The organism is Mucilaginibacter gossypiicola (genome assembly GCF_900110105.1).
GTDB classification, from domain to species: domain Bacteria; phylum Bacteroidota; class Bacteroidia; order Sphingobacteriales; family Sphingobacteriaceae; genus Mucilaginibacter; species Mucilaginibacter gossypiicola.
The window spans coordinates 692,852-808,194 of the sequence record NZ_FOCL01000004.1 but is presented as its reverse complement, the minus strand read 5'-3'; the positions used below and the strand labels follow the sequence as shown (position 1 = coordinate 808,194).

90 protein-coding genes and 1 other RNA gene (2 of these 91 running past the window's edge) are annotated in these 115,343 nt (G+C 42.5%); 49 read left to right on the top strand and 42 right to left on the bottom strand.

What is annotated here, in order from left to right; genetic code table 11:
- On the top strand, positions 1 to 347 hold the final stretch of the coding sequence (locus BMX50_RS16965; protein WP_091211709.1) for an Fpg/Nei family DNA glycosylase. 424 nt of this gene lie to the left of the window's left edge; the window shows 347 of its 771 coding nt (coding positions 425–771); the start codon falls outside the window, past its left edge; its stop codon occupies positions 345 to 347.
- A gap of 32 nt (positions 348 to 379) precedes the next feature.
- On the opposite strand, the gene BMX50_RS16960 is transcribed toward BMX50_RS16965, so the two are convergent.
- From BMX50_RS16960 to BMX50_RS16945, 4 genes are all read right to left on the bottom strand, one after another.
- On the bottom strand, positions 380 to 607 hold the full coding sequence (locus tag BMX50_RS16960; protein WP_091211708.1) for a hypothetical protein: 228 nt from the start codon (positions 605 to 607) through the stop codon (positions 380 to 382).
- The gene (locus BMX50_RS16955; protein ID WP_091211707.1) at positions 604 to 987 is read right to left on the bottom strand and encodes a TraR/DksA family transcriptional regulator; all 384 of its coding nucleotides are present in this window, start codon (positions 985 to 987) and stop codon (positions 604 to 606) included. The genes BMX50_RS16960 and BMX50_RS16955 overlap by 4 nt, the downstream gene beginning before the upstream one ends.
- A gap of 139 nt (positions 988 to 1,126) precedes the next feature.
- Positions 1,127 to 3,028, bottom strand: coding sequence for a tetratricopeptide repeat-containing sensor histidine kinase (locus tag BMX50_RS16950; RefSeq protein ID WP_167667972.1), 1,902 nt, complete (start codon positions 3,026 to 3,028; stop codon positions 1,127 to 1,129).
- A gap of 620 nt (positions 3,029 to 3,648) precedes the next feature.
- A complete protein-coding gene (locus BMX50_RS16945) occupies positions 3,649 to 5,967 on the bottom strand; it encodes a PAS domain S-box protein (protein WP_091211705.1) in 2,319 nt (772 codons plus the stop codon).
- 233 nt (positions 5,968 to 6,200) lie between these two features.
- Here BMX50_RS16945 and BMX50_RS16940 point away from each other — a divergent pair, with 233 nt between their 5' ends.
- Both BMX50_RS16940 and BMX50_RS16935 read left to right on the top strand, forming a co-directional pair.
- Positions 6,201 to 8,549 (top strand): PAS domain S-box protein, encoded by a 2,349-nt coding sequence (locus BMX50_RS16940; protein WP_143065200.1) that lies wholly within the window; start codon positions 6,201 to 6,203, stop codon positions 8,547 to 8,549.
- Between the two features lie 215 nt (positions 8,550 to 8,764).
- A complete protein-coding gene (locus BMX50_RS16935) occupies positions 8,765 to 11,029 on the top strand; it encodes a tetratricopeptide repeat-containing sensor histidine kinase (protein ID WP_167667970.1) in 2,265 nt (754 codons plus the stop codon).
- Positions 11,030 to 11,066: 37 nt separating this feature from the next.
- Here the strand turns inward: BMX50_RS16935 and BMX50_RS16930 are convergent, their stop codons facing one another.
- The gene (locus BMX50_RS16930) at positions 11,067 to 11,558 is read right to left on the bottom strand and encodes a cupin domain-containing protein (RefSeq protein WP_091211864.1); all 492 of its coding nucleotides are present in this window, start codon (positions 11,556 to 11,558) and stop codon (positions 11,067 to 11,069) included.
- A gap of 99 nt (positions 11,559 to 11,657) precedes the next feature.
- Between BMX50_RS16930 and BMX50_RS16925 the strand changes: the two genes are divergently transcribed.
- From BMX50_RS16925 to rpiA, 5 genes are all read left to right on the top strand, one after another.
- Positions 11,658 to 13,406 (top strand): tetratricopeptide repeat protein, encoded by a 1,749-nt coding sequence (locus tag BMX50_RS16925; RefSeq protein WP_091211702.1) that lies wholly within the window; start codon positions 11,658 to 11,660, stop codon positions 13,404 to 13,406.
- A 387-nt stretch (positions 13,407 to 13,793) separates the two neighbouring features.
- A complete protein-coding gene (locus tag BMX50_RS16920; protein WP_091211701.1) occupies positions 13,794 to 14,528 on the top strand; it encodes an ImuA family protein in 735 nt (244 codons plus the stop codon).
- 6 nt (positions 14,529 to 14,534) lie between these two features.
- On the top strand, positions 14,535 to 16,043 hold the full coding sequence (locus BMX50_RS16915; protein WP_317040893.1) for a Y-family DNA polymerase: 1,509 nt from the start codon (positions 14,535 to 14,537) through the stop codon (positions 16,041 to 16,043).
- A 6-nt stretch (positions 16,044 to 16,049) separates the two neighbouring features.
- Positions 16,050 to 19,271, top strand: coding sequence for an error-prone DNA polymerase (locus tag BMX50_RS16910; RefSeq protein ID WP_091211700.1), 3,222 nt, complete (start codon positions 16,050 to 16,052; stop codon positions 19,269 to 19,271).
- A 369-nt stretch (positions 19,272 to 19,640) separates the two neighbouring features.
- Positions 19,641 to 20,336 (top strand): ribose 5-phosphate isomerase A, encoded by a 696-nt coding sequence (gene rpiA / locus BMX50_RS16905; protein ID WP_091211699.1) that lies wholly within the window; start codon positions 19,641 to 19,643, stop codon positions 20,334 to 20,336.
- Here rpiA and BMX50_RS16900 read toward each other — a convergent pair.
- From BMX50_RS16900 to BMX50_RS16860, 9 genes are all read right to left on the bottom strand, one after another.
- Positions 20,333 to 20,929, bottom strand: coding sequence for a TetR/AcrR family transcriptional regulator (locus BMX50_RS16900; RefSeq protein WP_091211698.1), 597 nt, complete (start codon positions 20,927 to 20,929; stop codon positions 20,333 to 20,335). The genes rpiA and BMX50_RS16900 overlap by 4 nt on opposite strands.
- A 4-nt stretch (positions 20,930 to 20,933) precedes the next feature.
- On the bottom strand, positions 20,934 to 21,533 hold the full coding sequence (locus BMX50_RS16895) for a TetR/AcrR family transcriptional regulator (RefSeq protein WP_091211697.1): 600 nt from the start codon (positions 21,531 to 21,533) through the stop codon (positions 20,934 to 20,936).
- 251 nt (positions 21,534 to 21,784) lie between these two features.
- Complete coding sequence (locus tag BMX50_RS16890; protein ID WP_091211696.1) at positions 21,785 to 23,194, bottom strand: efflux transporter outer membrane subunit; 1,410 nt, start codon at positions 23,192 to 23,194, stop codon at positions 21,785 to 21,787.
- 36 nt (positions 23,195 to 23,230) lie between these two features.
- On the bottom strand, positions 23,231 to 26,389 hold the full coding sequence (locus BMX50_RS16885) for an efflux RND transporter permease subunit (RefSeq protein ID WP_091211695.1): 3,159 nt from the start codon (positions 26,387 to 26,389) through the stop codon (positions 23,231 to 23,233).
- Positions 26,390 to 26,444: 55 nt separating this feature from the next.
- On the bottom strand, positions 26,445 to 27,617 hold the full coding sequence (locus tag BMX50_RS16880; RefSeq protein ID WP_091211694.1) for an efflux RND transporter periplasmic adaptor subunit: 1,173 nt from the start codon (positions 27,615 to 27,617) through the stop codon (positions 26,445 to 26,447).
- 106 nt (positions 27,618 to 27,723) lie between these two features.
- On the bottom strand, positions 27,724 to 28,311 hold the full coding sequence (locus tag BMX50_RS16875) for a TetR/AcrR family transcriptional regulator (RefSeq protein WP_091211693.1): 588 nt from the start codon (positions 28,309 to 28,311) through the stop codon (positions 27,724 to 27,726).
- Positions 28,312 to 28,558: 247 nt separating this feature from the next.
- Complete coding sequence (locus tag BMX50_RS16870; RefSeq protein WP_091211692.1) at positions 28,559 to 29,458, bottom strand: helix-turn-helix domain-containing protein; 900 nt, start codon at positions 29,456 to 29,458, stop codon at positions 28,559 to 28,561.
- A gap of 279 nt (positions 29,459 to 29,737) precedes the next feature.
- A complete protein-coding gene (locus tag BMX50_RS16865; RefSeq protein ID WP_208864730.1) occupies positions 29,738 to 31,081 on the bottom strand; it encodes a deoxyguanosinetriphosphate triphosphohydrolase in 1,344 nt (447 codons plus the stop codon).
- 313 nt (positions 31,082 to 31,394) lie between these two features.
- Positions 31,395 to 33,008: a Na+/H+ antiporter gene (locus tag BMX50_RS16860; RefSeq protein WP_167667968.1), complete on the bottom strand. Its 1,614-nt coding sequence runs from the start codon at positions 33,006 to 33,008 to the stop codon at positions 31,395 to 31,397.
- A gap of 249 nt (positions 33,009 to 33,257) precedes the next feature.
- Here BMX50_RS16860 and BMX50_RS16855 point away from each other — a divergent pair, with 249 nt between their 5' ends.
- From BMX50_RS16855 to BMX50_RS16810, 10 genes are all read left to right on the top strand, one after another.
- Positions 33,258 to 33,659: a hypothetical protein gene (locus BMX50_RS16855; RefSeq protein ID WP_091211691.1), complete on the top strand. Its 402-nt coding sequence runs from the start codon at positions 33,258 to 33,260 to the stop codon at positions 33,657 to 33,659.
- A 118-nt stretch (positions 33,660 to 33,777) separates the two neighbouring features.
- Entirely contained in the window at positions 33,778 to 34,920 is a 1,143-nt protein-coding gene (locus BMX50_RS16850) for an efflux RND transporter periplasmic adaptor subunit (RefSeq protein WP_091211690.1), read from the top strand.
- 76 nt (positions 34,921 to 34,996) lie between these two features.
- Positions 34,997 to 38,161, top strand: a complete 3,165-nt coding sequence (locus BMX50_RS16845) for an efflux RND transporter permease subunit (protein WP_091211689.1) — start codon at positions 34,997 to 34,999, stop codon at positions 38,159 to 38,161.
- 12 nt (positions 38,162 to 38,173) lie between these two features.
- Entirely contained in the window at positions 38,174 to 39,619 is a 1,446-nt protein-coding gene (locus tag BMX50_RS34905) for a TolC family protein (RefSeq protein WP_244281015.1), read from the top strand.
- Positions 39,620 to 39,899: 280 nt separating this feature from the next.
- Positions 39,900 to 42,758: a M16 family metallopeptidase gene (locus BMX50_RS16835; protein WP_091211688.1), complete on the top strand. Its 2,859-nt coding sequence runs from the start codon at positions 39,900 to 39,902 to the stop codon at positions 42,756 to 42,758.
- Between the two features lie 273 nt (positions 42,759 to 43,031).
- Complete coding sequence (locus tag BMX50_RS16830) at positions 43,032 to 43,625, top strand: RNA polymerase sigma-70 factor (protein WP_091211687.1); 594 nt, start codon at positions 43,032 to 43,034, stop codon at positions 43,623 to 43,625.
- 301 nt (positions 43,626 to 43,926) lie between these two features.
- A complete protein-coding gene (locus BMX50_RS16825) occupies positions 43,927 to 45,117 on the top strand; it encodes a FecR family protein (protein ID WP_091211686.1) in 1,191 nt (396 codons plus the stop codon).
- Between the two features lie 160 nt (positions 45,118 to 45,277).
- Positions 45,278 to 48,226 (top strand): carboxypeptidase-like regulatory domain-containing protein, encoded by a 2,949-nt coding sequence (locus tag BMX50_RS16820; RefSeq protein ID WP_091211685.1) that lies wholly within the window; start codon positions 45,278 to 45,280, stop codon positions 48,224 to 48,226.
- A 20-nt stretch (positions 48,227 to 48,246) separates the two neighbouring features.
- Positions 48,247 to 49,398, top strand: a complete 1,152-nt coding sequence (locus BMX50_RS16815) for a hypothetical protein (protein ID WP_091211684.1) — start codon at positions 48,247 to 48,249, stop codon at positions 49,396 to 49,398.
- Positions 49,399 to 49,536: 138 nt separating this feature from the next.
- Positions 49,537 to 50,985: a DNA/RNA non-specific endonuclease gene (locus tag BMX50_RS16810; protein ID WP_091211683.1), complete on the top strand. Its 1,449-nt coding sequence runs from the start codon at positions 49,537 to 49,539 to the stop codon at positions 50,983 to 50,985.
- A gap of 302 nt (positions 50,986 to 51,287) precedes the next feature.
- On the opposite strand, the gene BMX50_RS16805 is transcribed toward BMX50_RS16810, so the two are convergent.
- Positions 51,288 to 52,181 (bottom strand): SMP-30/gluconolactonase/LRE family protein, encoded by an 894-nt coding sequence (locus tag BMX50_RS16805; protein WP_091211682.1) that lies wholly within the window; start codon positions 52,179 to 52,181, stop codon positions 51,288 to 51,290.
- Between the two features lie 214 nt (positions 52,182 to 52,395).
- Here BMX50_RS16805 and lysS point away from each other — a divergent pair, with 214 nt between their 5' ends.
- Complete coding sequence (gene lysS, locus BMX50_RS16800; protein WP_091211681.1) at positions 52,396 to 54,117, top strand: lysine--tRNA ligase; 1,722 nt, start codon at positions 52,396 to 52,398, stop codon at positions 54,115 to 54,117.
- 261 nt (positions 54,118 to 54,378) lie between these two features.
- Complete coding sequence (locus BMX50_RS16795) at positions 54,379 to 54,597, top strand: hypothetical protein (RefSeq protein WP_090527160.1); 219 nt, start codon at positions 54,379 to 54,381, stop codon at positions 54,595 to 54,597.
- Between the two features lie 59 nt (positions 54,598 to 54,656).
- Here BMX50_RS16795 and BMX50_RS16790 read toward each other — a convergent pair whose 3' ends face one another.
- On the bottom strand, positions 54,657 to 55,205 hold the full coding sequence (locus BMX50_RS16790) for a hypothetical protein (protein WP_091211680.1): 549 nt from the start codon (positions 55,203 to 55,205) through the stop codon (positions 54,657 to 54,659).
- 72 nt (positions 55,206 to 55,277) lie between these two features.
- Here BMX50_RS16790 and ung point away from each other — a divergent pair, with 72 nt between their 5' ends.
- On the top strand, positions 55,278 to 55,955 hold the full coding sequence (ung, locus tag BMX50_RS16785) for a uracil-DNA glycosylase (RefSeq protein WP_091211679.1): 678 nt from the start codon (positions 55,278 to 55,280) through the stop codon (positions 55,953 to 55,955).
- Between the two features lie 184 nt (positions 55,956 to 56,139).
- Here the strand turns inward: ung and BMX50_RS16780 are convergent, their stop codons facing one another.
- A complete protein-coding gene (locus BMX50_RS16780) occupies positions 56,140 to 56,610 on the bottom strand; it encodes an Lrp/AsnC family transcriptional regulator (protein ID WP_022832833.1) in 471 nt (156 codons plus the stop codon).
- Between the two features lie 130 nt (positions 56,611 to 56,740).
- Here BMX50_RS16780 and BMX50_RS16775 point away from each other — a divergent pair, with 130 nt between their 5' ends.
- From BMX50_RS16775 to smpB, 3 genes are read left to right on the top strand one after another with little or no spacing between them, the layout of a single operon-like run.
- The gene (locus BMX50_RS16775) at positions 56,741 to 57,391 is read left to right on the top strand and encodes a metal-dependent transcriptional regulator (RefSeq protein WP_091211678.1); all 651 of its coding nucleotides are present in this window, start codon (positions 56,741 to 56,743) and stop codon (positions 57,389 to 57,391) included.
- Positions 57,388 to 59,292 carry an Nramp family divalent metal transporter gene (locus tag BMX50_RS16770; RefSeq protein ID WP_091211677.1) on the top strand — a complete coding sequence of 635 codons (1,905 nt, stop codon included), beginning with the start codon at positions 57,388 to 57,390 and terminating at the stop codon, positions 59,290 to 59,292. The genes BMX50_RS16775 and BMX50_RS16770 overlap by 4 nt, the downstream gene beginning before the upstream one ends.
- 26 nt (positions 59,293 to 59,318) lie before the next feature.
- Positions 59,319 to 59,771: an SsrA-binding protein SmpB gene (gene smpB / locus BMX50_RS16765; protein ID WP_090527145.1), complete on the top strand. Its 453-nt coding sequence runs from the start codon at positions 59,319 to 59,321 to the stop codon at positions 59,769 to 59,771.
- 137 nt (positions 59,772 to 59,908) lie between these two features.
- Here smpB and BMX50_RS16760 read toward each other — a convergent pair whose 3' ends face one another.
- The 4 genes from BMX50_RS16760 to BMX50_RS16745 form a co-directional block, all read right to left on the bottom strand.
- Positions 59,909 to 60,568 carry a protein-L-isoaspartate(D-aspartate) O-methyltransferase gene (locus BMX50_RS16760; protein ID WP_091211676.1) on the bottom strand — a complete coding sequence of 220 codons (660 nt, stop codon included), beginning with the start codon at positions 60,566 to 60,568 and terminating at the stop codon, positions 59,909 to 59,911.
- A gap of 182 nt (positions 60,569 to 60,750) precedes the next feature.
- Positions 60,751 to 62,319 (bottom strand): dihydrolipoamide acetyltransferase family protein, encoded by a 1,569-nt coding sequence (locus BMX50_RS16755; RefSeq protein WP_091211675.1) that lies wholly within the window; start codon positions 62,317 to 62,319, stop codon positions 60,751 to 60,753.
- A 43-nt stretch (positions 62,320 to 62,362) separates the two neighbouring features.
- Complete coding sequence (locus BMX50_RS16750) at positions 62,363 to 63,610, bottom strand: competence/damage-inducible protein A (RefSeq protein ID WP_091211674.1); 1,248 nt, start codon at positions 63,608 to 63,610, stop codon at positions 62,363 to 62,365.
- A gap of 7 nt (positions 63,611 to 63,617) precedes the next feature.
- Positions 63,618 to 66,356 (bottom strand): putative LPS assembly protein LptD, encoded by a 2,739-nt coding sequence (locus BMX50_RS16745; RefSeq protein WP_091211673.1) that lies wholly within the window; start codon positions 66,354 to 66,356, stop codon positions 63,618 to 63,620.
- Positions 66,357 to 66,408: 52 nt separating this feature from the next.
- Here BMX50_RS16745 and BMX50_RS16740 point away from each other — a divergent pair, with 52 nt between their 5' ends.
- Both BMX50_RS16740 and BMX50_RS16735 read left to right on the top strand, forming a co-directional pair.
- Positions 66,409 to 67,341: an N-acetylmuramoyl-L-alanine amidase family protein gene (locus BMX50_RS16740; RefSeq protein ID WP_091211672.1), complete on the top strand. Its 933-nt coding sequence runs from the start codon at positions 66,409 to 66,411 to the stop codon at positions 67,339 to 67,341.
- A gap of 112 nt (positions 67,342 to 67,453) precedes the next feature.
- Positions 67,454 to 68,398 carry an MlaD family protein gene (locus tag BMX50_RS16735; protein ID WP_091211671.1) on the top strand — a complete coding sequence of 315 codons (945 nt, stop codon included), beginning with the start codon at positions 67,454 to 67,456 and terminating at the stop codon, positions 68,396 to 68,398.
- Positions 68,399 to 68,473: 75 nt separating this feature from the next.
- Here the strand turns inward: BMX50_RS16735 and BMX50_RS16730 are convergent, their stop codons facing one another.
- The 4 genes from BMX50_RS16730 to BMX50_RS16715 form a co-directional block, all read right to left on the bottom strand.
- Complete coding sequence (locus BMX50_RS16730; protein WP_091211670.1) at positions 68,474 to 69,388, bottom strand: ribonuclease Z; 915 nt, start codon at positions 69,386 to 69,388, stop codon at positions 68,474 to 68,476.
- 22 nt (positions 69,389 to 69,410) lie between these two features.
- Entirely contained in the window at positions 69,411 to 69,788 is a 378-nt protein-coding gene (locus BMX50_RS16725; protein WP_091211669.1) for an STAS domain-containing protein, read from the bottom strand.
- A gap of 50 nt (positions 69,789 to 69,838) precedes the next feature.
- Positions 69,839 to 70,783, bottom strand: a complete 945-nt coding sequence (locus tag BMX50_RS16720) for a phosphoribosylaminoimidazolesuccinocarboxamide synthase (RefSeq protein WP_091211668.1) — start codon at positions 70,781 to 70,783, stop codon at positions 69,839 to 69,841.
- 84 nt (positions 70,784 to 70,867) lie between these two features.
- On the bottom strand, positions 70,868 to 71,833 hold the full coding sequence (locus tag BMX50_RS16715) for a PhoH family protein (protein WP_091211667.1): 966 nt from the start codon (positions 71,831 to 71,833) through the stop codon (positions 70,868 to 70,870).
- A gap of 101 nt (positions 71,834 to 71,934) precedes the next feature.
- Between BMX50_RS16715 and BMX50_RS16710 the strand changes: the two genes are divergently transcribed.
- From BMX50_RS16710 to BMX50_RS16695, 4 genes are all read left to right on the top strand, one after another.
- On the top strand, positions 71,935 to 72,711 hold the full coding sequence (locus BMX50_RS16710) for an SAM hydrolase/SAM-dependent halogenase family protein (protein ID WP_091211666.1): 777 nt from the start codon (positions 71,935 to 71,937) through the stop codon (positions 72,709 to 72,711).
- A gap of 12 nt (positions 72,712 to 72,723) precedes the next feature.
- Positions 72,724 to 73,251: a hypothetical protein gene (locus tag BMX50_RS16705; RefSeq protein WP_244281013.1), complete on the top strand. Its 528-nt coding sequence runs from the start codon at positions 72,724 to 72,726 to the stop codon at positions 73,249 to 73,251.
- Between the two features lie 30 nt (positions 73,252 to 73,281).
- Positions 73,282 to 75,114, top strand: coding sequence for an ABC transporter ATP-binding protein (locus BMX50_RS16700; RefSeq protein WP_091211665.1), 1,833 nt, complete (start codon positions 73,282 to 73,284; stop codon positions 75,112 to 75,114).
- Between the two features lie 164 nt (positions 75,115 to 75,278).
- Positions 75,279 to 76,679, top strand: a complete 1,401-nt coding sequence (locus BMX50_RS16695) for an MBL fold metallo-hydrolase (RefSeq protein ID WP_091211664.1) — start codon at positions 75,279 to 75,281, stop codon at positions 76,677 to 76,679.
- Positions 76,680 to 76,879: 200 nt separating this feature from the next.
- On the opposite strand, the gene BMX50_RS16690 is transcribed toward BMX50_RS16695, so the two are convergent.
- From BMX50_RS16690 to dinB, 8 genes are all read right to left on the bottom strand, one after another.
- Entirely contained in the window at positions 76,880 to 77,833 is a 954-nt protein-coding gene (locus BMX50_RS16690; protein WP_208864729.1) for a D-2-hydroxyacid dehydrogenase, read from the bottom strand.
- 98 nt (positions 77,834 to 77,931) lie between these two features.
- A complete protein-coding gene (gene serC, locus BMX50_RS16685; RefSeq protein ID WP_091211663.1) occupies positions 77,932 to 78,999 on the bottom strand; it encodes a 3-phosphoserine/phosphohydroxythreonine transaminase in 1,068 nt (355 codons plus the stop codon).
- A gap of 203 nt (positions 79,000 to 79,202) precedes the next feature.
- The gene (gene rpe / locus BMX50_RS16680; protein ID WP_091211662.1) at positions 79,203 to 79,853 is read right to left on the bottom strand and encodes a ribulose-phosphate 3-epimerase; all 651 of its coding nucleotides are present in this window, start codon (positions 79,851 to 79,853) and stop codon (positions 79,203 to 79,205) included.
- Between the two features lie 476 nt (positions 79,854 to 80,329).
- Positions 80,330 to 82,936: a BamA/TamA family outer membrane protein gene (locus BMX50_RS16670; RefSeq protein WP_244281012.1), complete on the bottom strand. Its 2,607-nt coding sequence runs from the start codon at positions 82,934 to 82,936 to the stop codon at positions 80,330 to 80,332.
- Positions 82,937 to 83,040: 104 nt separating this feature from the next.
- Positions 83,041 to 83,739, bottom strand: coding sequence for a LytR/AlgR family response regulator transcription factor (locus BMX50_RS16665; RefSeq protein ID WP_091211660.1), 699 nt, complete (start codon positions 83,737 to 83,739; stop codon positions 83,041 to 83,043).
- 3 nt (positions 83,740 to 83,742) lie between these two features.
- Complete coding sequence (locus BMX50_RS16660; RefSeq protein ID WP_091211659.1) at positions 83,743 to 84,786, bottom strand: sensor histidine kinase; 1,044 nt, start codon at positions 84,784 to 84,786, stop codon at positions 83,743 to 83,745.
- An 18-nt stretch (positions 84,787 to 84,804) separates the two neighbouring features.
- Positions 84,805 to 86,019, bottom strand: a complete 1,215-nt coding sequence (locus BMX50_RS16655) for an acyltransferase family protein (protein ID WP_091211856.1) — start codon at positions 86,017 to 86,019, stop codon at positions 84,805 to 84,807.
- 488 nt (positions 86,020 to 86,507) lie between these two features.
- Complete coding sequence (gene dinB, locus BMX50_RS16650) at positions 86,508 to 87,692, bottom strand: DNA polymerase IV (protein ID WP_091211658.1); 1,185 nt, start codon at positions 87,690 to 87,692, stop codon at positions 86,508 to 86,510.
- Positions 87,693 to 87,768: 76 nt separating this feature from the next.
- Between dinB and BMX50_RS16645 the strand changes: the two genes are divergently transcribed.
- The 13 genes from BMX50_RS16645 (at position 87,769) to BMX50_RS16585 (ending at position 97,520) form a co-directional block, all read left to right on the top strand.
- Positions 87,769 to 88,389, top strand: a complete 621-nt coding sequence (locus tag BMX50_RS16645; protein WP_091211657.1) for a 2'-5' RNA ligase family protein — start codon at positions 87,769 to 87,771, stop codon at positions 88,387 to 88,389.
- A gap of 12 nt (positions 88,390 to 88,401) precedes the next feature.
- Complete coding sequence (locus BMX50_RS16640; protein ID WP_091211656.1) at positions 88,402 to 89,031, top strand: 2'-5' RNA ligase family protein; 630 nt, start codon at positions 88,402 to 88,404, stop codon at positions 89,029 to 89,031.
- Positions 89,032 to 89,075: 44 nt separating this feature from the next.
- Positions 89,076 to 89,174, top strand: an RNA gene (ffs, locus tag BMX50_RS16635) — signal recognition particle sRNA small type.
- An 86-nt stretch (positions 89,175 to 89,260) separates the two neighbouring features.
- The gene (locus BMX50_RS16630) at positions 89,261 to 90,217 is read left to right on the top strand and encodes a YpdA family putative bacillithiol disulfide reductase (RefSeq protein WP_091211655.1); all 957 of its coding nucleotides are present in this window, start codon (positions 89,261 to 89,263) and stop codon (positions 90,215 to 90,217) included.
- Between the two features lie 434 nt (positions 90,218 to 90,651).
- Positions 90,652 to 91,296 carry an N-acetyltransferase gene (locus BMX50_RS16625; RefSeq protein ID WP_091211654.1) on the top strand — a complete coding sequence of 215 codons (645 nt, stop codon included), beginning with the start codon at positions 90,652 to 90,654 and terminating at the stop codon, positions 91,294 to 91,296.
- A 49-nt stretch (positions 91,297 to 91,345) separates the two neighbouring features.
- Positions 91,346 to 91,708 carry a four helix bundle protein gene (locus BMX50_RS16620; RefSeq protein WP_091211653.1) on the top strand — a complete coding sequence of 121 codons (363 nt, stop codon included), beginning with the start codon at positions 91,346 to 91,348 and terminating at the stop codon, positions 91,706 to 91,708.
- Between the two features lie 58 nt (positions 91,709 to 91,766).
- On the top strand, positions 91,767 to 92,960 hold the full coding sequence (gene argG / locus BMX50_RS16615; RefSeq protein WP_091211652.1) for an argininosuccinate synthase: 1,194 nt from the start codon (positions 91,767 to 91,769) through the stop codon (positions 92,958 to 92,960).
- Positions 92,953 to 93,306, top strand: coding sequence for a cupin domain-containing protein (locus BMX50_RS16610; RefSeq protein ID WP_091211651.1), 354 nt, complete (start codon positions 92,953 to 92,955; stop codon positions 93,304 to 93,306). Before argG ends, BMX50_RS16610 begins: the two co-directional genes overlap by 8 nt.
- On the top strand, positions 93,284 to 94,282 hold the full coding sequence (gene argC, locus BMX50_RS16605; RefSeq protein WP_091211650.1) for an N-acetyl-gamma-glutamyl-phosphate reductase: 999 nt from the start codon (positions 93,284 to 93,286) through the stop codon (positions 94,280 to 94,282). Before BMX50_RS16610 ends, argC begins: the two co-directional genes overlap by 23 nt.
- A gap of 67 nt (positions 94,283 to 94,349) precedes the next feature.
- Complete coding sequence (locus tag BMX50_RS16600) at positions 94,350 to 95,477, top strand: aspartate aminotransferase family protein (RefSeq protein ID WP_091211649.1); 1,128 nt, start codon at positions 94,350 to 94,352, stop codon at positions 95,475 to 95,477.
- A gap of 81 nt (positions 95,478 to 95,558) precedes the next feature.
- A complete protein-coding gene (locus BMX50_RS16595; RefSeq protein WP_091211648.1) occupies positions 95,559 to 96,506 on the top strand; it encodes an N-acetylornithine carbamoyltransferase in 948 nt (315 codons plus the stop codon).
- Between the two features lie 12 nt (positions 96,507 to 96,518).
- A complete protein-coding gene (locus BMX50_RS16590; RefSeq protein ID WP_091211647.1) occupies positions 96,519 to 96,902 on the top strand; it encodes a hypothetical protein in 384 nt (127 codons plus the stop codon).
- 9 nt (positions 96,903 to 96,911) lie between these two features.
- Positions 96,912 to 97,520, top strand: coding sequence for an FMN-binding negative transcriptional regulator (locus BMX50_RS16585; RefSeq protein ID WP_091211646.1), 609 nt, complete (start codon positions 96,912 to 96,914; stop codon positions 97,518 to 97,520).
- Positions 97,521 to 97,664: 144 nt separating this feature from the next.
- On the opposite strand, the gene BMX50_RS16580 is transcribed toward BMX50_RS16585, so the two are convergent.
- Together BMX50_RS16580 and BMX50_RS16575 are read right to left on the bottom strand one after the other, a co-directional pair.
- Complete coding sequence (locus tag BMX50_RS16580; RefSeq protein ID WP_091211645.1) at positions 97,665 to 98,912, bottom strand: cation:proton antiporter; 1,248 nt, start codon at positions 98,910 to 98,912, stop codon at positions 97,665 to 97,667.
- 43 nt (positions 98,913 to 98,955) lie between these two features.
- Positions 98,956 to 100,254 carry an NAD(P)/FAD-dependent oxidoreductase gene (locus tag BMX50_RS16575; protein WP_091211644.1) on the bottom strand — a complete coding sequence of 433 codons (1,299 nt, stop codon included), beginning with the start codon at positions 100,252 to 100,254 and terminating at the stop codon, positions 98,956 to 98,958.
- Between the two features lie 204 nt (positions 100,255 to 100,458).
- On the opposite strand from BMX50_RS16575, the gene argB reads away from it, so the two are divergent.
- The 4 genes from argB (at position 100,459) to BMX50_RS16555 (ending at position 106,678) form a co-directional block, all read left to right on the top strand.
- Positions 100,459 to 101,304 carry an acetylglutamate kinase gene (gene argB, locus BMX50_RS16570; protein WP_091211643.1) on the top strand — a complete coding sequence of 282 codons (846 nt, stop codon included), beginning with the start codon at positions 100,459 to 100,461 and terminating at the stop codon, positions 101,302 to 101,304.
- Positions 101,301 to 102,119 carry a pyrroline-5-carboxylate reductase gene (gene proC, locus BMX50_RS16565; RefSeq protein ID WP_091211642.1) on the top strand — a complete coding sequence of 273 codons (819 nt, stop codon included), beginning with the start codon at positions 101,301 to 101,303 and terminating at the stop codon, positions 102,117 to 102,119. The genes argB and proC overlap by 4 nt, the downstream gene beginning before the upstream one ends.
- Positions 102,120 to 102,315: 196 nt before the next feature.
- On the top strand, positions 102,316 to 103,692 hold the full coding sequence (locus BMX50_RS16560; protein WP_091211641.1) for an aspartate kinase: 1,377 nt from the start codon (positions 102,316 to 102,318) through the stop codon (positions 103,690 to 103,692).
- 175 nt (positions 103,693 to 103,867) lie between these two features.
- On the top strand, positions 103,868 to 106,678 hold the full coding sequence (locus BMX50_RS16555) for an alpha/beta hydrolase family protein (RefSeq protein ID WP_091211640.1): 2,811 nt from the start codon (positions 103,868 to 103,870) through the stop codon (positions 106,676 to 106,678).
- A gap of 138 nt (positions 106,679 to 106,816) precedes the next feature.
- On the opposite strand, the gene priA is transcribed toward BMX50_RS16555, so the two are convergent.
- Positions 106,817 to 109,306, bottom strand: coding sequence for a replication restart helicase PriA (gene priA / locus BMX50_RS16550; protein ID WP_091211639.1), 2,490 nt, complete (start codon positions 109,304 to 109,306; stop codon positions 106,817 to 106,819).
- Between the two features lie 6 nt (positions 109,307 to 109,312).
- A complete protein-coding gene (locus tag BMX50_RS16545) occupies positions 109,313 to 109,702 on the bottom strand; it encodes a DUF423 domain-containing protein (RefSeq protein WP_091211638.1) in 390 nt (129 codons plus the stop codon).
- A gap of 86 nt (positions 109,703 to 109,788) precedes the next feature.
- Between BMX50_RS16545 and BMX50_RS16540 the strand changes: the two genes are divergently transcribed.
- A complete protein-coding gene (locus tag BMX50_RS16540) occupies positions 109,789 to 111,378 on the top strand; it encodes a hypothetical protein (RefSeq protein WP_143065199.1) in 1,590 nt (529 codons plus the stop codon).
- A gap of 131 nt (positions 111,379 to 111,509) precedes the next feature.
- On the top strand, positions 111,510 to 112,961 hold the full coding sequence (locus tag BMX50_RS16535; RefSeq protein ID WP_143065198.1) for a DUF5723 family protein: 1,452 nt from the start codon (positions 111,510 to 111,512) through the stop codon (positions 112,959 to 112,961).
- Here the strand turns inward: BMX50_RS16535 and tsaB are convergent.
- From tsaB to BMX50_RS16510, 5 genes are all read right to left on the bottom strand, one after another.
- Positions 112,958 to 113,650 carry a tRNA (adenosine(37)-N6)-threonylcarbamoyltransferase complex dimerization subunit type 1 TsaB gene (gene tsaB / locus BMX50_RS16530; RefSeq protein WP_091211635.1) on the bottom strand — a complete coding sequence of 231 codons (693 nt, stop codon included), beginning with the start codon at positions 113,648 to 113,650 and terminating at the stop codon, positions 112,958 to 112,960. The genes BMX50_RS16535 and tsaB overlap by 4 nt on opposite strands.
- A 9-nt stretch (positions 113,651 to 113,659) precedes the next feature.
- Positions 113,660 to 113,902: a membrane protein insertion efficiency factor YidD gene (gene yidD / locus BMX50_RS16525; protein WP_091211634.1), complete on the bottom strand. Its 243-nt coding sequence runs from the start codon at positions 113,900 to 113,902 to the stop codon at positions 113,660 to 113,662.
- Positions 113,903 to 113,914: 12 nt separating this feature from the next.
- A complete protein-coding gene (locus BMX50_RS16520) occupies positions 113,915 to 114,322 on the bottom strand; it encodes a ribonuclease P protein component (protein WP_091211633.1) in 408 nt (135 codons plus the stop codon).
- Between the two features lie 77 nt (positions 114,323 to 114,399).
- Positions 114,400 to 114,558 carry a 50S ribosomal protein L34 gene (gene rpmH / locus BMX50_RS16515; RefSeq protein WP_083878950.1) on the bottom strand — a complete coding sequence of 53 codons (159 nt, stop codon included), beginning with the start codon at positions 114,556 to 114,558 and terminating at the stop codon, positions 114,400 to 114,402.
- A 286-nt stretch (positions 114,559 to 114,844) separates the two neighbouring features.
- A protein-coding gene (locus tag BMX50_RS16510) for an ankyrin repeat domain-containing protein (RefSeq protein WP_091211632.1) crosses the window boundary here: on the bottom strand, positions 114,845 to 115,343 show its 3' portion. 77 nt of this gene lie beyond the right edge of the window; 499 of the gene's 576 nt are visible here — the last part of the coding sequence; its start codon lies off the right edge, out of view; the stop codon is at positions 114,845 to 114,847.

Genomic DNA, 115,343 nt, shown 5'->3' with positions numbered 1-115,343 from the left:
CAAAAACCAACATCAAAACAGTTTTACTTGATCAAAAGATCATAAGAGGTATTGGTAATGCTTACGCCGATGAGATCTTGTGGCATGCCCGTATTTCGCCTTTTTCTGTAAGCAATAAAATACCGGAGGCCAAATTGAAAGACCTGGTTAAAGCAATAAAAGGCGTACTGGAAGATGCAGAACAAAGCATCCTGAAATCAAACCCCGATATTATTAATGGCGAAGTAAGAGATTTCATGAACATCCACAATTCAAAGAAAAAGCAAAGCCCAACAGGTGCAGCAATTATTGTTAATGATGCCTCAAGAAAGACTTATTATACCGAAGAGCAGGAGCTATTTGAGTAAGGTATACAGGTTTTAAAAACCGGCTTGACTTTTTATATGTCAAGAACGATAAACCAGTGATTCTCGTCATCCAGCGCGTAAGCAAGGCCGTCGCTCATTTCATAAACGTCGCAGCCATGCTTTTGACTGAAATAGATTTTTTCATCGCGGATAACAGTACCATTATTTTCCACACGCAGAAAGAAAAGGAGTGCGCCGATGTTCGGCGCAACATCTTTAAGGTGCCTGGCCTCCCCTTCTTTCACAAATGCCGAACTCATGCCTGCTTAAGTTTCGCTTCCATGCTTTGTGTGGTATGCGGAACCGCAAACAGGCGTTCTTTTGGAATCAGTTTGCCTGTAGACCGGCAAATACCATAAGTTCTGTTTTCAATGCGTGTTAGCGCGGCTTCAAGTTGCTCGATAAACTTTTTCTGGCGGGCTGCCAATTGATTAGTTTGTTCCTTTTCAAAGGTGGCAGATCCATCTTCCAATGTCTTACCGGCTATTGCAGCGTCATCTCCGTTAGAGTTTGAGGCGCTCAGCGATCCAACAAGTTCCTGTAGTTCTTCGCGGGCTATGCCAATCTTTTCTTTGATCAATATTCTGAATTCATTTAGTTCGGTATCATTGTACCGGGTTTTAGTAGTTTCTTGTTGCATGATTGGCTTAACAAATATTTACATAAATGGTTGGCATAAATATAATATGAAACATAATACATTGAGAACCTGTGTTAAATTAAATCTCCGGATTTACGGATTCCCCACGCTGTTTTCTCAATTAAGACATCTAACAGCTTTAAATAGCAACCAATTCTTCATTTTTTACTGATGGTACAGTAAAGTAGAACGAGCTTCCAATGCCCGCAGTACTTTCAAACCATATCGTGCCATTGTTTCTTTCCACAAGCTCTTTGCATAGTAACAGGCCAAGCCCGCTCCCCTTTTCACTGGCCGTACCAAAGGTGGTATATGAAGTGTATTTGTTAAATATTTTTGATTGTGCCTCTTCAGGGATCCCCTTCCCGTTATCCTGTATTTTCAATATGGCGAAATCTCCGCTCTTTTCAACCGTCACGGTAACATGATCACCTGCTCTGGAAAACTTCACTGCGTTTTCCATTAAGTTCCGGATCACAATATCAATCATGGTTTCGTCGCTATATACTATCATTGGCCCGGTTATCTCTGCACTTGTTATCACCACCTTCTTTTCGGCGGCTCGTTGTTTCAGCAACATAACATTTTGGTCAATCAGTTTTCGCAAATCAAAACTGGCGGGGTTAGGCTGTATCCCGTCTAACTGGCTTTTTGCCCAATACAGCAGGTTTTCTACTAAACTGGAAGTCACTACCAGGGTTTCATCTATCTTTTCAATCCAATAATCGTTTTCCTCTTCCGACAGGCTTTTTTCTTTTATGATCTCCATCATATTGCTGATAGTATGGATCGGCCCTCTCAAATCGTGCCCGATAATCGAAAACAGGCGGTCCTTTACATGTACAAGCTCTTCCAGATGAAGATTTTGCTCTGATATGTTATCATTTTTCAAAGCCAGCTCTTCGCTGAGTTTCCTTTTTTGTATATAATTTCTGAGCAATACAAAAGCAATTAACAATAAAAGTATGGTGCCGGCAGTTAAAATATCCCGCTTCAGGCTCACTTTCTCCAGTTCCTTCTGCCCTATAATTTTGTCCTTATTTAACAGGTCAATTTGCTGCTCCTTTTTTTCCAGTTCATAAACAGATTGCATGTTTCGGATCGTTTTCAGTCTCTGCTCTGTTTTCATGCTGTCATTCAAAGCCACTTCAAGGTTCCGGTACAGCAGTGCCTGTTCATAATTACCCATTTTTTGATGGGTTAAATACAACACATTATAAGCAGTTTGAATAAGTTCGGCAATGCCCGATTTGGTGCTTTCTTCAAGGCCTTTTTGTGCATACAACATACTGGAATTGTATTTGCCGGTATAATAAGATGTGAGTGCCAACCCCGTATGGCAGTAAGCAACGTCTTCGTCGTCGCCTGCTTTTTGAGCAATATCAAGCGCCTTATTTAAATATCCCTCGGCAAGCCGGTATTCTTTCTTAGTAATATAATTTTCGGCAATGTTATACATTGCAGCGGCAGTATAAACAGGATTCCTTACCCTTTTCGCTATTGCTAATGCTTTTATGTTATAAGCGATGGCCGAATCCGGCAGTCTCTTTTTCTTAAATATTTCACCAATATTTACCAACGGGCTAAACGTTCCTTCATGCGCAGGGTCCTTTTGCTTCAGGGCTATCTTATAAGCCTGCTGATTATAATAAAGTGCTTTTGAATAGTCTTCCATTGAAGTATACAGACCGGCTATATTATTATATTCGTTTCCTGATAATCCCTCCATGCCCAGTTTTTCACTTATGCGCAGGCATTGCAGATGACTGTCAAGGGCTCCGGGCCAGTTGCCTTTGTATCCAAGGGCAACACCTTCTGCAAGGTATCCCAGTGCAACCCCTTTTTCATAATGAATCTTTTTTGCAAGCTCAAGTGATTTTTGCGCCATTAGCAGCGCACTATCGGCATTTTTGTTCCAATACAACCTGGAAATAGTGTAGTAGATTTTTACTTTATCTGTATCGTGCTTCGCTTTATCAAGTTTTTCAAGCTGCGTATTTATCCGATTAGGCTGCGCCTGGCATGAAAACGTGCCGGACATTATACTTATAAGGCAACCCAGGATGCCATATATAATTATATGTTTCGTATATAAACGAGATTTAAGAAGGATTACACAGCCCACCATTTTTGAAGTATTTCCTTGTTTTTTTCATGAGATCTTGTATCCGCAAAAGCTTTACACCTGCTCTGCTTTAAAACTGTCAACATCCCGAAGTAAGTAACTAATCATATGTACCAGGTTTAATAGCAACCGGCGGTAAAAAGTAAAAAAGATGCCATCTCATGTATAGCAAAAACTAAACTCATTAAATAATATCTCCAATAATACTTCAACTTTTTTACGATCAGGCAGATCAATTGGTTTAATTATTTTCAGAAAATCAACCGTTTGAAAAATATTTAATGCTTATAAACACAACTAAACTATCACTTCAATAATATTAGATTTAATTAATTAAATACACTTACAAGAGAACCGTATAGCATAAAAAACATTCTTTTCCCCCCTTATAAAATCAACTATGGATCCATATCTTTTCAATTCAGTAACGAGCCCCGAAAAGCGAATAACAGAACGATAAACAACTTGGGTAATAACCGAAAAACCGTTGTCAATATTCAAATTGGCAACGGTTTATTCCATTATGCTTTGCGGCTTTACAAATCGCGCTCAATTTGTAAAGCTTTTTCGGTTTCGATACGATGATTGATCTCGTGTACCATACTGTCCATCTCCCGGGCGCATTCGCGGAGTTTTGAAAAGATTTCCCGTTGTTCGTTCTCGTCTTCGGTCATATCCAGCAAGTTTACCAATCCAAGCATGGTTGCCACCGGGCGCCTGATCTCGTGCGAGCTCATCCAGGCTACTTCGCGCAGCAACCGGTTTTGCCTGTTGATCTCCTCTTCCTTTTCCTTTCGGTAGGTGATGTCCTGGCAAACAATAATGTAGCCCTGAAAGGCATTATCTTCATTATATGCCGGGGTTAGCTGGGCCGAAACCCAAACCGGTGTTCCTTTTTTGGTATAAATGACCGTATCTATGCCAAACGCCTCCCTGGCCTCCTGTCTCCGTATAATTGTTTCGAATCCCGGGTGATTTGGCCCGCCTAAAAAATCGGCAGGGGTTTTATTTCTTACTTCATCTAACAAGTAACCGGTTTGCTCCGCAAACGCATTGTTTACCCATTGCACCCTGCGCAAATCATCAGTAATAAGCACCATATTATCTACCTGCTTGATAATACCCGCCAGCCGCTTATTTTCCTGTGTACTGCGTTTAAGGGCATCGATATCCCTCACCGCACCAATCAGCCTTATAGGTTGCTTTTGGCTGTTGTACACAAAATATCCCTGATCCATCACATATTTGTACTCTCCTTTGCCACAATTAAGGCGGTATTCGCATTCCCAGTTTGTAAGGCCGGCACGGCTGATCCGCTCCTGGCTGCTTACTACTTCTTCTATATCATCCGGATGGATCAGTGAACGCCACCATTCCAGCTCATAACTGATCTCCTCGTGTGGAATTTGCACCAGATGGGTGAGACTGGTGTTGTAGATCAGTTTATTTTCAACAATATCAAGATCGTAAACAACATCCCTTGTTGCCTGGGCAACCAGCTCATAACGTTCAACTGCTTCTTTCAAACGTTCGTCCTTAAGCCTGTCTTCTGTAATATCTGAAAAATATACAGCAACGCCCTCATCTGTGGGGTAAGCCGCCATCCTTAACCAGCGCTGCAGGATAACCGAATAATCTTCATGCCTTACAATTACCCTTTCTTCAAGTGCTTTCTGGTAAACCGGATAAAACTTATTTTCACTTTTAGGAAATAGCTCAAAAATACTTGTACCTATAATGTGGCTGCTTTCGGTTTTAACCAGCTCCCTAAAAGTATCATTTACCCGCATAATGTTCATTTGGCTATCGAGCTCAAAAAAGCAATCGGTGATACTATTCAAAGTATGCTCAAAACTATACAGGTACCGGTTCCGCTCCAATTCCAGTTGCTTCAGTTCTGTGATATCCTGCAGGGAGCCGGTTATTTTTAACTCCTGTCCCGGGCTGCTTTCTACGCGTGCTAACTGACGGATGTAGCGGGTTGTACCGTCAAGGGCAGTAATTCGGTGCGTTACATCAAGCTGTTTACCATTGATGATCAATTCCTGCAATGCATTGATCATCATCGGCCGGTCTTCCGGAAAGATGTGTTGTACATAAATATCAAAAGCTTCTCGGCTGTCGTCCCGGTTAAGCCCCGCAATGCGATAAACTTCGTCCGACCATATTAACTTGTTATCTTTAGGGTAAAACTCCCATCCGGCTACCCGCGACAGTAGCTGGGTTTCACTAAGTTTATGCTTTTCTTCCAAAAGCTCCCGGTTCACTTTTTCAAGTACCTGCTCAAATTCTACCCGTTCGGTCATGTCACGCACCATGACCATTATATGGGGTTTATTATTAAACCTGATCTTGTGCGAGGTAATATTTACATTAATTATCTGCCCGTCCTTTTTTATATGCCGCCAGCTGCCGCTATCATTAATCTTATTTTCCAGCCGCTCCACCGAGGCAATAACACTTTCCCTGTCTTCTACCGGCCTGATGTCCAAAATTGTTAGCTGCCTGAACTCTTCGGCACTATAGCCATAAACAGCCATGGCAGCATCGTTTACCGAAACAAACCGGAGTGTTCCGGGTTCATAAATCCACATTGGGTTTGGATTGGACTGATACATGCTTCGGTACTGCTTTTCGCTTTGTTTCAGTTTCCGGTCTTCAGACCTTATCAAAAAATAAAGAGCAATTGCTGTAACCGTCACAAACAGGCATCCTTTTCCCAAACTCAGCCACAAATATTGATCGGGACTAAGTAGTGATTTAAAGTAAAATAACAGCCGGTCGCTGAACATGATCCATAGCAGGCCGATCAGCAAATATGCAAAGGCTATCCCGAACGCCCCTTTTTTCCTCATAGTAAAATCCAATCAATAGCTTAAACGTCTTTTTTAGCCTGTAAGTTACCTATTAAAGAAATTAAGCCAGGGAGTCAAATTAAACTATTAAGTAAATTTAAAACCTATCAATTATGTAACATTCATGTTACCACAAACACTTATTAACAGTTGCAGCCAATTATTCCTGTAGATTTTTTTGCAAAAGCATAACTTTATTGCATCTACTTACACCAGTGATACCCGGTATCTTTATGCAACTAAACTTTACCCGCAATTTACAGCTTGGCTATGGGTTTTCGATCTTGATCCTGCTAATCGTCGGAATTGTTTCCTATGGTACCATTAATAATTTGCTAAGCAGCAATAAAGCTGTAGGCCATAGCACGCTGGTAATTCAAAAGCTTGAGCAGTCGATTTCATTGATGAAAGATGCAGAAACAGGCCAGCGGGGTTTCCTGCTCACAGGTAAGGCTTCCTTTTTGGGCCCTTATAATGGCGCTTACCTCAAAGCCCAGAGCCTGATTGCTGAAGCGAGTACATTAACTGCCGATAATCCGGGGCAGCAAGCCAACCTGGCCGAGATCCGTACGATACTAACACGCCGAATGGCGATACTGAAGGATCTGGTTTTAAAAAAGCAAAAACAACAGGCTATTTCTGCCGTCGACCTGGAAGAAGGAAAATCGGCCATGGATGCATTGCGCCTTGCTGTTGACCGGGCAGAAAATGCCGAACGTAAACTATTGAATGAGCGTGAGGCAATTTTAGAACGTTATACGCATATTGCTCCGGCAGCTATAGTGACAGCCCTTGCTCTTGCCATCGCAATCGCTTTATTATCCTATTTCAATGTAATGCGCGATGTGCACATAAAAGACAGTCTGCAGCGCGAGCTGCAACTCAAAGAACAGGAAACCGCCGCTTTTAATGAGGAACTTACAGCTGCCAACGAGGAGATCACCACTGCCAATGAAGAACTCACCTCAATTAATGAAGAACTTTTTGAGACCCAAAAGGCGCTGTCACTGATGAACGGATCGCTGGAAGAACTGGTAGCGGCACGTACTAAATCTTTGGCGGAGAGCGAAGAAGAAACACAGGCCCTCAATGAAGAACTCACAGCAATTAACGAAGAACTTGCAGCATCAAACGAAGAAATGTTGGCAAGTAACGAAGAGTTACAAAGAAGCCGGGAGGAGATACAGAAAAAAGAACGTTTATTCCGCTCTATCGCTGTAAATATCCCCCGGTCATTGATCCTTGTCATAGATAAAAACCATAACCTGATAACGATGGAAGGTGACCTGATGCAAAAATTAGGCTACCATGACGGTAACTATGCAGGTTTACACCTTGCCGACGTTTCCTCTCCAGGCCGATATGCAGCAAACAGGAAATACTACGACCGGATGCTGAACGGCGAGCAGATCAGGACTGAACTTAAAAGCGCCGGCGGCGATGATCTGCAGGTAGATTATGTGCCATTAACAGATGAGCGGGGGACGGTTTATGCCGGACTGGTGATTGCTTTGGATATATCCGATCAGAAAAAAGCAGAAGAACACAGCGCCAAACTGGCTGCCATAGTCGAATCTTCAGATGACGCCATCATCGGTAAATCGCTGGATGGTACAATCACCAGCTGGAACAAATCGGCCGAAAGGATTTTTGGTTACCCAGCGTCTGAAATGCTAGGCCAGTCCATTCTTAAACTGCATCCATCGGACAGACAGGATGAAGAACCACAGATCATCGCACGCTTAAAACACGGCGAACGGATGGAACATTTTGAAACCAAGAGACTTGCAAGTGACGGCAGGATCCTTGATGTGTCCCTCACCATTTCACCTATACGTGACAGCCAGGGAAACATCACGGGGGTTTCCAAGATAGCCAGGGATATCTCCGAACAAAAACAGGACGAGCTGCGAAAAAATGATTTTATAGGCATGGTAAGCCATGAACTTAAAACGCCGTTAACATCACTAATGGCGCTGATACAGGTATCGAACCTTAAGTTGAAAAACAACCCCGATAATTTTTTGTCGGGAGCAATGGAAAAAGCTGAGATACAGGCAAGGAGAATGAGCAGCATGATTAACAGCTTCCTGAACATCTCGCGCCTGGAATCGGGTAAGATTGCTATCGATAAAGAATTATTTGATCTTGATTTGCTGATCAGGGAAGTTGTTGAAGAATATGGACTTACGGTTTCCAGTCATATTATCCATATTAACATTTGCGATCATATACAGGTCAACGCCGACAGGGAAAAGATTGGGTCGGTGATCTCAAACCTGATTAGCAATGCTGTTAAATATTCGCCCAAACGCCGGGAAATTGAAGTAAAATGTGCATTGGTTGATGGCTTTGCACAGGTTAGCGTAAAGGATGAGGGCATGGGGATAAATGCCCAGGACCTGCCCAGGATATTTGACCGTTACTACCGGGTTGAAAGTAATAACACACGTCACATCTCCGGCTTTGGCATTGGCCTTTATTTAAGTGCCGAGATCATCCGCCGGCACGAGGGTCAGATCTGGGCAGAGAGTGAAAGCGGTGCGGGGTCTGTTTTTTATTTCAGTTTACCGGTAGCTTAAACTCATACCCGTTTGTTAACTGCCTATGCAACTACCTATATTAAGTTTGTTGCCGGCTTCCAGGCCTGCAACAAAGAACCAAAACTCAAATATCTAATTACCAATACATTACAATAATTAATACAACGATAAATTAGCAGATACTCCTGAATATACTTAGATTTAAAAAAAGATTGATGCATCCCTGCTCACAACCGAAGATGAAACGAGCTGATATGATACGAAAATGCACTCTGATTGCCCTGTGTTTGCTTTTCGTTATTTCAGTAAACGCCCAGGAAATTACCAGGCGCCATGTTGATTCTTTGCTTTTGCAAAAGAGTCCTTCACGTCCTGATGCAAACCCGATCAACTCCATGTTGCAACTTGCAGAGTTTTTCAGCCATTTGCGTCATCCTTCCCCCGAACAACTGGATAGTGCTTCTTATTTTATCAACCAGGCCGAACGGCTTAACCGAAGCACTCCGCAGGCCGAAATTAACTTTCGCATTGCTTTGATCCGTTCGGCATTTTATAAATCAAAAGGTGAGTTAAAAAGCGGGCGCACATTACTTGAGCAAACCATACAGGATATTAAACAGGCACATAACTGGCCCTTGCTTGGTAAGGCTTATTTTGAACTATCTGAGTATTACAGCCAGGATTTTCTACAACAAACAATGGTTTCCCGGATCCATTGTTTAAACCAGGCGGTAAACGCATTTGAACGTACAAATAACCTCGTTGAACTCGCCCGCTGTTACCGGTTATTGGCCGACCTGCATCAAATGATGAATAATTATACTTTGGCTTTTGATGAAGCTAAAAAGGCGTTAAAGTACTATGACCAGGCACATTACACAGAAACGCAGGGCCTTTATGCATTATTAGGAAGACTTTATTATACTCAGGGCGACTATAAAACTGCTATCAACTATCAATTAAAGGCACTGCAAATTGCTACTGCAAGCAATGCCGACAATGTGCGGCTGATATGCCAGATCAATAATAACCTGGGGTATGATTTCATGAAGCTTGGCGACAACCAAAAGGCTATCAATTATTTTTCACGCGCTTTGGAAATTGCCAAATCTGAAAAAGACAATGCAACCATTTATTTGCTGGCGGGCAACATAGTTGATGTTTACCTGCGGATGAAGCAGCCACAAAAAGCCAAAGCTTTTTTAACGCAAGTAACTCAAAAATTCGCATATCCATCGGGCAAGCTGTATGAAGGAGGTGATGAGGTAAGTCAAACCTATCTTAAAATTTACCTGGCTTTAAAACAGTATGACATGGCTAAGCGCTATTGCGATGAGCTGATACGACAAACCAACAATCCTAACCTCAACCTATACGCACGGAGCAGTTATTACGAACTGATTATTAAGTACTACACTGCTACCGCCGGGTTTACCGAGGCATTAAAATATCTCAAACTAAACCAAAGTTTGTTGAAGAAAATTGGCAATGATAATGATTTGGGTACCAATGAAACCCTTTGGTTTGGTTTGGACACCAGCCGGCGGCAGTATCAGTCGGCTATTTATCATCTTATTTCGGCCAATACTATTAAAGACTCGATATTTAGCAGCACTAAAAGCAAACAAATAGAACAACTGCAAATTGAATATGAAACCCGGCAAAAAGAAATCCAAATTGCACTTTTAAATCAAAAGAGCAAGTTCGAACAGGACAATTTAAAGCAGGCCAACCAGGTTAAAAACCTCACTATCGGCGCCATCTTTTTATTGCTTGTTATAGCGGGCTTATTGTTCCGGCAAAATGTACATAAGCAAAAAAGCAACGAAGTGATTACTTCAAAAAACGTTTTGCTGGAAGATTTGCTGTTACAAAAAGAATGGTTACTGAAAGAAGTACATCACCGGGTAAAAAACAACCTTCAAATTGTGATGAGCATTTTGAATACACAGTCGGCTTATTTACAAAATGATGTTGCACTTGAAGCAATTCGCGGCAGTCAGCACCGGGTAAACGCCATTGCACTTTTGCACCAGAAACTTTACAGCAGCACAACCTCGGCCCTTGTATCTATGCCTGCTTATATCGGCGAGTTGATTGATTATCTCAGCGATTCATTCGATACAAGTTTCAGACATATAAAAATAAGGCAGGTATTAAATCCGCTAAATCTTGATCCGGCCATGGCGGTACCTATTGGTTTAATATTAAATGAGGCCATCACAAACGCCATAAAATATGCTTTTGATCATAACGGCGGCGAAATTGTGGTAAGCCTGTTTACCTGGAACAGTGACTATGCTGTTTTAAAAGTATCTGATGACGGGAGGGGCCTCCCTCCCGGCTTTGACCTTAACAAAGCTAATTCTTTAGGTATGGAAATGATGAAAGCGCTTGGTAAACAGTTAAAAGGGAAATTTACGGTTGAAAATACCCGTGGCGTTACCTTAATGATAACCTTCCCTATTGAACAAAGCCGCGTTGAAATTTATGAGGAAAAGGATTATTTCTTTGATTAACCCTGCTCAGTTTAACCCATCATTCATCAAAAATACTTTATCCTAAGTAATCGGGGGGATAGAGCTTTTGGCCGTATTTTTCGGCGACAGATTTCAGCTTTGACAAAGCTTCTTCAGTTAAAACAGGTGGAGGCAAGAAGCTACCCGGGGCAACCGGTGTCCCTATCGCCTCAAAAAACTCATCCAAACCTGCCGGGATAACAGTACATAACATATGAGCAGTGATATTGCTTATATTCCTGAAACAATGTACTTCGCCGCCTTTTGGGATATTTACAAACGAACCCTTTTCAGCTTTATATATTCCCCCTTCAGTTTTAAATTGAATTTCGCCCTCAATTACATAAAACGACTCCTGGATATCTGCATGGGCATGAGGCCCCGGCCCTCCCCCCGGCGGTACCAGCATATCAATAACGGCATAAGCCCCACCTGTTTGTTTACCCGAAATAATGATGCGGTATGTATCGCCAACTACGGCAAGCGTTTGCCCTTCGTTTTCGTTTACGGTTATTATATTATGAGCCATTTTTTGAAAGCCTGTTAAAGTGAGCTCTAATCTAACTAATATTGAGCGCATTAGTTTGGTAAAAAGCTTAAATTGCATATACCTAATCAATGTATTACAATGAAAAATCAACTTCTTTTAATCAAAAGCTTTTTGGGATTGATGGTTGTTTTTTTTACCGCGCAATCCTTTTATTATTTCCGGTATCAAAAAAACACTACAACGGCGGCAGTAATATTGTATAAAGGCACCGTTAAAAAGGCTGTAGTATGCGGTTTTGTGTACAACGGAACGGATAGCATTCCGGATATTCCGGCATTGAATGGCTGGGGTAATTACCAATGGAAAATTACCACCTCATCAGATAGTGCACAGTTTTATTTTAACCAGGGCATAAGCATGTACTATGGTTTTCATTCTATCGAAGCAATTGCCTCGTTTATCAAAGCCACCCGTTTTGATCCCGACTGTGCAATGGCCTGGTACGGGAAATCGCTGGCTATGGGCCCTACTATTAATTATCCAAACGGCTATGCCCCGCCAGCCGATGCCTATGAAGCATCAGAAAAAAGCAAAAAACTAAGCACCAATTGCACCCCGCTCGAAAAAGAGCTTATTGCCGCCATGCAGCATCGCTATAGTAAGGATAGTACCCTTACAGTAAAACAGCTAAGAACCAATTATGCCGATGCCATGCAGGTGGTATATTCAAAGTATCCTAAAAATGCCGAAGTATTAACCCTTTATGCCGATGCGTTGTTATTACTCCATCCCTGGGACCTGTATACCCATGATTTTAAACCCAAACCATGGACACCCCAGATCCGCTCCCTGTTAGAACAGGCCATAGCTATTTGCCCGAAACATCCCGGGGCTAATCACTTTTATATTCATACCATGGAGGCTTCCGCAACCCCGCAAATGGCTTTAAAGAGCGCTCATATACTGGATACCCTGATGCCCCAGGTATCGCACATAACACATATGCCTTCGCATATTTATATCCGTACCGGCAATTATGAGCAGGGCATTACCAATAATACAGCCGCTGTTGCAGGTTATAATACTTACCTTAAACAGTATAGCCCTGTAGCAAACGGGGATATATTATACAAGATTCATAACATCCATTTAAAAGTAAACTGTGCGCAAATGGCGGGCAACTATCAAACAGCACTTGCCGCAGCCTATGATGCAAAGGCAGCGCTGCCACCCTATTATTTAGCTGCAAAAGGCGCCGATGGTAACTTTTTCCAGTACGTTTATATGCAACCGGTGTTAACGGCAGTGAGATTTGGTAAATGGGCGAATATTTTAGATGCAAAACCTGTTGATTCGCTTGTCTATGCATCGGCATTACTACATTTTTCAAAAGGGATGGCATGGTGCGGCAAAGGCAATGCAATCAATGCCAGGCATGAACTCAAATTGCTGGAAATTAAAATGCAGGACCCATCTTTAAAGGCACCAATTGATAACTTCAGCAGTGCCTATGAATCTGCAAGTGTTGCCAGCCTTATTTTACAGGGAAGTATTGCCACCGCCGAAAAAAAATACACCGAAGCCATTAATATCTTACGAAAGGCCGTTACAGCCGAGGATCACCTGATCTATAACGAACCCCGCGACTGGCCCCTGCCCGCAAGGCATTACCTTGGCAATGCTTTGTTGAAAGCAGGCCGGTACAACGAGGCCGTAACTGTATTAAACAAAGACCTTGTAATTAACCCCAATAATGGCTGGGCATTAACCGGCCTTCAGCTGGCCTATCAAAACACAAGCAATGCCACAGCCTTAAATAAAGTAAAACAACAATTAAAAACTGCCTGGAAAATAAAGGATATAGAAATTGATAAGCCCGTGTTTTAACTGTAAATCAACTACTGGTCGAAGTTTAGCGATAGCGTAACTTCGTCCTAAAATGTGTTAAGCTTCCAGCTTAACTGTATAAAAAGTAATAATACAGTTGGTTTAATTCATTTAGCTAATAATCCAGAATACGGAAGCAGAATGCTTCCATTGTTTTAGGACGAAGTTACGCTATCGCTAAACTTCGACCAGTGAAGGTTGACAAGCCTGTATTTTAAATAATACACAGCTCATCAATCAAGTCCAAAACACCACCATTTTATTAAAAATCAACCAATTATAAATTTATTCATCACTTAACAAATACTAATATTTTTAGCATTATATTTGTCATTCCATTTCAACAGTAGTATTCTGAAGATGGTTTATAGCTAAAAATGACATGTAATGCCGGGAGCTCAAAAAGATATCATCAGCCGTTTGCAAAAGGATATTTTGCTTTGGCAGGGCTTTACACCGCCTTTGGGATGTAAAACTAAAGGTATTGGTTTGGGGCCGCTGGAATCTGCTTTTCCGAATGGTGTTTTCCCTACCGGTACAATACATGAAATGTTATGTCCTACTTATGAGCATGCTGCAGCAACCGGCGGGCTTATAGCAGGTTTGCTTACCAGGCTCATGCAGCAAGGCGGCGTATGCTTATGGGTAAGCATGCACAGGCAATTATTTCCGGCGGCATTAGCAAGTTACAATGTAGAGCCTCACCGGGTAATATTCATTGATGTACAACACGAAAAAGACCTGCTTTGGGTAATGGAAGAAGCCTTAAAATGTGAAGGCCTCGCCGCCGTAATAGCCGAAGTGAGGGAAATAAGCTTTGCACAATCGCGGCGTTTGCAACTGGCAGTTGAAAACAGCAAGGTAACCGGCTTTTTGCTGCGTAACGATCCGCGTAAACTGGGTTCAACAACCTGTGTGGCCCGCTGGCAAATAACTCCCCTGCCAAGCCAACCCCATGATGGTTTGCCGGGTCTGGGTTTCCCGCGCTGGCAAATTGACCTGCTACGGGTGCGCAATGGCAACCCCGGCAGCTGGAAGCTGGAATGGATCGACGGCAATTTTATACCGGTAGAGGAAGAAAAGACCGTACAAATAGATTTACACGAAAGGATAGCCGGATAGTGAGGTATGATGAACAAACGCTTTGTTTCTTTATGGTTTCGTCATTTATTGACAGACTGGCTCACCCTTCGGCGGCCCGAACTTAAACCTGTGCCTTTTGTTTTTGCTTCGCCTGTTCGTGGTCGTGTTATAATTACAGCAGCCAATGCCCTGGCCGAAGCACAGGGTGTAGCTGCCGGTATGACGGCCGCCGATGCAAAAGCCATTATAGTCGATCTTCAGGTTATTGATGATATACCCGGCCAGGCCGATAAACTGCTCAAAGCTTTGGGCGAATGGTGTATCCGTTATTCGCCACTGATAGCTGCCGACTTGCCAGATGGGTTACTGCTTGATATTTCAGGCTGTGCCCATTTGTGGGGTGGCGAAAAGGAATATTTAAAAGAAATTGTTATCCGCCTAAGAAGCAAAGGCTACGATGTTCGTGGCGCCATGGCCGATACCCCCGGAGCAGCATGGGCCATAGCCCGCTTTGGTAAAGTAAAACCAATTATCCCTCCAGGTGAACAAGCCGATGCATTAATCCAATTACCCCCTGTTGCCCTGCGCCTTGAACCACTGGTTATTGAAAGACTGCAAAAACTGGGGTTTTATACTATTAAAACTTTCATAAACATGGGACGCTCGGTATTGCGCCGACGTTTTGGGCCGGAATTATTATTAAGACTCGATCAGGCTTTGGGCAACATAGACGAGCCTTTGCAACTATTACATCCTGTTGAACCTTACGCCGAAAGGCTACCCTGTTTGGAACCCATCCGTACAGCTACCGGAATAGAAATTGCCATTAAAACCCTGCTCGAAAAACTTTGCATCCGTTTACAAGGTGAAGGTAAAGGTTTGCGGACAGCAATTTTAAAATGCTACCGGGTGGATGGGCATGTGATCAGTGCTGATATCGGTACCAATCGCGCGTCACACCATATTGGTCATTTGTTCAAGCTATTTGAACTTAAAATCCCTACGCTGGAACCCGCATTGGGTATTGAACTTTTCACACTCGAAGCTCCCAAAATTGATGATGTAGAACCCGAACAAGAGGTGTTATGGCAATCAGAAAGCTGCGGCCTGGATGATACGGATCTGGCTGAGTTGTTGGACAGACTGGCCAATAAAATTGGTGCAGGCAGCATCCACCGTTATCTCCCCCAGGAACGTTACTGGCCGGAGAGAAGCATCAAACCTGCCATCTCTATTAATGAAAAGCCACAAACCAGTTGGCGAAAAGACCGGCCACGCCCGTCGATCCTGCTTCCTCACCCCCAGCAAATAGAGGTAACCTCTCCTATTCCCGATTATCCGCCAATGCTGTTCATCTACAAAAATGAAACGCACCACATTAAAAGATCTGACGGCCCCGAGCGTATAGAACGCGAATGGTGGCTTGATGAGGGTGAACACCGTGACTATTACCAGGTTGAAGATCAGGATGGCAGGCGCTACTGGCTGTTCCGGTCGGGGCATTATGCGGGCAGCCAGGCAGGGCAATGGTTTATTCACGGATTTTTTGCATAAGGTATTATGGGCTATTCGGAATTACAGGTAACCACTAATTTCAGCTTTTTACGGGGAGGATCGCACCCCGAAGAACTGGTAATGCAGGCAGCAGCACTCGGTCATACTAAAATTGCCATTACCGACCGCAACAGCGTAGCCGGCGTTGTACGTGCACACTTAGCCACCAGACCAGATGATGTCAATATTAAAATCATTCCGGCTTGCCGTCTTGATCTGCTCGATGGTGCCAGCCTGCTGGCTTACCCAACAGATATGGATGCATGGTCGCGCCTTTCCGGGCTGCTTACCCGGGGAAACCTCCGGGCCGAAAAAGGCCAGTGCCATTTGTATAAACAGGATGTGTATGAATACGCTAAAGGCATCAAATTTATAGCAGTACCACCTGAATCACTTAACAGCCGTTTTGATTTTGATGAAACTTTCAAGGCAGATTTAAAAGAGTACCAGGAGGCTTTTGGGCATGAGCTTTACCTTGCAACCTCCCGCGCTTATAATATTGATGACGGTAAACGGCTTCACAGGCTGGCACAATCGGGCGTACCCATTGTGGCTACCAATGATGTACATTATCATGAAGCAGCCCGCAGGCAGCTGCAGGATGTTGTTACCTGCGTGCGTGAAAAATGCACCATTCATAATGCTGGTTTTAAACTCAACGCCAATGCCGAACGGTATTTGAAAAGCCCGGATGAAATGGAACGTTTGTTTCGCCAGTATCCAGATGCCATAACCCGTACTGCCGAAATAGCCGAAGCCTGCCAGTTTTCATTAGATACCCTTAAATACATTGAACCCGAAGAACCTAATACCGACGGTCTTACCCCTCAACAGCGGCTAACCAAATTTACCTGGCAGGGTGCCCGGCAACGGTACAACAATAATGTACCTGATAGTATTAAGGCACAAATTGAGTTTGAGCTCGCCTTTATTGAGCGAAAACGGTTGGCTCCTTACTTTTTACGGGTTTACCGGTATACCCGCAAAGCGGCAGAATTAGGTATACTTTACCAGGGGCGCGGTTCGGCAGCTAACTCTACAGTATGTTATTGCTTAGCTATTACCGCTGTGGATCCTACAGAAACGCAATTGCTTTTCTCGCGTTTCATGTCTGATGCGCGGGATGAATGGCCTGATATTGATGTGGATTTTGAGCATGAACGCCGGGAAGAGATCATCCAGTGGATCTACAGTGAATACGGCCGCGACCGATCGGCCATTGTAGCTACCGTTACACAGGAACGGCATAAAGGCGCTATCCGTGATGTTGGCAAGGCCATGGGCTTATCTATAGATACCATTAACCGACTGTCGGGCGCTATCTGGGATTTTTCGGAGGAAGCCTTTGACCGTCAACGGATCATTGATCAGGGGCTTAACCCTGATGATAAGGCCCTGCATAAAGTATTGGTGCTTACCGAACAGTTAATGGGTTTCCCGCGCCAGTTGGGTCAGCATACAGGGGGCTTTGTTATTACGCAGGGTAAGCTATCTGATATATGCCCGGTAATGAATGCCCGCATGGAAGAACGCACCCAACTGGAATGGAACAAAGACGACCTGGAAGCGCTCGGCATTCTTAAGGTTGATGTATTGGGCCTCGGGATGCTTACCTGTATCCGCAAAAGTTTTGATCTCATCAAACAGCATTATGGTATTTCATACGATTTAAAGAACGTTCCGCGCGAAGACCCGAAGGTTTACGATATGATTTGCGATGCCGATACATTAGGGGTTTTCCAGATAGAAAGCCGCGCGCAAATGTCGATGCTGCCACGACTTAAACCACGGGAATTTTATGATCTGGTAATAGAAGTAGCTATTGTACGCCCGGGCCCTATCCAGGGTGACATGGTTCACCCCTATCTGAGGCGTCGTGACGGGTTGGAAGAAGAAAGCTACCCTAAAGAAGAATTACGCAGGATATTAGGCCGTACCAAAGGTGTTCCCCTGTTCCAGGAACAGGCGATGGAAATAGCCATGGTAGCAGCAGAGTTTACTGCTGCCGAAGCGGATCAGCTACGCCGGAGTATGGCCACTTTTAAAGCTAAAGGGTTGGTAAGCCAGTTTCGCCAAAAACTGGTTGATGGTATGACAAGGCGAGGTTACGAAGTAGATTTTGCCCATCGCATTTTTAAACAGCTGGAAGGTTTTGGGAGTTATGGTTTCCCCGAAAGTCATGCGGCATCATTTGCACATTTGGTTTATATCTCTTCATGGCTTAAATATCATTATCCCGATGTATTTGCAGCTACCTTGTTAAACAGCCAGCCAATGGGTTTTTATCAGCCTGCGCAAATTGTGATAGACGCGGAGAGGCATGGCGTAGTTGTACGACCTGTAGATATTAACCACTCGTTTTGGGATAATACCCTTGAAGAACAAGATGGCGCATACCGTGCATTGCGCTTAGGTTTCAGACAGGTAAAGGGCCTTAATGAAAATGATATGCAGGCCCTCGTAGCTGGTCGTGGTGCGGGATATACCAGTATCAGCCATTTAAGCGATTCAGGTGTGCCTCAGGCCCAGATCGAAAAACTTACCGATGCCGACGCCTTCAGATCGTTAAACCTTGACCGCCGGGCGGCACTATGGGAAGTGCCAGCCCTTAGTGATAAACCAATAGGCCTGTTTACCGGCCAACCGTCAGAAAGCACTAAAGAAACCCAGATCAGTTTGCCATTTATGACAGATGCCGAGCATGTGGTACAGGATTATGCAGCCACCGGCCTATCTGTAAAGGCGCATCCGGTTAGTTTTTTACGGCAGCAGCTCAATATGCTGCAGGTAACCCCAACTGCCGAATTACCTAATCTTAAAAATGGAGATAAAATAAAAGTTGCCGGTTTGGTAACTGTGCGGCAAAGGCCCGGCACTGCCAAGGGTATTTTATTTATCACCATTGAGGATGAAACAGGCTTTGCCAATCTGGTAGCCTGGGAAAAGATCTTTGATAAATACCGCAAGGATATTGTTCAAGCACGGTTACTCATGGTTGAGGGCGTTTTACAAATTGAGGGCAAGGTGATCCATGTTATTATACGGCGCTGTTTTAATTTATCAAAGCTGTTGAGCACATTGACAACCGTTGGTAATGATGACCAGCCGGTAATGACATTATCCCGAAGCGATGAAACAACGGCTCCTTATCCGGCAGGTTCAAACAAAGGACAGGTTCAGCAAAGCAAACAAAAAGAGGTATTTCACAAGGGACGAAATTTTAAATGAGATTTTTTAAAATGTTTTTGCGGCTCATTCGTCTGCATTAGTATAAGATGAATTAAGAATCTGTCTAAAAATGAATGAAGATTTTTCGTAGAGACGCATCACATGCGTCTCCGTTAGGACAAACGGCCTTGCATATCATTTTGCTACCGTAATTGCATGTGGGAGACGCATGTGATGCGTCTCTACAATTAAGAAAACAATCAAATTTGGGCAGTTTAAATAACAGAAGTATAAAATAATAACGATTAATATAACATGAAAACATCAACAATATCAGCCCATCATACCCAGCACTTATGGGAGGGCATAGACGACTAAAAGAAATAATTTGACCAGGGTTATTAGCGGCTGGTGCTGTATCTTAGCGCCATGATTGATTACAAGCTGGAAGCAGCAAAAGCCGCTTTAACCTTAATAAGCCCCAACCAAACTATCGGTTTGGGAGCAGGAAGCACAATAGCTCATTTGGTTAACATGTTAGCTCAAAACCCTGAGCTTGCAGCTTCATTAACATTTACATCATCATCATTTAAAACAACCCAACTATTAAGCAAACACGGGTTGCGCATCCAGTCGCCGGCGTTGCTTCATAAACTGGATATCTACTTTGATGGCTGCGATCAGTTTGATAGCGAGCTCAATGCACTAAAAAGCGGTGGCGGCATCCATACTACCGAAAAAATACTGGCTTCAATGGCACAGGAATTTATTTTGCTGGGCGATGAAGGAAAATTTTCGCCTCAGCTTAATGCAACTTATCCGCTTGTTATCGAGATTCTGCCACAGGCCTTGCAAATCGTATTGGCAAAGTTAAGCGCTCTTTTCCCTTCGGCAACACTTACGCAGCGCATGAGTACCCAAAAAGACGGCGCGCTGATATCAGATAATGGCAATATGCTTGTGGATCTTCTATTCACCGAATTACCTGAACCTGTTAAATTAAATACACTTGTAAAAATGATACCGGGTGTTGTTGAACACTCATTATTCTATCAAATAGCAACAAAAGCAATTATAGCAGGAGAAAACGGGATCAGGACTATTTTACCTCAACAAAAGATTTAATCGGCGTTATTCAAAACCGTTATACCTTTTATGCTACAAACGCCATAGTTAAAATGATTTAAAAGCTGTAGCTGAACATCCCATAAATTAAATTCGGCATGTGGGTATATGGAGGCGTTAAAACCGAGCTCAATCTGGTTTACGCGCATAATGGCTATGATCCTGGCATCAATTTCGGGGCGGATATAGCCCTGCTCAATACCTTTTCTTAAAAGTTTCTCAATAATATTTACAAGGAAACCTGTTTTAAACTGCAGGTAAAGTCCCCAACCTTCATGATGATACTTTTGCAGATCGAACAATACAGCAGGATTTACCCTCGAAAAGATCTCTCCTGTACACCGGGTTAACTCAACCATCTCATCCATCACATTGCCAGTATCGCTGATAATAGCACAAAGCATGGCCTCATCATCGGCCAGCCGCTGTTTTACCAGCGTGGTAACAAGTTCATTTTTATCCCTGAAATGCTGATAAATTGTTTTTTTGGAGATTCCCAAGTGCCGGGCTATATCATCCATGGTAATACTTTTTATGCCCGATTCAAGAAAAAGCTGCTCACACCCGCTTAAAATCCGATCCTTATCAACCATAGCTTTATCCTGTTATCAGCGCATTAATCCCTTTGATAGCATCGATCAGTATCTCCTGGTTCATTTTCTCATCGCGCGTAAGCTGGATCATATTAATAGCTATCAAACCATGAATTATAGCCCAATAGGTATAGTATTTTTTTTGAATCTCCTCGCCGCTTGCTTCGTGGGGTAAATAAAGCATCCGTATCACATCAGAAACCATTTCCGGAAAAAGCTTTGCTTCGCTAATCTGGTTCTCTACCGGGCAACAGCCGGTTCCAACGGCAAACATCAGTTGGTAAAGCTCTTTATAAGTAATTGCGAAACTCCAATAAGCCAGCCACATCGCCTCCATTTGCTGCACTGCTCCGGTATGGGCATCTTTGGCTATTTTAACCATGGCTACCAATTTCAGGTGGCCGTTACGCGCAAGTTCTACATACAGCGCGTCTTTATTTTCAAAATATTCGTAAATAGCAGGAGCCGTGTATTCAATATGTTCGGCAAGCTTTCGCATACTTAACGCGTCGCACCCTTCGCATTTAATCATATCCAACGCAGCGTCGAGTATTTTTCGGCGTGTATCGTCCTTTTGCCGTAATATGCGTTCTTTACTTCCCATGGTTTAACCTCGTAGCTACAAGCATATTTTACTTTAATTTACTCATTAATAAACAATTAGATACATTATTTATTAACATAATTTATAGACAATGGTATTGTAACAGGTTTTTTAAATATCAATTAGTTGGCATAGATAATAAATGTTTAAACAACTTCAAAATATGTCAAAATCACCGCTGCTCATAAAAGAAGCCCGGCTGCTCAATAGCAAGCCGGGCTTCATGAATAACAGAGGAATTAAAAACTTGTTTATTTCCAGCCACCGCCCAGGGCGCGGTAAAGGTTAACTACTGCCTGCAACTCCTGCAAACGGTCGTTAACACCGCTTAGTTGCGCCGCGAGCAAGCTTTGTTCTGAAGTTAAAACATCAGTATAGTTAGTTGCCGAACTGTAACGAAGCAACTCCTTGGTATAATCGACAGATTTTTCAAGTGCCTGTAATTGTTTAGCTCTTGAGCCTTGCTTTTCAATAGCATTTTGGTAAGAGAACAGTGCGTTGGTTACCTCCTGCCCTGCTGTAAGCAGTGATTTTTGGTAAGCATAATAGGCCTCCTGTTGCTGGGCCTGCGCAGTTCTTAAACGTGCCCTGTTTTGGCCTTTGTTAAAAATAGGCTGAGTAATACCACCAACAAAATTGTAAAAGATGGAATGATCAAAAAAGTTTTTCAACTGCAGGGTTGATAAACCCGCCTGCCCTGTAATGGTAAGCTGCGGATAAAAATAGGTACGCGCCAGGTTGGTGTTTTCAAACGCGCTCCTGAAAGCGAACTCAGCCTGCTGCACATCCGGGCGATTTTTTAATAGTTGGGATGGGATGCCGGTTTTCAGGTCGGCTACAGGCTTCTGCTCATTCAGCGTTGTGCGTTTGATGGTACCCGGAGCCCTTGCCAGTAAAATACTTAAAGCATTTTCGGCCTCGCGGATGCTTTGTTTCAGATCGGGTATAGTAACCTCAGCCGCATAGCGGTTAGCCTCGCTTTGTACCACCGCTGCACCATTTACTACCGCACCTTCTTTCAGAGCTTTTACAGTTTCAACATCTTTTACCCTTATCGTAAGTGTTTGTTGAGTGATAGCCAGTTGCTGATCAAGCGCCAACAGATTATAATAAGCGTTTGCAATATCGGCTATCAGCTGGGTTTGTACTGCCCTTTTTGCAGCATCACTTTGCAGCAGCGATGCTAAGGCCGCCCTTTTTGCACTGCTCAATTTACCCCAGATATCGGCCTCCCAACTGGTGTTGAGGGCAGCCTGGTAAGTGGTTGTTTTAAGATTGAACGAGCTGGCAAACTCCGGCGGGAAGTTTAAGCTTGCCGCCGATGTTTTTGCCCTTGTTGCTGTTGCGCTTCCTTCCAGGCTTGGCAAATATGCTGCCTTGCTCTGGTTAAAAGTTGCCTGTGCCTCATTAATACGCTGCACAGCAGTTTTCAAATCGAGGTTTTCACGCAGGCCTTCCTGGATCAGGTTTACCAGTACTGTATCAGAAAACAGCTGGTTCATCGGCATATTAGCCATTGATGTAGTATCGCTGATGGTAGTATCGCGGTACAGTTTATCGGTATTTACTACCGGCTGCTGGTACTTTTTTGTAACACATGAGGCAAATACCGCCGTTGCTGCCAACGTGGCCAGTATTTGCCGTTTATATGAATAGATCATTTTTTTGCTTCTTTATAATTTCTTGAAAATTTGTGCTTAGGCTACCGTTTCCGTTTCAACCTCTATTTCTTCTTCGGCCGTAGGTTTGCCGCTGACGCGTTCCTGGAGTGATTGGAAAATGATGAACAGCACCGGTATCACAAACACACCGAATATGGTACCGATCAGCATCCCGCCTACAGCACCTGTACCTATCGAACGGTTACCCTCGGCACCGGCTCCCGATGCAAGCATCAACGGCACCAAACCAAGTATAAACGCAAAGGAGGTCATCAAAATAGGCCTTAAACGTGCAACGGAGCCATCAATGGCAGCTTGCACAATGCTTTCGCCGTTTCGCCTGCGTGCTACCGCAAACTCAACTATCAGGATAGCATTTTTGGCTAACAGACCGATGAGCATGATGAGCGTGATCTGCAAATAAATATTGTTCTCAATCCCGAAGATTTTGGCGAAGATGAACGCACCGGCCAGACCTATAGGTAGTGAAAGTAATACTGCAAACGGCAGGATATAGCTTTCGTATTGTGCACTTAGTAAGAAGTACACAAATACCAGACACAACAAGAAGATGAAAATAGTTTGGCTGCCGCTGGCAATCTCCTCGCGGGTAAGGCCCGAAAACTCAAAGCCATAACCGGCAGGTAATGTTTTAGCACCAACTTCCTGTATAGCTTTAATGGCATCACCTGTACTGAAACCAGGTTTCGGCGCACCTGTTACCGAAATAGAAGTAAACAAGTTAAAGCGATTGATAGACTCCGGACCGTAAACCCGTTTCAGCGTAACAAACTCCGATATGGGCGCCATGGTATTATTGGCATTACGCACGTACATATTATTAAGGCTGCCGGTGGTGCCCCTGTAAGCGGCATCGGCCTGGATCATTACACGGTATTGCTTGCCAAACTCATTAAAATTCGAAGCGTAAACACCGCCGAAATATCCCTGCAAAGTGCTCAATACCGAGTTTACGGTAATACCTGCATCCTTACATTTAGCCACGTTAACATCAACCAAAAACTGCGGGAAATTGGTATTAAAAAATGTAGAGGCGTATTGAATTTCGGGGCGCTGATTTAATGCACCCAGGAACTTGCCGTTTATTTCGGCAAATTTCACAATGTCGCCGCCGGTTTTATCCTGCACCTGGAACTCAAAACCACTGCTGTTACCAAAGCCTTGTAAGGTTGGCGGAGCAAAAAACAGAATGGTAGCACCTTTAACCCCTGCTGTCATGCCAAAAAGTTTACCAATAACGGTGTTCACATCTGTTCCTTTGGCTGTACGTTTGTCCCAGGGCTTCAGCTTGATCATGATCAGACCGTATGAACCGCCCGCACCACTCAATATGCCCTGACCGGCAACCCTGATAGTCGACTCCACTTCGGGCAATGACCTTATCATGCCTGATACCTGGTCGATAACCTGGGTGGTACGCTCCAATGATGATGCGGGCGGTAAGGATACATCGCCAATAATAAATCCCTGATCTTCATTAGGCACAAAGCCCGATGGTGTCATTTTAAGCAGGAACCAAAAAATCAAACCAAAAACGGCAATCCCTGCAATAGCGAGCCATTTCTTAGCAGCAAGAAAGCCAACCGATTTTTTATACTTACGGGTAACCGTATCAAAGCTGGTATTGAAAGCTGTATAAAACCGCTGCAAAAGCCCTGTTTTATGATGCTCTCCTTCGGGATGGGGCTTTAATAACAACGCACACAATGCCGGGCTTAATGTTAAAGCGTTTACTGCCGATATTAAGATTGCGATAGCAAGCGTTAAACCAAACTGTTTGTAAAACACCCCGGTTGAGCCGGTGATGAACGAAACCGGGATAAACACCGCAGCCATTACCAAAGTGATGGATACAATAGCCCCGCTGATATCATTCATGGCGCTGATGGTAGCTGCTTTTGCAGATTTAGCCCCATGATCCAGTTTGGCGTGCACGGCCTCGACCACCACAATGGCGTCATCCACCACAATACCGATAGCCAGCACCATGGCAAACAGCGTAAGCAGGTTAATGGTAAAGCCAAACAATTGCAGAAAGAAGAATGTACCCACAATAGCTACCGGCACCGCAATAGCCGGGATCAGCGTAGAACGAAAATCCTGGAGGAATACAAATACTACGATAAACACCAGTATAAAGGCTTCAATCAGCGTATGTACAACCTTTTCTATCGAGGCATCCAAAAAGTCGTTAACGCTAAAAAGAGAAGTATAACTGATGCCCGTAGGGAAAGTTTTTGAAGCAGCCTCAATGGTTTGCTCACAGTTTTTAATTAACTCGTGCGCGTTTGAACCCGCAGTTTGGTAAATGGCTATACCTACGGCAGGTTTGCCATTCATGGTAGTTGCGTTGGCGTAACTTTGCGCACCAAGCTCAACCCGTGCTATATCTTTCAGGCGCAATAGTTGTCCCTTTGTTGATGAACGGATCACGATGTTTTCAAACTCTGGCACACTTGTAAGCCTGCCTTTATATTTTAATACATACTGGAACGACTGATTATCGTTCTCTCCTACTTTACCCGGCGCTGCTTCGATATTCTGCTCGGCAAGGGCATTGTTCACATCATCCGGTACGAGACCATAAGTAGCCATTACATCAGGTTTTAACCAAATGCGCATAGAGTAGTCCTGTATACCAAATGATGATGCGTCGCCTACACCATTGATACGCTTGATCTGGGGCAGCAGGTTAATGTTGGCATAGTTCTGCAGAAATTTCTCGTCATAGCTTTTGTTATCACTTGCCAGGGTAAATACCATCACCATACTGCTTTGGCGCTTACTGGTGGTAACACCCGCCTTGGTGACCTCGGCAGGAAGTAAACTGGTGGCTTTTGACACCCTGTTCTGCACGTTTACCGCTGCCAGATCGGGATCTGTACCCTGTTTAAAATAAACTGTGATAACTGCACTTCCGTCATTACTTGCGGTAGAGGTCATGTAGGTCATTTTCTCTACGCCATTAATTTGTTCTTCGAGCGGCACGATAACACTTTTCATTACCACTTCGGCATTGGCACCCTGGTATGATGCTGATACCTGCACCGTAGGCGGCGCTATATCGGGGTATTCGGATATGGGCAAGGTGGTAAGGCCCAGGATACCCAGTATTACTATAATTACCGATATTACGGTAGATAGTACTGGTCTTTCAATGAATGTACGTAACATATTATTTATGTTGATGCCAGGCGACAAAAGACACCCGGCAAGGTTGCTTTGAAAATTATTTTAGATCCTTGTATACTGCGGCACTCTCCTGCACTTCCGGCTTGATAACCATACCGTCTTTTAAACTACCTGCCCCATCGGTAACAATGGCGTCGCCCGCTTTAAGGCCATCAGTAACTACATAATATTGGCCCGCTGCAAGATCCATAACACTTACCTCGGTATTTTTAACTGCTCCCTTGCCATCAACCAGGTAAACAAAATGCTTGCCCTGCAATTCGTAAGCAGCTTTTTGAGGGATCAGCACAGCATCTTTAATTGTTTGGGGGATTTGTATTGTAGCGCTTCCGCCGCTGCGGATCAGGCCAACGGGGTTAGGAAAAGCAGCCCTGTAACTTGCCGACCCGGTTTCGGTGTTGATCAACCCGCTGATGGTTTCAACCTTACCTTTTTCGGGGTAAGTACTTCCATCTGGCAATACCAGTGAAACAGGCGGCGTATTCGCCAGTTTTTCGTTCATGGTTTTCCCCTTCACCGTTCTTGAAAAATCAAGCAGTTGTTTTTCATTCAGGGCGAAGTATGCGTACACCTTGCCAATGTTTGATACCGTTGTTAAAGGCTGCGCTGTTGAGCCGGTGATAAGGCTTCCTAACTTATAAGGAATAGCTCCTACCACACCATCAACCGGGCTGGTTATTACGGTGTAACCTAAATTGGTTTTTGCGTTGGCTAAACTGGCTTTTGCCTGGGCAAGAGCAGCTTTACGGGCCTTTAAAGTATACTCGGCCGATTCAAGCTCATAGTGGCTGATGATGTCTTTTTCAACCAGGGGCTTGGTTTTGTTAACCTGCAGTTCGGCTGCGCTTACATCTGCTTCGGCACTGCTGATGGCTGCTGTTGCAGTATTAACGTCCTGCGCATATTGCGGCGCACTGAGTTTGAACAGCAGCTGGCCTTTTTTTACCACGCTGCCCTCATCAATATAGATCTGGTCGATGTAACCATCAACCTTAGGGCGGATCTCGATATTCTGTTGCCCCTGAAGTGTAGCGGGATATTCGCTGTTCAGCGTGGCATCATGTAAACTAATTTTAAAAACCGGGTAACTTTGGGGCGGCTGCGGGCCGCCGGCGGCCATTGCGGCGCCCTGGTTTTGACCACCGCCGCATGACGACAATAAAATTAAGGCGGCCCCGAAGCCGGTTAGCAGTTGAACTGTATTTTTCATAAATATAAACTTGTAGCTATTGGATTGAATTGATATAAAAGGCATTGCAGGTATGTGGGTGTTAATTATTCTGTTTGACAAATGCGTTAATAACGGGGTAAATTTTTTAGTGGAAAATCATTTTACAGATCATCTTCTTTCGTTCGTTGATGAGGCAGGCATAACTCTCATTACTTAAGTCGAAAGCTTTTTTGTAAATGGGGCTCATGATAAGTGGATATGACATCAGCGAAAACAGGTTTAACACGAAGTGGATCGGGTTCATAGGTTCGATATTCCCGGCTTCCATTTCTGCGTTGATCTGTTCAAGAAACATGCTGATATGATGCGGCTTAATTTCGTCCGTATATTTACAGGCATTTGAGTTGATCTCGGTGATCAGGAAAGTTTCCTGGTAAGGATAAGTGTTGGACTCAGTTAAAAACAGGTCGATAAAATTTTCAATCTTCTTTTTGAATGGAAGGTCTGATGCCATAACAGCATCAAGGCGGGTAGTTAAAGCAAGCATAGCTTCCTTAAATACCTGCTCAATTAAAACATCCTTGGTGCGGAAATAGTAATTTAACAACGTTCTACTTACCCCGGCGGCATCGGCAATATCCTGGGTATTTGCGTGGAGCCGGCCCTCGGCAAAAAATATGTGCTTGGCGGTGTCTTTTATTAATTGTTCGGCACCTGTATCCCTTATCGGCATAAACAAACCTGGTATTTAACCGGGCACACTATTACGCCCGGCCGCATCATAAACCTGATGACGGGGCAAAATTGGTTCAATTATCGTTTTTGCAGAATGTTTAAAGGATGGTGCAATATGTCAAAAAGTCGTTTTTGTTAAAAACATTGTAATAGAATAGTAATTTTGATTATACTATTACAACGATACTATCGCTTTGTAATTAAAATTACAACAGCACCTATCCAAATAAAATGGATGGTATTTATTAAGGGGTTTGGCGGTATTTACTGGGACTGATACCGCATTGTTTTTTGAAAAACTTACTAAAAAAGAACTGATCGGCAAAGTTGAGATACGCCGCCACCTGGGCTATGGTTAATGCCGGATCATTTAAGGCAACCTTTGCTTCCATGATCACTATTTCGTCAATAAACTCACCTGCTGTTTTACCAGTTACCTCTTTTACAGTTTGGGAAAGGTATTTAGGAGTAATGTTCAACATAGCCGCGTAGGCCTGTACGCTTCTTTCTTCCTTGAAATACTGCGGAAGAATCTTCAGGAAACGAAAAGTTAATTCCTCCTTACGCGTACCTTTTATCTCTCCTAATTTTTCCTGCTTCTTATATAAGGCACTTACCTCATAAATAAAACCGGTGAAAAGGTTTAGTAGTACTTCATCCTGAAAAGCAAGCTCGTCGCAGATGTCTATTTTACTTTCAATGATATCAAGGATTGCTGTAAGCGGAGCCATAGACTTTTCACCGGTAACCAACAAGGGGCTAACCTGCGACGACAAAAAATCAAATGCCTCAACATTTTTGGTGTGGATACTGGTAGCTGATAAATAAGCCGAGGTAAATATGACCGAGGTAAGTCTGCAATCCGGCGAAACATTAAGAAACTGGCGAACGGTATTAGGCGCAATGAGCAGTATATTGTCCTTTTTTACATTATACTCCAGTAGACCTACATTGATGGAAAAATTGCCTTCATGAACCAGCGTAAAAGAAAAATGATCTGACCTGAAAGGGTACAGAATTGGCACTTCGACATCGCTTGGATTAAACGAGGTTACATACAAACCCTTATGCTGACTTGTAATGCCAAGCGGAGCAAGTAATTGCTCCATGGTATGCGTCTTTACAGGCAGGATCTCTTTTGGCATAAAGCAATTATAACGCTCCTGCGCTAATTTTGCGAATTAAATTGAATAACGTGCGGCATTCAAACGTTTTATAAAAATGTATTAAATAAAAGAAGCGCCATTGCGAGTTAGAAAATCCGCGACCTCTGAAAACGAAATGAAGTTAACACGGAAGGCCTGTCACCCTGAGCTCGTCGAAGGGTCGCGCGCAGAGGCCCTACCCGCCATGCTTCGACAGGCTCAGCATGACACCGTTTTAATTATGCCATAGTAAGCAATGACGCTCGTTTTTCCAGTTTATCAGCTCATTGACGGGAACGAAATCCCTTTAATTTTCCTGAACAATTCAACGGCATACAGATCGGTCATTCCGGAAACAAAATCAAGGATGGTTTGGATCTTTGAATAATCGTCTTCCGCCTTGGTTAAAAATTGTTTGGGGATCAGTTCGATCAGTTTCTCGTGGTATTTTGAATTGTTTTTTAAATAAGCCGGAACAAACTCTTCCAATAAACCGCCCATTACTTTATAACCGGCAACTTCCTTCTGCACTACCGAGCTATAGTTGTAGATCTTTTTTACAGATACTTTTTCGATCGCTTTCATCGCAGTCCTGAGCGGTTCTTCAATCGCGTCCATTAGCGCCGAATTAAAATCGCCATTCATAATCTCTTCCTGTTTGTCATAAAACAGGTTTGAACATTGATTTACCAAAGTATTTATTGCTATTGCCCTCAAATAGCCCACTTTAGCATCTGTATCATCAAACTCTTCCAATCGCTCTTCCATCCTGGGAATAGTACATAATGGCATCAGCAATGCTTTCACTTCCTCATACGAAAGTATTTTAAGCCGATGGGCATCTTCCAGATCAACAACGTTGTAGCAAATATCATCGGCAGCCTCAACAAGATATACCAAAGGGTGCCTTTTGTAAATAAGTTCATCACCTTCTACCCTGATCAAACCCAAATCTTGGGCTATCTTTTCAAAATCCTGTTGTTCGGAAGAGAAGAACCCGTACTTCTTACGATAGATAACCCCTTTTTTATGTCCGGCTACAGATGAACATGGATATTTTGCAATAGAAGCTATGGTTGAATAGGTTAATGCCAAACTCCCCCGCCCTTTACCGGCAAACGGATGCGTTAATAATCTTAAAGCATTGGCATTACCTTCAAAATGCGTCAGATCTTCCCATTGCTGTGGAGTAACAGTATCCTTATAACCCTTGCCATCGCCTTCTGCAAAATAGTGCGAGATGGCCGATTCGCCCGAATGGCCGAAAGCGGGGTTACCCAAATCATGGGCCAAACAAGCTGCCGCTATCATATTACCGATCTCGCTGATAAGCGGATACTTCTTTTCTACTTCGGGATCTTCCTTAAGCATCCTGTTAAAATGCATGCGGCCTAATGAACGCCCTACACTGGCAACCTCTAAACTATGAGTAAGGCGGTTATGTACAAAAACACTCCCCGGTAGTGGGAAAACCTGGGTTTTGTTTTGCAATCTCCTGAATGGCGACGAAAAAATTATCCTGTCGTAATCTTTCTGAAATTCCGATCGTGCATCGATATGGTTTGCAATATATTTATCCTCGTAACCCCAGCGTTTTGCCGATAATAGTTGATCCCAGTTCATTATAGTATGATGTGTATAGAGCGGCAAAAGTAGCCATTATACCCGAAAGAAATACCCGCCTTTGCATGGCGGAAAAATCGCTTTGAAATAGGCAGAGGATACGAGGCTCCTATGGAGCCGTTAGTTGCTGTTACTTCTGCTATAAACACGATACTCCTGACGGAGTTATTAAAGTGATAGTTCCCCCCGCCGGGTGCCGTGTTTATAAAATAAGTGCTGCTCAGAACTCCAGCGGAGTTGCGTGTTTATAGCTAAACGCAAGTCAGTTCGTGGGCTCCGGATGGAGCCTCGTTCTAAAAGTGATTTCCTAAACCTATACCACCTCAAAATGCTGCCGGAATTTTTCCTCTTCCAGATCCAGCAGGTCTAATTGCTGCTTTACAATATCATCGCTAATGTTTTCTTTTTTGTTTAGGGTTAACAACAACTCCCGCTGTTGCGTCATAACATCATTTAAAATCATGCGATAATCATGGTAAAACGCATCAGCACGTTGCTCAATATTGTCCTGTTCCCAATCTTTCAGCAGTTCCATATCAGCATTCAGCCTTAGCCTAAATGCTTTGACCATATCATTACCAGCTAACCTATCTGCATATTTATCGTCAAGTATTTGCAAGGCTAATTTCGATAACTTCTTCCTAACCAATTGCTTTTGCTGTTCATGTGAACCAACATAATCACGATCGGGCAGGTTTACAAGTTTTACCAATATGGGCAAAGTAAGTCCCTGAACAACCAACGTAAATATGATAACAACAAATGTGATAAACAGGATAAGATTACGTTGAGGAAAGGCTGCACCGGAAGGTAAAAGCTCAGGGATACTCAGCGCCGCGGCAAGCGAAACCACACCACGCATACCCGTCCAGCCGAGCAATAACGGCCCTTTCCAGCCTGGGCTTGGATCGGCCGTAGTGATGTACCGACTAATAAAAACCGTAAATATTGTAGCGCCGTAAGTACTTGCCAAGCGGGCCACTATTAATACACCTGTTATGATCAGGCTATAGTTTATTGCAGGTTTAAGTCCGTCAGGACCGAGTGCTTTTATAATTACCGGAAACTCCAAACCTATCAGTATAAACACAAAACCATTTAAAACAAAAGCTACTGTCTCCCAAACATTTATACCCTGCAACCTGCTGCGATAGCTTAATATCACCTGCCGTTGCGATGAAAGGAATAAGCCGCCGCTCACTACAGCCAGCACACCCGAAAAGTGAAACTCCTCTGCGGCCATATACATCACATACGGTGTTATAAACGTGAGGATAATATCAATATTAGCGGTTGTTGGCAGCCATCTGTGTATAGTATAAAAAACTAAGGCAACGGCTAAACCGATCACTATACCCATTACTATCACTAAAACAAAGCTTAAGGCTGCCTGACCAAAAGCAAATTTACCGGTAAGCACAGCGGCCAATGCAAACCTGAAGATCACCAAACTCGAAGCATCATTCATGAGGCTTTCACCTTCAACAATGGCTACAAATCGTTTAGGAACCTTAACGTTTTTCAGAATATTACTGGCCGATACAGCATCAGGCGGTGAAATTATCCCCCCGAGCAAAAAGCCAAGGGGTAACGTAAACCCTGCGATGAGGCTATTTGATACAAAGGCTATCAAACATGATGTTAAAATAACTATCAAAAATGCAAAGCTTGATATTATCCTGCGCCATTTCCAGAAATCCTTCCATGACGTGTTCCAGGCCGATTCATAGAGTAAGGGAGGCAGAAAAATCACAAAGATCAGGTCGGGCTGAATTTCGATGCCCTTTAAAAAAGGGACAAAGCCAAGCGGCAGGCCAACCAAAACAAGTAATATAGGATAAGCTATTTTTATTTTTTGCCCCAACATTACCACAAAAAGGATAACTACTAAAAGGCAGGTACATTGAATAATGATGTGATGCAGCATGTAGCTAAAATACAATTATTGGTTGAGTAATGTTCAGCTCGCATTTTTTAGGCGATATTCAAAAATCATGAACAAATACTCGTTTTATCTGTTAAAGAAACATCCAAAAAAGTAACTGAAGTAAAAAATGAATTTTAAAACGATAAAATCCTAACAAACAGGGATAAAAAATAAAAATAAAATCGTTTTATATCAAAAAAAATACAAACTCATTTCAATAGCTTCAAAAATTTTGGTAATTTCGCAATCATGGCGTCGACGATAAAAAAAATATTCTTTGCATTATTTTTTTTCCAGCTTGCATTAGCTGTAGCCCCTGCTAACGCCGAATCAATTTTAACGCACTACAAAAAATCAGGCCGGTCTGCCGATTTAATTTCCCTTACCCATCAAAGGATTATCGGCCAAATTCAGCAGCAGGAAGTACAGGATGATTCACCTGATTCTGATGGCAACGAAGCAGCCCATACCCGTAACGTTATCCGCTTTTTACCCAGCAGGGTAAACTACTCGTCGGCATTATTGCCAGGCCAACAGCTTTTACTGGCCGATGTTATATCAATAGTTGCAAAACAACACAACCAGAATAAATCCATTAAGGGCTTTTTGCCTGCATATTATAATTTCCTCTTCAGGCTCAGTCCGTTCTGATCCTTTTTCCGTCTCAAATGCCCTTCGCGGCAAATCCCTGTTTTAAACAATCAAATTTAACATTGGCTAACAGTACGTGATATGCACTGCTTTGCCTATTACCCCCATTCGGAAAAAAATGAAAAGGTTAATTATTTATATGCCCTTACTGGCCATAGTTGCCGGTATATTTGTCACGGGCTGCTCTTCAAAAGCTAAAACCAGCAGCGAAACTGCTGCTTCAGATACCCTTCAGCTACCTGTGCTTACTTTAAATACAAGAGATACAGTTCTTCAAAAATCATATGTTGCCGATATCCAGGCGCAAAAAAATATTGAGATCCGCTCACGTGTTCGCGGCTTCCTCGAAAAAATATATATCGACGAAGGCAAACAGGTTAAAAAAGGACAGCTTCTGTTTAAACTTAACGACCAGGAATTTAAAGTAAACCTGTCAAAAGCGAAGGCTGCACTAAGCAATGCCATGGCCGATGCCAAGGCAACAGAACTTGAAGTAACAAGGGTTAAACTACTGGTTGACAAGAAAGTAATTTCCAAATCAGAACTTGAAGTTGCCGAATCAAAAATGAATGCCGACAAGGCAACGATTGAAGAAGCCCGGTCCATGGTGCAAAGCGCCGAAGACCAATTGGCCTATACTTACATCCGTGCGCCGTTTGATGGCATCATAGACAGGATTCCGCTTAAATCGGGCAGTTTAATTGATGAGGGCACATTGCTTACCAGCCTTTCGGATATCAGCTCGATGTATGCTTATTTCAGTTTTCCCGAAAATGAATACCTGCAATACATCCGTAAAAAAGAATCGGCACCGGGCCAAACAAGCGATAAGGTTAAGCTGGTGTTAGCCGATGGGCTTGACTTCCCCTACCAGGGCGAAATAGAAACTGTAGAAGCCGAAATTGAGCAGAAAACAGGCTCGATCAACTTCAGGGCAAAGTTCCCCAATCCGAACAAGCTGTTAAGGCATGGCGCTACCGGTAAACTTTACATCTCAACTAAAGCTGATAGCGTGATCATGGTGCCTCAGCAATCGGTATTTGATATCCAGGATAAAAGTTACGTATACATAGTTGACAAGAACAATAAACTGCACATGCAGGCATTTTTGCCGCAAACCCGTTTTTCAACCTATTACATTGTAAAAGACGGCTTGAAGGCTGGCGACAGGATCTTGTTTCAGGGAGCACAGAACGTACGTGACGGTATGATCATCAAACCACGGAAAATGGCAAAAGATTCATTACTGGCAATGAAGTAATCAATTGCCCATGTTTCCATTTCCAGGCCGCGTAAACGCGTGGCACAGGTTTATTGTACACTTACCCTAACAAACTATGTTCGAAACTTTTATAAAGCGGCCAGTGCTGTCGCTTGTTATCTCATTGATAATTACCATGCTGGGTGTGCTGGCGTTGATAACACTGCCCGTTACCCAGTTCCCGGATATCGTGCCACCATCGGTAACTGTTACCGCTAATTACACCGGCGCCAACGCCGAGGTGTGTGCCAAAGCCGTGGCTACTCCCCTGGAGCGCGCTATCAACGGCGTTCCGGGCATGACCTACATGTCTACCGTTTGTAGTAACGACGGCTTAACAGTAATCCAGATTTACTTTAACGTGGGTATCGACCCCGACCAGGCCGCGGTGAACGTTCAAAACCGCGTTGCTACCATTATTGACGAAATGCCGGAAGAAGTTATTAAAGCCGGTGTTACCACAGAGAAAGAAGTAAACAGTATGCTGATGTACCTGAACATCATGAGCCAGGACACCAGCATGGACGAGAAGTTCATTTATAACTTCACCGATATCAACGTTTTACAGGAGCTCAAACGAATTGATGGTGTAGGCAGGGCCGAGATCATGGGTGCTAAAGAATACTCCATGCGGGTATGGCTTAAACCCGACAGGATGATGGCCTACAAGGTATCAACCGATGAGGTAATAGATGCCATCCGTGCGCAAAACGTTGAAGCTGCACCGGGTAAAACCGGCCAAAGTTCGGATAAAACCCCGCAGATGCTGCAGTATGTATTGCGCTATCCGGGCAAATTTTTTGAGCCCAAGCAATACGAAAACATTGTGATCCGTGCCGAGGAAGATGGCTCGGTATTAAGATTGAAAGAAATTGCTGATGTTGAATTTGGATCGTTAACCTACAGTATGGTATCCAATACTGATGGCAAGCCTTCGGCATCAATCATGATAAAACAACGCCCCGGCTCAAATGCCCGCGACGTTATCAATAACATCAAAACCCGTATGACCGAGCTTAAAGAAAACTCTTTCCCGGCCGGGATGACCTTTAACGTAAACTATGATGTATCCCGCTTTTTAGATGCATCCATACATGAAGTATTACGTACGCTGATTGAAGCTTTCATACTGGTTTTCATTGTAGTATTTATTTTCTTACAGGATTTCAGGTCAACGTTAATTCCGGCACTGGCTGTACCCGTCGCGCTTATTGGCTCGCTTGCTTTTATGCAGATGCTGGGCTTCTCCATTAACCTGCTTACGCTCTTTGCATTAGTGTTAGCTATCGGTATTGTGGTTGATAACGCGATTGTGGTAGTTGAAGCGGTACACGTAAAAATGACCGAAAACCACATGAACGCTATGGATGCCACTGTAAGCGCCATGCGCGAGATCAGCGGTGCGATTGTAGCCATTACCTTGGTAATGTCTGCAGTGTTTGTGCCGGTGGCCTTCATGTCGGGACCAGTTGGTGTGTTTTACCGGCAGTTTTCGCTTACGCTGGCTATCTCCATTGTGATATCGGGTGTAAACGCATTAACGCTCACCCCTGCCCTTTGTGCCATTATGTTAAAGCACAACCACGCGCCTAAAAAGAAAAGCCTAATGCAGCGCTTTTTTGGTGGCTTTAATGACAAATACAACAGGTTACAGGGCAGATATTCAACCTTCATGACTTACCTGTCGCCGCGTAAGGGTATTACTTTGATATTGCTGGCAGGGTTCTTTTTACTTACCTGGGGTACCAGCGCCATTTTGCCGACGGGTTTTATCCCTACGGAAGATCAGGGTATGCTTTACGTAAACGTAACCACACCTGCCGGCGCAACGGTTGAACGTACCGAACAGGTTTTGAAAGAGATTGAAGCCAAAACCAAATCGATGAAATCTATCGAATCGGCTTCAACGCTTTCGGGCTATAGTTTGGTGAATGAGATAGCCGGTGCCTCATATGGTATGGCCATGATCAACCTTAAGCCATGGGACGAACGCAGTGAATCATTGGATGATATCATTGCAGAACTGACTGCAAAAACAAAGAATATCGGCGATGCCTCTATCCAGTTTTTCCCTCCGCCTACCGTACCGGGTTTTGGTAATGCCAGCGGTTTCGAGATCCGGGTACTTGACCGAAGTGGCCAGGGCGATTTACAAAAGGCTGCTGATGTAACCAAAAACTTTGTTGATGCACTTAATGCCTCGCCAGAGATTGCAGGTGCATTTACCAGCTTCGACCCTAACTTTCCGCAGTATATGATCTCTGTTGATCAGCAAACAGCCGCGCAGAAAGGTATCACTGTTGATAAGGCCATGTCGACCCTTCAAACGTTGATGGGTAGTTTTTATGCATCCAATTTTATCAGGTTCGGACAAATGTATAAGGTGATGGTACAAGCCTCGCCCGAGTACAGGTCGCGCCCGGAAGATGTTTTAAACCTGCAGGTTAAGAATGATAAAGGCGAAATGGTGCCATTTTCTACGTTCATAAAAATGGAGAAAGTATTTGGCCCCGAGCAGCTTACCCGTTACAACATGTACACATCGGCCATGGTAACAGGCGATGCCGACAAAGGTTTCAGTAGTGGTGACGCCATCAAGGCAATTGAACGTATCGCCGCCGAAAAACTACCGAAAGGTTACGCCTTTGAATGGTCGGGCATGACGCGCGAGCAGATCCTGTCCGGCAACCAGGCTATCTACATTTTTGTGATCTGTTTGATATTCGTTTACCTGCTACTGGCTGCCCAGTACGAAAGTTTCCTATTGCCGCTTCCGGTTATCCTCTCGTTGCCTACCGGTATTTTCGGCGCATTCTTCTTTTTGAAGATCACCGGGCTCGAAAATAACATCTACGCACAGGTAGCACTGGTGATGCTAATTGGCTTGTTGGGTAAAAATGCCATCCTGATAGTTGAGTTTGCTATCCAAAGGCAAAAAGAAGGACTTACCGTTTTGAAAGCAGCTATTGAAGGCGCGGTGTCCCGTTTGCGGCCGATATTGATGACATCCCTGGCGTTCATAGCCGGTTTGATACCGCTTTGCGTGGCCAGCGGCGCGGGTGCAATGGGCAACCGTTCTATCGGTACAGCCGCTGCAGGTGGGATGCTGATGGGAACTATTTTCGGACTGATCCTTATCCCCGGTTTATATGTCATCTTCGCCGGTTTAGCCGAACGGAATAAAAAGAACAAATCGACCACAGAAGTAACTCATCATGAGCTCGATATCGTCAATAATTAATTAAGATCTGCAATGCTAAAAAAAGCAAATTTCTATATACTTAACACGGCACTTTTGCTGGTGACCATGGCCAGCTGTAAGAGCTATAAGCCGGTCACGGGCCAGGAAGTAGCTGCCAATTTACCATCGACATTTAATAATAATACTGATACAGCCACGGTTGCAAGCCTGCCTATCGGCCAGTTTTTTGCCGATCAAAGGCTCGTTAACCTGATTGACACTGCCCTTAAAGCAAACCCTGATCTGCTAAGTGCCCTGCAAAGGGTTGAGGCTGCAAGGGCTAACCTTAGGTTCAATTCTTCAAAGCTTTTACCTACCATAAATCTGGCAGCTAATGCCGGGGTTGAAAAATATGGCGATTACACGCAAAACGGTGTAGGTAATTACGATACCAATTTTTCAAATAACATCAACAGCGATCAGCATATCCCCAACCCGGTGCCTAACTATTTCCTGGGTTTTCAAAGCTCATGGGAGGTTGACCTTTGGGGCAAGATGAGCAACCAGAAAAAGGCCGCTTTTGCCCGCTTCCTGGCCAGTCAAAGCGGTTATCGTTTGGTTACAACAGCACTTACAGCCCAAATTGCGGGGCTTTATTACCAGTTGCTGGCTTATGATACCGAACAGGGCATCATTAAAAAGAACATCAAACTTCAGGAACACGCGCTGGAGATTGTTAAAATCCAAAAACTCGGTGGCCGTGCTACTGAATTGGCTGTACAGCAGTTTGAGGCCCAGTTGTCCCGTACTAAAGGCTTGGAGTATACCACCCGCCAGCAAATCACCGAAACCGAGAACCAGCTTCGTTTTTTAACCGGAAGCTATTCAGGGACGGTAACACGGGATACTTCTATCATGAAAACCAAGCTTCCGGTGGTATTAGGTACTGGTGTTCCGTCGCAAATGTTATTGAACCGGCCTGATATCCGTGGCGCTGAATTGGAGCTTACAGCAATGAATGCCGATATTAAAGCGGCAAGGGCAAACTTTTTCCCTACTTTAACTTTAACTCCATATGTTGGCTATAACAGTTTCAGGGCAAATCTTTTATTTGACCCAGCTTCGTTTACTTATGGTATTTTAGGTGGCATTACCGCTCCTATTTTTAACCGCAAAGCCATCAAGGCCGAGTATGAGCGAACTATAGCCGAGCAAAAGATAGCAGTGTACAATTATCAAAAAAGTATCCTGTCAGGATTTCAGGAAGTGAACAACAATTTAAGCGGGATAGAGAATTTTAACCGTGCTTTTGAATTTAAACAACAGGAGTTACAATCATTAAATAATGCCTTATCGGTAGCTAATGACTTATATCTTGTTGGGCGGGCTAATTACCTTGAAATAATAACAGCACAACGCAGCGTACTTGATGCCGAGCTTGAACTGGCCGGTATTAAACGTAATATATTTTTAAGTTCGGTTAACTTATACCAGGCTGTAGGTGGTGGCTGGAGATAGACACTTCCATAAGTAAAAAAAGAAACGACATTGCGAGGAACGAAGCAATCCCCGATTTACAGAGCGGCTCTGTATAGTTTGGGATTGCTTCGTTCCTCGCAATGACGTTTTTTATGAAACACTGTTTCGCGGCACGCCCACCCGTCACAAATCCGTTACACAAATCAAATTACATCGCAACAATATTAACCAGTAGTATAAATTGCTTAATATAGTAGCTTTCGATGCTTGCTGAGGGAAGCATCTACTGACTGACTTATTACTTAAACAATTAACACAAATGATCAAACTTTTAAAGCACGCATTGATCACCCCATCAATTGCTGTACTGGCGCTTAATGCTGCTGCCCAAACCGGCGCACAGCCAAAGCTTATTGAAAAAGTTACCCGAAAGGGAACTGAGCTGGTGATCCCCTACGAAAAATATGTATTACCCAACGGTCTTACTGTTATTTTGGCCGAAGACCATTCCGACCCTCTGGTTCACGTTGATATCACTTATCACGTAGGTTCGGCCCGTGAGGAGATCGGCAAATCTGGCTTCGCACATTTTTTTGAGCACATGATGTTCCAGGGATCGGACCATGTAGCCAATGGCGATCACTTCAAGATCATTACAGAAGCAGGCGGTACCCTGAACGGATCAACCAACCGCGACCGCACCAATTATTACGAAACCGTACCGGCCAATCAACTGGAAAAAATGCTTTGGCTGGAATCTGACAGGATGGGTTTCCTGCTTGATGCCGTTACACAGCAAAAATTTGAGGTTCAGCGTGCAACCGTAAAAAACGAACGCGGCCAAAACTATGATAACCGTCCGTATGGTTTAGTTGGGCAGTATGCCTCCAAAACACTTTATCCATACGGTCACCCCTATTCATGGCTTACCATTGGTTACATCGAGGAGTTAAACAAAGTAGGTGTAAATGATCTTAAAAACTTTTTCCTGAGATGGTATGGCCCTAACAATGCCACGCTTACCATTGGCGGTGATCTTAATCCTAAGCAAACCTTAGCCTGGGTTAGCAAATATTTTGGCGGCATCCCAAGGGGGCCTATGGTTAAAAACATGTCGTTACCGGCACCCGTATTAAAAGCCGACAGGTATGTATCCTATACTGATAACTACGCTAAATTCCCATTATTGTCCGTGAGCTATCCTGGCGTTAAAATCTACGACAAGGATATGTCGCCGCTTGATGCGCTATCAGCCATTATTGGCCAGGGTCGTAATTCTATATTTTATAAAAACTTTGTAAAAACCCGCAAGGCGGCGCAGGCTACCATGGGTTCATCAAATACTGAACTGGCCGGCGAGATCAGCATGCGGGTTATTCCGTTCCCTGGTCAGACTTTAGCTGATGCAAAAAAACTGGTAGATGAATCGTTGACCGAGTTTGAGAAAAAAGGTGTGAGCGATGATGACCTGGCCCGTTTTAAAGCCACTGCCGAAGCCGATTATATCAACAGCTTATCGAGCGTAAGCGGTAAAGTATCAGAGCTGGCACAGGCACAAACCTTTACCGGTAACCCTAACCAGATCGGTCGGGAGTTGGCAGCCATCCGTGCGGTTACTAAAGAGGATGTTATGCGCGTTTATAACCAATACATTAAAGGCAAACCTGCAGTTATATTGAGTGTGCTGCCTAAAGGTGGTAACCTGCAGCCGGTAGCACCTGATAACTTTACTGTTGACACAACAGGTTACAAAGCACCCGACTATGGGTACAATGGTTTAACTTATCATAAACCTAAAGATAGTTTCGACCGTGCTGTAAAACCAGGTGTAGGCCCCAACCCGGCTATTAAAGTACCGGCTATTTGGTCGGCTAATACACCTAATGGTATTAATATTATTGGTACGCAAAATAATGAGATCCCGTCGGTATCTATGTCGATATCCATTAAAGGTGGCGGCTTGTTTGCCATCAACGATCCGTCAAAGGCGGGTTTGGCGGGCATTGTAGGCCGTATGATGAATGAAGAAACCCAGAAATACACTGCCGAAGACTTTAACTCCGAACTGGATAAACTGGGCAGCAGCATTACTTTCTACGCCAGTTTAGATCAGATTGATGCTGAAGTATCTTCACTCACCAAAAACCTGGGTAAAACCATGTCACTGCTCGAAGAAAGGCTATATCATCCTAAATTCACCCAGGATGCACTCGACAGGATCAAGAAACAAACGTTGGAAGGCTTTAAACAGGCCAAAACTCAGCCTGCAGGTGTAGCCAGCACTGTTTACAGCAAAATCCTTTACGGTACAGATAACGTACGTACTTACGCTGCCGGTGGCAATGAAGAAACCATTGCTGGTATAACTTTACAGGATGTTCAGGATTATTACGATAAAAACTTTTCACCGTCATTAACTAAAATTGTTGTGGTGGGCGATGTTAGTGAAGCATCTGCAAAAAGCGCTCTTGCTTTCTTAAACTCATGGAAAGATAAAAAGGTAACCGTACCCACCCCTGTTGAAGGCAAAACATTTGATAAAACCACACTGTACCTGGTTGATATCCCGGGTGCCGCACAGTCAGAGATCCGTATTGGTTATCTCGACAAACTTAACTACGCCCCTACAGGTGATTATTACAAACTGAATATTGCCAACTACATTTTAGGCGGCGCATTCAACAGTCATATTAACCTTAACCTTAGAGAGAAAAAAGGCTGGACTTACGGCGCACGCTCATCTTTCAGCTCAGGTAAATATGGCGGCGACTTTACAGCATCTGCCGGAGTGTTAGCTACAGCAACCGATAGCTCTGTAGTTGAGTTTATAAAGGAGATCACCAACTATCAAAAAACCGGCATCACGCCCGAAGAGTTAAAATTTACACAAACCTCCATAGGTCAAAGTGATGCCCGCCGTTACGAAACCAATGCACAAAAAGCAGCGTTTTTATCACGCATACAGGAGTATGATCTTAAGTCTACTTTTGTCGACGAGCAAAACAAGATCTTATCGACTATAACCCCTGCCGAAATTAACAGCCTGGCTTCAAAATATCTTAATCCCGATAACATGATTATACTGGTTGTTGGCGATAAGGCCAGGATCTACCCGGGCCTGCAAAAATTAGGGTATCCCATTGTCGAACTTGATGCTGATGGCAAACCAAAGCAATAAGTTAACATAACATCAATTCATTAAAAGTCCTTATGCCTGCACCGACATAAGGGCTTTTTCATTTTGAAAATCAGCACGTTAAAAACCAAAACCATTCTAATAAATTCAATTTACGGCACCGCTGTGCAACTGAAAAGTTACCGTCTAAAACTCATTTATTAACATTGATTTAACCTAAATTGAACACATAAAGTTCAATTTTGAATTAAGTTTTTATCGGCACAAAAGGTGCTGTTTCGTTGGGTTCAGGTTTTATTTCTGCCAGAAAAACAAATGAGCATTGTAAAGGGAATTTTTGGGCAAAAAAATAACGCTACCACTTCAGCAGATAATGTTGATCTGGATGTTCTCTTCAAAGAGTATTATGACAGGCTGGTATACTTCTCCCTCCAGCTGATAAAAGATAAAGACCAGGCCGAAGACATTGTACAGGATGCTTTCATTAAATACTGGAACCAGCGTGAAAGCGTAATACAGGATAAGATCGCCATCAAAAACTTCCTGTACAGTACAGTCCGCAACGCGAGCCTAAATATTATACGGCACAGTAAAGTTGTTGAAGCATATGTTCAGTATCAAGGCAATAAAGAACCGGAAGAAGCGCCGATAATTGAAGCCATCATCACGGCCGAAGCTGTAGCCGAAATTCACGCCGCATTACATTCTCTGCCCGAAAGCCACCGCACCATATCTATAATGGGCTATTTTGATGGCAAAAAAAACCAGGAAATTGCCGATGGACTGGATATGTCTGTAAATACCGTCAAAAAACAAAAGCAACGCGCCCTTGAACTGATGCGCGTAAAACTTTCGCCCGAAATGTTTACTGCTTTTGTAGCGCTTGGTTTGAGCTTTTTTAAGCGGTAATCTTTTCTCCCATTAAAGTCTACATTATTTAACAAAAACAAATAAGAACAAATCAAAAGACCAAGCTTCATTGAGAGGTACAGCTTGTTCCGAAATTGCTTCGGAAAAGCAAACCCTTCTCCATCCCGTCATTGCGAGGTACGAAGCAATCCCCTACTTATAGAGCGGCCAAGCAAGTGTCTCTGCATAGTTCGCGATTGCTTCGTTCCTCGCAATGACGTTTTTTTACAATATCAAAAAAATCTTCACCTCGCTTTATCCACTTTCAAACTGAAGGTGTCTTTATGTACGAAAAGGAAAAATGAATAATTACGACTCATACTTTGACCTGGGCCAGCTAATCGCAAAACATATGCGAAATGAGCTGAACCATCAGGAAAAACTCCAGCTTGACCAATGGCTTCTGGCAGACGCCCGCAACCAGGAATTATTCAAAAAGTTAACTGATGAACACCTGCTCAACAATGAGCTGGAAACCTTTTCTGCAAATGATAAAGCTAATGCATGGCATAATATTACTAAAAGCACGGGGTTTAAACGCAAAACTAACAAGCTGCGGTGGGTTGGATACGCCGCAGCCGTGCTTTTACTGGCGGCATTAACCATCACCCTAAACAAACACCGCACTATAGATCAGCCACAAACACTGGCTAATCAGCATAAGGATATCCCACCGGGAACAAACAAAGCTGTGCTTACATTGGCCGATGGCTCAACTATAGTTTTGGACAGCGCCAAACACGGCCAAATTGCGAGTCAGCAACATGCAGTAATTAAAGAAGATGAAAACGGCAAGGTAGTTTATGAAGCTACTGATAACGCCCAAAGTCCAACAGCCCCCGCTCCTGCCGAAGCCATTGCTATGAATATGCTGGCTACCCCACGTGGCGGCCAATATCAGGTTGTTTTACCCGATGGTACAAGAGTTTGGTTAAATGCTGCATCATCAATAAAATATCCAACCGCCTTCACCGGCAACGAGCGCAGGGTTGAACTTACCGGCGAGGCTTATTTTGAGGTAAGCAAAGATCCTTCAAAACCATTCAATGTAAAAACTGCCAACCAAACGGTTACCGTTTTGGGTACGCATTTTAATATTAACAGCTATACAGATGAAGGTGTAACAAAAACAACCCTGCTTGAAGGCAGCGTAAGAGTTACCGGCAATACGGGACAGTCGGTTAAAATAAAACCCGGTGAACAGGCAGTCAACAGCTTAAGCTATATCAGTATCAATGCGAACGCCAATATTGACGAGGCGGTGGCCTGGAAAAACGGAAAATTTGTTTTCAGTAATACCGATCTGCAAACCATTATGCGCCAGCTATCCCGCTGGTATGATGTGGATGTAGAATACCAGGGTAAAACAGCGCAAAAACACTACATGGGGCGCATATCGCGCAATGTACCTGTGTCAAAAATATTTGAGATCCTTAAAACAAGCGGCTTAAACTTCACAATTAACGGGAGGAAGATTATAGTAAAATCATAACAAAATCCAATATGTGGTAAACGGCAAGGCCGGTTTACTAAAAGTTGGCCCATAAAAAAACCGAAAGTGTTGCAACCACTTCCGGCTATATTTTGGGGCTAACATAATCCAAATCATATCGACTAAATACTTTTTAAACTAATCAACCCAAAACAAAAATATGGATTTTTCTACATTTCCTGTGCCTGTACACAACGATGGCCGGGTAAATAAATTCAAAAACGCTACAAAAGGTTTTTTCCGGATAGGCCCGGATACAAAAAGAAAATTTATTATGCGGATAAAACTTATCGCCGTTCTGTTATTTGCAGTCTGCATGCATCTCAGCGCTAAAAGTTTCAGCCAAAACATCACTTTAGCCGAAAAGAACAGCAGCCTCCAGGCAGTACTGAACAAAATTGAGCAGCAAAGTGGCTACGACATTTTCATGCAAACCGAACTACTTACCGGCAGCAACAAGGTATCGTTAAATGTAAAAAACGAAGCTTTAACAAAAGTGCTTGACAGGGTGTTTAAAGGCCAGCCGGTTACCTATGCTATTGTGGGGCATACCATTGTAGTAAAAGAAAAAACCACACAGGCGACTACTAATTCGGCAAACGCCCCGGCTTCGTTATATACCGGAAAAATTGTTGACGCTGTTACCAAAGAGCCTCTCATCGGAGCTTCGGTAGGTGTTAAAGGTGGCGGCAAAGCTACGTCAACCAGCCTTAACGGTACTTTTAAATTAAACCTTGAAAATGGCGACGGTACTGTACTTGTAATTTCATACATCGGTTACATCACCAAAGAAATTACACTTTCAGGCACTACCAATCTTGGTGAAATCGAACTTAAATCAAGCTCAAGTTCAATGAAAGAGGTTGTAGTAACCGGCGACGTAGCTATCGATCGTAAAACCCCGGTTGCAGTTACTACTATAAACCAGCGTTTTATTGAAGAAAAACTGGGCAACCAGGATATCCCTCAATTATTAAGCGTGGTACCGGGCGTAATGGCTACGCAAGGCGATGGTGGTTATGGCGATTCGCGTGTAAACATTCGTGGTTTTAGCAGCCGTTCAAAAAATGGCAACGTAGCACAAACCATCAACGGTATCCCGGTTAACGATATGGAAAACGGATCAATTTTCTGGTCGGATTTTTCAGGATTAACTGATGTTGCCACTTCAATACAGGTACAGCGTGGCTTGGGTGCAAATAAAATTATTGTGCCTTCGTTTGGTGGTACCATCAACATCACCACCCGCAGCACCGATATGGATAAAGGTGGCTTTATTTCACAAGGTATCGGCAGCGATGGCTATGAAAAAACCTCTGTATTGCTATCAACCGGTTTAGATAAAAATGGCTGGGCAGCTACATTTCAGGGCAGCAGGACTCAAGGCCGTGGCAACGCCGATGGTTTAAACTTTTTAGGTTATAACTACTTCTTTAACGTTTCAAAACAACTTTCGTCAAACCAATCGTTATCACTATCGTTAATGGGTGCTACTCAAACGCATGGTCAGCGCCCGGATGAATCGATAGCCGACTGGCAAAACGCCCCTCAAGGGATCCGGTGGAACTATGAATTAGGTGTAAAGGATGGCAAGCAGATCAACCCGTATAACAACAACTTCAGCAAGCCATTATTCTCATTAAATCATGAATGGAATATTAATGGAAGTTCAAGCCTTTCAACCGTTTTATATGCTACTTACGGCACCGGTGGTGGTGGCGGTATCCAGGGTGATGCACCAAGGGTGAGCAACCTGTATTCGCCATATGATTATACAGCTGCCGAAAAAGCAAACTTTGCTAACCCGGATGGCTCTGCAAGTACTTACTTCTACTCTTCACATAACAACCATACCTGGTATGGTATCAGAAGTACTTATCGTACCGAATTAGGGAAATCAATTAACCTTTCAACCGGTGTTGATTTGAGATCATATGATGGTACGCATTACGAAACAGTTACCGACCTTTTAGGTGCTGACTATGTTTATGACCCATACACAGGCAATAGTGCTATAGGTAGCCGTTCCGGCGATATCAATAACCCGGAACATCGCGCAGTGGTAGGTGATAAAATTGACTATTATAATAAAGACAAAATCCTTTCAGGTGCTGCATTTGCACAGGCCGAATACTCAAAAAAAGATTTTTCGGTATTTGTTACCTTAACGGGTTCAGAAACAGCCAACAGGAGGACAGACTTTTACAACTATCTTAATAGTGATCCAAACCAAACCAGCAAATACGTTAACTTCTTTAACTACCAGGCTAAAGCAGGCGCAAACTATAACATCAATGAGGCAATGAACGTTTTTGCAAACGTTGGTTACATGACCAAACCGCCTTATTTCGATAACATATTCCAAAAGTTCACCAACAATATCAATCCAAGTTCTGTATCTGAAAAACTGCTGAGCTATGAGTTAGGTTACGGGCTTAAACTGGCTCATTTCAGTGCCAAATTAAATGCATACAGAACATCGTATAATGATGAGTCTTTTGCTACCGCTTACTTTGATCAGGCTACCAATCAACTTTATACAGTGAACGTTGCAGGTGTTGATGAGCTTCACCAGGGCCTTGAGCTTGAAATGAAATTGAAGCCGATCAAGCAAATCACCATTAACGGTATGTTATCATACGGCGATTGGCACTACACCAATGATGCAGGACCATCTACCGTTTATAACTCACAGCAACAAGCCGTAAAAACAGTTAACAAAGTTTACCTGAAGGATATTAAAGTAGGCGATGCTGCGCAAACTACTGCAGCCTTAGGTGCCGACATTGATGTGTTGCCAGACCTGAGCATTGGAGGTAATTATTTTTATTATGGCAATTATTACTCACAGTTCAACTTTGCCAATGCTGGTCAGCCGGATATGCACCCTTATAAAATACCAAACTACTCCATCTGGAACCTGAATGGTGTATTCAGGTTTAAAATTGCAGGTTTGGATGCGGTATTGATAGGCAACGTAAACAATCTGCTTAACTCCAAATACATAGCCGACTCTTATGACGGTAACCTAACCGGTAACGTAAACAATGTGTTGGTTTACTATGGCTTAGGCAGAACGTTTGTAACCAGTTTAAAAATTAAATTTTAATAAGATTTTATTTATCCCAAATGAAAAAGATATCTAATATACTGGTACTGGCAGCCCTTGCATTATCGGCCTGCCAAAAACAACCGGTTATTCCTAATACTATGCCTTTGCACAAAGCCAAGCTAACGCAAACAATGGTTACTGCCGATTATAAAAAGCTTGACACTTCATCATATGGCTATAAAAACGGCGTTTTCCAATCAGAAGACGATGCCAAGCAAAGTATTCCAGGCCTGTTAGCCACTGAATATCCGCGTGTTGACGATGGCTCAACGGCCGATGTAACTTTTAACGTGGGCACACCACAGGTTAAAGTTGCAGACAGCGTTTACAAAAACGTAGCATATACGCTAACCAACGCTGATTATTTGTTGTTACCGGGCAACAAATTCACCGATTTTACGGCAGCACAAATACTTTCATGGTTGCCTTACGGTCCTAAAACATCATCGCCTAAGGAGAACCAATTGGCCGTACTGACTTTCAATTACTACTCGGGCAGTGTATCTGTACAAACATTTGGATACATGTATTTAAATAGTGCCTGGCAGCAGATCTATCTTTTGTCGCCTGCTCAGTATGCGTCAGTCGGTCGTTCAAATCATAACGAGTTTGTTGCTACCGATAATGTGAGCAGTGTTAACACTTATATAAGTGCATTATTAAAAGCCGACTTAAGCATATCTGCAACTGCCCAGATTGGCGATATTCAATACGTAAGCTATAACTACTATGATGGCACTACCGATTTTCAAAAAGTAACTGCCTTTGCATTTGATGGCAGTAACTGGGTTTCCGGTTCAACTCCACGAACATTATCATTTGAGCGTGCAGGTGGTAAATGGATAGTAAGCAGCACTGTTAGCTATACCCTTGTTAAAGATGATTACGTTTACATTGGCACGCAAACCACCGCAGGCACGCAAGCTGCAAGGGATAATGTTGCTAAATACCCTGACTTCAACATCAGTGCTACTACCGATGCTACTTACTGGAGCGATGCCGATCTCAATGCTGCTATGATAGCGGTATTAACAGAAAAATTTAAAGCTATCGCCCTTCCAAATCAAAAATTTGTGGTTACCTATGTTGTTTACAGCTTTGGTAAAACCTCAAATGCAAGCAAAACTTTTGTATTCGACGGAACAAACTTCGTAGTTCCTCAATCGTAATATCTTACACTAAACAGGTCCCGGCAAATCAGCCGGGCCTGTTTTCTATCCTCCCTAAATCTTTCCGGTTAAAAAAAATTAGCACAGCATAAACGCATTGGCTGTGCTTTGTATTTATCTATCATAAAAACAACAAGTATGAAAATTAACAACCTGCTTATTGGCCTGGGTTTAGCTTTAACCTTCGCCGGATGTTCAAAAGACCTTAAAAACTCACCTACCCCGCCTAACACCGGCGATACTACGAAAACAACCACCCCTCCGGCCCCCGTTCCTTATACTATTACTGAGGATTTGGAAGCTTCAACAAAAACCGCTTATGCCGCTGCCGATGTTAATACAAGTACCGGAAGCTGGAATTTTAATAACGCGCTTGTTGGTGACCTCGACGCAGATTTAAAAGATGGCAAACACGCAATCCGCATGAAAACGGGTATTGTAACCATGAACTTTGATATTAAAGGCGTAACCCTATTTTCATTTAAACACGGTAAATATGGTAAAGATGCTCAATCAACGATACAAGTGTTAATGTCTACCGATGGCGGAGCAACCTTTACACAAATGGGCACCGATATCATTGAAAATAATACTACCCTTGTAACCGATTCATTCAAAGTTACCGCCACTGCCAAAGTACGTTTCCAGATAAAAAGTACTACGACCAACCGTGTTGACATTGATGATATTACCTTTAAAGGAACCGGCGACCCCGGCATAACCGTTGGCACACCTGATACCGGCGGCAGCGATACTACCGGCACGTCAAACTCTGCAACCCCGAGGGATGTAACCGCCGGGGCCGACGCACCGCCAACCAGCGGCGACAACAGCAACCTGCTTTTTGGTAACCCCTCGAATGCACTTTCAACATTGGCTTCTATGGATAACTACCTGGTAGATCAAAAATATTATGTAGAGTCATACAATGCCACCAAAGGCGAGCCTAACTGGGTTAGCTGGCACCTTGATGCAACTAATACAACCAATGCAACCGGGCGTTTAGATGATTTTGCCGGCTGGAGCGGATTACCGGCAACCTGGTACCAGGTAGAGAGTAACAGCTACTCGGGCAGCGGGTTCGACAGGGGGCATAATTGTCCGTCGGCAGACCGTACCAGCTCAACCGGGGCAAATGCGTCAACCTTCCTGATGACCAATATGATACCACAGGCTCCTCAAAACAATCAGCAAACCTGGGCCAACCTTGAAAACTACCTGCGCGAGCAAGTGGCTGCCGGAAACGAAGTTTATATCATTATGGGCAGCTATGGTACAGGAGGTACAGGTTCAAATGGTGCTGCCAATACCATCAATAATGGTCACGTAAATGTACCAAGCAACGTTTGGAAAGTTGCCCTGATCATGCCTAAAGGAGATGGCGACGTTGCAAGGGTTACTGCTTCAACAAGGGTTATCGCTGTAAACACCCCTAATATCAACACCATCAATTCTGACTGGACTAAATACATCACTACCGTTAAGGATATTGAAACTGCAACGGGTTATACCTTATTGTCAAGCCTGCCTGCTTCGGTTAGGACAGCGCTTGAAGTTAAGGTTGATACCGGCGCTTCAGGATCTTAAAAGCTAATAATTTGAAAAAGAGAAGCCGGAGGTACTACATACCTCCGGCTTTTTTGTTGATATTTTTAGAGTGTTCAGTTTTTTAAAAACGGGTGTTCAGCTTTTTTAAATCCATTTCCACAACTCACTGACTATCAACAACAAGTTGTTCAATTCAGCTTATCAGACATTTTTTATCACTTCTAAATACCTGATTATCAATTAATAAAATCCAGAGAAAATCAACAGGTGTTCACACTTTTAAAAGTTGAACACCTGCCATTTATGCTTATTTGCTAATCTGATACTATTAGGAAACAGGATCAATCTACGCCTTTTACATTCATTTTAAAGGTGTAAACTGCCTTTGATGCTGTTATAAATAATACATCTTTGTTTTTGCCGCCGAAGCAGATGTTAGCAGTCCAGGGTTCGTCAATATCGATGTGGCCTATCTTTTCGCCTTTGGGATTAACTATAGTGACACCTTTGCCGCACATATAAATATTGCCATGCTCATCAATAGTCATACCGTCGCATCCCATCGCTATAAATAAAGTGCGGTTTGATAGTGTGCCATCTTTATTGATATCGTAACGATAGGTTTTATTATCGCCGATATCGGCTACATATAAGTTTTTTCCGTCTGGTGTACCGACAATGCCGTTAGGGCGCACAAATTTGTCATCCACAATTACCGCAGGTGCTTTTCCTTTAGCCAGGAAATAAAGTTTCTGACCGTCGAGATCGGGCTGTTTACGTGTCCAGTAATCGCGTTGGTAATAAGGATCAGTGATGTAAATGCCACCATCCGGACGTACCCAAACATCATTAGGGCCATTAAACTTATGCCCCTGATAATCCTTCAACAAAACGGTTACTTTTCCCTTAGGGCTGATAGACCATAACTGATCGTCGGCATCGGCGCAACTGATGAGATTTCCTTTTTTGTCGAAATACATCCCGTTTGAGCGGCCTGCGCTATCCAGGAAAACAGAAAGCTTGCCATCGGTATCGTATTTCCAGATCTTGTTATTAGGCTGATCGGTAAAAAACACATTGCCTTTTTTGTCGACAGCAGGCCCTTCCGTAAAGGAGAATTGCTTCGTGATGAGTTGTGCTTTAGTACCAGGCGAGTAAAGATCGGTTTGATCCTGAGCTACGGCCTTGCCCCCAAGTGCCGATAAGAATAATATAATAACGGGTAGTTTTTTCATGTACGGTACAGGTTACTTTTGGTGTTGCTAAAGTAACATGTTTTTTAGCCCAATAATTTTACCGGGGTAAAATATTTGATACAAGTAGTGGATTTGTAGGATTGTTAACGCTTTACTACTCACGCGTACTTCTTTACCATCTGTCAAATGTTTGATTAAAAAGATAGATTTAAAAACCTTACTTTTGCACCTTTATTAAAATACCGTACATCACATGAGTATTGCATTATCCGAACAGGAAATCTTTCGCCGCAAATCTTTACAGGAGCTACGCGCATTGGGCATTAACCCATACCCGGCCGAAGCTTTTAATGTTAACGCCTGGGCACAGGATATAGCTGATAATTTTAAGGATAAACCCGAGGCCTACCAGGATGTTGTAATCGCGGGCAGAATCATGACCCGCCGTATCATGGGCAGTGCATCGTTTGCCGAGTTACAGGATTCAACGGGTCGTGTACAGATCTATCTTAAACGCGATGATATTTGCCCGGATGAGGACAAAACATTATATAACACCGTATTTAAAAAGCTACTTGATATTGGCGACTATGTTGGCGTAAAAGGCTACGTGTTCCTTACCCAAACCGGCGAGATCTCGGTTCACGTACGTGAACTGGTAGTACTTTCAAAATCGTTGAAACCACTGCCGGTTGTTAAACGTGAAGACGACGGAACCATTCACGATGGTTTTACCGACCCTGAGCTACGTTACCGTCAGCGTTATGTGGATTTAACCGTTAACCCGGATTATAAACAAATTTTTATCAACCGCTCAAAAGTGATCAGCGCCATGCGCAATTACTTTAATGGCCAGGGATGGATGGAAGTTGAAACCCCTATCCTGCAGCCTGTGCATGGTGGCGCGGCGGCCCGTCCGTTTGCTACACACCATAACACGCTTGATATGCCGCTGTTTTTACGTATTGCCAACGAGCTTTATTTGAAAAGGCTTATCGTAGCCGGCTTTGACGGTGTTTATGAGTTTGGCAAAATGTTCCGTAACGAGGGAATGGACCGTACCCACAATCCGGAGTTTACCGCTATGGAAATTTATGTAGCCTATAAAGACTACATATGGATGATGGCCATGGTTGAAGAATGCCTGGAAACCGTTGCAAGAGCAGTTCACGGCATCCCGGTTGTGCAGGTTGGCAGCAATGAAATTAACTTTGCAGGCCCGTACGAAAAGCTGTCTATGTATGATTCGATCCTGAAATATACTGGTATCGATGTATCTGCTATGGACGAAGCGGGTTTACGTGATGTGTGTAATGAGCTAAAAATAGAAGTAAACCCAAGCATGGGTAAAGGCAAACTGATCGATGAGATCTTTAGCGCGAAAGTTGAGCACCACCTTATTCAGCCTACTTATATTACTGACTACCCTATCGAAATGACCCCGCTTGCCAAAAAGCACCGTACTAAAGAAGGTTTGGTTGAGCGTTTTGAATTATTCGTTAATGGTAAAGAAATTGCAAACGCTTACTCTGAACTTAACGATCCAATTGACCAGCGTGAACGCCTGGAAGAGCAACTGATCCTTGCAGGTCGCGGAGATGATGAGGCTATGGCTATGGACGACGACTTTTTACGCGCGCTTGAATATGGTATGCCGCCAACATCAGGCTTAGGTATTGGTATCGACAGGTTGGTAATGCTGATGACCAATCAAAGCACCATCCAGGAAGTGCTATTCTTCCCGCAGATGCGCCCTGAGAAAAAAGCTAAAGTTGCCACTGCAGATGATTTTATAAACATCGGTGTACGCGCCGAGTGGGTACCTGTTTTAAATAAAATGGGATATAATACCGTTGAAGAATTAAAAGCTGCTAACCCCAACAAAGTATTTAACGATCTTGGCGGAATGCGCAAAAAATTAAAATTGGATATTACCATGCCAACCAAAGAAGAGGTAATGGCTTGGTTTGAGTAAAAACATGAACCTTGATTTGTAGGATTTTAGGATTACCATGATATTTTAATAATGGCCTGCGCAAAGCAGGCCATTTTAGTTTTGCATCTCATCAAGAAATCCTTTAATCAGGATAATCAAGGTTCCCCATAAAAAGATCAACGCAATCAGCGTAATCCCTCCAATAAGCGGTTATAATTTCTTAACAAAAGCTTAAAAAAAATAATACTTTCATTTAAAAAGAGTTAGCTATTATTGTAATAAACATATATTACAAATATCATGACCAACTCAATATTGGAGATCACCGAAAACGAATACCTGATTAAACTTAACAGGAGCAACTTTAACCTGTCGTTCATCAGGAGTTTATTGAAACTTGTTGAAGTGGCCAACCCGTCTGAAGAATCTGAATATTCATCATACACAGACAGCTACGTTCAGCCTTATCAAAACCATTCAGCTACGCCTGATTATTTCAGCGCCATTGAAGAAAAATAAAAGGGACGCGGTTTTCGCGTCCCTTTTATTTTTTTATTCCTTTTTCTATTTGTTCTTTCTTAGAACTGACGATATCCGCCCCTTACTATCTGCTTATCCATCTGTGCCAACTGGCCTTTCATCATTTTGATCTGTTCGGTAAGCAATTTGTTCTTATCATCCTTTGAAGCTTCTGATAAATACATTTGAGCTTCGCGCTTGTTACGTTTTGCCATTGAGATACCGGCCAGACTTAATTTTGCCAAAGCTGTATTGTGCGACATTTTCATACCAAGCGATAAAGCTTTCTTAAAGTATTTCTCCGATTTCATTGGCGCTTTGCGCGACTCGATCAAGCCGATTAGCAAATTGTAATAACCGTGCTGGTTTTTATGCAGCTGTTTCTCGTAATCGGTAATTTTCAACAACCACTCTTCTGATTTCTCAGAATTTTCCTTGCGTAAAAAATACTGGGCAATGATCATGTTTTCGTTAAAGAAGAAGCTAAGCAAAATTATGCCGCCCATTAACAAAACAAAAATCCCCCATCCCCAAAAACCGAATGCACATAGGGCAACCGCTGCACCCATCACTACACAAGCAATAACTAACCGAACAATATTTGACATAATTTTGTGATACTAATATTAGCGCAAATATCTGTTTATTTGTACGCTTAATCAACTTCTATCTAAATATTTATGGCGATTGCATTACCACCATCATGGCTCGAGGTTTTAAAACATGAATTTGATAAACCCTACATGATAAAACTTAAACAATTTTTGAAGGAAGAGCATGAATCAGGACAAATTGTTTATCCCAAAAACAGCGAAATCTTCAATGCTTTTAACACCACACATTTCGATGATGTTAAAGTGGTAATATTAGGCCAGGACCCGTATCATGGTGCACACCAGGCACATGGACTTTCTTTTTCGGTACAAAAGGGCATTGCAATTCCCCGTTCATTGATGAATATCTACAAAGAACTTCAAACCGATATCCCCGGGTTTAAAACTCCCGCACATGGCAACCTCGAGGAATGGGCCAAACAAGGTGTATTATTATTAAATGCTACTTTGACCGTGAGGGCAGCTAATGCAGGTTCGCACCAAAAAAGAGGATGGGAAGAATTTACCGACGAAGTGATCAAAACCATCTCTGACAAAAAAGAAGGAATTATATTTATACTTTGGGGAGCCTTTGCTCAATCAAAAGCTGTTTTGATCGACGAAAAGAAACATTTTATTATTCGTTCCCCTCACCCTTCCCCTTTCTCAGCAGATCGCGGCTTTTTCGGCAGCAAGCCATTTTCAAAAACTAACGAGATCCTGAAAAAGGAAGGTAGAAAAGAAATTGACTGGCAAATACATTAGAAGTTAGAGTCAAGACTATAAGAAACAAGAGTCAAGAATTGATTTGAGACACCAAGAGCTAAGAAGCAAGATCTAAAAAAGTCTGAAAATAAAAAGAGTCAAGAAATGAAAGATATCTAATCCTTCTTCTTGACTCTTGTTTCTTATAGTCTTGAATCTTATTTCTTACTGTCTTGACTCTCTCTTAGTATTCCAGCGGCACTATAGGCTCTTTCTTACTGGTTGACATGATCATCATTGTCTGGAACGTTTTTACCACAGTGATGCGACTGATTTTTTCCATGATCAATTGCTCGTACGATTTAATGTCTCGTACGTATACCTTCAGTAAAAAATCGCACTGCCCGGTTACGTGATGACATTCGGTTACCTCCTTAATATTCTTGATCTCATCCAAAAAAGTTTGAATAGTGTTTTTCTGATGAAAATCAAGCGAGATCTGGATAAAGGTTTTGATACCTAATCCTAACTTCTCCTCATCTACCAGGGCATGGTAGCTTTTTATGTATTCGGCGTTCTCAAGTTTACGCACGCGTTCAAGGGTAGGTGCTGGCGAAAGCCCTATCTCGTTAGACAGCTGGAGGTTGGTTATCCTTCCGTTTTCCTGTAAAATCTTGAGTATCTGTAGGTCTATTTTATCTAATTCGGCGGCCATAGTTGTATGCAAATATAGTATTTTCCTCGCTTCGCAAAATTTAATTTTTCTTTAAAGTACTTCAACGAAAACATATTTCCTAACGTTTATTTTTTTAGATTAGTCTAAATTTTTTATTAGATTTGTTTAAATGAATACTTTAGCCGAGGAAAACTACTTAAAAGCTATCTATCATCTTGCTGTAAATGATGGAAATGCAAGTACAAATCAAATCGCATCCTCGCTAAATACCAAAGCATCTTCGGTTACCGACATGCTGAAAAAGCTTGCCGATAAATCGCTCATCAACTATATTCCGTACCAGGGCGTAAGCCTCACTCCTTCCGGCGAGAAAATAGCGATAGGCATTATTCGAAAACACCGATTATGGGAGTATTTTTTGGTTGAGAAACTCAATTTTAAGTGGGACCAAGTGCATGACCTTGCCGAAGAAATGGAACATATCTCGTCGGAAGAACTGATTGACCGTCTTGACAAATTTATGGGCTACCCCAAACATGACCCTCATGGCGACCCGATACCGGATTGTCATGGCCGTTTTGACACACACGAGCTAAAACCGGTTTCGGCGGTAACCGTTAACGAAGGCGGTACTATTTCCGGCGTGCGTGACCATAGTTCATCCTTTTTACAATATCTCGATAAAAAACAGCTTACCATCGGCTGCAAAATAATGATCACTGATATTATTGAATATGACCATTCGGTAGTGGTACAAACCGGCAATAAAGAAGTACACATCAGCCGGGAGGCAGCCAACAACATCCTTATAGCCCTATGAACAACAATACAACTAACGAATCTTTAGGCAACGTACACGGATCTGTCACTACCGAAAATAAAACCGGGTGGCGCAAGCTCATGGCTTTTTTAGGCCCGGCTTACCTGGTGAGTGTTGGCTATATGGATCCGGGAAACTGGGCTACAGATATTGCCGGTGGCAGTGCTTTTGGCTATAAGCTGATCTGGGTACTATTTGTATCAAACATGATTGCCCTGCTCCTGCAATCACTGGCGGCCCGGTTAGGGATAGTACGCGGGCTCGATCTTGCTCAGGCTTCTAAAAATGCCTATCCGCGTTTCGTAAACTTCTGGTTGTACATATTAGCCCAAATAGCTATCGTAGCGTGTGACCTTGCCGAAATTATTGGTATGGCTATCGGCTTAAAGCTACTGTTTCATCTGCCATTGATCTGGGGTGTATCGCTTACTATCACCGATACCGTGCTGATGCTCTACCTGATGAACAAAGGGATGCGCAAACTCGAAGGGTTTATCATTTCGATGATCTTTATAGTAGGACTTTCATTTCTGGTAGAGATGTTTATCGTTAAGCCCGATGTAATAGAGGTGGCAAAAGGTTTTATCCCGGGTAACTTATTTAAAGGCGATAAAATAAGCCAGCAAATGCTTTACATAGCTATTGGAATTATTGGAGCAACCGTAATGCCTCATAACCTGTACCTGCATTCATCGCTGGTACAAACCCGGCAAATAACCCGTACAGAGGAGGGTTTCAAGGCTGCAATTAAATTTAACCTTTTTGATACGGTTATAGCCCTTAACCTGGCATTTTTTGTAAATGCAGCAATCCTGATATTAGCAGCAAGTGCATTTTTCAGGAATGGCTACTTTGAAGTAGCTGAAATTCAGGATGCATTTAAATTACTGGAACATATTTTTGGGGCCATTGCGCCTACACTGTTTGCCATAGCCCTGATAGCCTCTGGTCAAAGCTCAACCATTACCGGCACACTTGCCGGCCAAATCATTATGGAAGGGCACATTAACCTGCGGATCGAACCCTGGTTACGCCGATTGCTTACCCGTGTACTGGCTATTGTACCCGCTGTATTCACTATACTTTATTACGGGGAAGAAGGATTAGGAAAGCTCCTGATCTTAAGCCAGGTTGTATTAAGTCTGCAACTGGGTTTTGCGGTGATCCCGCTTATCCATTTCACATCCGACAGGAAAAGAATGGGCAAGTTTGCTATCAATTTCCAAACAAGGGCCTTGGCCTGGGCAAGCGCCGTGTTAATTGTTGCGTTGAATGCTAAACTGGTATACGAACAAATTGGTGATTGGGTAAACGGCACATCATCACCGGTTTGGATCTATGCTATAGTAGTTCCGATTGTTATAGGAATTGGAGTGTTACTAATCTATGTTTTTATACGTCCGCTACTGTTTAAACATTATGACCGGCCTGCTTTTGTACCACATGGTATAGCGAATGCCATCACTGAGCTGGATGCCATAACTTACAGCCACATCGCCGTAACAATTGACTTTTCAAAAAATGACACCGAATGCCTTCGCCATGCCATTATGCAGGGTGGTAAAAAGGCAGGCTATACATTGATACATGTTGTTGAAACTGCCGGCGCCCGTTACTACGGCGGCGAGGTAATGGATAACGAAACCCAGATTGACTTTGATAATCTTGACAAATACGTATGCACCTTAAAAAATCTTGGTTATAGTGCGCAAGGTCAGATTGGCTACGGCAACCCTGCCAGCGCCATTGCCGAAATTGTGAAAGATGAAAATGTTGATTTTATTGTAATGGGATCGCACGGTCATAAAGCGCTGAAAGACCTTATATTTGGCACCACCGTAAATTCTGTAAGACATATGGTTAACGTGCCGGTACTGGTGGTAAAGCCACAATCAAACTAATTTTGTAAGTTTGCGGTTTGATAATTATGAGCCAGGATAACATCTATATAAAAAATAAAAAAGCTTACTTTGAATACCATATACTTGATAAATACGTGGCCGGCATACAACTGCTGGGTACCGAAATCAAATCAATAAGGCAAGGAAAAGCTAATATCAACGACGCATTTTGTACTTTCATCAATAATCAGTTATATGTACGCAATCTGCATATTTCTGAATACTCATTTGGCTCGTTCTATAACCACGAGGCCAAACGCGACCGTATCTTACTGTTAAACAAAAAAGAACTCAAAAAGCTCCAAACCCGTGGCGAAGAACGTGGATTAACCATAGTTCCGCTGGCACTATTTATCAGCGAACGAGGCTTTGCCAAACTTGAAATTGGCCTTGCCCAGGGTAAAAAGACATATGACAAACGCGAAACAATGAAGGAACGCGATACCAAAATTGAACTGGACAGGGTGATGAAGAGATAGCCCCCCAGCCCCCTAAAGGGGGAGCTTTTGATTGGCATACTTAGTAATAAGGCCCGGGGTTAGAAATCCGGGCCTTATTATTAACTAAATATCTGATTAATTGTATCAAGAACTCCCCCTTTAGGGGGCCGGGGGGCCTACCACGCCTTATCCCCTACCAAAGGCACAAACCTGAAGGTATCCAGCACAATTTTCTCATAGTCATTTTCGCCTACTTTTAAAATTGTAACCATCTTTTGGGTGTCTTCATCCCCAACCGGGATAACCAGGATTCCGCCTATGTTTAATTGTTTTAACAGTACTTCGGGCACAGTTGGTGCGCCGGCTGTTACAATAATTTTATCGTAAGGAGCGTATTCAGATATACCGATTGAACCATCGCCAAGAAAAAAGTGGGCATTATAACCCATTTCGTTGGGCAATACATATTTGGTGCGGTGATAGAGTTTTTCCTGGCGCTCGATAGTATAAACGGTTGCCCCAAGTTCGAGCAGGATACAGGTTTGATAACCCGAGCCCGTTCCTATTTCAAGTACCTTATCTCCCTTTCGGATATGCAGCAGTTCTGTTTGATAAGCCACAGTATATGGCTGCGAGATAGTTTGCCCCTCGCCTATCGGGAACGCAATATCCCTGTAAGCCTGGTTCCAAAAAGTTTCATCAAAAAAGCAATGACGTTTCACCGTGCCAATAGCCTCTAAAACGTGTTCGTCGCCAATTCCCTTTTTTCTTAAAACATCAACCAATCTTTTGCGGGCGCCTTGTTCGCGGTAATTATCGATATACTTGTAAGCCATTTTCAAAGGCAAAGTTAATACGAATTTTCACAGAATTTGCGCTACAAACGTGATTTGAGGCGCGCAGCTATTTATATGCTTCATTAGTAAAAATTTAAAATTCAATTTTCAAACGGCGTTCTCCCAAAACAAGCAACGCCGGGCAATTTGCCCGGCGTTGCTTGTTTTATGTAATAAAGAGTTTATACTTCTCTGCTGCTATCCCATTTCTCTAAGTAATCAGCCACACGCCGTACAAAGGAGCCTCCTAAGGCACCATCTACAACGCGATGGTCATATGACAGTGAAAGAAACATCATGTGGCGTATAGCGATCATATCGCCTTCTTTAGTTTCAATTACCGCCGGCTTTTTCTTGATAGCGCCTACGGCTAAAATAGCCACCTGTGGTTGATTAATAATAGGCGTTCCCATTACGTTGCCAAACGAGCCAACGTTGGTAATAGTAAACGTACCTTCTTTTACATCATCGGGCTGCAGCTTGCCGTTACGTGCACGGTTTGCCAGGTCGTTAACTGCCTTTGTTAAGCCAACAAGGTTAAGCTCATCGGCCTTTTTAATTACCGGTACAATCAGGTTACCGTTTGGCAAAGCCGTAGCCATGCTGATATTAATTGCGGCTTTTTTAATGATCTGAGTACCGTTAACCGATACATTGATCATCGGGAAATCCTTAATAGCTTTCGCTACCGCTTCAATAAATATAGGCGTAAAGGTTATTTTTTCACCCTCACGTTTTTCAAAGCTATTCTTTATTTTTTCACGCCACAATACAAGATTGGTAACATCGGCCTCCACAAATGAGGTAACATGAGGCGATGTTTGTTTGCTCATTACCATATGGTCGGCAATCAAGCGGCGCATCCTGTCCATTTCTATGATCTCGTCGGCACCCGATAGCGAAGCGGCAACAGCAGGTTGTTGCTCAACAGGCGCCGCTTTGGGCACCTCGACTTTTGCAGGCTCGGCCGTAGCAGGAACCGCCGGTTGAGGTATAGGATCAGGCATTTGCACAGGGGCTTTTGCCTGCTCTGCAACAGGAACGGGATCTGCCTTTTTAACAGACTCGGCAACTTTTACCGGTTCGGTGTATTGAGCGTTAACCGGCTCAAATGACGACTGTCCATTTTGGGCAGCCGACGAAGTTTTTGCCTGCAGATAATTTAGCAGGTCATCTTTGGTAAGGCGGCCTTCTGAACCGGTGCCGGGGATGCTATCAAGTTCATCAATACTGATACCTTCCTGTGTGGCGATATTTCTTACAAGCGGCGAATAAAAACGTCCTTCAGATTTAAATGCAGGAACAACAGGTGAGCTTTTTTGCCCAAGCTGATCAATACCAGGGATACCTGATAAATTTTCGGGTTGAATTTCGTTCAGCTCAGGTTCAGGAGTTTTTTCAACTTCTTTAAACGGAACAGTTTCGTGATAAGTTGAGTCTGCTATTTTCAGTTCTTCGGCAGGTTGAGGCACAGCTTCTGGCTGGGCAATTACCAGGGCAGTTTCAGGTTCATCAGTTTCGATGATAGCTATAACCGCACCAACCTGTACAACATCATTTTCTTTATACAGTTGTTCAACTAACTTACCTGCTACAGGCGAAGGCACATCAGAGTCGACTTTATCGGTAGCGATTTCCATCACCGCGTCGTCGGCATTTACCTTATCACCTGGATTTTTAACCCATTTGATAACGGTTGCCTCAGCAACACTCTCCCCCATTTTTGGCAATAACAGTTGGTATTTGGCCATACAGTAGAATATAGTTTAACTCCAAAATTAGCTATTTAAATCTTTACTTTTTAATTTGAGTAAGCAAAGTATTCAACATTGACAGCGCCATTACAGCACTTCGTTCAATGTTTTGCCGGCGTTTACTGCCAAATGTGTGTTTTTTTATTAATGATTTCTCTTTTGCTGCAACTGCAATCCACACAGTACCAACGGGTTTATCCTCTGTTCCACCACCCGGACCGGCTACACCTGTAATAGCAACAGCTAAATCCGACTTAAAATTTAACAGTGCACCTTCCACCATTTCCTTTACGGTTTCTTCGCTAACGGCTCCGTGTTGCCACAAAGTTTCGTTTTTCACGCCCAAAATACTTTCCTTTAACTCATATGAGTAGGATACGGCTCCACCTAAAAATACATGCGATGAACCCGGATGCTGCGTAAACAAATGCGACAGATAACCGCCGGTACAACTTTCAGCTACTGATAAAGTAAGGCCGTGTGCTTCCATCCTGTCAAGTATAGCCTTTTCAAGCGGGATATCCTGGTCAATTACAAAAGGCGAACCTATGCGCTCAATCAATTTGGTGGCAAATGCATCAACTTCTTTTTGTAAAGCAGCTTCGTCATTACCAAAAGCACTTAAACGTAAACGCACCTGGCCTAATTTGGGCAGGTAGGCCAGTTTAATATGTGGTGGCAAATCATTTTCAATATCCGCAATGCGCTCAGCCAAAAATGATTCACCCTCGCCAACGGTTAGCAGTGTTTTATGTATAATTGAAGGGAGCTTTAAAGTAGCCTTAATTTTAGGCAGCACCTGATCTTCCATCATATACATCATCTCAAAAGGCACACCCGGCATTGACACGTAGATAACGCCGTTGTGATTAAACCACATACCCGGAGCAGTTCCATTTTCATTAAGCACAACCTCGCAATTAGCCGGAACAAGCGCCTGCTGCTTGTTAACTTCAAGTAACGGGCGGTTATATTTGGCAAAAATACGTTCAACATTGGCAAGGGCCTCTCGGTTTTCAACAAGCTCTACGCCAAAATATTCGGCTAATGTTTTTTTGGTAATATCATCTTTGGTGGGGCCAAGGCCGCCTGTAATAAAAATAACATTGGCCCTGTTAGCAGCCTCGGCCAATGCTTTCAGGATATGGTCCTTATCATCACTTATTGATGAAATCTGTTTTACCCTTACACCTATCTTATTAAGTTCGGTTGCCATCCAGGCCGAGTTGGTATCAACAATTTGTCCGATAAGTATCTCGTCGCCAATGGTAATTATTTCTGCCAGCATTATTATATTAATAAAAAGATGATTGTGGGTTGTAATCGCTTTTCTTGCTCAGTTTCAAATCCTGCAGGATAGACGCCTTCACCTTTAAAGTTACGTTATACATTTTATATACCCCAAAAGGAATCCACTGAAAGGCCAAATCCCAGCAATGCAAATCGCGATATATCGAAAACGAGGTTGCACTGGCAAATTTGGCAGCTTTAATATCATAAGTGGTAGTATACTGGATCTTCCACTTTTGCGTGAGGTTCACATCACCTGAAACCTGCAGTGTATTGCTGGTTGTTTTGGTGTTTAAATAATTTTGATAGCTGAAACTATAGTTAAGCGAGATATTCCACGGCACGTTAAAATCCACATAGGCGTTAGGATCGCTGTTTACCAGGGCCAATCGTTGAGTTTGGGTTGGGTTCATGGTGGCAATGGTATTCAAAGCTGCATTACCCGGCTTTGCCTTGGTTGAATTTAAACTTCCTCCCATGGAGATGTTTAAACCCGTTAAAGTTGGGAATTTACCATCCTGCCAGGTATATCTGTTCACATAACGGGCGGTTTTTACGATCTGATTATTGGCGATAGAATCACTTACTACAGTCTCATAAGGATGAAATACTCCCGAAAAGCTGATGCTTAGTTTTTGATTAAAAATAGCGGTGTGGCCAGAAAAGGAAATATCCGATAATTTCATCGAATCTGCCGCGAAGTTATAAAAGGTTGAGAACGACAGGCCCTGCAAAATGGTAATTTTTCGGTCGGTACCGGATGTATCCGTACTTTTCGCCTTTACCTTGGCCTCTATTGTGTTATCTACCGAAAAGTTTAAGCCTGCCTGCTTACCCGCCGACGGGCCGCCGTAAACACCATTCTGAAAAATAGAATATTTTTGATAAGTATAGGGATAAGGCACTGTAGCTGTACTTACAGCTGTTTTGTAATAACCGAAGCTCGGATCACTAAAATCGGGACGGTAGCTGAAACTTATTGAAGGTGTAGCCACGTGCCTGATAGCTTTCAGATTGCCATGTTTAAAGTTGATGGTACCGTATAATTTGGTTGATAAACCAGTGCTTATGCTATACTCACCGGCACGTTTAAAACCGGGTATAGTATCAACGATCAACTGATTTGAGCCGGCGATGCTTCCTCTTTCAAACCGTTCGTTAATGCTTTGAAAATACCAGCGTTCGGTATAGTTTACGCTATTATTAAACTGAAAGTATTTTAACACATTCAGGCCCAAACTAACCGGGATGGTATGCTGAAAACCATTTTGCAAACGCTTTGATAAAGTTTCGCTCTTGAACAATTGACTTTCAGGAATATCGCTCAACTTATTGGTTCCAACCAAATTGTAGCTCACAGTAATTTTCTGATACCATTTTTGCTCGCCCACCCTATTTTTCGAATCGAAGGGATTTATTGACGACATACCGAAAGCAATGGTTGGCAACTCAATATTTACCGTTTTACGGGCTATATCTTGGCTATGCGAAATACCTATACTTAAGTTAAAAGGTGTACCTGCCCAGGTTTTGCCATAGGCAATACTTGAACGTAAACTACTTTGAGCAATTGAGTTAACATTATAATTACTCGCCGATGGTGTATTGCGGAAGAAGCCCGAGGTACCAGCATCAACCGAAGCACTGAAAGTTGAGCCAGGATTGGCATTGGCATCCTGCACATGCGACCAGTAGATGTGGGCATCCTTAGTAGCCGGATCTCCTTCCAGGCCATAATTATGTGAGCCAAAGCTTAGCGTAACGTTACCGGTATATTTATAGCGCTTGAGGTAACGTGCGGTGCTGCTTAATTCATATGAGCCTTTTGAATAGATAGAACCCGTTGTGGTTAAATCAACATAATCACTTATACCTATATAATATCCAAGGCCTTTCAGATAAAAACCGAGGGTATTGTCCTCACCAAAAGTTGGTAAAATAACACCTGATGTCCTGGTATCAGGCTTAGGAAAAAAGCCGAAGGGTATACCCAATGGTAATGGCACCCCTTCAATTTCAAGATAAGCAGGCCCGGATATGATACGCTTCTTTTCGCCTATACCGCGTGTTATTACTATACCGAAATGCGTATCAGGGTATGGCAAATCGCAGGTACTGAAAATTACGTTACGGTAGGCAACCTCATCATCATTAAGTTTTTTTGCCTGCCCGCCCGAAATAAAGTTACCTTCCTGCTCGGACGCCGGGTTATAGATCTTCACCTTTTTTGTTTGATAATTAAAAATAAGTGAATCGGACGCTACCGGCTTATCCGTTTTTTGCTTCATGATAGGCCTACGGATATATTGGTGCGTACGCGGATCAATGCTTCCCCTTGCGAATATGAGGTGATTTTTATCGTCAACCCTGATGTAATCTGCATCAAGTTCAAAATCTTCATAAGTTACCCGGGCCTTCCCGTAAAAATAAGTAACCTGATGATCCCTGTCTGAGTGTGTTGAATCCTCGGCAGTTGCCTTTACTTCTGATTGTAAACCACCTTTATTTTTTTTTGTGGTATCATTTGCAGGTAAAGAATTTACCGGTTTACCGTTTCGAAGTGGTGTAATTGAACCCGATTTTTTACCTTTAAGAAGTTTCTTATCACGAAGCGAATCAAGTTTGATAATAGTATCAGTTAATGGCCTCCGGCCATAGCTGTTATTTAAAACAGTACCTGCGTTAGCAAACCCATTTACTATTAATATAATTGCAAGCAGAAAAAAAAAGGTTATGGATTTCAAAATTGATTATGAATAGTATTTTTGCAGATATAGTTAACAGCGTTCAAAAATAATGAAAAATAAGGCATTGAAAAGATTGATTTATAGTTTGTGGGTATTGCTGGTTCTCCTTTCATTTTTTCCATTTAAATCGTACAGCTCAATTTCAACCAATACACTTCGTATTCAAAACGATACTGTTATAAACAACAGCGGCTTTAAGATCAAGACCATTATCATCGACCCGGGACATGGTGGCAAGCCATCAGCTTCTACAGGTCATTATTCGCATGGTGCATCGGGTTCTTATTCGTCAGAAAGGAATGTAACGCTGGCTATTGGCTTTAAATTGCAGGCCGCTATAGAAAAAGAATTAACCGGTGTAAAGGCGGTAATGACCAGAACCACCGAAGATGATGTTTCTTTTGAACGCAGAGCCGAGATTGCCAATGAAAACAAGGGGCAGCTATTCATTTCACTGCACTGTAACTCATTATCAGACAGAACCATTCGCGAAAAAGTTGGCACCAAACGCCATAAAGCAGTGTACCGTACAGTTAGGGTTCCGGACAGATCGGGCAAAGGCGTACTGATTTTGGTTTACGGTTTACACCGTACCCGTGAAGAGGAAAGTGCTATCCAGAAAAATCAGGTTGGCGAAGAATCAGAACTTGACGGCGGCGCATTGGACCCGAACGACCCCATGACCATTATTTTAACAAACGAGTACAAAAGAAAATTCAGGCAGCAAAGTATTAAACTTGCAACCCTTATTAACGGTGAATTTACAGATACCGACGGAAGGCGCAGCGAAGGCATCAGGGAACAGGGCATTTACGTACTTTGCCATAGCGCAATGCCATCTGTATTGGTTGAAACAGGCTATATCAACAATCCCGACGACGAAAAATACCTTAATTCGGAAGAGGGGCAGAATGAGATCGTTGCTTCAATTATCCGTGCTTTAACAAGCTATAAAAAAGAGATGGAACAGGTTTCGCAATAATTATCAAAGGCTAACTGTTACCTTCTGCTCAAATAAAACGTACATTATAAAACATATAAGCTCAATTTCAGGTTTATAACCTTAAACACAATTAACGCATAAACTCTACTTAATGAAAATCTCTAACGAAACCAAAATTGGTGCACTCACGGCCATTGCAATTACTATACTCATATTAGGTTACAGTTATTTACGCGGTAATGATATTTTTTCAGGATCCAACAAATATTACGCTATTTATAACAGTGTTGAAGGATTAACCGTTTCAAAACCCGTACTGGTAAACGGCTTCCAGATAGGCCGCATCTCTAAAATGCAGCTTCAACCAGACGGGCGTACCGTGGTTGAATTTAAAATTGAACCAGATGTAGTTGTACCAAAAAACACGCTTGCCAAGCTGGAAAGTACCGATTTATTAGGGAGCAAAGCCATTGTTTTTGAGTTAGGTAACAGCAACGTACCTGCCGAAGATAAGGACACACTTAAGGCCGACATTCAGGGCAGTCTTGCCGAAAGCCTGCAGCCCATCCAAAAAAAGGCCGAAATGCTGATCACCAAGCTCGACTCATCTTTAACTGCGGTTAACAAGATCCTGAACCCTAACTTTCAGAAAAATATTGACCGTAGCTTTATGAGCATTGCCAACTCGTTGCAAACCCTTGAAGGAACTACAAAGAAAATAGATCGCCTTGTTGGTTCACAAAGCAGCCATATCGATGCCATACTTGGCAATGCCGAAGTTGTATCAGGCAACCTGAAAACAAGTACAGCACACCTTAATGGCATGACCGCTAATTTTGAAAAAGTAAGTAACGATGTTGCTGCCGCTAACCTGAAGCAAACACTTGATAACGCCAACAAAGCAATGGCCGATTTACAGGCTACTATCGCTAAGATCAACGCAGGCCAGGGTTCTTTAGGCTTGTTGCTTAATGACGATAAGATGTACAAAAACCTTACAGATGCATCAAACAACCTCAATAACCTGTTTATTGATCTGAAAGCACATCCAAAACGTTATGTAAGCTTCTCTGTATTCGGCGGTAAAAAAGATTAATAAGCGCTAAAAGCAGAATGCTTAAAGCCTAAAAGCTGATAGCATACAGCAAAATAAGCTTTCAGCTTTAAATAACTATTCTATAAAAAAGGTTTTCCCCTCAATTGCAAGTTCAGTTGAGGGGAAAATTATTTTAGCCTCTTCCAATAACTCGTTCAGGGTTTTATAGCGGGCCGAAAAATGGCCAATCAGCAGTTTTTTTGCGTTTGTTTTCAGGGCTATCTCTCCGGCCTGTAATGCCGTAGTATGATGGGTTATAACAGCCCTGTCAAGCATATCATTTAAAAATGTAGCTTCATGGTAAAGTAGTGTTGCATTAGCTATTTGAGCAAAATAGCTTTCATTATACATCGTATCTGAACAATACGCATAAGTTTTAGGTTCGGCAGAATCGGTGGTCAGTTCCTCATTTTTATACACATTGCCTTTTTCGTCGGTATAATCCCCGCCTTTCTTCAATATTGAATAGTAAGCTACAGAAATATCAAGGTTTTCAATTTTCTCCTTAATAAGCTTACGGAGCCTTTTCTTCTCCTTAAACAAAAAACCGGTACAGGCAATGCGATGATCAAGCGGTATGGTTTCAACAACAACGTCATTATTGCTAACCACAATCTCACGCTGCTCTGCATTAGTAAATACGTATTCAAGCGGAAACTGCAGCTCGGTATCTGAGTATTTTAATTGCAGATCAATTATTTCTTTTAAAGGTGCCGGGCATACCAGTTTAAGCGGCTTTTTACGCCCATTGAGATGCATGGATGATAATAAACCAACCAAGCCTAAATAATGATCGCCGTGAAGATGACTGATTAAAATATGATCAATGCGGCTGGCTTTGATATCAAAGCGGAGCATTTGCTGCTGCGTGCCTTCGCCGCAGTCTATTAAATACAGGCGCTCATTGATATTGAGCACCTGTGAAGTGGGGTTTCTGTTAAAGATCGGAGTTGCAGAACTGCTGCCAAGGATTGTTACCTCAAATTTCATAATAGGTAAACAATCAAATGGTTTATCTTACTTCTTTTTTTAACTCTTTTTCAATCTCTTCCATAAAAATATGATCGACACCTTCTTCGGCAGTTGGAACAATGGTTAATACATTATCCAGCTGTGATATGGTTACCAAACGGGCAACCGCATCATTTAAACCCGCCAGAATGAAGGAACCTGCAGCATTTTTACACAAGCGGTGACCAACCAACAAACTGCTTAAGCCCGAAGAATCGGCATATTTCACCTGCGACAAGTCGAGAATAATGTTGCGCTGGCCCTCTGTATTGATCAATATCAATTCAGACTTTAACTGAGGCGTTACTATTGAATTTAATTTTGACTCATTAAGCTTCAATAATATATATTTCTCATGTTTATCTACAGTAAATTTCATTCTTATTAAATTTAATAAGCTAAGATAAATATTTTATGGATATTTTAAAATTACATAACACTCAAGGCGTTATTAATTGCTGTTTCAACGCGGGTTAGCACACTGCCTTCAGCAGGTTTCACAAACGGTTCGCCGATAATTTTCTCATAAAGCTCAATGTAACGCTCTGAAATTGAATTAACAATCTCTTCGGTCATAATAGGTACAACCTGCCCGTCTTTACCCTGGAATCCGTTTTCGATAAGCCACTTGCGCACAAATTCTTTAGAAAGCTGCTTTTGCGCCTCCCCTTTTTGCTGACGCTCTTCGTAGCCTTCTTTATAAAAATACCTTGATGAATCTGGCGTATGAATTTCATCAATCAGGTAGATCTGCCCGTCAACCTTGCCAAATTCATATTTGGTGTCAACCAATATCAAACCTTGTTTAGCAGCAATTTCGGTACCACGTTTAAATAGTGCCTGGGTGTAAGCTTCAAGTTTTACATAATCCTCTTCAGATACGATACCTCTTGCCAGGATCTCTTCGCGTGAAATATCTTCATCGTGCCCTACCGATGCTTTAGTGGTTGGCGTAATGATAGGCTCCGGTAGTATGTCATTCTCTTTTAAACCTTCGGGTAAAGCTACGCCACATACATGGTGCCTGCCAGCTGCATACTCGCGTGCGGCATGACCTGCAAGGTAACCACGGATCACCATCTCTACCTTAAATGGCTCGCAAATACGGCCAATGGTAACGCTCGGGTCCGGAACCGAAATAACCCAGTTAGGAACAATATCGGCTGTAGCTTCTAAAAAGCGGGCCGCTATCTGGTTAAGCACCTGTCCTTTAAAAGGAATAGCTTCAGGCAATACAACATCAAAGGCCGAAATACGGTCGGTAACAACCATGGCCAGGAATTTATTTTCTATCGTATAAACATCGCGTACTTTCCCTTTATAAAATGACGTTTGTCCCGGAAAGTTGAAATGTGTTTCTTTTATTGAGTTCATGTTAAGAATAAAGAATATAGAGTCAAGAATCAAGACAGAAACATACTTCCTGCATCTTGCTTCCTGACTCTTGTATCTGTTTTTTTACTGTATATCCCCGTAGGCTTCTAATATGCGTTTAACCAGTTTGTGCCTTACTACGTCTTCACCGCTCAGGTAAACTATTTCAATGCCTTTAATATCTGTCAGGATCCTTAAAGCGGTATGTAAACCTGATTGTTGTTTTTTGGGTAAATCTATCTGTGTTACGTCGCCGGTTACGATGAATTTAGCTGATGGCCCCATGCGGGTAAGGAACATCTTAAGCTGCATGTCGGTGGCGTTCTGGGCTTCGTCCAAAATAACGAAACAGTTATCAAGGGTACGGCCGCGCATGAAAGCAAGCGGTGCAATCTCAATGGTGCGATTCTCGAGGTAAACCTTCAGCTTTTCTGCCGGGATCATATCATCAAGCGCATCATATAAAGGCCTCAGGTACGGATCGATCTTTTCTTTAAGGTCGCCGGGTAAAAAACCAAGGTTTTCCCCTGCTTCAACAGCCGGGCGGGTTAATATGATGCGTTTAATCTCCTTGTTTTTTAGCGCCCTTACAGCTAAAGCCACAGCAGTATAAGTTTTACCGGTACCGGCAGGCCCAATGGCAAACAGGATATCGCTTTTGTTGATACTATCAACCATGCGGCGCTGATTGGTGGTACGCGCCCTAACCATTATACCGTTAGGCCCAAATACAATTACCTCACCGCTTGCAAATTTATCGGCAGCAGCAGGCTCAGCTGTAGTTGTGTTGTTGCTATTTCTTGAACCAAGAATCCGCTCAAGGTCGGTTATGTTGAGGTTTTCAAATTTCTCAACATGATTTATCAGGTGGGTAAATTTTTCCTGGAAAATATTCAGTTCATTATCATCGCCCAAAACCTTCACTTCACTGCCGCGCGCAACTATTTTAAGCTTGGGGTATTGTTTCTTAATGATCTCAAAATGATCATTATTTGGGCCCCACAGTACTGCAGGGTTTACGTTTTCAATTGATAGCTTAAGTTCGTTCAATACTAATTGATTTTTTAGTTACAGATTTTTATGAATTAAAAATTGAATATTTGTAGCTTCAAATGCTACTACAAGATTAGCAATAAATATTTATAAAATTAATGGCAATTATAACATTAACTACTGATTTAGGCGATAAAGATATTTACCAGGCTGCGTTAAAAGGCAGTATCTACAAATTGTTGCCTACAGTAAATATTGTTGATATAACCCACAACGTTGCCGCCTTTAATGTACAGCAGGCTGCCTTTATACTAAAAAACAGCTTTCATTATTTCCCCGACGATACCGTACACCTTATTGGTATTGATACCGTTTATAATGACCACACCAAATACCTTGCTGTCCGCTACAAAAAGCATTATTTTGTAGGAGCAGATAATGGCATTTTTTCATTGATGTTTGATGAAGCTCCAGAAGAACTTGTTGAGATCAATATTATGCAGGACCTCAAATTTCTGCATTTCCCGTTGGCAGATATTTTTGTTAAAACGGCCTGCCATTTGGCCAAAGGCGGTAAGCTGGATGAAATAGGACTACCGGTGAACGAGATCGAAAACAAAATGAACTTGCAGCCTGTTATCGAAAAAAACCTGATCAAAGGCGTGGTGATCTATATCGATTCGTTCCAGAACGTGATAACCAATATCACTAAAGAGTTTTTTAACAGCGTACAGCAAGGCCGGCGTTTTGTGCTCAACTTTAAGCGTAACGAAACCATCAACCATTTAAGCTGGCATTACAATGAAGTACCTGTTGGCGAAAAGCTTTGTTTATTCGGCATTAGCGACCATTTGGAAATAGCCATCAACAAGGGCAACGCAAGCGGCTTGCTGGGGTTAAACCTGAATGATAAAGTGATCATTGAATTTCAATAAGGAATTTTATAGATGAGAAAAACTGTCCTGCTTCTTTTACTCTGTTTAGCAACATCCCTTGGGGCATTTGCTCAGGGTTCCGTTAATCCCGACTCGGTGGCGTATCAGCTTCAACGGCAAAAAATAAACAATATGCTTACCGCCCGTAAGCAAAAATTCGGGCAGTATGAAACAAGCCTGGGGCAGCACACCGGTATTTTCGGATTTCAAACCAAAGATGATATTCGCCGTTCGGCAGGCATATTGATGGATATTGCCAAAACAGATGATGCTATTTTTAAAGAGCTTAAAATACTGCTGGAGTACCGCGACTTTCAACAAAAGCAAATCCAAAGTCACAGCAAAGAAGCCGAAACCACCGCAGCGGGTTATATGCAGGTAATAACACACTTACAACAGCAAAATGCCCGGCTTAAACAGCAAGTAAGGAGTACAGAAGACCACTACAATACCAAACAAAATATTTTCGTTGCGGCAATAGTTCTCATGAGCGCGTCAATTTTATTGCTTATGTTCCGAAAAAACCGGGTTAAAGCGTAAATTCGCGGCTTATAACATTCAAACCCATACATGGCAAGAGGACGACTGAACAGTGGCAGCAAGGCCGAAGCAGAATTACCTAAAGCAAAAATAAACCGGAGTAGCCTGCGTAACGTAGCAAAACTCCTTACTTACCTTAAACCTTACCGTTGGAAATTTATAGCAGGATTGGTATTTCTTTTTCTGTCGAGCCTTGTAGGCTTGGCATTTCCAGCAATCTTAGGCGCATTAATTGATGCAGCACAAGGCATTTACAAATACAAATATCTGCCGCATGGCTTAAATGCCATAGCCATAATGGGTTTTATCATATTATTCGCCCAGGCTTTTGTTTCGTTCTTCAGGGTGGTTTGGTTTGTGCAGGTAGCCGAAAAGTCACTGGCCGATATCAGGCGCAATACTTATTTTAAGCTCATTACCTTACCCATGAACTTCTTCGCCAACCGTCGCGTTGGTGAACTGAACAGCCGTATTTCTGCCGATCTTTCCCAAATTCAGGATACACTGACCACCACTTTTGCCGAAATGATCCGCCAGTTGGTGATCATGGTGGGCAGCACTACTCTGCTGGCTATCGTATCAATAAAACTCACCCTTGCGCTGTTAGCTATATTGCCATTCCTGGTAGCATTTGCTGTGTTCTTCGGAAGGTATATCCGTAAGCTATCCCGCGAGGCTCAGGACAAATTAGCCGAGTCTAATACCATAGTTGAAGAAACATTGCAAGGAATTGCCAATGTAAAAGCGTTTGTTAACGAAGCTTACGAAGCCAACCGGTACGACAAAATATTACGCAAAGTGGTGAACATTGCCGTTCGCGGTGCAAAATTCAGGGGCACATTTGCTTCGTTTATCGTATTTTGCTTGTTCGGTACCTTTGTAGGTGTAATCTGGTACGGATCGGTATTGGTAGCCAATCATGAAATATATGTTGGCGACCTTACTACTTTTATCATGTACTCGATATTTGTAGGCGCCGCTATGGGTAGCTTCCCCGATTTGTACGCCAATTTGCAAAAAGCGGTTGGCGCCAGCGAACGGGTACTGGAAATCCTTCACGAACAGGGCGAAGACATTTCGATTATTGAAAGCGAAAACGGCATCAAACAGCCAATTAAAGGAGATCTTGCTTTTGATAATGTAGTATTTGCTTATCCGTCACGCCAGGAAATAACCGTATTAAAAGGCATTTCATTTAATGCCGATGCCGGCCAGCGTGTTGCTATTGTGGGGCCAAGCGGTTCCGGTAAATCTACCATGGCATCGCTGATATTGCAGTTTTATCATCCGCAAAGTGGCAGCATTTTATTTGATGGCAAATCAGCAGACAATTATTCCCTTACCGATATCCGTAACCAGGTAGCCATCGTTCCGCAGGATGTATTGCTATTTGGCGGTACTATTATGGAGAATATTGCCTACGGTCGTTTAAACGCCTCAAAAGAAGATATCATCCAGGCCGCCAAACGCGCTAATGCCCATCAGTTCATTTCGTCATTCCCCGAAGGTTATGAAACCGTTGTTGGCGAACGGGGCGTAAAACTATCTGGCGGTCAGCGCCAGCGTATTGCCATTGCGAGGGCGCTGCTTAAGAACCCTTCAATATTGATACTTGACGAAGCTACATCATCGTTAGACTCTGAGTCGGAACGCCTTGTACAGGAAGCGCTGGAAGAATTGATGAAAAACAGGACTTCTATCATTATAGCTCACCGCCTCTCAACTATTCGCGAAGCCGATAAAATAGTGGTGCTTGAAAAAGGCAACATTGTTGAAAGCGGCAGCCACATGGAGCTTATTGGTAACGAACAGGGCCTTTACCGCTACCTAAGCCAATTACAGTTTGAAAGTAGCCAGGCTTAGCAAACACTTCTTAAAACTTATCGGTTTATAAAAAACTTATAGCGCATTAATCCGTTTACACTCGCAATAAAGCGGGTGTAAACTGTTATATTCACAATTTAAAGATTACTTACAGCGTAATATCATTATCGATACCGGCATTTGGCTGTGTATCAAATATAAAAATGAAACTAACTATACACGGGGCGGCCCGTCAGGTAACCGGGAGCATGCATTTGCTTGAGGTTGGACAATATAAAATTTTAGTGGATTGCGGGCTGGATTATGAAAAAGACCGCAGTATTATATCTAACGAAAACTTTCCTTTTCGCCCGGAAGATATTGATGTGGTGGTGCTTACTCATGCTCATATCGATCATTCGGGCAACCTGCCTACCCTCATCCGTCTTGGATTTGAAGGGCAGATACTTTGTACGCCTCCTACCGCAGATTTAACAGAGCTACTTTTGCTTGACTCTGTAAACATCTTTATGCGTAAAACCGCAAGTAAAGGCGGCCATCACAAACGCGGCAGAGGCAAGTTTAACACTCATGCGCAGCCTTTATACATGCAAAAGCATGTTATGGATACAATGGAACGCTTTGTTACCATAGGTTTTAACAAACCATTTCGCATTACAGGCGATATTGAACTAACTTTTGTACCGGTGGGCCACCTTTTGGGCGCTGCAGCAGCGGTATTTAAAATAAACGATAAAGGCGAAGAAAAATCAATTGCTTTTACCGGCGATATCGGCAGAAAAAATTATCCGGTATTGAATGATCCGCAGCCATTGCCCCCTGTTGATTTCCTGGTTTCGGAAGCAACCTATGGCGGGCGCTACCACGGTAAAGACAAAACCGTTGAGCAAACCCTGATTGAGGTTATTGAAAAGGCCTGTATTAAAGAACAAGGCCGTTTGATTATCCCGGCATTTAGTATTGGCCGAACGCAATCACTGGTATATACATTAAACAAGATCTTTAGCACTGGCTTACTACCGCCTGTTAAGGTTTTTGTTGACAGCCCGATGGCTACACAGGCTACCAAGGTATTCAGGAAGTACCATAATCATGTTAACCAGGAAGCTCAGGAGTTTTATCAAAAACGTGGCGATGAATTTGAGTTTGATAACCTCACCTATGTAGAAACACTGAAGGATAGTCGGCAAATTTCCAACTATTGGGAGCCTTGTATCATCATCTCATCTGCAGGGATGCTCGAAGGCGGTCGCATCCAGGACCATCTATTTTACAATATTCAGAATTACTACGCAACTATTCTGTTTATCGGCTACTGCGCCAAAGGAACATTGGGACATCGTTTATTGCGTGGAGATTCCATCGTCCACATTAAAGACCGCGAACTGGCCGTTTACGCTACTATTAAACAAACCGACGTACTAAGTGCCCACGGCGATCATGACGACCTTATGAATACCGTAAAAGCCATTGGTAAGGATAGATTAAAGCATGTATTCCTGGTACATGGTGAAGGCGAAAGCATGCAGCTATTAGCCAATGACCTCGAAAAAGAAGGTTATGGAGTTACGATGCCGGAGAAGGGTGTTTCGTATATAATATGAACAGTTAATAAAAACTATGTCATTGCGAGGCACGAAGCAATCGCACGGAAGCATGACCGCCCTGTATAGCATGCGATTGCTTCGTGCCTCGCAATGACATGCTTTTTTCATATAAAGCAAACGGCACGAATTTTATAGTTCGTGCCGTTTGCTTTATAGATTGTATTCGTGTAATTCGCTCTAATTAGAACTAATTAGCGTTAAGCTTTCTTAAAATGCTCAATGATCAGGCTGGCAAGCTCAACGCCGATCCTTTCCTGGGCCTCATTGGTAGCAGCACCAATGTGTGGGGTCAGGGAAATTTTTGGATGAGTTAAGATCTCTGCGCGCGGAGTTGGCTCATTGTCAAATACGTCAAGTGCTGCAAATGAAACCTGACCGCTGTTTAAAGCGTCAACCAGGGCAAGCTCGTCGATCAAACCACCGCGTGAAATATTCACCAGGCCAACACCTTTTTTAGTTTTAGCCAATTCTTCAGCACCAAAAAGGGCTTTGTCGATGAATGGAGTATGTAGGGTAATGAAATCAGCAGTAGTGATGATCTCATCAAGCGTAGATTTTTTAACAGCTACTTTAACAGTAGTACCACCACCTAAAACAAGATCCAACTCTGGGTTGAAATCAAAAAGGTCATAAGCTAAAACATCCATACCAACACCGATAGCTATTTTAGCTACTTCCCTGCCGATACGGCCAAAACCTACGATACCTAAAGTTTTACCGCGAAGCTCAACGCCTTTAGCATAAGCTTTTTTCAGATCATTAAATTTAGTACCGCCATCAACCGGCATTTTGCGGTTGCTATCAGGTAAAAAGCGTACAGCGCCAAATAAGCTGGCAAATACAAGCTCGGCAACTGACAATGAAGATGATGCAGGAGTATTGTATACGCCAATGCCTTTTTCTTTGGCATAGTCAACATCAATATTATCAACACCTACACCACCACGACCAATCAGTTTCAGGTTAGGAGTAGCGTCGATTAATGCTTTACGTACCTTAGTAGCACTACGTACGGTAATAGCATCGTAGTTTTTCAATTTTTCAGGAAGCTCATCCTGTGGGATATTGTTGGTATCAACAAAAAAGCCGGCATCTTCCAGCATTTTTTTACCTATCGGGTCGATACCGTCATTAGCTAATATTTTGATCATCTTATTTATTTCATTGGTTCATTAGTTCAATGGTTCATTGGTCTGCTTCATCAAAAACTAATGAACTAATGAACCAGTGAACTAATGATACTTTTAAATTATTTATTCTTTTCAGCAAATTCCTGCATTACGTCAATCAGCACATAGATGCTGCTTATTGGCAATGCGTTGTAAATTGAAGCGCGGAAACCGCCTACACTTCTGTGGCCTTTGATACCAACGATGCCGCGTTCTTCGGCAAGTTTCAGGAATGGTTTTTCCAACTCAGGATTTTCCATCACGAAGCAAACGTTCATTTTTGAACGGTCTTCAATGGCAGCCACTGCTTTAAACAATGGGTTGCGGTCAATCTCTTCGTATAATACACGTGCTTTGGTAATGTTTTCCTGCTCAATTGCCGGTACACCGCCTTTTGCTTTTAACCATTTAAGGGTAAGCATTGACACGTAGATAGCAAATACAGGAGGGGTATTATACATTGAACCACCTTCAATTTGAGTTTGGTAGTTAAACATTGCAGGGATCTTACGGCCGGTTTTACCCAACAGATCATCCTTAACAATTACCAAAGTAACACCGGCAGGCCCCATGTTTTTCTGAGCACCAGCGTAAATCAAACCAAAATCTGCAACGTTAACCACGCGGCTGAAAATATCTGACGACATATCGCAAACCACCGGAATTGGCGATTTAAAGAACTCCCGTAACTGGGTACCGTAAATGGTATTGTTTGAAGTAATGTGGATATAAGAAGCATCAGCCGGGATTTCAAAATCCTTAGGGATGTAAGTAAAGTTGGCTTCTTTTGAAGATGCAACAACTTGTACTTCGCCAAAATATTTGGCTTCTTTTAAAGCTTTGTTAGCCCAAACACCGGTTTCAACATAAGCAGCCTTACCGCCTTCTGGTAAAAGGTTGTAAGGAGCCAAAGCAAACTGGGTGCTGGCACCGCCTTGCAGAAACAATACCGAATAACCTTCAGGAACGTTGAATAATTCTTTTACCAGGCTTACAGCTTCGTCTAAAACGGCCTCAAACTCTTTTGATCGGTGCGAAATTTCAAGCAAAGAGAGTCCAGTACCATTAAAATCAATAACTGCTTCTGAAGCTTGCTTTAAAACTTCGTGTGGTAGAATGCCAGGTCCGGCACCAAAATTATGTTTCATAATATTAACGAATTGTAGGTTCTAAATACACTATTAGGAAGTTTGTATTTTGTTGGGCCGAAGTTAATTAATTTGACAAAATATATAGACATTATTTACATTTTTTGAAAAAATATACAATTAATCAACAAACGGGCCTTTGATTGCAAATAATTAAACTAACCCTACAGGGCTGGTAGCGATTATTGCGATTATAATAACTTTTAGGGATGTTTGAGTTTTGAAATTGCGGCCACCTGGTTGGCCGATGAGAACACCGAAGTGCCCGCAACAAACACATTTGCTCCGGCTTCTATCAGTTTTGATATATTGTTAGCATCCACCCCACCGTCAATCTCAATTAACAGACCGGGATTTTTGTCGGCACTTAGTGTCCTGAGTTCTTTGATCTTTTTATAGGTATTTTCTATAAAATGCTGTCCGCCAAAGCCAGGATTAACCGACATGATCAAAACCATATCCAGGTCGGCAACAATATCCTCCAGCGTAGATACAGGGGTAGCCGGGTTAATGGCGACTGCAGCCTTACAGCCTAATTGCTTAATAGCCTGAATAGTGCGATGCAAATGCGGACAAGTTTCCTGGTGCACAGTGATACTATCAGCGCCAGCATCCTTAAAAGCTTTAAGGTAACGATCCGGGTCAACAATCATCAGGTGTACGTCAAGCGGTTTAGTTGCGTGTTTTTTAGCAGCGCTTACAACCGGGAAACCAAAAGAGATATTTGGAACAAACATGCCATCCATAATATCAACGTGAATCCAGTCGGCTTCGCTGTTATTGATCATTTCAATATCGCGTTGCAAGTTGGCAAAATCGGCTGCTAAGATAGATGGTGCTATGAGGTGATTCATATGCAAATATATAAATCCCCCTAACCCGGCGGCCGCGAAATGAGATTTATTTTATGATATGAATGTAAAAAAGCGAGCGTCCCAAAATCGTCATTCTCAAAAAAAATTTAAAATATGTACTCGCCTTTTTTATAGTGTTCCATTTTTTGAGAGTCAAAACGCGGAACACCTAATAATTGAAACATATTGGCAATCAATAAATTAGCGCTCCATATGAAACACTAATAAATAACTGATTATCAACAAATAAAGCTTTCAAGAATAAAAAACAGGTATTTCAAAAAACAGTTTACCTCTTTTGTTTTTTGATAATTTTTTGTTGTTTTTGAAGTTTTTGGACTAAAGTTTAAAACCGGAAAACAGGCACTGACAAAAAAATGCCACCAAAAAAGCGGGATGTGTTGATTAATTATCAGAACTACTTTCTCATAAAAACTAAAGCTGAAAGCTTTGAACATGCCAACCAGTTTTTATACCTAAAACCTAAACCCGATAGATATATAAGGTAATGACCCTTCTTTTGAAAAACCCATAACAGCCTCTATCAGCACCAACTGAGCAGGGATAATATATAAGCCACCACCATAACCGTCATGCCATCTGTCTGACGATTCGCCGGGAACCCATACCCTGCCTACATCATTAAAACCTATCAAACCAAATGAACCTGGCAAAAGGTACGATGTGAAATCCATAACCTTTAATCGTAACTCGAGGTTATTATAAGCGATTGTTTTACCAGTAAACCTGTTGGTATGAAAGCCCCGGAAGTTTTGTGCCCCGCCAAGTTTCATTTGCTGAAAATATGCAGCATTCCCTACAGTAGTGCCTAAACCCGTGCGGTTGGCGATTACCAATACCGAATCCTTGTCGGGGTTTAGATAAAAGCTAAACTCTGACAAAACTTGTCCATAAGTATTATGACTACCTGAGCCACCTCCACTAAAGCCGCTTACAGTGGTTGTCCATAAAATACCCTGGGTTGGAATTATCAGTTTATTCCGGGTATCCACCGTTGCGTTGGCTGTTAAACCTCCGTAAACTTTGGTTCCAAAAACTTCCTCATTAGGGAAAGCCGCATTATAGCCATTCAAAAACCTTTCGGTATTGTTGGATGCCTTGCTGTTATAAAACTGGCCTGCAATGCCGGCACTTACATGCAACTTCCCAAAATCGCGGTGCAGGGAAACATCGCCTGTAACATAATCATAGCGGTTACGATAGTAGGAGATCTTCCTGTCACCTTCATTTTCAAAAACAGTATTATTACCAATCCCGAAGAAGTTACTCAGGTTGCTTGGCCCGCGCGAAAGCAGGTTGATCTTCAGGTCATTTTCGCCGATGGCTTTTTTCCAGTCGGCGGTATAGGTAAACAAAAATGATTTACGTTCCAGCGAATAATTGGTCAAAAACTCTTCTCTAAAAGCGTAGGGCTCTTTACGAAAGCCGTGCCGCTCGTACGAGAACCCACCTATCAGTAAAATACCAATATCATTGCTGTAATTAGCTAAAATAATAGGCTCAAACCGGTCAAACTTAAAAGCGGTTTTATCATAGCTATTTACCGCGGTGTCTGTTGATGTACGATTTTTAGCCAGCGATGAAGGAGGCAATACATTTTTCTCATCCGAACGGTCGTATATATAAGTTCTGCCCCTATTATTTAAACCACTGTCAACAGCAAAGGTGTCCATGCCCTCCCCGCCTATCATCCGCACAATTATAGGCGATGGTGTTGAACCTGCAACGTTAAAAAAGTCGTCGCCATCAAAGCCATACATCCTTATCTCTTTGGTAACATCCGGCTTAAAAGTACGCTGGTAGGTTACTTTATCTACGCTGCCGTCTTTCTTTATCTTATTTATGGTAAGTGTAATATCGCCATTAGCTTCGTGTGCTACAGTGAACTTGTCCGTTTTGTCACTTGCCGGAACATCTACGTATATGGATAGAAATTTATAATACTCAAGCGCCTGCTTCTGCAGGATATTACGCCGCCCAATCATTTTGCTGATGATCTCCGGGCCCGAAAGTTTGTAAATAGTATCGGGCATCAAATGCACTGATTTTTTGATCAGGTCATCGGTCAATTTGCTTTGTACATAGGCTATCTGTTCTTTCCAATCATCTTCGCTCAACTGGTTGAGGAAATACCGGTCAAAATAACGGGCGTTAAAATTCCAGCCATTGATATCTCTGATCTCATCACTGTAACCCTGAAATTTTGATTTAAGCCATTGATGTGCCACGATCCAGGGCAACACTCCTGATGTTTTGTAATACACCTGGTCACGGTCGCGCGGAACAGGTTCATAAACGGTTTCATGTTTGCCATCGATCTTTTCCCAGCGCCATTGGTCTTCATGCCTGTCCCAATCGCCTAAAAGCATATCAAGCAGGCGGGCACGGAGTACTGTCTTCTGATCAACCCGGTTATCATTATCATCCTGTAGTTTGCGCTGTACCTTTTCGGTATTATCGGTTTTTTCGGCATCAAGCGGCTCGCGTTCTTCAAACAAAAACACCTGGTTAGCAAAGTCTTTTTGATACTCCCCAAAAGCAGGATCATCCGGTACATAAACAATTTTGGGGTTTGAATGCGGAACGCCTAATGCTTCGGCCAGCGGAGGTACCGTAAGCGCCGAAAAAGGATGCGCGGCAGATACCTGGTCTTGCAGGATATCTTTAGCTACCGTAGGCCTTAAATCAACAGGCAGGCCTTTTTCGGGATATTTCTGAATAGTACGCAGTACCCATTGCTGCCCTGTAGGATCCTGCAGACGCAATGATTTGGTTTGCTTGCCCCCGCCCCTTTGTAATATTTTGAGGCCACCTTTTTCTGTAGTAAGATGAAATACAGGCAGCGTAACCTGTGCAGCCCAGAGTTTACGGTAATTATCGCCCAGAAAAAATTGATGGGTACCGCTTACATTATTATAAGATGGCTCGATAGCCAGTTTAACACTATCGCCATGAATTTGGGCATATGAACTATTGACGGCGAAGCACAAGCCTGCCGTTAAAAAAAAGGATAAAGCGTTGAACAGTTTTTTGCCGCCCATGAGGTTTTGTAAGTAATGCATCAGTAGAATAATGCATATTACAAAATAGTTTTAATTATACACAGGGAAATCACGCTAAAAAACACAAGACCATACCGAATTACCGCATCATTCATCATTCCAAACTACCTGGACTGATTAATCAGCGCATGCATTACCTGATCTTTAAGCTGCCTGCTAATCGGTACTTCAAACGTGCCAATATTCAGCATATTCCCTTCTATCGATGTAACTTTATTATTGGCAACAATGTATGATTTATGCGTTTGCATGAATTTACGCGAAGGCAATTTTTCGGCAAAGGCCCGCAGAGTGCTGTGGGTTATGATCTTACGCGCCGGGGTGTAAATCTCGACATAGTTTTCCATGCCTTTGATGAAGAGCACGTCATCAAAAATTATCTTTTCGAGCTTACCGTTACATTTAACAAACAGGTAATCGACGGTACCTGCGTTATTTCTTAAATCAAAGTAATCCTTGGCTTTAAAGGCTGCTTTCATAAAACGCTCAAAAGGAATAGGTTTAAGCAGATAGTCGAGCACATCCAGGTCAAAACCATCGGTAGCATATTCTTTAAAAGCGGTGGTGAAGATCACTTTTGGCGGATTGGGCAGCGAACGGATAAACTCAACACCGGTTAAGTGCGGCATCTGAATATCCAGGAACAGCAGATCAACCGGCTCTTGGGCCAGCAAGGCACCCAGTTCCATAGCGTCTTCGCATTGGGCTTTCAGGTCAAAAAAGCCGGCTTTATTTACGTAACCCTCCAGTCCTTTGCGGGCAAAGGGTTCATCGTCGGTAATAATGCAACTGATTAAGGCCATTATTTAAATTTCTAATTGAAGTATTGCTGTATAATGATCGCCTTCGCGACCCGCAGTTAACTGATGTTTATCCGGGTAAAGTAATTGCAGCCTCCGGCTTAAATTCTCCAATCCAATACCGCTATAATTATCGGGGGCTTTCATATTCACCGGTACATCATTATAAACTTTAAAAACAAATTTACTGTCGGTGATGCCCCCATCTATAATTATTTTATAATCTCCACCTATGTATTTAAAAGCATTTTCGACCAAGGGCAGCAAAAGCAGCGGGTAAATCAACTGATCTGTTAAACATCCGTCAAATTGAACGCTAAGCTGCATTTTGCTACTTGCCCTTATTTGCTGTAACCGGATATAGTTTTCAAGATATTCCAGCTCCTGTTTTACCGGCACTTGTTGGTGCTGGTCATAAAGCTGATAACGTAATAAACTCGATAACAACTCGGTGCTTTTTTTTGCCCCGGGAACATCGTCATCCATTTGAAAATATATAGTATTCAAAGCATTGAACAAAAAATGCGGATGATATTGCGCTTTTAAAAACTTCAACTCGGTTTCCAGCTGATCGTTGGTGAGTTTTTCCAACTGCATCTTATTGTTTACATATGCCTTTAGCCAGGTGCTGCTACGTGCAATACCATAATAAACAATAGCATACAAAGTTGGTATCATATTAATATCGGCCACATCGGCCCAGGGCATTAGCTCCCTTATCCCCTGAGTTACGTGCAGGGCCATATCCATCGGAACAAATACTACATTTACCAACACAAGGTTTACGCCCACCAATATGGCCAGCTCACGCGCTACATCCCGATAGGATAGCTGTCCTGCCCAGTGTTTGTCATAGTACCTGAAAAGCAATTCAAAAAGATAGATGGCCAAATAACCAACCAATATGGAACAGGCCATTTCAATGCCATTGACATAAAAATCCCTTTTCCAAAAATGCTGGCCAACATCAGTATCATGTAACAACCTGATCGTAAAATATACCAATAGACCATATACTGCCGGGAAAATATATTTCCGAAAAAATTTCATATCAGCAAATTACAAATTTCAGACAGAAAGAACAGGTTCAGGTTTTATCTCCAATATCTCCGGCTTCGGTACGGCACTGGTTTTCTCTTTTGGTTTCATACCGAATAAAAACCGGGTCAGCGCATAAGGTCGTATCAGTAAATGATAGGTAAGCACAGTTACAAAAAAAGTAATCCCAACAGTATAAATATATTTGGATAGGATGCTTTCATTTTGCACCTGTACAATGTAATATACAACCAATACAATAACCGTTTGATGCAATATGTAAAACGGATATACCGCCTGGTTTAAATAATTAAGTACTTTATGACTGCGGTTAAAATAATGCTTGCCATAACCCACCAGTGCCAACACCCATCCCCAGGCAATCATTGGCCGTAAAGCGGTAAAGGCATACGAAAACGCTACATTTTGAAAAGGCCAGTGGGCATGCAATGGTTCGATGCCATTCCAGCGCATTACTTCCCATGTCATCAGGCTTAAAAAACCGGTGGTTAAGGCAAAACGACGATTTCGTTCAAGGCTGTCCATTAGTTTAGGCTGAAGGATACAGATAAAGCCTGCAAGCAAAAATAATAGCCAGTAAACAAAATAACTGCCGTCGTGGATCAGGTCGTTGGTTTCGGGCAGGTCCCAACTGGTAAAGGCAAACCACAGGATGCCCGGCAACATCAATAAATAAACCCATTTTCCTTTAGCCAAAACTGCAAGCTTTTGTTTAAAGCCGTTGCTTTTGGGCGAGATCATCCAGGCGAATAAGGGTGCGAAGATCAGGTCATAAATAAACAGGTAAGCTATAAACCAAAGGTGGTGCCAACTGAAATTGCCTTTGGGATAAGGCTGAAAGTTAAATGTACTGGGATAAAAATCCAGGAACGAGCCTTTGTAGCCATTGGCTAATCGTTCCATATAGATCTGTGGTGGCACAATGATGAACATACCCACCAAAAGCGGAATAAAAAGACGGCGGAAACGCAAGCCGATGAAACTGAGTGTAGAACGCCGCTGCATCATGTAGTAACTCACGGTACCTGAAATAAAAAAGAGCAGCGGCATGCGAAAAAGGTGCAAAAAGTGATTTGATTCCATCATCAGGTTGCTGGTTTCATGGTTTTTGATATGCCAGCCATCCTCAGCAACAAAAGGCATCGCCGAATGAAAAAATAACACTCCCAATATGGATAAGATTCTCAACCAATCGAGGTAAGTTTGACGTTGTGTGGTTTCCATGATTTCTTCTTTTTTATCAAAAGAAGCCACTGCTCTTCGCCCCATAAAATTACTTTGACCAACGGTAAAAAACCTTTGACCATTGGTTGAATCAGCCCCACCCAACCCTCCCCGGAAGGGAGGGCTTAAAGAAAAACTCTCCCCTGCGGGGGAGATTCAGCTTATGATCGGTGTTTTCACTGCATCATTAATTAGGTAACAGTACAAAGACTTCACAAGCTCAAAAATGTGGTGCGGTGAAAACACCGACCACAGGCTTAATACCGGCAACAAGCTCAAAAAGATCATGTCATTGCGAGGAGGAACGACGAAGCAATCTCGTAGTTACACAGAGCGGATATGCATTGGCAGAGGTTTTTTACACTATTAAAGCGAATAAGCCTGGCGATGCCCCCTCCCTACACCCTCCCAGGGGAATCACACAATCCCCTGCTTTTCTTAACTAAACAAGCATCAGCGAAATCAACGCAATCAAAAATAATCAACGGTCAACCCCGCATAAACGGATTAAAATTCCTGGTTCCAATCTCCATACCTGCCGCTCTGCAAACGGTTTTATCGCCAAACTTAAAGTTGATCTGATCCATGGCCTGGTAAAGTTTGATGCGTTCTTCATTATCTTCAAACAAGTTGATCTGGTAGCTGCCAGTACATAGATCACTTAACCTAACACCTATCAACCTGATCGGTCGGTGCTGGTCCCAGGCCATTTTAAGCAGGTTCTTTACCCCGGGGATCAGGATGTGTTCTGCTGCTGTGAGCGCTATTTTTTGCTGTTGGGTATGCGTTTCAAAATTACCATAACGTAATTTAATAGCCAGGCACGACGAAAGCTTATTTTCCCTCCGCAATTTGGACGATAACTCTTCGGTCATGGACACCAGCGTAGTTTCAAGAGTACGCGGATCAGATACGTTGGTATGAAAAGTATGCTCTGTACTGATGGATTTCCTGTCGGAATACGCAACAATTTCGCCATGATCAATACCGTTGGCTTTTTCCCAAAGTGAATGCCCGTATTTTCCGAAAACTGTTTCGAGGAAACGGATATTGGTACGCTGTAGATCCCCTATCTTTTCAATACCGTACTGGTACAGCTTATTGCGCGTGCTTTCGCCTAAACCGGGTATCTTACCGATGTTTAGGGGTGCCAAAAATTTGAGTTCATCACCATGTTTTACAAACATTTGTCCGTTAGGCTTGGCCTGATTGGTAGCCATTTTAGCTATCGTTTTGCCGGATGCCATGCCAAATGAAATAGGCAGACCGGTTTCTTTGATGATCTTCTGCCTTAGCTTGCTTGCTTCGTGATAGCAATCATAAAAACGATCCATGCCGGTATAATCAATATAAAACTCATCAACCGACGTTTTTTGGTACAAGGGCACCGTATCATGAATGATCTGTGTAACCTCACGTGAAGCCTCCCCATATCGCCCATGAGAACCACGGATAAGGATAGCATGCGGGCAAAGCTGCAACGCTTTTTTTGTAGGCATAGCCGAATGTACCCCAAAAGCCCTCGCCTCATAACTGCATGAAGCCACCACTCCCCTTTCGGGCGAACCACCTATAATCACCGGCTTACCGATAAGCTCTGGATGAAACTTACGCTCAACCGAAACGAAAAACGAGTCGAGGTCGATATGTACAATATGCCGTTTAGCTTCCACACAACAAAAATGAAAATAAATTTGATATTTTGCTAATTTTTTTAGCAAATTTAAAGTAAAAGAAATTATTAGCCAAATGAGTATATATGTGGATTACCTGCTGTTGTTATCACCTCCTGAAACGGTGAAGCACGAGATTGCGCGCTACAAAAAAGCATCGGCAAGGCTTATCGGAAATTTTAAAAGCATGGATTCGCCTGCTCATATATCCATACAGCACCTTGAAAGGCAAAAGCCCTTTATGGCCGATAAAAACCTCGACTTGACGGAACAGGCTCTTAATACCATGCCACCCGTATTGCTGCACATGGACGGCTTTGCTCATTTTACTCATTTACATAGCCGTATGACAATTTACGCAACCATCCGCCCGACGCCTGCTGCTGGTGAGTGGTTTGACACTTTAAAGAAGAAGTTACGGATCAAAAAGAATATCATCCCTCATATAACCGTTGTGCGCGATATCCCGGAAAGAGATTTTGACACACTGTGGCCCCATTTTAAGCATAAAAAATTGGTGGAGCCTTTTTGGATTAAGGAACTTACCATATTGAAACGCGATACACTTGACTCCTTTGCCAAATGGGATAAGTTTAAAATTTTTGAATTTAAAAACATGACCGGCCCGGGTTATACCCGCGATGAGTTGGAATTGCTCAAAACCGGCGATCCTGATCAGATCAATTTATTTATTTAAAATTTAACAATCATGGACTACGCATTTTATCACTTTATCCTCCCGGTACCCGATCATGTTGATGTCATGATCCGCAAATTAAAAACCGAAGCAAAACGTGTTATTGGCAATTATCCCAGTATGCATGCCAGGTCGCACATAACTATAAATAATTATCCGCGCAAGCCACTGGATGTAGATGTTCAGGGTTTCTCGTTTTTAAGCCGGAAACTTAATTTACTGCCCCCGGTTGTTTTTGAAATAGATGGGTTTGATTGCTTTAATGAAAGCAACGACTATAACAAAACCATTTTTGCCAGGCTTAAACTCACCGAACAAAATAGATACTGGCTCAAACTATTAAAGGGCATTGTTGGCGATAGCAGTACCATACCTCATATTACTATTGCAAGAGCTATAACGCCTGAGCAATTTAACCTGCTTTGGCCGCACTTTCAAAAAAGGGAAATGAAAGTAAAATTTGTTGTTAACCGGCTTACAATTTTGAAAAATCTACTGCTGAATCTGGACCAGCACGCCAAAACTTACCGTGAATTTGAATTTATGGGCGATGAAAACACGTTAATGAAGCACGATAATCTGGCTATAACGAGGCAAATTAAAAATTATCCCTCTATAAATCAACAGATAAGCCTTTTTTAACATTTTCTTAATCATAAACGCTACCTTTTTCTATATTTGCGCCGGGGTAAGTCTTTTACGGCCAGCTCCTCTTGAACTCCCCCAGGGTGGGAACACAGCAAGGGTAGAGAGTTGAGCGGCGCGATAAAAGTAGCTTACCCTTTTTTATTTTCTTATTTTTGCCGCACTGGCAAACATGCCCCGAGCCGACACTGGTTCATGATTTCTTTAAATTCTTAATAGTACATAAATGCTCGATATATTCATTATTGGTGGTGGCCCGATAGGTTTAACTTGCGGACTTGCCGCTCAAAAAGCCGGTTTAAGTTTTGTAATTGTTGAAAAAGGCACCCTTGTAAACTCCTTATACAACTACCCTGCTACCATGACTTTCTTCTCCACATCCGAGAAGTTGGAGATTGGCGGCGTTCCTTTCGTTACCGTACATAATAAACCTACCCGTAATGATGCTTTGGAGTATTACCGCCGGGTAGCATTGTCTAATAACCTGCCTATTCATCTTTTTGAGGAAGTTACCGAAGTGAAGCCCGAAGATGGCTATTATACCATCACCACAAAAAAGGCGACGTATCAGGCAAAAAAAGTGATCCTTTCAACCGGGTTTTATGATATTGCAGTTAACCTTGATATCCCTGGCGAAAACCTACCAAAAGTAAAACATTACTACCAGGACCCGCATTATTACACACTGCAAAAAGTGGTGGTTGTGGGCTCAAGCAATTCAGCAATTGACGTGGCACTTGAAACTTACCGCAAGGGGGCCGAGGTAACACTGGTGATCCGCGGCAGCGAGGTAAGCAACCGGGTTAAATATTGGGTACGGCCGGATATCATTAACCGTATTAAAGAAGGAAGTATTAAAGCTTATTTCAACTCAAACCTCGAAGCTATTCGTGAAAATGAAGTCGATATCAAAACACCGGATGGACTAATTACCATCCCAAATGATTTTGTAATGGCTATGACGGGCTACAAACCCAATTTTGAGTTTTTGAAAAAGCTTGGCATCACCCTTTCTGAAGATAAATTTATCCCTCAATACAACCCCGAAACCATGGAAACAAACATGCCCGGTTTATACCTTGCCGGAGTCGTTTGCGGAGGCCTGGATACCCACCTTTGGTTCATTGAAAATTCGCGTATCCATGCAGATATGATTATTACTGATATTCTTGAAAAAAAGTGAATGGGTGATTAGGTTGATTGGGTGAATGGTTCTGCATGTAAATCAAATATTTAGAAAGAAAATCAAACTACTCACGCAATCAACCCAATCAACCATTCACCAACCAACAAATAATCGCATTTTTTTCTTGTATAAATAAAATTTTATAGCCTATTTTGCAGCGAAATTAAAAACACAGTAATTCAATAAAAAAATGAATATACCAAGCTTAAATAAGCCCGCTACAAGAGCAAGTTTTGCTCCGGTTGCTGCTGCCTTGGGTTCAACTGTTTTTTTAAACTGCCCTCTCCGACGAAGGACCTACATGCCACGGGTTTGAATTAATTTTCCTCCTGCCCACACAAAAAGAGTTTTTTAAACGTCTTTTTAAAAAAACCATCTAATTATTTAAGGCTTTAAAAGGCCAATTAATTTCACGGTAATTATCTATTTAAATGACAATACAAGATTTTGATATTCAGGTTGCTACTGCACAGCATGTAGATTATGCTACCATGATATGTGATGAAATGGCCGAATCGGCTAAAGCACGCGGTACCGGTATAGCCACACGCTCACCTGAATATGTTGCTAATAAAATGCTTGAAGGTAAAGCTGTTATAGCCCTTCATAAAGACGGTACCTGGGCCGGTTTCTGCTATATTGAAACCTGGAGCCATGGCGACTTTGTTGCCAACTCGGGCCTTATTGTTAACCCTCAATTCCGTAAGGCGGGATTGGCAAAAGCTATTAAACATCGCATTTTCCAGCTATCGCGCACCAAATACCCTGATGCCAAAATATTCGGGTTAACAACAGGCTTAGCAGTAATGAAAATCAACTCAGAGCTTGGCTATGAACCGGTTACCTACTCTGAACTTACCCAGGATGAAAACTTTTGGGCAGGCTGCAAAAGCTGCGTAAACTTTGATATCCTGACCAGCAAAAACCGTAAAAACTGTATGTGTACAGCGATGTTGTTTGATCCGGCTGAAAAACAAAAGGAGTACGAAGAAAAAATGCAACGCATTACACATAAGGCAACCTTGCTCGAACGTATCGAGAATGCGATTAAAAAACGCATCAAGCACGATGTTTAGGGATTAGGTAAAAGGTTAAAGGCGAAAGGTTAAAGGTAGCTGCACCATAATGAGAGATTACAAGAAACTTGATGTTTGGAAAAAGGCGCATTTGCTCACAAAGCAAGTGTATGCTGATATACTGCCCATAATGCCTCGTGAAGAACAATTTGCCTTAACCAATCAATTACGTAGATCCACTTATTCTATCCCTTTAAATATAGTTGAGGGATGTGGTAAAAATACTGATAAAGATTTCACCCATTACCTGGACAACGCTTTGGGGTCTGCACATGAAGTAGAATATACTGTTTATCTGATTTATGATCTGGGATTTATTCCAACTGAAATTTACGATAGAACAAACACCTCGATTAACGAAGTGAAAGCGATGTTAATTGGGTTTATTAAATTTTTGAGAAGCGATAATTAATATAAAACGTACAAGGCGAAACCTTTTACCTTTAACCTTTCGCCTTTAACCTTAAAAAATGAAAAAAGTAGTATTAGCTTATAGCGGAGGTTTAGACACCTCATTTTGCTGTATTTATTTAACACAGGATCTTGGTTATGAGGTTCATTCGGTTATTGTAAATACTGGCGGTTTCAGCGAGGAAGAATTAAAAGGCGTTGAAGAACGTGCCTATAAAATGGGCGTTACTTCGCACCATGTGGTTGACGAAACCGAAAACTTTTACAATACCTGCGTACGCTTTTTAATTTACGGCAACGTATTAAAAAACAATACCTACCCGCTATCTGTAAGTGCCGAGCGCGTAAGCCAGGCCACAGCTATTGCTAACTATGCTAAAGAAATTGGTGCCGAGTTTGTTGCCCATGGTAGTACCGGTGCAGGTAATGACCAGGTGCGTTTCGATATGATCTTCAATATCCTTGTCCCAGAAGTAAAGATCATCACCCCTATCCGCGACCTGAAGCTGAGCCGCGAGGAAGAGATCGAATACCTGAAAAAACATGGTGTTGATATGAACTTCGAGAAGGCTAAATACTCAATTAACAAAGGTATCTGGGGTACATCAGTTGGAGGCAAAGAAACTTTAACTTCAAACCTTGGCCTACCAGAAGAAGCATGGCCTACACAGGTTACCGAATCTGAAGTAAAAGATCTTGTGCTTACTTTTGAAAAAGGCGAGTTAGTAGCCATCGATCATGAAAAATATGATCATCCAACCAAAGCTATCCAGGCATTGCAAGCTATCGCACAGCCTTATGGCATCGGTCGCGATATTCACGTTGGCGATACTATCATCGGTATTAAAGGTCGTGTAGGTTTTGAAGCTGCTGCCCCTATGGTTATTATTAAAGCTCACCATACATTAGAGAAACACGTGTTGACCAAATGGCAGCTTTCATGGAAAGATCAGTTATCATCTTTCTACGGCAACTGGTTGCATGAAGGTCAGTTCCATGACCCGATCATGCGCAATATCGAAGCTTTCTTAACCGATACACAGAAAAATGTTACCGGTAAAGTATTTGTTCAACTACATCCATATCGCTTCCAGGTAATTGGTATTGAATCACCTTATGATCTGATGTCGAACAAATTTGGCAGCTACGGCGAAATGAACAATGCATGGAGCGGCGAAGACGTTAAAGGGTTCTCCAAAATATTTGGTAACCAGGTAATGATCTATCACAAGGTTAACGGCCAAAATGATTAATACAGTTTTTTCAAAAGGTGAATGCCTAAAGCATTATAACTGGGGTGACGACTGCCACGGATGGACTTTCATTGATACTGAAGCTTTGTCCGTTAAGCAGGAGTTAATGCCACCTGATACTGCCGAACAATTGCACTATCACGAGAAAGCTACACAGGTATTTTTTATTTTGAAAGGGCGTGCTACCTTTTCGATAGACGGCGAGGTTACGGTATTGAAGCCCGAACAGGGTATCGAGATACATCCGGGTCAAAAGCATTTCATCAGCAATAACGACCGGAGCGACCTCGAGTTTATTTTATATTCATATCCATCTACAAACAATGACAGAATTGAAATCAAATAAGGTACGTGCAGGTATAGTTGGCGGAGCAGGATACACCGGCGGCGAAATGTTGCGGATCCTGATCAACCACCCTAACGTGGAGATAGCTTTTGCTCATAGCAATAGCAACGCGGGTAACTATGTTTACGAGGTACATACCGACTTGTTTGGCGATACCGATCTGAAATTTGCTGCCGAACTTTCTACCGATGTTGACGTACTTTTCCTTTGTGTTGGTCATGGCGACGCCAAAAAGTTTCTGGAAGCAAACGCTATCCCCGATTCGGTTAAGATCATTGACTTGAGCCAGGATTTCAGGCTTAATCAAAACTCAACCTTAAACGGTAAAAACTTTGTTTATGGCTTACCTGAATTAAACCGTGAAGCTATTAAAACGGCTGCTAATATTGCTAACCCGGGGTGCTTTGCTACCTGTTTGCAATTAGGACTGCTTCCTTTGGCGTCAAAAGGATTGCTAAATAATGAAGTACACGTTACTGCTACAACAGGTTCTACAGGTGCAGGTCAAAGCCTATCGCCTACCTCGCACTTTACCTGGCGTAATGACAACCTATCGGTTTATAAAGCTTTTAGTCACCAGCATTTGAATGAAATTGGCCAGTCATTAAGGCAGTTACAAGCCGGCTTTGATAAGGCTATTAATTTTATACCTTACCGTGGCGATTTTACCCGCGGCATTATTGCGTCAATTTATACCGAAAGTGATTTAAGCGAAGAAGAAGCTTTAGCACTTTACCAAAGCTATTACGATGGTCATCCGTTTACGCATGTAACCAACCGTAATATTGACTTAAAGCAGATTGTTAATACTAACAAATGCTTTATCCAGGTAAAAAAACACGATAACAAAATATTCATTATCAGCATAATGGATAACTTACTTAAAGGCGCATCAGGCCAGGCAGTGCAAAACATGAACTTATTGTTCGGACTGGACGAGCGCGCAGGCTTACGACTTAAGGCGATCGGCTTTTAATTAAGCTGCTCGCCGAATCCCGAAAGTTCTGTTATTAATTAAGTACTAATTTTATCCCATTTAAGCAATGAATCTATTCGACGTATATCCTATAAATCCCATCAACATAGTAAGAGGCCAAGGAAGTTTAGTGTACGATAATCACGATACTGAATATCTTGACATGTACGGCGGTCACGCTGTGATCTCAATTGGTCACACGCACCCGCACTATGTAAAAAGATTAGAAGACCAGCTACATAAGCTTGGCTTTTATTCTAACTCTATCGAGATCCCTATTCAAAAAGAACTGGCTCAAAAGCTTGGCAAAGTTTCGGGTAAGGAAGATTACCAGTTATTCTTGTGCAACTCTGGTGCCGAGGCCAATGAAAATGCTTTAAAACTGGCTTCTTTTTATAATGGAAAAAAGAAAGTAATTGCTTTCAGCAAATCATTCCACGGTCGTACTTCATTGGCGGTTGCAGTTACTGATAATCCAAAAATCGTTGCCCCGATCAATGAAACCGATAATGTGATCTTTTTGCCTTGGGCTGACGAGGCCGCGCTGGAAGAAGCGTTCCAAAACAACGAAATATCTTCGGTAATTATTGAAGGTATTCAGGGTGTTGGTGGTATCCAGGTAGCACCTGAGGGCTTCCTGCAAAAAATCCGCTCGTTGTGCGACCAGTACAATGCCGTTTTCATTGCCGATTCGGTACAGTGCGGTTACGGTCGTACAGGTAAATTCTTTTCACATGACTTTGCTGGTGTGGATGCTGATATTTACAGCATGGCCAAAGGTATGGGTAATGGTTTCCCTGTTGGAGGCATCATTATATCGCCTAAAATACAACCCGCTTACGGCATGTTAGGTACCACTTTTGGTGGTAACCACTTAGCTTGCGCAGCAGGTTTAGCTGTACTTGAAACCATTGAGCAGGATAACCTATTGCAAAACGCTGCCGAAGTTGGCGGTTACCTGATAAAAGAACTTAACAAGCTGGAGCAGGTTAAAGAAGTTCGTGGTCGTGGTTTGATGATCGGTATTGAGTTGCCTGAAGAATTGGCGCATGCCCGTAAAGAATTGCTGAACAAGCACCACATATTTACTGGTGAAGCTAAGCCAAATGTGATCAGGTTATTACCAGCTTTAAATTTAACTAAGGCCCATGCTGATAGGTTCCTGGAAGCTTTTGTAAATGTTTTAAATCAATAATCCGCCCCCTCTAAATCTCCCCCTGAAGGGGGAGACTTAAAAATAAATAGCAGAACAACTCACCCAATAATTGTAAAGTTCATGAAACTATTCTCTTCTGTTAATGACGTAGCTGATGTTAACGCACTTGTAAAAGAGGCATTGGCGCTTAAGCAGGATCCCTTTGCACACCAGCAACTTGGTAAAAATAAAACGCTTGCCTTAGTGTTTTTAAACCCAAGTTTACGTACCCGCATGAGTACGCAAAAAGCAGCTATCAATCTGGGCATGAACGTTATGGTGCTCAATATCGATAAAGAAGGCTGGGCGCTTGAACTTCGCGATGGCGTGATCATGGATGGTACCACCGTTGAGCATATCCGCGAGGCAGCAGGTGTTATGGGGCAATATGCTGACATTATTGGTGTACGTTCTTTCCCTGGCTTAAGGAACCGTGAGGAAGATTATAGCGAGATGATTTTCAATAAATTTGTTGAGTTTTGCAAAGTGCCAGTTGTGAGCCTGGAATCAGCTACCCGTCACCCGCTGCAAAGCCTGGCAGATTTAATCACCATCGAAGAACTAAAGAAAACAGCTCGCCCAAAAGTGGTATTAACATGGGCACCGCATATCAAACCTTTACCGCAAGCTGTTCCAAACTCATTCTCCGAATGGATGTGCAAAGCAGATGTTGACTTTACCATTGTACAACCTAAAGGTTATGAGCTTTGTACTGATTTTACACGGGGTGCAAACATCACTTACAACCAGGACGAGGCTTTGGCCGGTGCAGATTTTATCTACGTAAAAAACTGGTCGGCTTATGAGCCTTATGGCAATATATTAGGCAAACATGAAGAGTGGATGCTTACCAATAAAAAGCTGGAACAAACAAACAACGCCAAAGTAATGCACTGCTTACCTGTACGCCGTAACCTGGAGCTATCTGACGAAATATTAGACGGACCAAGCTCAATCGTGGTACACGAGGCTGGCAATCGTGTTTGGGCTGCCCAGGCTGTGCTGAAACAGATGCTGGAGAGTTTGTAGCTATAACCGGCAATGGATAAAATATACGATATCTTACTTGGCAACACTAAAATTGGGACAACCGGATTTGAAAATGCAGATCCGCCAATGGGTGTTGTACTCGGTAAGATATCGTTTATAGCCGATATCTTTGATTATTCTTTTTTCAGAGACTATTGCGTAAATAACGATATCGGCTTCCAGGAAGATAACGTACTTAAGCTCATCGCCACCAATGAAGTTCCTGACTTACATGTTTTTGATGTAAGTGGCCTCGAGATCAAAGGATTGGCTGCTACCATATCAGGAATGGACGATGACGAGTATTTAATTACAGTTGAAGGGATCCCCTATCCATTTTACGAAGAGGAATTTCCCCATCATTTCAAGGCATACTTTAAAACAGGCACTAACTAAATCCCTCCAATGTACACACCTAAACACTTTCAGTTAAGCGATGAACAGGAAGCAATTAGCTTTATGCAGCGCTATAGTTTTGCTACTATAGTTACCGCTACTGATAATGTTCCTTTTGCTACGCACATCCCCTTTTTGGTGAGTAAACGCGATGATAAAATTGTATTGTCATCACATTTCGCTAAGGCAAATCCTCAGGCTGCTGAAATTATTGGAAAAGAAACATTGGTGATATTTACTGAGCCCCACGCTTATATCTCCCCTAAACATTACGAAAAGGAAACCAACGTACCTACCTGGAATTATATCGCAGTACATGCCTACGGTAAAGCCACGATATTATCCGAAGGCGAACAAACTGCCGATCTGCTAACCCAAATGATCAGTAATTATGAGGCGGATTATCTTACCCAATGGAATAACCTGCCTGATGAATATAAGCAACGAATGATGAAAGGCATCGTAGCATTTGAGATCATTGTTGATGATTTGCAGGGCAAGCAGAAACTTAGTCAAAATCGTACAGCTGTGGAACGGGAAAACATTATTGAAGCTTTGAGTAAGAGCGCGGATACGGTTGAGACTGAAATTGGCAAATACATGTCACGCCTTAAATAATTAACTACTGCGGGTTTAGCGATAGCGTAACCCATGGGGCATATCAGTTAAGTTTCCAACTTAACTGATGAAGTTGAAAACTTCAAAGATTGTTTACCACGGGTTACGCTATCGCTAAACCCGCGGCAGAATTAATAGAATATTTTATTCTTCTATCTTTTTGGAAGCACTATTGATCATTCTGTTTAAAGTTAGCCCCTGTACAATCACCGAAAATATCACAATAAAATAACTTCCCGACAGGATCAGATGCCGGTAAGGCGTATTGGGAAGCGACAAGGCCAGAGCTATTGAAATCCCCCCGCGCAAACCCGCCCAGGTCATGATATTGATATTGCTATAGTTTACCTTAAGCGTACGTCGTAAAAATGTGAGTGGCAGCATGATACTCAACCACCGGGCCATTAAAACGGTAACAATAGAAATACTTCCCGTAACCCAGTAATTATTTACAAAGGGTAGGTTAACCAACTGCAGACCTATCATCACGAATAAAATAGTATTCAGGATCTCATCAACTAATTTCCAGAATTTCTCCAGCGCCTCGTGGGATTTTTCTTTATTATCCTGGTTGATGGATTGACCTCCGGCAAACAGCCCGGCTATAACAACTGATAAGGGGAGTGAAAACCCAAGTAACACGGCCAATACCGACAAGCCCATCACCAAGGCCAGCGAGATCAGCACAATCGTTTGAAAATCTTTAACAGCATGCATTAAACGATGCGCAACATAACCTAAAACAGCACCCGCTATCATCCCCCCAATTATTTCCTTTACTATGAGTACAATTACCTTTGCCAATTCAATCTTTTCCTCACCTACCCGCGCAATTTCCAAAATGATCACAAAAAGGATCAACCCTATACCATCATTAAACAGCGATTCGCCCGAGATAATAGTTTCAAGATTTGCTGGTAATTTTGAATTACGGATAATAGCTGAAACCGCCACCGGATCTGTGGGAGAAATTAATGCGCCAAACAGCAGGCAATAAATCAGTGGCATATGAATATGAAAAACCGGGGCAACATAAAAAAATAACAAACCGAACACTGCGGTAGAAATTATAACCCCCAAAGTGCTCAGCACAAATACCGGGCGCATCTCCTTCTTCAGCTTTCGGCCATCCAGATTAAATGAGCTGGAAAAAAGCAGGAAGCCAAGCAGGATATTCAATACAGCTTTTGAAAAATTAATATTTTTAGCAAGAGTACCGAGATAATCAGCTATCGAAGAGTCAACTTTATCAACTATAAGTATCGTTATAGATGCTATTGTTGCCAGCAGTACAATACCAATTGTGCCCGGCAACTTAATAAAACGCGCGTTGAGGTATGAGAAAACCGCGCTGACAATAACCAATAAAGCAATTACAACAAACAGGTCCATAAATACTTACAAGTAAGGATTTAAATGGTCTATTGTTTTGTTTTTATCTCGATTCGGGATCGGTCATCCGGGTTTCGGTATCAAAATAACGCACAATCAGTCGGTTATCGCTGTTTTTAGTAAAATAGTTGATGGCCCAGCTAAAAAATATGATGCCTTTATTGGTAAAACCTGCTAACGACATGATGTGTACAAATCCCCATACCAACCAGGCAAAAAAGCCCTGGAAATGAATTTTCCCTAAATCAGCTACAGCTTTATTGCGTCCTATAGTTGCCAGTGAACCTTTATCCCGATATTTGAAAGGGACAAGTGGCTTACGATCAAACATGCGGTAAACGTTTTCGCCAAGGTTTTGCCCCTGCTGAATAGCTACCGGAGCTACACCAGGATGCCCGTTTGGATATTCGTCGGTGATCATGGCGGCAACATCACCTATGGCGTAAATATTTTCGTAGCCCTTTACCTTGTTAAATTCATCAACCAGGATCCGGTTGCCTCGGGCTATATTATCGGCAGAAATACCTTCAGGAAACTCTCCTTTTACGCCTGCTGCCCAAAGTACGTTGCGGGTGAGTATGGTTGTGCCATTATCTATTTTAAGCAAATAGCCATTATAGCTTTCTACGTGTACACTGTTGTAAATGGTAACATTCATATCTTCCAGAAACTTTTTTGCCTTTGCGCGGGCTTTGGGCGAAAAAGCGGCAAGTAACTCGGCCTTACCTTCAACCAGGTAAACTTTCATACTATGCTTACGCAAGCCATGATAATCTTTCATTAATATCAGCTCACGCATTTCGGCAAGGGCTCCGGACAGCTCCACACCTGTTGGGCCACCGCCTACAACCACAAAGGTCATTAGTGCGGCTTTTTCTTCCGGGTCTTTAGATATAAGTGACATCTCCAGGTTTTGCAGGATCAGGCTCCTTAAGTTTAAGGCTTCCGGAATATTTTTCATCGGCATGGCAAAATGCTCTATCTCCTTGTTCCCAAAAAAGTTTGTATTAGAGCCGGTAGCAATTGCCAGGTAATCGTAATGGATAGTGCCGATATCGGTATCAAGCGTATTGCTTTCAGCATTGATCTTTTTTACCTCGGCTAACGCGAAGCGGAAATTCTTTTGTCGTGTAAAGATCCGCCGCAACGGAAAGCCTATTGAATCGGCAGCTATGGAGCCTCCCGCAACCTGGTATAATAAGGGTTGAAAAGTGTGATAGTTATGCTTATCGATCATCAGCACATCAACCGGCGCATCTTTTAATTTCTTAGCTAATTGTATGCCCCCAAATCCTCCCCCAATAATTGCCACCCGCGGCCTGGTATTCTTTTTTTGCTCCATAGATAGGTATAAGCAAGGATGATGCCTTAAAGTTTTCCAATATTACTAATTCTTTCATAATCAAATTGTAAACTTAAATCGCAAATTCAATTATTCATTTTTAAATCAATTTTTGAAAAAACACACTATATTTTCGTAATTTTAACAGTTTTCCGCTCAAAAAAGTGGAAATTTGACACTAAAAGAGTTATATTAACAGCAGGAATGAACAAAATTGATACAGATCATATCAAAACGGGGAAATTAACCTCAAATAAGGGTCTTTATATAATCAAAATAGGTGGAAACGTTATTGATAACTCAGAAAACCTATATCATTTTTTAAAGGACTTTGAAGCGCTTGAAGGCTTAAAGATCCTGGTACATGGAGGAGGAAAAGTGGCTACGCAAATGGCCGAAGACTTAGGCATCGAATCAAAAATGGTTGATGGCAGGCGTATCACCGATATTGAAACGTTAAGAGTTGTTACCATGGTTTATGGTGGCCTTATCAATAAAAATATTGTAGCACAACTGCAGCGCTTTGGCAACAACGCCATAGGCTTAACCGGCGCCGACGGCAATTTTATTAAAGCAGTTAAACGACCGGTAAAAACTATTGATTACGGCTTTGTGGGTGATATTGTTAAAGACTCCATAAACCCCGAAAATATAAGCCGCTTACTGGAAGCCGGCTTTACCCCTGTTTTTTGCGCCATTACGCATGATGGCGAAGGGCAGTTGCTAAATACCAATGCTGATACCATCGCTTCGGCCCTGGCTGTAGCTTTATCCGGATTGTATGACACCACACTGATATACTGTTTTGAGAAAAAAGGTGTGTTAAAAGATATTAATGACGAAGAATCGCTGATAAGGGAAATTGACCCGCAGCATTACGACGAACTGAAAGTGGAAAAGATAATACATAGCGGAATGCTGCCTAAACTCGATAACGCTTTTACCGCGATTGCTTGCGGTGTAAAGGCGGTAATTATCGGCAAATCAGATGATCTTGGTCAATTGAAGGATAACAAACCATTTGGAACACGTTTAACTAAAAACGCATGAACTCACAACAGCACATTTCAATATTAGGCTCTGGTAATATAGGCCTGTCATTAGCCAAGGGTTTAGTTAAATCGGGCATTTGTAAGCCACAACAAATATCATTAACACGCCGCAACGTAGCAGCGTTATCTCAATATGCAGAACAAGGCTATCTTGTATCAGATAACAACCTGCGTGCTGTACGTAAAGCCGATATTATTGTTCTGGCGGTGCTCCCTCAGCAGCTTAACAAACTGTTAGATGAAATTAAGCCATCGTTAAAACCGGATAAGCAACTATTGATTTCAGTTATCTCCGGCGTTAGTTGTGCCGATATCCGCCAGCACCTTGATCTTAACGTGCAGATAGTTCGTGCTATGCCGAATACTGCCATAGCTATTGGTCATTCCATGACCTGTATCGCTACAGATAACGGCACCAACAAAAACATTAACCTGGCTAAATCGCTTTTTGATACAGTTGGTGTAACCATACAAATCAATGAGGAATTGATGACCTCGGCCACTGCTCTTTGCGCTTGTGGTATCGCTTTCTTTTTAAGATCGATCCGCGCTGCCTCACAAGGTGGCACAGAAATTGGCTTCCATGCCCACGACGCATTGAAAATGGCAGCCCAAACCGCTAAAGGCGCGGCCGACCTGCTATTACAACTGGCATCGCACCCCGAACAGGAAATTGATAAAGTAACTTCGCCAAGCGGCTGTACTATTGCCGGTTTAAATGAAATGGAGCACCATGGCTTCAGTTCGGCTATGATCAAAGGCATCCGTTTATCTGCCGAAAAAGCTGGCGATCTGTATAAAAAAGATAGTTAATTTAAGCGAAAAGCTTAAGGCAGACGGCTCAAAGCTTTTTAATCATTATATTTCGATCGTTTTGATAGTATATATCAAAATGAGTTATTTAAAAAAAAGCAGTTCAGATACAAGCTATTTACATTCAATTAATTATAAATAGCTCCAGCACTTTGGTATAGTTATGGTATTTGGCTGTTGATCTTTTCAGTATAAAATGTTAACAGTAGAAAAAATTGGCGGTACATCCATGACCGCTTTGGGTGATGTGATCAAAAACATCATCCTTTTTGAACGCAGCGGGGACCAACTTTACAACCGCATATTTGTAGTATCGGCATTTTCGGGGGTAACCAATCTCCTGCTCGAAAACAAAAAGACAGGTGCACCTGGCGTATATCATAAGCTTGCCAACTACAAGGATTTCCATACTCCTTTAAAGCAACTGATTACCCGTTTAAAGCAGATCAATAAAACGTATGAAAGCCTTGGTCTTAACGTTGCCGAAGCCGATAAATACATTGAGACAAGGATTAAGGATGCACAAACCTATCTTGAGAACCTGGCCAACATCCTGGCATCCGGTTACGTAGGGAAAGAAGGCATTTTGCAGGCAGCCCGCGAGATCCTGGCATCGATAGGCGAAAGTCATTCGGCTTTTAACTTTACCAATATCCTGCAAAATATGGGTATTAACGCTACTTTGGTTGATCTTAGCGGATTTCATGACCACCGTGCGTTAACTATCGATCAGCGCATTAAAAAAGATCTGGCCCACATTGATTTTACAAAAACAATCACCATTGTTACCGGCTACGCCAAAGGTACCGAAGGCATCATGCGTGAGTTTGACCGTGGATATTCTGAAGTTACCTTCAGCAAAATTGCCGTTGCCGTAGAACCCCAGGAGGCTATCATTCATAAGGAGTACCACCTTTGTACCGCCGATCCTCAGTTGGTTGGCGTTGAAAACTGTTTCCCGGTAGGTAACACCAATTATGACGTTGCCGATCAGCTGGCCGATGTAGGCATGGAAGCTATCCATCCCAAGGCATCAAAGCCTTTGGAAATAAACGATATCGACTTAAGGATCAAAAATACGTTCCAGCCAGAACACCCTGGAACGCTGATTACCCGTGAGTACATTTGCGATAAAAAACGTGTTGAAGTAATCACCGGTACCGAGAAGGTAGTGATGATCGATATTTACGATCCCTCAATGGTGGGCAACGTAGGTACCGACTTCCATATCATGCAGTTGTTTTACAAGTTTGGTGTCAGCTATAGCTTTAAAGCCACGAGCGCCAACAGCATTTCAATCGTGATATGGGAAAAAGACCTCAATAAAAAACTAATCGGTGAGCTGGAAGATAATTATGAAAAAGTAACTGTCGAAAAAGTGGCTATGGTTTGTTTGATTGGTTCCAATATGGACCAGCCGGGCTTATTGGCCAAAGCAGCAACAGCTCTTGCTCAAAAAGGCATCAATATCAGAAGCGGCGGCTTTGCGCTAAGAATGGTAAACATTCAGTTTTTGATAGCCCGTGAAGATTTCGATGAAGCTATCCGTGCATTGAACAAAGCGATGTGCTAATCGAGGTTAAAGGCGAAAGGTAAAAGGTTAAAGGTTGTTTTATATTCCTATTTAACATAATGCCTTTCGCCTTTCGCCTTTCGCCTTTCGCCTTTCGCCTCAATGTAACTTTCCCATAACTTATTTCATTAAGCCGTAAGTTTTCAGCATATTTAGGTTTTGACATCTTTCCTGTATGCGTAAACTTTTACTATCAGCTTGCCTGTTATTGGCTATTGGGTTTCATGTATCGGCTCAAAAATCCCCTAAAAAACCCTTAGATCATTCTGTTTTTGATGGATGGCAAAGCATAGCAGGTCAACACATCAGCAATGATGGCAAATGGATAGGTTATATAATAAAACCACAACAGGGAGATGCCGAGCTTGTTATCAAAACCAGTAAAAACACAACCTTAGTAAAAATACCTCGCGCTGATACGGTAAAAATAACCGGAGATTCAAAGTTCGCCATATGCCTCATCCGGCCGCTTTACCAGGAAACAAGGCAGGCCAAAATCGAAAAGAAAAAACAATCCGATTTTCCAAAAGACACCTTAGGCATAATTACTTTGGGATCATCATCGATAACCAAAGTTGCAGCCATACGTTCTTTTAAAATAGCAGAGAACGCGCTGGTTGTTGCTTATCTGGCAGCTGCCGATACTGTTAAAAAGCCCGTTACCAGCGACACCTCAAAAAAAGCTATTACAGTAACAGTTGCTCCTCCAACCCACGATGGCGCCGATTTAACTATTAAAAAACTAAACACTGGCACCCAACGGGCTTTTAAATATGTTAGCGAATACCAGGTAAGTAAAAATGGAAAATGGGTTGCATTTGCGGTAACGGCTCCAGCCAAACAAAAAGAGGTTACATCCGGCTTGTATTTATTTGAAGTTGAGAAAAACACAGTTAAACGGTTGAGTACCGGCCGGGGCAATTATCATAATATCAGCATTGATGATGCCGGCAGACAGATTGCATTTACCGCCGAAAAGAACCCGGAAAAGGCATTAGTAAAACCTTTTAAACTTTATTACTATAATACAACAAAAGATAGTGCGGATGTTATTGCGTCAGCAGGCACGGCCGGAATTCCCAATAACTGGGCAGTAAGTGGTGATGGCAAAGTAAGCTTCAGTAAAAGTGGCAACAATCTTTTCTTTGGCACTGCGCCTATCCCGAAACCCGCAGATACTACCCTGGTAGATTTTGAGGTTGCCAAACTGGATATCTGGAACTACAAAGACGATTATTTGCAACCACAACAGCTTAAAAACCTGCAAACCGAGTTAAAGCGAAGCTACCTTGCGGTCATTAAGCCCGAGGAATCAAACACCAAAACCGTTCAGTTAGGCAGTAAGGCCATTCCCGAGATATTAATTGCCGAAAACAAGGATGCACGCTATGTTTTAGGGGTTACGGATACTGGTGCCCGCGTAGCTGCACAGTGGGAAGGCAGCACCAAACAACAGGCTATTTTAATTGATACCAAAAGTGGCAACCACAGGCTTGTCAACGCTTCCATAGGGCGTTATTATATCTCACCGCATGGCAATTATGTACTTTGGTTTGATCTGAAAGATCAGGCATGGTATTGCTATACTATTGCAACGGGGCAAAAAATAAACCTAAGCAAGGCTACGGACACAAAAATGGGCGATGAACTAAACGATGTACCCGGCTATGCTTCGCCATATGGTTTAGCAGGCTGGACAACTGGCGACAAGGCCGTATTTATTTATGATCGCTATGATATATGGCGTTTTGACCCGGCAACGGGCGATGCGTTCAATTTTACTAAAGGCCTCGGTCGTAAAAACAAGTTCATCATCAGGTATGATCAAACTGACCCGGAGCAGAAATTTATCCCGGTAAAAGAACCGATGTGGCTTCTTACCCAAAATGAGGAAACCAAACAATGGGGATATTTCCGAAAATTCCCTGAAGCAAACGATCAACCCGAAAAGATCGTCATGGCCCCGATGAGCTATGATAACCTATTGAAAGCTAAAAATGTCGATGCTTATATTTATACCAAAGCAAGCTATAAACAGTCGCCTGATCTCTACTTTTCTTCTGATTTGAAGAAAGAGATCAAACTAAGCAGCATTAACGCACAGCAAAGCGAATACAACTGGGGTACTGCCGAACTGGTAAGGTGGACAACACCTAAAGGTTATCAATCAAAGGGAATCCTGTATAAGCCCGAAGATTTTGACCCGGCTAAGAAGTACCCAATGGTGGTTTATTTTTACGAAAAGCTATCTGACGGACTTTATAATTATATTGCCCCTGCCCCCACACCATCCCGGTTACCTATTTCATTTTTTGTAAGCAATGGTTACCTGGTTTTCGCGCCGGATATCAGCTATCAAACCGGGCATCCGGGCGCTTCGGCCGTAGAGTTTATTAATTCGGGCGTTGAATCACTAAAGAAAAACGGTTGGGTTGACGCAGCGCATATCGGCATACAGGGCCAAAGCTGGGGCGGTTACCAGGTGGCATATCTTATTACCCAAACTAATATGTACGCAGCGGCCTGGGCTGGCGCACCGGTAGCCAACATGACTTCGGCCTATGGCGGTATCAGGTGGGAATCTGGCTTGAACAGGCAGTTTCAGTATGAAAAATCGCAAAGTCGTATTGGTGCAACGCTTTGGGAAAAGCCGGAGTTGTATATCGAAAATTCACCTTTATTTCAGTTACCTAAAGTAAAAACGCCAGTTATGATCATGAGCAACGATGCAGACGGGGCCGTGCCATGGTATCAGGGCATTGAAATGTTTACGGCACTACGTCGCTTAGGCAAGCCCGTTTGGCTGTTGCAATATAATGGCGAAGCCCACAACCTTGTTCTACGCCAAAACAAGAAAGATATTACTATCCGCGAGCAGCAATTTTTCGATCACTTTTTAAAGGGTGCCCCAATGCCTGTTTGGATGGATAAAGGTGTGCCTGCTGTAGATAAAGGAAAAGATTGGGGATTGGAGTTGGAAAAGTAATTACATCACTCCCCTACACATGTCATTGCGAGGAGGAACGACAAAGCAATCGCATGCTATACAGGGTGTCTATGCTTCCGTGCGGTTGCCACGCTACGCTCGCAATGACATGGTTTTAACAAGCTTCGATTAAACGCTTCAATACGGATCAACATCCGGCTGCACAATACTGCCGGTGCTAAGCTTGGTTGTATAATATTGAGTAATCACATCCCGTAAAACAGATTTTGCTTTTACGATGGAGATGCCATCCTTCTCAAATTTAAGCATGATGCTTTTGATATAGTAATTACGGATCCTGCTGATGAGCGGCTGTTCCGGGCCTATCACCCGTTCGCCAAAATGCTCCCGGAGACGGGCGCCGAGATATTCGGCCTGGTTATAAAGCACATCCGGATTTTTATGTTTGATATCGAGGTTGATGATACGGTAAAACGGCGGATATTTAAAGCTCCTCCGCTCTTCCATCTCTGTAAAATAAAGATCGGCGTAATTGTTGTCAATTACCTGTTTTAATACCCGGTGGTAAATATCATAGGTTTGCACAACTACCTTGCCTTGCTTACCCCGTCGTCCTGCCCTGCCGCTCACCTGCGACAGGAGTTGGTACCCGCGTTCGTTAGCCCTGTAATCCGGGAATTTCAGCAAGCTATCCGCATTAATAATACCAATGAGCGTCACATCAGAAAAATCGAGCCCTTTGGCTACCATCTGGGTACCAACCAAAATATCAATTCGTTTTTCTTCCAGATCGTTAAGGATAGTCTGCAAGGAATTTCTTGACCGTGTGGTATCCAAATCCATACGGGCGATCCGGGCTTCAGGAAGTAAAACGCTCAGCTCGTCCTCAATTTTTTCGGTACCGAAACCTTTATATTCCAAATGGGTTGAGCCACAAGCCGGGCAAATGGACGGTGTATCTTCTTTGTACCCGCAGTAATGACAATGCAGTTTGCCGCTGCTTTTGTGGTAAGTAAGGCTTACGTCGCAATTGATACATTTAGGTGTATAAGCACAAACTTTGCACATGAGGATAGGCGCATATCCACGGCGGTTTTGGAATAAAATTACCTGTTCTTTATTTTCAAGAGCCTGCTTTATACCCTCCATCAACACACTGGTAAAATGCGACTGGATAGTTTTCTGTTTGGTTTCATGCGCAATGCTTACCACCTGCACATCGGGCAATTCAACGCCGCCAAAACGTTCTGTTAGCTCTGCAAAACCGTATTTATGCATGCGGGCATTATAGTAACTTTCAAAAGATGGTGTAGCCGAGCCCAGCAGCACTTTGCCCTGGTGCATATTAGCTAAAAAGATGGCCGCATCACGTGCATTGTAGCGCGGCGCAGGGTCAAATTGTTTGTATGAGGTTTCATGCTCCTCATCAACAATGATCAGGCCCAGATCAGCAAATGGCAAAAACACTGATGAACGTGCACCAAGTACAATTTTATATTCTCCGCTTAAAACTTTTTGCCAAACCTCTACCCGTTCATTATCATTAAAGCGGGAATGGTAAACGCCTATATCGGCACCAAAATACGTCCTCAGGCGTTCGATGATATGTGTTGTAAGGGCAATTTCGGGAAGCAGATAAAGCACCTGTTTACCATTGCGTACAATCTCTTCTATCAACCTTACATACAACTGTGTTTTGCCCGATGAGGTTACGCCATGCAATAGGGCTACATCTTTTTCTTTAAACTGCTCGCGGATACTTTGAAGCACCCCGGTTTGCTGCTCGCTCAATTCAAAGTTATCACCTGCTTCATCCTCTCCTTCAAAATGCAACCGGCTAACACTTCTATCTTCCGAAAAGAAAATCTCCTTTTCAATGAGCGACTTAATGCTCGACTCGCCAGCCCCGCTCTCTTCAATAAGTTCATTTTTGGTGATATTTTTTGAATGACGGGACAGTTTGATATAAGCCAGCAAGGCATCGGCCTGTTTAGGCGCACGTTTTTCCAATATCGGGAATAGCTCCCGTAGATTATCCTGATTATTGTAAACCGGGTTAAGGGTAATGAATGTGCGCTTACGTGGCTTGTAGCGTTCACTAACTTCTTCAGATATATTGATGATGTTTTTCTCAAACATCAGTTTCAATATCGGCATTACAGTTTTTTGCCCCAACAGCTTGGTAATATCGCTAATAGTAAGCTCTGGCTGAATTTCAAGGGCCTCAACAATTAAAAACTCCTTATCATGAAGTGTAGCTTTATCTATCTCGTATTCACGGTTAAGCACAATACGGGTTTCGCTTGCCAGTTTTAGTGCTGATGGTAGCGCAGCATTCATCACCTCGCCTATATTGCACATGTAGTAATCGGCCAGCCACTGCCAAAACTCAAGCTGCTGTGGGGTCACAACGGGGCGGTCATCCAATATTTCGATGATGTATTTGGCCTCATACTTTTCGGGCGCCAGTTTGCCTATCTCCTTAACAATAGCAGTATACAGTTTGCTTTTACCAAACTGCACCACCACTCTTTTGCCTATAGCAATAGCATTGTTTTGCTCGTAAGGTATCCGGTAAGTATAGTTTTTTGAAATAGCCAGGGGCAAAATCACTTCGGCAAAAAGCGTTTCACGGTCGGTATGTTCAATTTCGGCAAACTCTAACATGTGTTATTATTTATTGCGGATAGCGGCTAAGGCAAGCATCAGCCAACCCAATATGAACAATAAACCGCCAATGGGTGTAATTGGCCCCATAAATACAAGCCAGTTCCAGCCAAGCAAATCACGGCAGGAAAGCAGGTATAACGACCCTGAAAAAAGGATGATGCCAAAAGTAAAAAGGTAATACGCGGCAGATATCAACCCTCCGTCCCTTTTACCCGCAAAGGCTGCCAGAAATAGCAAGGCAAAAACATGATAAAAATTATATTGAACAGCGGTATGCCAAACCTCAAGCTGCGAAGGCGTTAGCACGGCTTTTAATCCGTGTGCACCAAAAGCGCCGGTTATAACGGCAAGCATACCTAAAAACGAAGCAGTAATAATTATTTGTTTGTTCATGCAGATATAAAAAGCTAAGTTAACCAATTGAAAGTATTACTTTAACGCCGTGGGGTAAAATTCTATATTTGCTGCACACCCCTGCTATGAAACGAATGATAGTAACCACTATATTTTTAATTATAGCTACCGTGCTTATAACGGTATTATATTTTAAAAATTTGAGTCCGCCGGGAGTGCGTACCGGACAGGTTATGCATGCTATTCCAGATAACGCTGTTGCCGTATTTGAGTTTACTAACGAAAAAGGCTTTTATGAGATTTTTGCAGGCAATCAGCTCCTTAGTGCGTTTGCCGGGCACGATAAATTAAGCGACCTTGATACATTACGCAAGTTGCTTATAACCTCTCCGCAGCTTAGCCAGTTTTTTACCGGTCAAAATATTTTTATTTCCATTCATCCAACTCATACAGACGATGTAGACCTGCTTGTAACTACCTCGGCATCAAAAACCTTTTCGGCAGCCATGTTTAATAATTTAACCGGCGTGGCCAAAAACAGTTTACAAATAGCACCGATGCAGATAGCCGCAAGTCAGGGGTATAATATTTTCGTCAAACCGTTAAACAAACATTTCTACATCATAAAAACAGGCGACAATATATTTTCGGGCAGCTTTTCAAAAGATTTGGTTGACCATAGCGCCATATACCAACAGGATAAAGGCCAAAATGGCTTTGTACCGCTGCCCGAGCAGCAAAACGCCAATTCGCTGGCAAACCTTTATATCAACTACAACCAGCTTAACCCGCTTTTTGATCAGTTGTTTATTAATAAAACTACCGATCTTTTTAAGAGTTTCCGGATGTTGCCGGCTTACGCCGCATTAAACCTGAATTATAAAAGCGACGCGTTGATGTTTAACGGCTTTACAACTAAGCAAAATAATGCTACCAGCTATTTGAACATCTATTCGACCCAGCAACCGGTTGAGAATCATTTGAAAGATATTTTCCCGGCCACTACTGCCTATAGCATCAGTTTTGCTGTTTCGGACCCTAAAAAGTTCGAGGCCGATCTTTCGCAATGGCATGATAAAGCAGGTGTGGGCAAGGAAAAAAACGAACTGTTAGCCAAAGTAAAATCCGAAGCGGGCCTGTTTATAAAGCCGGAATTTGAAAAACTGCTTGGTAATGAATTTGCAATAGTTACGACCCGATACTTTGAAAAATTTGCCATTATATCCGTCAAGGATGGCTCAAGGCTGTTTCCGCTGATGATGAACATCAGTAATATGGTTACCGATAAAGTTGGTCAGTTTAATTATGAAAAACTGCCTTTCTTTTTATTGGGTGATGCTTTCAGCGTTTTCAGGAAGCCTTACTTTATGATTATTGATAATTACCTTATCCTTGCTGCATCAGTATCCGAGCTGGAGAGCTATAACGATACTTACTTTAACCGGAAATTCATTAGCAAAACAGATCAGTACACACAGTTTGACAATTTACTGGCCGAAAGAAGCAACGTAGCGTACTTTATCAACTTTAAAAACATGCTGCCCGTATTAAAGCGCGATTTAAAAAAACCTTTTTACGATGCATTTGAAAATAACTCCCCCGGTTGGAAAAGCTATTATGGTGCAGCTTTTCAGCTCACTGCATCTGACAAGAATTTTTACACTAATTTCTGTATGCGTTTAAACGCACCCGACACAAGCTCGCAAAAAAAATAAATTGTGCATTGACACAACCATACCCCGCCGATTTCGTAAAACAATACAAACAGAAATTTGTAATAAATTTTACCGGCGCCTGCTTTGGGTTTTTATTCAATAATTCAGAGTGAGTGTATGTGAGCTATAATATGAATAAGATCTTTACTATTCTCTTTTTAACCTTTTGTTCTTTATCTGTATCGGCTCAACAATTTTCGCAATACAATACGGGCACGCTTTATGATTCTTTTGAAAACCCATCGCAAAGGTCCTTCATTCCGGATTCAAGCCGGGCGGTAGCATTCAATTTTTTTGTCCCTAATTTCGATGCCAATTTATACTTAACCGGCCACATACAACGGCCGCTCAAGAGCCGCGCATTTGCAAGTCCTGCTTTCTATAATACTTCATCATTACGGATTGGCCAAAACGCTTTAAATCATTTTAATGCTAATGCTAATGCTTATGCTATAATGCTTAAGTTTTTTACCAGCCTTAACGGTAACGTTGAGATGGGCTTTTCTGCACAAACGAGGGTAGAAAGCAGAGGTCTCGCTACCGACGAATCTGTTGCTTTTCTCGACGGCCCTTCAAACTTTGCTTACAACAACTATGATAATATATTTAATGACCATTACATGATTCAAATGTATGATCAGCTAAGCTACACATACCGCGAACAGGTCAATAAACAACTATCAATAGGCTTTAAACTAAGTTACCTTTCGGGCATTCAGTATGATAAAATTGATGTAGGGCAGTCGAGCCTGCAAATCAACCGCGATCCGGTAGATCCCAATAATGACAATGCTGACGTTTATATGCAGGGCCGGTACTACAGAAGCTACGTACCAGGAAGGTTAGATGGCCGTGATTTCCTGCCAACCTTTCGCAATCCTGGAGCTGCCATATCCCTTGGTGCTACTTTCCGTACAGAAGATGGGATCCTTATTCAAGGTAATATAAAAGACCTTGGTTTTATCCACTGGAACAAGCGCTCAACCATTACTGATTTTGACAACACGACAAATATTACGGATATTACATCGGAGCATCGTGATGAAAATATTTACAATGCTGTATATGCCTTAGTAAGAGGCAATGGGGTTGTTACATCCTTTAATACCAAAACAAACGCAAAAGCCGAATTGAGTGTATCAAAAAGCTACTGGCTCGATGATGAAAAAACATTCAGGTATTTCCCAACTGTTGTGGCTCAAAAAGAAATGTTTTATCCGGGTTTTACAGGCGCATTGGTTAATTCGGTACAAAAAAACAACCTGATAGCTACCCTAACAGCAACTTATGACGATTATAAATTATTTAATATAGGTGCGCAGATCATGGTAAAATCGCCCAACGCCGAATTTTTTATCGGTTCCGAACGCCTGGTGAATACAGGCCGCTTTACCTTAGCTGCATTAAATAATACCAATCAAATAAATCATGTAGGCAACTATTCCGGAGCCGATGTCTTCCTTGGTTTTTCGCTTAAATTCGGGCGGGTAATTGAACACCCGATGAATTCGAGCTATATCCCAATGGGCGAAAAAGGTTTCTTTGGCCGTTTGTTTGGCAGGATCTTTAAAACCGATAATTAAAGTGCTTTTTTCCCGGCTATAAAATCTTTAAGGTAGTAAGGTTCATAATAAGCCACATCCTCAAAAACGCCATCAGCAAATTTTTGGGCGGCCTTTTCGGTAAGATAAATTGCCGAATTAGTAAAATCGTCTGAAAATGCAGCATTAGGATTATTGCTTAGTACACTTTTACACTTTTCGGCACCATCGCCAAAAAAGATAATCTTGTGATGTTGCAGATAATCAGCAAAACTGTTTTCATCAATAATATCGGCAGCGGTTTCGCGTACCCTATTGCCTGCCGTATCAAATAATGCGGTGTAAACCTCCATCCGGCGGGCATCAATCATAGGGCATAACAGCGTTTTGTCATCCGCGAAAAAGCCAGGATTATTAATAACGCCATCGGCCATGGCTTCAAGGGTTTCAACAGCTATGAGTGGTTTATCCAAAGCAAAACATAAACCTTTAGCGGTAGATACACCTATTCGCAAGCCAGTATAAGAACCGGGGCCACTGCTTACCGCAATAGCATCAAGGTCATTATAACTTATCCCCGTGTTATTCAACAATTCGTTTATATAAAGTGTAATAACTTCGGCGTGAATATTACGGGCATTTATTTCCTTAAAATCCAAAACCTCGCCAACACGGGCAAGGGCCACCGAACAGGATGTTGTTGCTGTTTCTATTTGAAGTATCAGGCTCATATTACAAATTTAAGGTACGGGATCATGCCCGTGACCGCCCCAGGGATTACAACTTGCTATACGTTTTATAGTTAACCAGCCACCTTTGAAAGCGCCATGCTTCTTGATAGCTTCAACACCGTATTGCGAGCAGGTAGGTGTGTACCGGCATGATGCAGCCGAAAGCGGTGATATAAAATACTGGTAAAACTTAATCAGGATAATGAAGATCCACCCGACTATCGTTTTTAAAAACCTGACAATTAAATCCATAACCCTGTCATGTTAATTAGCCGGAACCTGTACCGAAGCTGCTGCTAATTCGTTACCAAGCTGGGTAAGCATCTTCAGCATCTTTTTTTCGATGAAAAGGTATGGTTCAATTTCCTTACCCACATAGCCTACCGAAACAATTATGTTTTTATCTGTTTGCTGCAATATATCATAAAGATACTGTTGCTTATGCAACCTGTAAGTCTCCCGCATTAGTCTTTTCACTAAATTACGATCAACAGCGTGCTTGTAACGCTTCTTGGGAACAGAAAAAAGAATTTGCGCAGGGTAAGGCTGAGGCTCGGGGTTAACAAGCCAGGATACCCGGAAGGGATAACATAAAAAAGAAGAACCGTTATGAAAAAGCTTATCAATAAGCCTCTTGTTACATAACCGTTCTTCTTTTTTAAAAGTATACATTGTTGCCATTTTTGAACCGAAGGATAAAGCAGATAAGCGGTTCCAAACCCTTATAAATAAGGGCAGGGCAACCTCAATTATGCTTTGTGCCTGCCTTCGTCAGAAACGGTTAATCTTTTTCTGCCTTTAGCTCTTCTGGCTGCTAATACTCTCCTACCGTTAGCAGTTGACATGCGTTCACGGAAACCGTGTTTATTTCTTCTTTTTCTTTGAGAAGGCTGAAACGTTCTTTTCATGGCTATATTTTATTCTATTCGTCTTTTTTAAACAAGAGCGCAAATGTAGTTATTTTATTCAATAGTTCAAATACTATTTTTCTTATTTATAATAAAATACATACAACTACTCAATAGCAGCAAATTAGGTGTTTTTTATTGAGAATAACTAATTGATCTGCTATGTTTTTGGCTCCTTATACTGAAATGGCTAAATAAAAAATCCCGAAACAGGTATCCAATGACTTTCCTTCCGGGATTTTTGTTTTTACAGATCGTGCCGCATTAACAAATGCTTCTGTTTGTATTATTGAAAAGGGATGGCGTATGATCCTGTATTTTTAAGGCTGGCGGTAACCGGGGTAGTATTGTTCAGTAATGATAGCATTTCATCTTTGCCGGCATCCTTAACATAGTCAGCAGCTGTTTTATTTTGTTTATCCTTTATTTTAACACTTGCACCGTGTTCAAGCAGGCTCTTTACTATATCGGCGTTGCCTTCATTAACAGCTAACATTAAAGCAGTAGCGCCATTGCTATTACGGAGATTGATATTTGGGTAATAATGCAGTAGTTGGCCAATAATTTCGGCATTGCCGTTTTTGCCGGCAATCATTAAAGCGGTATTGCCCTCTTTATCTTTGTAATCTACTTTAACATCGGCCTGCAGTACCAGGTTCACCATTCTGCTTTGGTTGTTTTTAACTGCAACGATCAAGGGACTATCGCCATTTTCATCTTTCACATTTACATTAGCACTCTTGTTCAGCAAAAATTTAACCCCGGGGATATCATTGGCCCGGATT

Coding starts and splice junctions, on each gene's coding strand:
- BMX50_RS16960 (WP_091211708.1), bottom strand. CDS start 607: ATGAGTTCGGCATTTGTGAAAGAAGGGGAGGCCAGGCACCTTAAAGAT.
- BMX50_RS16955 (WP_091211707.1), bottom strand. CDS start 987: ATGCAACAAGAAACTACTAAAACCCGGTACAATGATACCGAACTAAAT.
- BMX50_RS16950 (WP_167667972.1), bottom strand. CDS start 3,028: ATGTCCGGCACGTTTTCATGCCAGGCGCAGCCTAATCGGATAAATACG.
- BMX50_RS16945 (WP_091211705.1), bottom strand. CDS start 5,967: ATGAGGAAAAAAGGGGCGTTCGGGATAGCCTTTGCATATTTGCTGATC.
- BMX50_RS16940 (WP_143065200.1), top strand. CDS start 6,201: ATGCAACTAAACTTTACCCGCAATTTACAGCTTGGCTATGGGTTTTCG.
- BMX50_RS16935 (WP_167667970.1), top strand. CDS start 8,765: ATGATACGAAAATGCACTCTGATTGCCCTGTGTTTGCTTTTCGTTATT.
- BMX50_RS16930 (WP_091211864.1), bottom strand. CDS start 11,558: ATGGCTCATAATATAATAACCGTAAACGAAAACGAAGGGCAAACGCTT.
- BMX50_RS16925 (WP_091211702.1), top strand. CDS start 11,658: ATGAAAAATCAACTTCTTTTAATCAAAAGCTTTTTGGGATTGATGGTT.
- BMX50_RS16920 (WP_091211701.1), top strand. CDS start 13,794: ATGCCGGGAGCTCAAAAAGATATCATCAGCCGTTTGCAAAAGGATATT.
- BMX50_RS16915 (WP_317040893.1), top strand. CDS start 14,535: ATGATGAACAAACGCTTTGTTTCTTTATGGTTTCGTCATTTATTGACA.
- BMX50_RS16910 (WP_091211700.1), top strand. CDS start 16,050: ATGGGCTATTCGGAATTACAGGTAACCACTAATTTCAGCTTTTTACGG.
- rpiA (WP_091211699.1), top strand. CDS start 19,641: ATGATTGATTACAAGCTGGAAGCAGCAAAAGCCGCTTTAACCTTAATA.
- BMX50_RS16900 (WP_091211698.1), bottom strand. CDS start 20,929: ATGGTTGATAAGGATCGGATTTTAAGCGGGTGTGAGCAGCTTTTTCTT.
- BMX50_RS16895 (WP_091211697.1), bottom strand. CDS start 21,533: ATGGGAAGTAAAGAACGCATATTACGGCAAAAGGACGATACACGCCGA.
- BMX50_RS16890 (WP_091211696.1), bottom strand. CDS start 23,194: ATGATCTATTCATATAAACGGCAAATACTGGCCACGTTGGCAGCAACG.
- BMX50_RS16885 (WP_091211695.1), bottom strand. CDS start 26,389: ATGTTACGTACATTCATTGAAAGACCAGTACTATCTACCGTAATATCG.
- BMX50_RS16880 (WP_091211694.1), bottom strand. CDS start 27,617: ATGAAAAATACAGTTCAACTGCTAACCGGCTTCGGGGCCGCCTTAATT.
- BMX50_RS16875 (WP_091211693.1), bottom strand. CDS start 28,311: ATGCCGATAAGGGATACAGGTGCCGAACAATTAATAAAAGACACCGCC.
- BMX50_RS16870 (WP_091211692.1), bottom strand. CDS start 29,458: ATGCCAAAAGAGATCCTGCCTGTAAAGACGCATACCATGGAGCAATTA.
- BMX50_RS16865 (WP_208864730.1), bottom strand. CDS start 31,081: ATGAACTGGGATCAACTATTATCGGCAAAACGCTGGGGTTACGAGGAT.
- BMX50_RS16860 (WP_167667968.1), bottom strand. CDS start 33,008: ATGCTGCATCACATCATTATTCAATGTACCTGCCTTTTAGTAGTTATC.
- BMX50_RS16855 (WP_091211691.1), top strand. CDS start 33,258: ATGGCGTCGACGATAAAAAAAATATTCTTTGCATTATTTTTTTTCCAG.
- BMX50_RS16850 (WP_091211690.1), top strand. CDS start 33,778: ATGAAAAGGTTAATTATTTATATGCCCTTACTGGCCATAGTTGCCGGT.
- BMX50_RS16845 (WP_091211689.1), top strand. CDS start 34,997: ATGTTCGAAACTTTTATAAAGCGGCCAGTGCTGTCGCTTGTTATCTCA.
- BMX50_RS34905 (WP_244281015.1), top strand. CDS start 38,174: ATGCTAAAAAAAGCAAATTTCTATATACTTAACACGGCACTTTTGCTG.
- BMX50_RS16835 (WP_091211688.1), top strand. CDS start 39,900: ATGATCAAACTTTTAAAGCACGCATTGATCACCCCATCAATTGCTGTA.
- BMX50_RS16830 (WP_091211687.1), top strand. CDS start 43,032: ATGAGCATTGTAAAGGGAATTTTTGGGCAAAAAAATAACGCTACCACT.
- BMX50_RS16825 (WP_091211686.1), top strand. CDS start 43,927: ATGAATAATTACGACTCATACTTTGACCTGGGCCAGCTAATCGCAAAA.
- BMX50_RS16820 (WP_091211685.1), top strand. CDS start 45,278: ATGGATTTTTCTACATTTCCTGTGCCTGTACACAACGATGGCCGGGTA.
- BMX50_RS16815 (WP_091211684.1), top strand. CDS start 48,247: ATGAAAAAGATATCTAATATACTGGTACTGGCAGCCCTTGCATTATCG.
- BMX50_RS16810 (WP_091211683.1), top strand. CDS start 49,537: ATGAAAATTAACAACCTGCTTATTGGCCTGGGTTTAGCTTTAACCTTC.
- BMX50_RS16805 (WP_091211682.1), bottom strand. CDS start 52,181: ATGAAAAAACTACCCGTTATTATATTATTCTTATCGGCACTTGGGGGC.
- lysS (WP_091211681.1), top strand. CDS start 52,396: ATGAGTATTGCATTATCCGAACAGGAAATCTTTCGCCGCAAATCTTTA.
- BMX50_RS16795 (WP_090527160.1), top strand. CDS start 54,379: ATGACCAACTCAATATTGGAGATCACCGAAAACGAATACCTGATTAAA.
- BMX50_RS16790 (WP_091211680.1), bottom strand. CDS start 55,205: ATGTCAAATATTGTTCGGTTAGTTATTGCTTGTGTAGTGATGGGTGCA.
- ung (WP_091211679.1), top strand. CDS start 55,278: ATGGCGATTGCATTACCACCATCATGGCTCGAGGTTTTAAAACATGAA.
- BMX50_RS16780 (WP_022832833.1), bottom strand. CDS start 56,610: ATGGCCGCCGAATTAGATAAAATAGACCTACAGATACTCAAGATTTTA.
- BMX50_RS16775 (WP_091211678.1), top strand. CDS start 56,741: ATGAATACTTTAGCCGAGGAAAACTACTTAAAAGCTATCTATCATCTT.
- BMX50_RS16770 (WP_091211677.1), top strand. CDS start 57,388: ATGAACAACAATACAACTAACGAATCTTTAGGCAACGTACACGGATCT.
- smpB (WP_090527145.1), top strand. CDS start 59,319: ATGAGCCAGGATAACATCTATATAAAAAATAAAAAAGCTTACTTTGAA.
- BMX50_RS16760 (WP_091211676.1), bottom strand. CDS start 60,568: ATGGCTTACAAGTATATCGATAATTACCGCGAACAAGGCGCCCGCAAA.
- BMX50_RS16755 (WP_091211675.1), bottom strand. CDS start 62,319: ATGGCCAAATACCAACTGTTATTGCCAAAAATGGGGGAGAGTGTTGCT.
- BMX50_RS16750 (WP_091211674.1), bottom strand. CDS start 63,610: ATGCTGGCAGAAATAATTACCATTGGCGACGAGATACTTATCGGACAA.
- BMX50_RS16740 (WP_091211672.1), top strand. CDS start 66,409: ATGAAAAATAAGGCATTGAAAAGATTGATTTATAGTTTGTGGGTATTG.
- BMX50_RS16735 (WP_091211671.1), top strand. CDS start 67,454: ATGAAAATCTCTAACGAAACCAAAATTGGTGCACTCACGGCCATTGCA.
- BMX50_RS16730 (WP_091211670.1), bottom strand. CDS start 69,388: ATGAAATTTGAGGTAACAATCCTTGGCAGCAGTTCTGCAACTCCGATC.
- BMX50_RS16725 (WP_091211669.1), bottom strand. CDS start 69,788: ATGAAATTTACTGTAGATAAACATGAGAAATATATATTATTGAAGCTT.
- BMX50_RS16720 (WP_091211668.1), bottom strand. CDS start 70,783: ATGAACTCAATAAAAGAAACACATTTCAACTTTCCGGGACAAACGTCA.
- BMX50_RS16710 (WP_091211666.1), top strand. CDS start 71,935: ATGGCAATTATAACATTAACTACTGATTTAGGCGATAAAGATATTTAC.
- BMX50_RS16705 (WP_244281013.1), top strand. CDS start 72,724: ATGAGAAAAACTGTCCTGCTTCTTTTACTCTGTTTAGCAACATCCCTT.
- BMX50_RS16700 (WP_091211665.1), top strand. CDS start 73,282: ATGGCAAGAGGACGACTGAACAGTGGCAGCAAGGCCGAAGCAGAATTA.
- BMX50_RS16695 (WP_091211664.1), top strand. CDS start 75,279: ATGAAACTAACTATACACGGGGCGGCCCGTCAGGTAACCGGGAGCATG.
- BMX50_RS16690 (WP_208864729.1), bottom strand. CDS start 77,833: ATGATCAAAATATTAGCTAATGACGGTATCGACCCGATAGGTAAAAAA.
- serC (WP_091211663.1), bottom strand. CDS start 78,999: ATGAAACATAATTTTGGTGCCGGACCTGGCATTCTACCACACGAAGTT.
- rpe (WP_091211662.1), bottom strand. CDS start 79,853: ATGAATCACCTCATAGCACCATCTATCTTAGCAGCCGATTTTGCCAAC.
- BMX50_RS16670 (WP_244281012.1), bottom strand. CDS start 82,936: ATGCATTACTTACAAAACCTCATGGGCGGCAAAAAACTGTTCAACGCT.
- BMX50_RS16665 (WP_091211660.1), bottom strand. CDS start 83,739: ATGGCCTTAATCAGTTGCATTATTACCGACGATGAACCCTTTGCCCGC.
- BMX50_RS16660 (WP_091211659.1), bottom strand. CDS start 84,786: ATGAAATTTTTTCGGAAATATATTTTCCCGGCAGTATATGGTCTATTG.
- BMX50_RS16655 (WP_091211856.1), bottom strand. CDS start 86,019: ATGGAAACCACACAACGTCAAACTTACCTCGATTGGTTGAGAATCTTA.
- BMX50_RS16645 (WP_091211657.1), top strand. CDS start 87,769: ATGAGTATATATGTGGATTACCTGCTGTTGTTATCACCTCCTGAAACG.
- BMX50_RS16640 (WP_091211656.1), top strand. CDS start 88,402: ATGGACTACGCATTTTATCACTTTATCCTCCCGGTACCCGATCATGTT.
- BMX50_RS16630 (WP_091211655.1), top strand. CDS start 89,261: ATGCTCGATATATTCATTATTGGTGGTGGCCCGATAGGTTTAACTTGC.
- BMX50_RS16625 (WP_091211654.1), top strand. CDS start 90,652: ATGACAATACAAGATTTTGATATTCAGGTTGCTACTGCACAGCATGTA.
- BMX50_RS16620 (WP_091211653.1), top strand. CDS start 91,346: ATGAGAGATTACAAGAAACTTGATGTTTGGAAAAAGGCGCATTTGCTC.
- argG (WP_091211652.1), top strand. CDS start 91,767: ATGAAAAAAGTAGTATTAGCTTATAGCGGAGGTTTAGACACCTCATTT.
- BMX50_RS16610 (WP_091211651.1), top strand. CDS start 92,953: ATGATTAATACAGTTTTTTCAAAAGGTGAATGCCTAAAGCATTATAAC.
- argC (WP_091211650.1), top strand. CDS start 93,284: ATGACAGAATTGAAATCAAATAAGGTACGTGCAGGTATAGTTGGCGGA.
- BMX50_RS16600 (WP_091211649.1), top strand. CDS start 94,350: ATGAATCTATTCGACGTATATCCTATAAATCCCATCAACATAGTAAGA.
- BMX50_RS16595 (WP_091211648.1), top strand. CDS start 95,559: ATGAAACTATTCTCTTCTGTTAATGACGTAGCTGATGTTAACGCACTT.
- BMX50_RS16590 (WP_091211647.1), top strand. CDS start 96,519: ATGGATAAAATATACGATATCTTACTTGGCAACACTAAAATTGGGACA.
- BMX50_RS16585 (WP_091211646.1), top strand. CDS start 96,912: ATGTACACACCTAAACACTTTCAGTTAAGCGATGAACAGGAAGCAATT.
- BMX50_RS16580 (WP_091211645.1), bottom strand. CDS start 98,912: ATGGACCTGTTTGTTGTAATTGCTTTATTGGTTATTGTCAGCGCGGTT.
- BMX50_RS16575 (WP_091211644.1), bottom strand. CDS start 100,254: ATGGAGCAAAAAAAGAATACCAGGCCGCGGGTGGCAATTATTGGGGGA.
- argB (WP_091211643.1), top strand. CDS start 100,459: ATGAACAAAATTGATACAGATCATATCAAAACGGGGAAATTAACCTCA.
- proC (WP_091211642.1), top strand. CDS start 101,301: ATGAACTCACAACAGCACATTTCAATATTAGGCTCTGGTAATATAGGC.
- BMX50_RS16560 (WP_091211641.1), top strand. CDS start 102,316: ATGTTAACAGTAGAAAAAATTGGCGGTACATCCATGACCGCTTTGGGT.
- BMX50_RS16555 (WP_091211640.1), top strand. CDS start 103,868: ATGCGTAAACTTTTACTATCAGCTTGCCTGTTATTGGCTATTGGGTTT.
- priA (WP_091211639.1), bottom strand. CDS start 109,306: ATGTTAGAGTTTGCCGAAATTGAACATACCGACCGTGAAACGCTTTTT.
- BMX50_RS16545 (WP_091211638.1), bottom strand. CDS start 109,702: ATGAACAAACAAATAATTATTACTGCTTCGTTTTTAGGTATGCTTGCC.
- BMX50_RS16540 (WP_143065199.1), top strand. CDS start 109,789: ATGAAACGAATGATAGTAACCACTATATTTTTAATTATAGCTACCGTG.
- BMX50_RS16535 (WP_143065198.1), top strand. CDS start 111,510: ATGAATAAGATCTTTACTATTCTCTTTTTAACCTTTTGTTCTTTATCT.
- tsaB (WP_091211635.1), bottom strand. CDS start 113,650: ATGAGCCTGATACTTCAAATAGAAACAGCAACAACATCCTGTTCGGTG.
- yidD (WP_091211634.1), bottom strand. CDS start 113,902: ATGGATTTAATTGTCAGGTTTTTAAAAACGATAGTCGGGTGGATCTTC.
- BMX50_RS16520 (WP_091211633.1), bottom strand. CDS start 114,322: ATGTATACTTTTAAAAAAGAAGAACGGTTATGTAACAAGAGGCTTATT.
- rpmH (WP_083878950.1), bottom strand. CDS start 114,558: ATGAAAAGAACGTTTCAGCCTTCTCAAAGAAAAAGAAGAAATAAACAC.